At 60.4% G+C, this 115,343-nt stretch carries 103 protein-coding genes and 2 tRNA genes (2 of these 105 running past the window's edge); 38 read left to right on the plus strand and 67 right to left on the minus strand.

Features of this window, described 5'->3' with window-relative positions; translation table 11 throughout:
- The 5 genes from clpP to GOQ25_RS06385 form a co-directional block, all read right to left on the minus strand.
- Window positions 1-255, minus strand: partial view of an ATP-dependent Clp endopeptidase proteolytic subunit ClpP gene (gene clpP / locus GOQ25_RS06365; RefSeq protein ID WP_160349620.1) — the 5' portion only. 399 nt of this gene lie to the left of the window's left edge; only the first 255 of its 654 coding nucleotides appear in the window; its start codon is at window positions 253-255; the stop codon falls past the left edge of the window.
- 2 nt (window positions 256-257) lie between these two features.
- Complete coding sequence (gene tig, locus GOQ25_RS06370; RefSeq protein WP_160349621.1) at window positions 258-1,568, minus strand: trigger factor; 1,311 nt, start codon at window positions 1,566-1,568, stop codon at window positions 258-260.
- A gap of 222 nt (window positions 1,569-1,790) precedes the next feature.
- Entirely contained in the window at window positions 1,791-1,997 is a 207-nt protein-coding gene (locus GOQ25_RS06375) for a cold-shock protein (RefSeq protein WP_160349622.1), read from the minus strand.
- Window positions 1,998-2,263: 266 nt separating this feature from the next.
- Window positions 2,264-2,467: a cold-shock protein gene (locus tag GOQ25_RS06380; protein ID WP_012249703.1), complete on the minus strand. Its 204-nt coding sequence runs from the start codon at window positions 2,465-2,467 to the stop codon at window positions 2,264-2,266.
- A gap of 268 nt (window positions 2,468-2,735) precedes the next feature.
- Window positions 2,736-3,053: a hypothetical protein gene (locus tag GOQ25_RS06385; protein WP_160349623.1), complete on the minus strand. Its 318-nt coding sequence runs from the start codon at window positions 3,051-3,053 to the stop codon at window positions 2,736-2,738.
- A 195-nt stretch (window positions 3,054-3,248) separates the two neighbouring features.
- On the opposite strand from GOQ25_RS06385, the gene GOQ25_RS06390 reads away from it, so the two are divergent.
- The gene (locus tag GOQ25_RS06390) at window positions 3,249-3,518 is read left to right on the plus strand and encodes a DUF2513 domain-containing protein (RefSeq protein WP_160349624.1); all 270 of its coding nucleotides are present in this window, start codon (window positions 3,249-3,251) and stop codon (window positions 3,516-3,518) included.
- A 13-nt stretch (window positions 3,519-3,531) separates the two neighbouring features.
- Here GOQ25_RS06390 and GOQ25_RS06395 read toward each other — a convergent pair whose 3' ends face one another.
- Window positions 3,532-3,822, minus strand: a complete 291-nt coding sequence (locus tag GOQ25_RS06395) for a hypothetical protein (protein WP_370519898.1) — start codon at window positions 3,820-3,822, stop codon at window positions 3,532-3,534.
- Window positions 3,823-3,962: 140 nt separating this feature from the next.
- Between GOQ25_RS06395 and GOQ25_RS06400 the strand changes: the two genes are divergently transcribed.
- Window positions 3,963-4,514, plus strand: coding sequence for a TIGR00645 family protein (locus GOQ25_RS06400; RefSeq protein ID WP_160349625.1), 552 nt, complete (start codon window positions 3,963-3,965; stop codon window positions 4,512-4,514).
- A gap of 73 nt (window positions 4,515-4,587) precedes the next feature.
- On the opposite strand, the gene GOQ25_RS06405 is transcribed toward GOQ25_RS06400, so the two are convergent.
- Window positions 4,588-6,057: a TAXI family TRAP transporter solute-binding subunit gene (locus GOQ25_RS06405; RefSeq protein WP_160349626.1), complete on the minus strand. Its 1,470-nt coding sequence runs from the start codon at window positions 6,055-6,057 to the stop codon at window positions 4,588-4,590.
- A 115-nt stretch (window positions 6,058-6,172) separates the two neighbouring features.
- A complete protein-coding gene (gene gltS / locus GOQ25_RS06410; RefSeq protein WP_160349735.1) occupies window positions 6,173-7,408 on the minus strand; it encodes a sodium/glutamate symporter in 1,236 nt (411 codons plus the stop codon).
- A gap of 358 nt (window positions 7,409-7,766) precedes the next feature.
- On the opposite strand from gltS, the gene GOQ25_RS06415 reads away from it, so the two are divergent.
- The 11 genes from GOQ25_RS06415 (at window position 7,767) to GOQ25_RS06460 (ending at window position 19,567) form a co-directional block, all read left to right on the plus strand.
- Window positions 7,767-9,428, plus strand: coding sequence for an ABC transporter substrate-binding protein (locus GOQ25_RS06415; RefSeq protein WP_160349627.1), 1,662 nt, complete (start codon window positions 7,767-7,769; stop codon window positions 9,426-9,428).
- Window positions 9,425-10,495, plus strand: coding sequence for an ABC transporter ATP-binding protein (locus tag GOQ25_RS06420; RefSeq protein WP_160349628.1), 1,071 nt, complete (start codon window positions 9,425-9,427; stop codon window positions 10,493-10,495). Before GOQ25_RS06415 ends, GOQ25_RS06420 begins: the two co-directional genes overlap by 4 nt.
- Window positions 10,492-11,460 carry an ABC transporter ATP-binding protein gene (locus GOQ25_RS06425; RefSeq protein ID WP_160349629.1) on the plus strand — a complete coding sequence of 323 codons (969 nt, stop codon included), beginning with the start codon at window positions 10,492-10,494 and terminating at the stop codon, window positions 11,458-11,460. The genes GOQ25_RS06420 and GOQ25_RS06425 overlap by 4 nt, the downstream gene beginning before the upstream one ends.
- A gap of 15 nt (window positions 11,461-11,475) precedes the next feature.
- Entirely contained in the window at window positions 11,476-12,411 is a 936-nt protein-coding gene (locus GOQ25_RS06430) for an ABC transporter permease (protein ID WP_160349630.1), read from the plus strand.
- Window positions 12,408-13,298 carry an ABC transporter permease gene (locus GOQ25_RS06435; RefSeq protein WP_160349631.1) on the plus strand — a complete coding sequence of 297 codons (891 nt, stop codon included), beginning with the start codon at window positions 12,408-12,410 and terminating at the stop codon, window positions 13,296-13,298. Before GOQ25_RS06430 ends, GOQ25_RS06435 begins: the two co-directional genes overlap by 4 nt.
- Before the next feature lie 9 nt (window positions 13,299-13,307).
- Window positions 13,308-14,846 (plus strand): phosphoric/sulfuric ester hydrolase PehA, encoded by a 1,539-nt coding sequence (pehA, locus tag GOQ25_RS06440; RefSeq protein WP_160349632.1) that lies wholly within the window; start codon window positions 13,308-13,310, stop codon window positions 14,844-14,846.
- Window positions 14,843-15,610, plus strand: coding sequence for an HAD family hydrolase (locus tag GOQ25_RS06445; protein ID WP_160349633.1), 768 nt, complete (start codon window positions 14,843-14,845; stop codon window positions 15,608-15,610). Before pehA ends, GOQ25_RS06445 begins: the two co-directional genes overlap by 4 nt.
- Before the next feature lie 43 nt (window positions 15,611-15,653).
- Complete coding sequence (locus tag GOQ25_RS06450) at window positions 15,654-16,604, plus strand: LysR family transcriptional regulator (protein ID WP_160349634.1); 951 nt, start codon at window positions 15,654-15,656, stop codon at window positions 16,602-16,604.
- Between the two features lie 157 nt (window positions 16,605-16,761).
- On the plus strand, window positions 16,762-17,124 hold the full coding sequence (locus GOQ25_RS19495) for a hypothetical protein (protein ID WP_236844500.1): 363 nt from the start codon (window positions 16,762-16,764) through the stop codon (window positions 17,122-17,124).
- A complete protein-coding gene (locus tag GOQ25_RS06455) occupies window positions 17,121-18,485 on the plus strand; it encodes an acyclic terpene utilization AtuA family protein (RefSeq protein WP_236844501.1) in 1,365 nt (454 codons plus the stop codon). Before GOQ25_RS19495 ends, GOQ25_RS06455 begins: the two co-directional genes overlap by 4 nt.
- 62 nt (window positions 18,486-18,547) lie before the next feature.
- On the plus strand, window positions 18,548-19,567 hold the full coding sequence (locus GOQ25_RS06460; protein ID WP_160349635.1) for a tripartite tricarboxylate transporter substrate binding protein: 1,020 nt from the start codon (window positions 18,548-18,550) through the stop codon (window positions 19,565-19,567).
- 67 nt (window positions 19,568-19,634) lie between these two features.
- Here GOQ25_RS06460 and GOQ25_RS06465 read toward each other — a convergent pair whose 3' ends face one another.
- The 6 genes from GOQ25_RS06465 to GOQ25_RS06490 form a co-directional block, all read right to left on the minus strand.
- Window positions 19,635-20,720, minus strand: a complete 1,086-nt coding sequence (locus GOQ25_RS06465; RefSeq protein ID WP_160349636.1) for a M14 family metallopeptidase — start codon at window positions 20,718-20,720, stop codon at window positions 19,635-19,637.
- 18 nt (window positions 20,721-20,738) lie between these two features.
- Complete coding sequence (locus tag GOQ25_RS06470) at window positions 20,739-21,521, minus strand: ABC transporter permease (RefSeq protein ID WP_160349637.1); 783 nt, start codon at window positions 21,519-21,521, stop codon at window positions 20,739-20,741.
- Between the two features lie 12 nt (window positions 21,522-21,533).
- Window positions 21,534-22,355, minus strand: a complete 822-nt coding sequence (locus GOQ25_RS06475) for an ABC transporter ATP-binding protein (RefSeq protein WP_202109350.1) — start codon at window positions 22,353-22,355, stop codon at window positions 21,534-21,536.
- Entirely contained in the window at window positions 22,355-23,446 is a 1,092-nt protein-coding gene (locus GOQ25_RS06480) for an ABC transporter substrate-binding protein (protein ID WP_160349639.1), read from the minus strand. Before GOQ25_RS06480 ends, GOQ25_RS06475 begins: the two co-directional genes overlap by 1 nt.
- Before the next feature lie 66 nt (window positions 23,447-23,512).
- Entirely contained in the window at window positions 23,513-24,394 is an 882-nt protein-coding gene (locus tag GOQ25_RS06485) for a VOC family protein (protein ID WP_160349640.1), read from the minus strand.
- A 216-nt stretch (window positions 24,395-24,610) separates the two neighbouring features.
- Window positions 24,611-25,606, minus strand: a complete 996-nt coding sequence (locus GOQ25_RS06490; protein WP_160349641.1) for an AraC family transcriptional regulator — start codon at window positions 25,604-25,606, stop codon at window positions 24,611-24,613.
- A 259-nt stretch (window positions 25,607-25,865) separates the two neighbouring features.
- On the opposite strand from GOQ25_RS06490, the gene GOQ25_RS06495 reads away from it, so the two are divergent.
- Window positions 25,866-32,741: an autotransporter outer membrane beta-barrel domain-containing protein gene (locus GOQ25_RS06495; protein ID WP_160349642.1), complete on the plus strand. Its 6,876-nt coding sequence runs from the start codon at window positions 25,866-25,868 to the stop codon at window positions 32,739-32,741.
- Window positions 32,742-32,899: 158 nt separating this feature from the next.
- On the opposite strand, the gene GOQ25_RS06500 is transcribed toward GOQ25_RS06495, so the two are convergent.
- The 5 genes from GOQ25_RS06500 to GOQ25_RS06520 all read right to left on the minus strand — a co-directional run bounded on the left by GOQ25_RS06500 (window position 32,900) and on the right by GOQ25_RS06520 (window position 37,210).
- Entirely contained in the window at window positions 32,900-33,646 is a 747-nt protein-coding gene (locus GOQ25_RS06500) for an amino acid ABC transporter ATP-binding protein (RefSeq protein ID WP_160349643.1), read from the minus strand.
- A gap of 2 nt (window positions 33,647-33,648) precedes the next feature.
- Complete coding sequence (locus tag GOQ25_RS06505; protein WP_160349644.1) at window positions 33,649-34,341, minus strand: amino acid ABC transporter permease; 693 nt, start codon at window positions 34,339-34,341, stop codon at window positions 33,649-33,651.
- 17 nt (window positions 34,342-34,358) lie between these two features.
- Window positions 34,359-35,138 carry an ABC transporter substrate-binding protein gene (locus GOQ25_RS06510; protein WP_160349645.1) on the minus strand — a complete coding sequence of 260 codons (780 nt, stop codon included), beginning with the start codon at window positions 35,136-35,138 and terminating at the stop codon, window positions 34,359-34,361.
- Between the two features lie 35 nt (window positions 35,139-35,173).
- Entirely contained in the window at window positions 35,174-36,067 is an 894-nt protein-coding gene (locus tag GOQ25_RS06515; RefSeq protein WP_160349736.1) for an arginase family protein, read from the minus strand.
- Between the two features lie 321 nt (window positions 36,068-36,388).
- Window positions 36,389-37,210, minus strand: coding sequence for an IclR family transcriptional regulator (locus GOQ25_RS06520; RefSeq protein WP_160349646.1), 822 nt, complete (start codon window positions 37,208-37,210; stop codon window positions 36,389-36,391).
- 265 nt (window positions 37,211-37,475) lie between these two features.
- Between GOQ25_RS06520 and poxB the strand changes: the two genes are divergently transcribed.
- Window positions 37,476-39,203 (plus strand): ubiquinone-dependent pyruvate dehydrogenase, encoded by a 1,728-nt coding sequence (gene poxB, locus GOQ25_RS06525; RefSeq protein WP_160349647.1) that lies wholly within the window; start codon window positions 37,476-37,478, stop codon window positions 39,201-39,203.
- Between the two features lie 118 nt (window positions 39,204-39,321).
- Here the strand turns inward: poxB and mqo are convergent, their stop codons facing one another.
- From mqo to GOQ25_RS19765, 5 genes are all read right to left on the minus strand, one after another.
- Window positions 39,322-40,818, minus strand: a complete 1,497-nt coding sequence (gene mqo, locus GOQ25_RS06530; RefSeq protein WP_160349648.1) for a malate dehydrogenase (quinone) — start codon at window positions 40,816-40,818, stop codon at window positions 39,322-39,324.
- Between the two features lie 9 nt (window positions 40,819-40,827).
- Complete coding sequence (locus tag GOQ25_RS06535; RefSeq protein WP_160349649.1) at window positions 40,828-41,211, minus strand: AraC family ligand binding domain-containing protein; 384 nt, start codon at window positions 41,209-41,211, stop codon at window positions 40,828-40,830.
- A 42-nt stretch (window positions 41,212-41,253) separates the two neighbouring features.
- Entirely contained in the window at window positions 41,254-42,177 is a 924-nt protein-coding gene (locus GOQ25_RS06540) for an AEC family transporter (RefSeq protein WP_160349650.1), read from the minus strand.
- Between the two features lie 182 nt (window positions 42,178-42,359).
- Complete coding sequence (locus GOQ25_RS06545) at window positions 42,360-42,794, minus strand: FadR/GntR family transcriptional regulator (protein WP_160349651.1); 435 nt, start codon at window positions 42,792-42,794, stop codon at window positions 42,360-42,362.
- 56 nt (window positions 42,795-42,850) lie between these two features.
- Window positions 42,851-43,009 carry a GntR family transcriptional regulator gene (locus GOQ25_RS19765; RefSeq protein WP_160349652.1) on the minus strand — a complete coding sequence of 53 codons (159 nt, stop codon included), beginning with the start codon at window positions 43,007-43,009 and terminating at the stop codon, window positions 42,851-42,853.
- 340 nt (window positions 43,010-43,349) lie between these two features.
- On the opposite strand from GOQ25_RS19765, the gene GOQ25_RS06555 reads away from it, so the two are divergent.
- The gene (locus GOQ25_RS06555; protein ID WP_160349653.1) at window positions 43,350-44,321 is read left to right on the plus strand and encodes a tripartite tricarboxylate transporter substrate binding protein; all 972 of its coding nucleotides are present in this window, start codon (window positions 43,350-43,352) and stop codon (window positions 44,319-44,321) included.
- Between the two features lie 125 nt (window positions 44,322-44,446).
- On the opposite strand, the gene GOQ25_RS06560 is transcribed toward GOQ25_RS06555, so the two are convergent.
- From GOQ25_RS06560 to GOQ25_RS06600, 9 genes are read right to left on the minus strand one after another with little or no spacing between them, the layout of a single operon-like run.
- Window positions 44,447-45,109, minus strand: coding sequence for a 3-oxoacid CoA-transferase subunit B (locus tag GOQ25_RS06560; protein ID WP_160349654.1), 663 nt, complete (start codon window positions 45,107-45,109; stop codon window positions 44,447-44,449).
- Window positions 45,102-45,797, minus strand: coding sequence for a 3-oxoacid CoA-transferase subunit A (locus GOQ25_RS06565; RefSeq protein ID WP_160349655.1), 696 nt, complete (start codon window positions 45,795-45,797; stop codon window positions 45,102-45,104). Before GOQ25_RS06565 ends, GOQ25_RS06560 begins: the two co-directional genes overlap by 8 nt.
- Before the next feature lie 38 nt (window positions 45,798-45,835).
- Complete coding sequence (locus GOQ25_RS06570) at window positions 45,836-47,002, minus strand: thiolase (protein ID WP_160349656.1); 1,167 nt, start codon at window positions 47,000-47,002, stop codon at window positions 45,836-45,838.
- Window positions 46,995-47,399 carry a Zn-ribbon domain-containing OB-fold protein gene (locus GOQ25_RS06575; protein ID WP_160349657.1) on the minus strand — a complete coding sequence of 135 codons (405 nt, stop codon included), beginning with the start codon at window positions 47,397-47,399 and terminating at the stop codon, window positions 46,995-46,997. The genes GOQ25_RS06570 and GOQ25_RS06575 overlap by 8 nt, the downstream gene beginning before the upstream one ends.
- A gap of 20 nt (window positions 47,400-47,419) precedes the next feature.
- Window positions 47,420-49,504: a 3-hydroxyacyl-CoA dehydrogenase NAD-binding domain-containing protein gene (locus GOQ25_RS06580; protein WP_160349658.1), complete on the minus strand. Its 2,085-nt coding sequence runs from the start codon at window positions 49,502-49,504 to the stop codon at window positions 47,420-47,422.
- A gap of 2 nt (window positions 49,505-49,506) precedes the next feature.
- Window positions 49,507-49,722, minus strand: coding sequence for an acetyl-CoA carboxylase biotin carboxyl carrier protein subunit (locus tag GOQ25_RS06585; RefSeq protein ID WP_160349659.1), 216 nt, complete (start codon window positions 49,720-49,722; stop codon window positions 49,507-49,509).
- Between the two features lie 35 nt (window positions 49,723-49,757).
- On the minus strand, window positions 49,758-51,110 hold the full coding sequence (locus tag GOQ25_RS06590) for an acetyl/propionyl/methylcrotonyl-CoA carboxylase subunit alpha (RefSeq protein WP_160349660.1): 1,353 nt from the start codon (window positions 51,108-51,110) through the stop codon (window positions 49,758-49,760).
- Between the two features lie 20 nt (window positions 51,111-51,130).
- The gene (locus tag GOQ25_RS06595) at window positions 51,131-52,678 is read right to left on the minus strand and encodes an acyl-CoA carboxylase subunit beta (RefSeq protein ID WP_160349661.1); all 1,548 of its coding nucleotides are present in this window, start codon (window positions 52,676-52,678) and stop codon (window positions 51,131-51,133) included.
- A 29-nt stretch (window positions 52,679-52,707) separates the two neighbouring features.
- A complete protein-coding gene (locus GOQ25_RS06600) occupies window positions 52,708-53,694 on the minus strand; it encodes a tripartite tricarboxylate transporter substrate binding protein (protein ID WP_160349662.1) in 987 nt (328 codons plus the stop codon).
- A gap of 297 nt (window positions 53,695-53,991) precedes the next feature.
- On the opposite strand from GOQ25_RS06600, the gene GOQ25_RS06605 reads away from it, so the two are divergent.
- Window positions 53,992-54,408 (plus strand): transposase, encoded by a 417-nt coding sequence (locus tag GOQ25_RS06605; protein WP_370519899.1) that lies wholly within the window; start codon window positions 53,992-53,994, stop codon window positions 54,406-54,408.
- Between the two features lie 71 nt (window positions 54,409-54,479).
- Here GOQ25_RS06605 and GOQ25_RS06610 read toward each other — a convergent pair.
- Window positions 54,480-54,566: transfer RNA gene (locus GOQ25_RS06610), tRNA-Leu, on the minus strand.
- Between the two features lie 44 nt (window positions 54,567-54,610).
- On the opposite strand from GOQ25_RS06610, the gene dapC reads away from it, so the two are divergent.
- From dapC to GOQ25_RS06635, 5 genes are read left to right on the plus strand one after another with little or no spacing between them, the layout of a single operon-like run.
- Entirely contained in the window at window positions 54,611-55,807 is a 1,197-nt protein-coding gene (gene dapC, locus GOQ25_RS06615) for a succinyldiaminopimelate transaminase (RefSeq protein ID WP_160349664.1), read from the plus strand.
- Window positions 55,808-55,835: 28 nt separating this feature from the next.
- Window positions 55,836-56,657: a 2,3,4,5-tetrahydropyridine-2,6-dicarboxylate N-succinyltransferase gene (dapD, locus tag GOQ25_RS06620; protein ID WP_160349665.1), complete on the plus strand. Its 822-nt coding sequence runs from the start codon at window positions 55,836-55,838 to the stop codon at window positions 56,655-56,657.
- A complete protein-coding gene (gene dapE, locus GOQ25_RS06625; protein ID WP_160349666.1) occupies window positions 56,657-57,796 on the plus strand; it encodes a succinyl-diaminopimelate desuccinylase in 1,140 nt (379 codons plus the stop codon). The genes dapD and dapE overlap by 1 nt, the downstream gene beginning before the upstream one ends.
- A gap of 6 nt (window positions 57,797-57,802) precedes the next feature.
- Window positions 57,803-58,693 (plus strand): 50S ribosomal protein L3 N(5)-glutamine methyltransferase, encoded by an 891-nt coding sequence (gene prmB, locus GOQ25_RS06630; protein ID WP_160349667.1) that lies wholly within the window; start codon window positions 57,803-57,805, stop codon window positions 58,691-58,693.
- Window positions 58,690-60,645 (plus strand): ATP-binding cassette domain-containing protein, encoded by a 1,956-nt coding sequence (locus GOQ25_RS06635; protein ID WP_370519900.1) that lies wholly within the window; start codon window positions 58,690-58,692, stop codon window positions 60,643-60,645. Before prmB ends, GOQ25_RS06635 begins: the two co-directional genes overlap by 4 nt.
- A 46-nt stretch (window positions 60,646-60,691) precedes the next feature.
- Here GOQ25_RS06635 and GOQ25_RS06640 read toward each other — a convergent pair whose 3' ends face one another.
- Window positions 60,692-64,186, minus strand: coding sequence for an indolepyruvate ferredoxin oxidoreductase family protein (locus GOQ25_RS06640; RefSeq protein ID WP_160349668.1), 3,495 nt, complete (start codon window positions 64,184-64,186; stop codon window positions 60,692-60,694).
- Between the two features lie 132 nt (window positions 64,187-64,318).
- Between GOQ25_RS06640 and GOQ25_RS06645 the strand changes: the two genes are divergently transcribed.
- The gene (locus GOQ25_RS06645; protein WP_160349669.1) at window positions 64,319-65,224 is read left to right on the plus strand and encodes a LysR substrate-binding domain-containing protein; all 906 of its coding nucleotides are present in this window, start codon (window positions 64,319-64,321) and stop codon (window positions 65,222-65,224) included.
- Window positions 65,225-65,289: 65 nt separating this feature from the next.
- On the opposite strand, the gene GOQ25_RS06650 is transcribed toward GOQ25_RS06645, so the two are convergent.
- The 4 genes from GOQ25_RS06650 to purN form a co-directional block, all read right to left on the minus strand.
- Window positions 65,290-67,587, minus strand: a complete 2,298-nt coding sequence (locus tag GOQ25_RS06650; RefSeq protein WP_160349670.1) for a UvrD-helicase domain-containing protein — start codon at window positions 67,585-67,587, stop codon at window positions 65,290-65,292.
- Entirely contained in the window at window positions 67,584-68,774 is a 1,191-nt protein-coding gene (locus GOQ25_RS06655; protein ID WP_160349671.1) for a fatty acid desaturase, read from the minus strand. The genes GOQ25_RS06650 and GOQ25_RS06655 overlap by 4 nt, the downstream gene beginning before the upstream one ends.
- Before the next feature lie 255 nt (window positions 68,775-69,029).
- Window positions 69,030-70,388: an RsmB/NOP family class I SAM-dependent RNA methyltransferase gene (locus GOQ25_RS06660; protein WP_202109352.1), complete on the minus strand. Its 1,359-nt coding sequence runs from the start codon at window positions 70,386-70,388 to the stop codon at window positions 69,030-69,032.
- Between the two features lie 531 nt (window positions 70,389-70,919).
- Complete coding sequence (gene purN / locus GOQ25_RS06665; RefSeq protein ID WP_160349673.1) at window positions 70,920-71,576, minus strand: phosphoribosylglycinamide formyltransferase; 657 nt, start codon at window positions 71,574-71,576, stop codon at window positions 70,920-70,922.
- Window positions 71,577-71,624: 48 nt separating this feature from the next.
- Between purN and GOQ25_RS06670 the strand changes: the two genes are divergently transcribed.
- The 3 genes from GOQ25_RS06670 to lspA are packed head-to-tail and all read left to right on the plus strand — an operon-like array spanning window position 71,625 to window position 75,988.
- Complete coding sequence (locus GOQ25_RS06670; RefSeq protein ID WP_160349674.1) at window positions 71,625-72,590, plus strand: bifunctional riboflavin kinase/FAD synthetase; 966 nt, start codon at window positions 71,625-71,627, stop codon at window positions 72,588-72,590.
- Window positions 72,580-75,435: an isoleucine--tRNA ligase gene (gene ileS, locus GOQ25_RS06675; RefSeq protein WP_160349738.1), complete on the plus strand. Its 2,856-nt coding sequence runs from the start codon at window positions 72,580-72,582 to the stop codon at window positions 75,433-75,435. Before GOQ25_RS06670 ends, ileS begins: the two co-directional genes overlap by 11 nt.
- A gap of 58 nt (window positions 75,436-75,493) precedes the next feature.
- On the plus strand, window positions 75,494-75,988 hold the full coding sequence (lspA, locus tag GOQ25_RS06680; protein ID WP_370519903.1) for a signal peptidase II: 495 nt from the start codon (window positions 75,494-75,496) through the stop codon (window positions 75,986-75,988).
- Here lspA and GOQ25_RS06685 read toward each other — a convergent pair.
- Entirely contained in the window at window positions 75,985-76,683 is a 699-nt protein-coding gene (locus tag GOQ25_RS06685) for a GntR family transcriptional regulator (protein ID WP_160349676.1), read from the minus strand. The genes lspA and GOQ25_RS06685 overlap by 4 nt on opposite strands.
- 154 nt (window positions 76,684-76,837) lie before the next feature.
- Between GOQ25_RS06685 and GOQ25_RS06690 the strand changes: the two genes are divergently transcribed.
- From GOQ25_RS06690 to coaBC, 6 genes are all read left to right on the plus strand, one after another.
- Window positions 76,838-77,800: a tripartite tricarboxylate transporter substrate binding protein gene (locus tag GOQ25_RS06690; protein WP_160349677.1), complete on the plus strand. Its 963-nt coding sequence runs from the start codon at window positions 76,838-76,840 to the stop codon at window positions 77,798-77,800.
- Window positions 77,801-77,808: 8 nt separating this feature from the next.
- Window positions 77,809-78,951 carry a mandelate racemase/muconate lactonizing enzyme family protein gene (locus tag GOQ25_RS06695; protein WP_160349678.1) on the plus strand — a complete coding sequence of 381 codons (1,143 nt, stop codon included), beginning with the start codon at window positions 77,809-77,811 and terminating at the stop codon, window positions 78,949-78,951.
- Window positions 78,952-78,955: 4 nt separating this feature from the next.
- A complete protein-coding gene (locus tag GOQ25_RS06700; RefSeq protein ID WP_160349679.1) occupies window positions 78,956-79,861 on the plus strand; it encodes a fumarylacetoacetate hydrolase family protein in 906 nt (301 codons plus the stop codon).
- Complete coding sequence (locus GOQ25_RS06705) at window positions 79,858-80,838, plus strand: D-isomer specific 2-hydroxyacid dehydrogenase family protein (RefSeq protein WP_160349680.1); 981 nt, start codon at window positions 79,858-79,860, stop codon at window positions 80,836-80,838. The genes GOQ25_RS06700 and GOQ25_RS06705 overlap by 4 nt, the downstream gene beginning before the upstream one ends.
- Window positions 80,839-80,905: 67 nt before the next feature.
- The gene (locus GOQ25_RS06710) at window positions 80,906-81,988 is read left to right on the plus strand and encodes a mandelate racemase/muconate lactonizing enzyme family protein (protein WP_370519901.1); all 1,083 of its coding nucleotides are present in this window, start codon (window positions 80,906-80,908) and stop codon (window positions 81,986-81,988) included.
- Window positions 81,989-82,070: 82 nt separating this feature from the next.
- Complete coding sequence (gene coaBC, locus GOQ25_RS06715; protein ID WP_160349682.1) at window positions 82,071-83,273, plus strand: bifunctional phosphopantothenoylcysteine decarboxylase/phosphopantothenate--cysteine ligase CoaBC; 1,203 nt, start codon at window positions 82,071-82,073, stop codon at window positions 83,271-83,273.
- A 61-nt stretch (window positions 83,274-83,334) separates the two neighbouring features.
- Here the strand turns inward: coaBC and GOQ25_RS06720 are convergent, their stop codons facing one another.
- Window positions 83,335-84,375, minus strand: coding sequence for a metal-dependent hydrolase (locus GOQ25_RS06720; RefSeq protein ID WP_160349683.1), 1,041 nt, complete (start codon window positions 84,373-84,375; stop codon window positions 83,335-83,337).
- A gap of 125 nt (window positions 84,376-84,500) precedes the next feature.
- Here GOQ25_RS06720 and GOQ25_RS06725 point away from each other — a divergent pair, with 125 nt between their 5' ends.
- Window positions 84,501-85,028, plus strand: a complete 528-nt coding sequence (locus tag GOQ25_RS06725; protein ID WP_160349684.1) for a hypothetical protein — start codon at window positions 84,501-84,503, stop codon at window positions 85,026-85,028.
- A gap of 108 nt (window positions 85,029-85,136) precedes the next feature.
- Window positions 85,137-85,769: a dUTPase gene (locus GOQ25_RS06730; RefSeq protein WP_160349739.1), complete on the plus strand. Its 633-nt coding sequence runs from the start codon at window positions 85,137-85,139 to the stop codon at window positions 85,767-85,769.
- Here GOQ25_RS06730 and ehuA read toward each other — a convergent pair whose 3' ends face one another.
- The 11 genes from ehuA to thrS all read right to left on the minus strand — a co-directional run bounded on the left by ehuA (window position 85,770) and on the right by thrS (window position 96,283).
- Entirely contained in the window at window positions 85,770-86,540 is a 771-nt protein-coding gene (gene ehuA / locus GOQ25_RS06735) for an ectoine/hydroxyectoine ABC transporter ATP-binding protein EhuA (protein WP_160349685.1), read from the minus strand. It lies immediately after the preceding gene.
- Window positions 86,537-87,208 carry an ectoine/hydroxyectoine ABC transporter permease subunit EhuD gene (gene ehuD / locus GOQ25_RS06740; RefSeq protein WP_160349686.1) on the minus strand — a complete coding sequence of 224 codons (672 nt, stop codon included), beginning with the start codon at window positions 87,206-87,208 and terminating at the stop codon, window positions 86,537-86,539. Before ehuD ends, ehuA begins: the two co-directional genes overlap by 4 nt.
- Window positions 87,205-87,846 (minus strand): ectoine/hydroxyectoine ABC transporter permease subunit EhuC, encoded by a 642-nt coding sequence (gene ehuC, locus GOQ25_RS06745; RefSeq protein WP_160349687.1) that lies wholly within the window; start codon window positions 87,844-87,846, stop codon window positions 87,205-87,207. Before ehuC ends, ehuD begins: the two co-directional genes overlap by 4 nt.
- Before the next feature lie 15 nt (window positions 87,847-87,861).
- Complete coding sequence (ehuB, locus tag GOQ25_RS06750) at window positions 87,862-88,800, minus strand: ectoine/hydroxyectoine ABC transporter substrate-binding protein EhuB (RefSeq protein WP_160349688.1); 939 nt, start codon at window positions 88,798-88,800, stop codon at window positions 87,862-87,864.
- 187 nt (window positions 88,801-88,987) lie between these two features.
- On the minus strand, window positions 88,988-90,148 hold the full coding sequence (locus GOQ25_RS06755) for an ABC transporter substrate-binding protein (protein WP_160349689.1): 1,161 nt from the start codon (window positions 90,146-90,148) through the stop codon (window positions 88,988-88,990).
- A gap of 66 nt (window positions 90,149-90,214) precedes the next feature.
- Complete coding sequence (ptsP, locus tag GOQ25_RS06760; protein WP_160349740.1) at window positions 90,215-91,918, minus strand: phosphoenolpyruvate--protein phosphotransferase; 1,704 nt, start codon at window positions 91,916-91,918, stop codon at window positions 90,215-90,217.
- Window positions 91,919-91,979: 61 nt separating this feature from the next.
- Window positions 91,980-92,249 carry an HPr family phosphocarrier protein gene (locus tag GOQ25_RS06765; protein WP_160349690.1) on the minus strand — a complete coding sequence of 90 codons (270 nt, stop codon included), beginning with the start codon at window positions 92,247-92,249 and terminating at the stop codon, window positions 91,980-91,982.
- A 5-nt stretch (window positions 92,250-92,254) separates the two neighbouring features.
- On the minus strand, window positions 92,255-92,653 hold the full coding sequence (locus GOQ25_RS06770; protein ID WP_160349691.1) for a PTS sugar transporter subunit IIA: 399 nt from the start codon (window positions 92,651-92,653) through the stop codon (window positions 92,255-92,257).
- A gap of 8 nt (window positions 92,654-92,661) precedes the next feature.
- Window positions 92,662-93,621 carry a glutathione synthase gene (gshB, locus tag GOQ25_RS06775; protein ID WP_160349692.1) on the minus strand — a complete coding sequence of 320 codons (960 nt, stop codon included), beginning with the start codon at window positions 93,619-93,621 and terminating at the stop codon, window positions 92,662-92,664.
- Window positions 93,622-93,764: 143 nt separating this feature from the next.
- On the minus strand, window positions 93,765-94,310 hold the full coding sequence (gene infC / locus GOQ25_RS06780; RefSeq protein WP_160349741.1) for a translation initiation factor IF-3: 546 nt from the start codon (window positions 94,308-94,310) through the stop codon (window positions 93,765-93,767).
- Between the two features lie 20 nt (window positions 94,311-94,330).
- The gene (gene thrS, locus GOQ25_RS06785) at window positions 94,331-96,283 is read right to left on the minus strand and encodes a threonine--tRNA ligase (protein WP_160349693.1); all 1,953 of its coding nucleotides are present in this window, start codon (window positions 96,281-96,283) and stop codon (window positions 94,331-94,333) included.
- Between the two features lie 378 nt (window positions 96,284-96,661).
- On the opposite strand from thrS, the gene GOQ25_RS06790 reads away from it, so the two are divergent.
- The 4 genes from GOQ25_RS06790 (at window position 96,662) to GOQ25_RS06805 (ending at window position 98,450) form a co-directional block, all read left to right on the plus strand.
- The gene (locus GOQ25_RS06790; protein WP_160349694.1) at window positions 96,662-97,393 is read left to right on the plus strand and encodes a response regulator transcription factor; all 732 of its coding nucleotides are present in this window, start codon (window positions 96,662-96,664) and stop codon (window positions 97,391-97,393) included.
- 5 nt (window positions 97,394-97,398) lie between these two features.
- Complete coding sequence (locus tag GOQ25_RS06795; RefSeq protein WP_160349695.1) at window positions 97,399-97,815, plus strand: hypothetical protein; 417 nt, start codon at window positions 97,399-97,401, stop codon at window positions 97,813-97,815.
- Between the two features lie 120 nt (window positions 97,816-97,935).
- Entirely contained in the window at window positions 97,936-98,151 is a 216-nt protein-coding gene (locus tag GOQ25_RS06800) for a hypothetical protein (protein WP_160349696.1), read from the plus strand.
- An 83-nt stretch (window positions 98,152-98,234) separates the two neighbouring features.
- Window positions 98,235-98,450 carry a hypothetical protein gene (locus tag GOQ25_RS06805; protein WP_160349697.1) on the plus strand — a complete coding sequence of 72 codons (216 nt, stop codon included), beginning with the start codon at window positions 98,235-98,237 and terminating at the stop codon, window positions 98,448-98,450.
- Between the two features lie 90 nt (window positions 98,451-98,540).
- Here the strand turns inward: GOQ25_RS06805 and GOQ25_RS06810 are convergent.
- The 15 genes from GOQ25_RS06810 to aroC form a co-directional block, all read right to left on the minus strand.
- Window positions 98,541-98,617 (minus strand) — tRNA-Val (locus tag GOQ25_RS06810).
- 127 nt (window positions 98,618-98,744) lie between these two features.
- Entirely contained in the window at window positions 98,745-100,016 is a 1,272-nt protein-coding gene (locus GOQ25_RS06815) for an O-antigen ligase family protein (RefSeq protein ID WP_370519904.1), read from the minus strand.
- 85 nt (window positions 100,017-100,101) lie between these two features.
- Window positions 100,102-101,067, minus strand: a complete 966-nt coding sequence (locus tag GOQ25_RS06820; RefSeq protein WP_160349698.1) for a glycosyltransferase family 9 protein — start codon at window positions 101,065-101,067, stop codon at window positions 100,102-100,104.
- A gap of 216 nt (window positions 101,068-101,283) precedes the next feature.
- On the minus strand, window positions 101,284-101,934 hold the full coding sequence (locus GOQ25_RS06825; protein WP_160349699.1) for a phosphoribosylanthranilate isomerase: 651 nt from the start codon (window positions 101,932-101,934) through the stop codon (window positions 101,284-101,286).
- 33 nt (window positions 101,935-101,967) lie between these two features.
- Window positions 101,968-103,632 (minus strand): TRAP transporter large permease subunit, encoded by a 1,665-nt coding sequence (locus GOQ25_RS06830; RefSeq protein WP_160349700.1) that lies wholly within the window; start codon window positions 103,630-103,632, stop codon window positions 101,968-101,970.
- A gap of 2 nt (window positions 103,633-103,634) precedes the next feature.
- Window positions 103,635-104,261: a TRAP transporter small permease subunit gene (locus GOQ25_RS06835; protein WP_160349701.1), complete on the minus strand. Its 627-nt coding sequence runs from the start codon at window positions 104,259-104,261 to the stop codon at window positions 103,635-103,637.
- Window positions 104,262-104,472: 211 nt separating this feature from the next.
- Entirely contained in the window at window positions 104,473-105,567 is a 1,095-nt protein-coding gene (locus GOQ25_RS06840; RefSeq protein WP_160349702.1) for a TRAP transporter substrate-binding protein, read from the minus strand.
- A 221-nt stretch (window positions 105,568-105,788) separates the two neighbouring features.
- Window positions 105,789-106,595, minus strand: a complete 807-nt coding sequence (gene truA, locus GOQ25_RS06845) for a tRNA pseudouridine(38-40) synthase TruA (RefSeq protein ID WP_160349703.1) — start codon at window positions 106,593-106,595, stop codon at window positions 105,789-105,791.
- Window positions 106,596-106,600: 5 nt separating this feature from the next.
- Window positions 106,601-108,562: a FimV/HubP family polar landmark protein gene (locus tag GOQ25_RS06850; RefSeq protein ID WP_160349704.1), complete on the minus strand. Its 1,962-nt coding sequence runs from the start codon at window positions 108,560-108,562 to the stop codon at window positions 106,601-106,603.
- 240 nt (window positions 108,563-108,802) lie between these two features.
- On the minus strand, window positions 108,803-109,933 hold the full coding sequence (gene asd / locus GOQ25_RS06855) for an aspartate-semialdehyde dehydrogenase (protein WP_160349705.1): 1,131 nt from the start codon (window positions 109,931-109,933) through the stop codon (window positions 108,803-108,805).
- A 186-nt stretch (window positions 109,934-110,119) separates the two neighbouring features.
- Window positions 110,120-111,196, minus strand: a complete 1,077-nt coding sequence (leuB, locus tag GOQ25_RS06860) for a 3-isopropylmalate dehydrogenase (protein ID WP_160349706.1) — start codon at window positions 111,194-111,196, stop codon at window positions 110,120-110,122.
- A gap of 50 nt (window positions 111,197-111,246) precedes the next feature.
- Window positions 111,247-111,897, minus strand: a complete 651-nt coding sequence (gene leuD / locus GOQ25_RS06865) for a 3-isopropylmalate dehydratase small subunit (RefSeq protein WP_160349707.1) — start codon at window positions 111,895-111,897, stop codon at window positions 111,247-111,249.
- A 13-nt stretch (window positions 111,898-111,910) separates the two neighbouring features.
- Window positions 111,911-113,314, minus strand: coding sequence for a 3-isopropylmalate dehydratase large subunit (gene leuC, locus GOQ25_RS06870; RefSeq protein ID WP_160349708.1), 1,404 nt, complete (start codon window positions 113,312-113,314; stop codon window positions 111,911-111,913).
- A gap of 317 nt (window positions 113,315-113,631) precedes the next feature.
- Entirely contained in the window at window positions 113,632-114,447 is an 816-nt protein-coding gene (locus GOQ25_RS06875) for a M48 family metallopeptidase (RefSeq protein WP_236844507.1), read from the minus strand.
- 84 nt (window positions 114,448-114,531) lie between these two features.
- Window positions 114,532-115,343, minus strand: the 3' portion of a protein-coding gene (gene aroC, locus GOQ25_RS06880; protein ID WP_160349710.1) for a chorismate synthase. It continues 250 nt past the right edge of the window; the window shows 812 of its 1,062 coding nt (coding positions 251-1,062); the start codon falls outside the window, past its right edge — the gene reads right to left on this strand; it ends in the stop codon at window positions 114,532-114,534.

The raw sequence follows: 115,343 nt of genomic DNA on the forward strand, positions 1-115,343 counted from the left end.
GATGTATAGCGAGATGTCCTTATCGGGGTTTTCCGATTCCAGGAACAGCAACTGCGCCACGATCAGATTGGCCGTGTTGTCATTGACCGGGCCAACCAGGAAGATCAGACGCTCGCGCAGCAGGCGCGAATAGATGTCATAGGCACGCTCTCCGCGACCAGACTGCTCGATGACCATGGGGATATAACCCAGGCCGGTCGGCGTGACCGAAGACCCGCCGTACATTGCTGCATAGAAATCGGTAAACCTCTGCATACTTACGCCATCCCCATCAACTGATCAAAGGGCACTTGCTCTTCGGTAACCTTGGCTTGTTCGAGCACGTGTTGCACGACGTTGTCTTCGAGCACGATTGCTTCGATTTCAGCGCGGCGCTGACGGTCGGACAGGTAATAGCTGACAACCTGAGCCGGTTGCTCGTAGTTCTGCGCGAATTCCTCGATGCGAGCGCGGACTTGCTCGGGCTTGGCTTGCAATTGAGCTTGCTTGACCAGCTCGGCAACCAACAGGCCCAGACGCACGCGGCGTTCCGATTCGGTGCTGAAAGCTTCGGCCGGGATGGGCACCGACTCGGCGTTCGGGATGCCACGCTGCTTGAGCTCTTCGCGGGCAGCTTGAACGCGGCTTTCCACGTCGCTGTCGACCAGGGCCTTGGGCACGTCGAACTTGGCGGCTTCGACCAGGGCGTCCATGACGCTGGCCTTGGTGCGGCCTTGCGAACGGGCTTTGACTTCGCGCTCGATGTTGGCGCGGATGTCGGCCTTCAGCTTTTCGACATCGCCTTCGGCTTGGCCGAGGGCTTTGGCGAACTCGCCGTCGACTTCGGGCAACACGCCTTCGGCGACTTCCTTCACGGTGATCGTGAATTCAGCGGTTTTACCAGCGACTTCCTGGCCTTGGTAGTCTTCGGGGAAGCTGAGCGGGAAGACCTTGGTCTCGCCAGCCTTCAGGCCGGTCGCGGCCGTTTCGAACTCAGGCAACATGCGGCCTTGGCCGAGCACGAACGAGAAGCCTTCGGCTTTGCCGCCTTCGAAGGGCACGCCGTCGATAGTGCCGGCGAAGTCGAGCGTGACACGGTCGCCGCTGGCAGCGGCGCGGTCTTCACGGGCTTCGTACGTAGCGCGCTGTTTGCGCAGCACGTCGAGGGTCTGGTCGACTTCGGCGTCGGTGACCGGGGTCTCGTAGCGGGTCACGGCCAGCGCGGACAGGTCCGGCACGGCGACTTCAGGATAGACCTCGAACGTGGCCGTAAAGGCTAACGTGTCTTCGGCGACGCCTTCGGTCTTGGGCTCCAGAGAAGGAGTGCCAGCGACACGCAGCTTCGCGGCTTCGATAGCTTGTTCAAACGCACGGCCGACTTGGCCATTGATCACGTCGTAGCGGATGCCAGGGCCGTGGCTACGTTCCAGCATGGCCAGAGGGGCCTTGCCAGGACGGAACCCGGGCACTTTGGCCGTACGGGCGACGCGCTTCAATTGCGCCTGGACTTCCTTTTCGACGTCGGCCACGGAAACCGACAGATCCAAGCGGCGTTCCAGACCAGAGAGGGTTTCAACCACAGGCTGCATCAAAATTATCCAAGAAATGGGTGAACGAACGGGTAAACCGGGCATTTTACCGGAAAGTTGGACCAGGCTGCGAAAACCGCTGCCAAGGGTCCGCTTAAGCCCGGCGTACGGCGTCTATCTCGGCCCCTGTCCAGTCGCTAAGGGCGCAGTGCTCGAACGAGCAAACGCCCCTGAAAGCGTTGCGCTAACAGGGGCGAGGCTCACACGCGCCTGCCCGAAGAATCAGCCGGCGACGGTGATGTTCTTTGCGCTGGGGCCCTTCGGGCCCTGCCCGACTTCAAAGCTCACGCGCTGATTTTCCTGCAGCGACTTGTATCCATCGCTGCGAATTTCCGAGTAATGGGCAAAGAGGTCTTTGCTGCCATCATCGGGGGTAATGAAACCATAGCCCTTTTCTGCGTTAAACCACTTGACGATACCTGTTGCCATGAGAGTGTCCTTACCTACTGAAGCGATTGCTCGCGGGATGCTAGATCGTCAAGGATGGGCAACAAACTGCGGGTACCTGGGCGCCAATGAGACCGACACCATGTCGCTTGAAAATCTCGCAAATCCAGTTTATGAGGCGCGCGGGCTGACGTCAAACTTTCAAATGGAAACAAGTTTTGTACGACGAGGGAATGTTTCGCCGCGATGGCGCGGGCAACAAAAAAGCCCCTTGCGGGGCTTTCGGATTCAGTTCCTAGATCTGTGGATTACAGAACTTGGATCTTCGTCGCTTGGGGGCCTTTGGGGCCGTTAGCCGTCACGAAGCTGACGCGCTGGTTCTCTTCCAGGGACTTGAAGCCGTTGGCTTGGATTTCCGAGAAGTGCGCGAACAGGTCCTTACCGCCAGCTTCGGGGGTGATGAAGCCGTAACCTTTCTCCGAGTTGAACCACTTAACAACGCCGGTTTCCATACTGTATTTCCTAAATAATGTGGGCAACATGCCCGGGAGTCACGAATCAATCAAGAAGGGGACAGTAGAACAATAACGCCGGCCGGAGAGGCACTGCACTGATCGAAAATCACAACGCTTGAGATCGTGTGCCGTCACTATCGTCAGGTTGTCCCGACAAGTCAACATATTCCTCAAAAACGCGTACCAATAATGCAACAAAGCGCAACTTGATTGTCGGGTTTTTGGGAACTTTTGGCGCGCATCACTGTCATATGCGCCCCAAAAATCAGTCGATGGGAAGGCCTAAGAGGTCGAGTGCAGCGTTATAGGCGTCCTCATCGGCGCAAAAAAACACTGCAACGTCTCCAGGATTCACATTCTCGAGGACTTGATCCACCTGTTCCTGCGCGGTTTCGATATCGTCGACCATAGTGGCGTGAATATCGGCACCGGCTTGGACTTTTTCGGCGGGAACGATCTCTGCGATGGCCTCGAGGTCTGACACGCCAGCGATGACGTAGCTATCGATGCGTTCACCGTCCAGCGTGGTCGCGAGCGCGACGCCGCCAGCGATGTCCGAGATCTTGATGCTGGTTATTTCCACGAGCGTGCCTCCTTCATGCATTGGTACGCGGGGGTCGGGACTATAACAGTCTTGCGATGGCGATAATTGAAAAAAACACTATGAGCAGACCCGGATTTACCCTAACCTGTATGCCTTGCGTCCGCCAAAGCCTGACCGTGCGGTATGTGTGGGTCAGATGGGCGGCCGCTCAATCAACAGATAGCAAGGATGGCTATGCGACGCGATTTTGATTTGGTAGTGACGATGTTAAGCGAGCTGCGCGACGCAGACGCCGCGGCGCTATCGCAAGACGAGCTCGTGAATGCTGTGCGGGACAGTATCCCTGATGAGTTGACCGATGCGACGATCACGCATCATCTGGATATTTTGCTGGACGCGGGCCTTATCGCGCCTGCCGCGGTCAATGGCGAAGCCTCGGCAGGCTGGCGCTTGACCTGGAAAGGCCATGATGCGCTGGAACAGGAAGAAGAAGACGAAGAGTAGAGGCTGAGACAGCCTAGTCGCGGTGCATCGGCCGATGCCCGCGCACGCGGTGGGTCAGCAATGCTGCCGCCGTGCCGATCACCAGGGAAAACAATAATGCCGCCACGGCGAGCAAAGTCGTGATGTCCGCGGCCGGTCCTTGCGTGGCCAGAAAGGCGACAACAATGGTGGTCACGCAGGACTGTAGCGCCACGCCGATCAGGCTGTTACGACGACGCCTGAAACACCCCGCCAGCGCGCCCCCGGCCAGCGCCGCAAGCACCACGATAGCCATTCCCCAAAAGACGGACTCATACGCTTGCACGGTATGCACTCATCCTATGAATAGGTGGCGGGCAGCATAGCATGCAGTCTGAATTGTCACACCGCAGGCCATGAGCCAACGTCGTGGCTGTCCTGATTGGTAGAATTCTCGCCCCTTTTTTCGACAAATTCCGACGCAGCATGATTCGTCACGCCCGTAGTTCCCACGCCTTACCTCCACTTGCAGCTTTGATATTCAGTTCGCGCTGGCTGCAACTCCCGCTCTATCTCGGACTGATCGTCGCACAGGCGGTTTACGTTTTGCTGTTTCTGAAGGAGCTGTGGCACCTGGTGACACACGCGTCTTCGTTTGGCGAACTCGAAATCATGTTGATCGTCCTGGGACTGATCGATGTGGTGATGATTTCGAACCTGCTCGTGATGGTGATCGTGGGCGGCTACGAGACTTTTGTTTCGAGACTGCGCCTCGAAGGACATCCGGATAGCCCTGAGTGGCTGAGTCACGTGAACGCCAGTGTATTGAAGGTCAAACTGGCGATGGCCATCATCGGCATCTCATCGATTCACCTGCTGCGTACGTTTATTGAAGCAGGCAATATCGGCGCGCCCGACTCGCGCTTTACGGAGACTGGCGTCATGTGGCAAACCATTATCCATGTCACCTTTATTCTGTCTGCGATCGGCATTGCCTATGTCGACAAGCTTCTGGCATCGGCGAGCAAAGACCACTGAGCAATGTAGCCTGACTGGCGGACGCCGGGCGTCCTGCCAGCCAAATAGCGCCTGACAGCAGGCGATGGCGGCGCTATTGCGCCGTCTGTACTTCTGACGCCTTGGTTTCAGCGAAGAAGGCCTCCGCGCCAGAGTGCAGCGGGATGGTGATGCCAGTGAGCGCATGGCGCAGCGAGATCATGGCGCCGGCAGAGCTGCCCGCCGCGACGAAGTCGATGCCTGTATAGACGCCGGTCAATACCCGGCGTACCTCGGCGTTCGACATACTGGTGGTCGCAACCAGCAGTGCCGCCACGCCCACGGTGCGCACGGCAGTGTCCTGCCCCGGATAGGTGCCTGCGGGCAGCATGATTGGCACGATGCCGGGCGAGTTGCGCGCCAACATCGCAACGGCCTCGGGCGACAGCGACAGAATGCGGATCGCGTTATCGGCGGCCAAACGCTGCAATTGGCGTTCGGGAGCGCTGATCACGGTGACGAAGGCGTCGATTTCTCCTCGCGCGAGCGCTTGGCCGGCCTCTACCGGGCCCATGTCGGAGGCCTGGATGTCGGACTCTCGCAAGCCGTGGGCCTCTAGCACTGCCAATGCGGTGTTGCGCGTCCCAGAGGCGGGCAGACCGAGATCGACTTTCAAACCCCGCAAGGCCGACACCGACGTCGGGCCATCGGCGCGCACCACGAACTGCACGGCTTCTGGGAACAGGCTGCCTAATGCGCGCAGCGACGGTGCCGCGCCCTGTGCGGCAAAAGGACCTGTCCCTTGAAATGCCATCAGCGCGACGTCGCTTTGCACGATACCGACGGTGGCGAAATGACTGCGCAACAGTTGCGCGTTTTGCACGCTGCCCTCGGTAGTGGTGGCGGCGACCCTGACGCCGACAGGCTTGCCGAGCGTTGCGATTTCTTTGGCCACCACGGCGTACTCGCCGCTGGGTTGCCCCCCGGCCACGACGAGTACGCGTTGCAGATTATCCAGCCGCAAGTCGATTTGGCGCATCGCCTCCTGCAGTTCTTCCGCGATGATGGCGCGCGAGGCGGCGGCCTGCGAAGGCGGCATGACGGAGAAACGCTCCATGATCGGTTCGACGAGTTCGCGCGCGGTTTCGCTGGCCTGATCTTGCACCGGTACGGCGTCGGGGGCCTCGGGAGGCACAAAGAGGACGGGTTTCCAGTCGCCGTCGTCTTCTTTGCTGAATGTCACCGAGCCGTGCACCAGCAAGGAATCGCCCGCGGCGTTGCCCGTGCTCTGAATGCCGCTGATGCCACGCTCAGTGGCACCCAGCAGACTGGCCAGCGCCGCCGGGTTCAGGGCATCCCAGTCCGAAAATCGGTAATCACGCTCCAGCGTGAAACGCGCGTTGTAATAAACGATCATGCGCGCCGCGCCGTCACCACCGGCGGCCAGGGACGCGCTGCCCATGCGTTTGAGACTGGCGATTTCAAGTAGCGGGTCGTGAAAGGCCGAACGCAGGCGTTCGCTCACCACATCCCGCACGTCTGCCTCATCCGGACCGCGAGCGCAGCCGGTAAGAAACGTCAACAAAAGCAGGCAAAGTGCGAGCCACTGGTAGCGGACAGTGCAAGACCAGAGCGAAGTGCCACGCGCGGCGGGTACGGGGCATGAAGAGACGGAGAGCCTGAGCATGGGAGCGACTTATTTAATAGCCGAAGATCGGGAGAGTCAGAAAACCCTGTAAAAACAAGGCGTTTGTGATATCGATCAGGAATGCTCCCACGATCGGAATAATCAAGAACGCCTGTGGCGAGGGCCCGTACTTGGCCGTGATCGCCTGCATGTTGGCGATAGCGGTCGGGGTCGCGCCCAGCGCCAGACCGCAATGGCCTGCGGAAATCACCGCGGCGTCGTAGTTGCGTCCCATTACAGGGAACGTCAAGTAGGTGATGTAAATCGCCGCCAGCACGGTTTGTATAGCTAACACCACCAGAATGGGCAATGCAAGCGACACCAGCTCCCACAGACGCAGCGCGAGCAACGCCATGGCCAGAAACAACGATAGGGACACGCCCCCTAATAGCGCCACGGTGTTGTCATCGACTTTATAGAGCCGGGCAAACGACAGACCGTTGCGCAATACGACGCCCGTAAACAGCGTCCACACAAAGCTCGGCAGCGTCACATATTCGTTTTGCGCGACGTTGCTAAGCCATCGCCCGCAGAGGACACAGGCCACGATTAGCAACAGGCTATGCATGAACGAAATCGGCGTCAGGGTCTTGGCGCCCGAGGCGGTTTCGTCTGGCTGAACTTCGGCCGCCTCAGCAGCAGCCGCCGGTACGCCTGGCGTAACGGCAGTCTCCTTGGATAGTTTGTTGCGTTTAATCAGCCGCTGCGCGACTGGACCGCCCAGGACACCGCCCAGCACCAGTCCGAATGTCGCACAGGCCATCGCCAGCTCCATCGCACCTTGCAGGTTGTCGACTTCGGCGAAACGACCCGCGTAGGCCGCGCCGGTGCCATGCCCGCCCAGCAAGGTGATGGAGCCTGACAGCAGCCCGACCAGCGGGTGCAAGTCCATCGCCCATGCGGCGGTGATGCCCGCGATGTTCTGCACAACAAGCATGCCGATCATCAACGCCCAGAAGACGATCAGGCTTCTGCCCCCCTTCAGTAGCGTACGCAGGTCGGCGCCCAGGCCAATCGTCGCAAAGAAGGCCAGCATCAAAGGGGTTTGTAACGAAAGGTCCATGGCGACTTGGACGTCCGCGCCAAACAGCAAAACCGTAATCAATACGGCAGCGAGCAACCCGCCTACGACAGGCTCGGGAATGCTGTAGCGACGTAGGAAACCGATACGGTTCACGAGCGCCCGACCGATCAAGAGGACCACAATCGCAATGACCAGCGTGCTCATTGCATCGAATTCGAACAGCATCAAAGTGTTATCCCTACGTCAATTCAATCTGGATTGGAGATGCATGCGCTCGCCTGTTAGCCGTGTACCACCGCAGGGCGGCCCGCAGCGAGCGAGGCATTTTATAACCAGTGACATGTGACGACGGAAGATTCCGTAGGGAAATCCGACCAACTCCGAGAGTGTCGGCGCCAAGCACGAGAAAAAGCGTTTTTGTCCGCCAAGATGGCCCTAACTGCAGGCTTTGTTGCGGTATGTGCCAATGGGTCGACTGTCATCAAAATATCACGCTACCGTCACGCGACCGCAACACGCCCTGCCTAGACTGCCGGGACGCTTGGGAAACAAGCACCCGTCGAAATCTAAGTGAGGCCGTTACATGAACATCAGCCGCCGTCAGTGGCTCGCATTCACCGCTGGGGTAATCACCACTGCCGTTTCTACGCCGGGATGGGCGCAGCACCGGGATCAGCCATCCGGAGGAAAACGGATTCTACGCATCGCGGTCTCTGGAATCAGTAATAACGGCACCTTGTCCACCCTGCGGGAACAGAGCAACGTCGGCAAACGGGTGCTCCCCTCGCTACTGGAACCTCTGATCGCGATGGACGTGCTGGGAGACCTGAGTTTGCAGCCGGGCCTCGCACAGTCATGGCGCCGCATTGACGACAAAACCATTGAAATCAGTCTTCGCCGCGGAGTGCGATTTCATAATGGCGATGAGATGACGGCTGAAGATGTGGCTTTCAGCTTTGGACCGGACGTCATGTTCGGCGACACCCCACCGCACCGTGGCGAGGGCGCCAAGACGATTCGCACGGATAACGCCGCAGCGCATCGGGCGTCGGGCACACGCTGTCCCGCCGAAGTTGCCGCGGTGGGCCGCCGGCTGTGGCCCTCGCTGGAAGCCGTCGAGGTGCTCGATCCGTATACGGTGCGATTCGTGAACGCGGTGCCGGACCTGACGTTGGAAGGTCGTTTGGCGCGCATGGGCTGCGACATTATCAGCAAACGGCAATATCAAGAGGCGGGCGACTGGCAGGCGTGGGCCTCGGCACCCGTAGGCACCGGGCCGTTCAAGGTGAAGACGTACAAAAAGGATCAGCATCTGATTCTGGAGAAACACGCCGACTATTGGGGTGGAGCGCCGGAGGTGGACGAAGTGCACTTTTATGAAGTGCCCGAAGTCGCCTCGAGAATCAATGGGATGCTGGCGGGCGAATACGATTTCGCTACCGATATTCCGACCGATCAGATCAAGACGATCGAGTCCGCGTCCAAGCTTGAGGCTGTGGGCGGGCCCATTATTAATCATCAGATCACTTGCTTCGATAAGCATCACCCGGTCCTGGCCGATCCGCGCGTGCGACGGGCCATGGCGCACGCAATCGATCGTCAGCTGATCGTGGAAATGATGTGGGGCGGGCGCACAGTCGTTCCCCAAGGGCTGCAGTTCGAGTTCTACGGCGAAATGTTCGATCGGAACCACCACACGCCGGAATACAACCCCGAATTGGCACAGCGACTGCTAAAAGAAGCCGGCTACCAGGGCGAGGTGATCCCTTACCGTGTGCTGAATAACTACTACACCGGTCAAGTGCAAAAGGCGCAGATCATGGTGGAGATGTGGCGGTCGGTAGGCCTGAATGTACAGATGCAGATGGTCGAGAACTGGTCGCAAATCTATGATGCGTCCAGCCCCCGGGGTATTCGTGACTGGTCGAACTCGGCCGGCTATAACGATCCAGTCAGTTCGCTCGTCAATCAACATGGCCCCAACGGCCAGCAGCAGCAAAAGGGCGAATGGAACAACGAAGAGTTCAATCGCCTTTCAGGGTTGCTCGAGACTTCTACCGACCCGGCGGAACGCCAACGGGTGTATGCGCGCATGCTGCGTATCGCGGAGTATGAGGACCCTGCCTACCTGGTCGTGCATCAGACGGCTGCCTTTTACGCCAAACGCAAAGACATTCACTGGAAATGGTCGCCGACCTTTTATATGGATTTCCGGCGCGGCAATACCGCTGAGGTGTCCGTATGAATACGGCAGTATTGACCCGATTTATCGATACGCGAGACTGGACGCGAACCGACAGGCGTCTCATCGGTTCAGCCACCATCGCGCAACCGGCGGCGGCACGCGAGCGCCAAGCGCTATTGAGTATCCGCGACTTGCACGTCTCGTTCGACACTGGATCGCACCTGGTGCCGGTGCTGCATGGCGTGGATCTGGAGATCCGCCGAGGCGAAACGCTGGGAGTAGTGGGCGAGTCGGGCTGCGGCAAGAGCGTGACATGGATGGCGGTGATGCGCTTGCTGGGCGAGCGTGCACGAATCCGTGGCCGTATTCAGTTGGGGGCTGACGATATCGCCACGTTTAGCGAACGTCAGATGACACAGGTGAGGGGCAAGCGCATCGCAATGATTTTCCAGGACCCCTCCTCTTCATTGAACCCGGTTCATACCGTCGGCCGTCAACTCATGGAGGCGGTCCGTCTGCATCGAGGCCTGCGCGGCGAGGCGGCACGGGTGGAGGCGCTAAGACTGCTGGATCGGGTGCAACTGCCCAGCGCGGCGCAACGGATGCGGGCGTGGCCGCATGAGCTGTCCGGTGGGATGAACCAGCGCGTGATGATCGCCATGGCGTTGGCGGGCGAGCCTGATCTGCTGGTGGCCGACGAGCCGACGACGGCATTGGATGTCACGATCCAGGCACAGATCCTGGACCTGCTGCGGGAGCTGCAACGAGACACAGGCATGGGCTTGGCGCTGATCTCGCACGATCTCGGCGTGATCGCGCAGGTGTGTGACCGCGTGATGGTCATGTACGCCGGCCGGGTTGTCGAAACCGCAACGGCCGATGCGCTGTTTGCTCATCCCCTGCACCCCTATACGCGTGGTTTGCTGGCCGCGCTACCCGAGCTCGATGGACCGGTCCGGCGGCTGCAGGCCATCCCTGGGACGGTGCCCTCCCCCATGGCCATGCCGGCGGGATGTGCATTTGCGCCGCGTTGCGGTCAGCGCGAGAACGATTGCGAAGTCCGTCGGCCCGGGTTAAGAGTCAACGCCCTTGACCACTCGGTCGCTTGTTGGAGGCTGACCAAATGAACGCGCCATTACTTGAGCTACGCAAGCTGGCGCGACATTATCGGGTGCGATCCGGACGAGGATGGTTTTCACCGGCGCAGACCTTGCGGGCGGTCAGCGAGGTATCGCTGCAAGTGCGCAGTGGCCAGACCGTGGGCCTGGTGGGTGAATCGGGCTGCGGCAAATCGACCACCGCGCGGCTCAGTCTGGGGCTGACCTCGCCCACCTCGGGTCAAGTGCTTTTCGAAGGCAGGCCCGTACCGGCTCAGCGTAATGCACATTGGAAAGACCTGCGCCAGCGCATGCAAATGGTGTATCAAGACCCGCTAAGCGCACTCGACCGCCGCCTGGGCGTGATGGCGCAGGTGATTGAGCCATTAAGCATTTTCCGACGCGGCTCGCCGGCCAGCCGCCGCGAGCGCGCCGCGCGCGTGTTGGGCGAGGTGGGACTGAGTGAGTCGCTGTGGCAGCGCTATCCGCATGAGCTATCCGGCGGACAACGCCAGCGCGTGGTGCTGGCGCGGGCCTTGGTGCTGAAGCCAAGCCTGCTGGTTTGCGATGAACCGATATCGGCGCTGGATGTATCGATCCAGGCGCAGGTGATCAATCTGCTCACGCAGACCCAACAGCAGCGGCGACTCGGGATGCTGTTTATTAGCCACGACCTGAAGGTCGTGCGGCAGGTCTGCGATGAAGTCGCGGTGATGTACCTGGGGCGGATTGTCGAACAGGGCACACCAGAGCAGCTATTCACCAATCCTGTGCATCCGTATACCGAGGCCCTGATCTCGGCGATACCGACGATCCAGCGCGGCAAAGTCCATCGGCGGATCTTGCTCAAGGGCGACCCGCCCAATCCGATCAATATCCCTGGCGGCTGCGCGTTTCATCCGCGTTGTCCCATCGCCAAGCAAGCGTGCCGGGAAACCTCGCCCGTTTTGCGCGAGGCAGCCGATGGGCGGCGGCTTGCGTGCCTGTACCGCTGAGAGAAGGACAATCCGATGCTGAATTATCTGGGAGAGCGCAGCCTGCGTCTGGTGATCACGCTGTGGCTGGTGTTGAGCTTTTCGTTCGTCATTTTGAGACTGTCTGGCGACCCTGCGCTAATCATTCTTTCACCCGATGCCCCACCCGAAGCCGTGGAGGCTTTTCGTAAAGCCTGGGGGCTGGACGCACCGCTATGGCAGCAGTACGTTGGGTACTTCCTGAATGCGCTGCAAGGGAATTTCGGTGTGTCGATGAAGGACGAAATCCCCGCGATGCAGTTGGCGCTCGAACGTGTTCCGGCAACGCTGGCGATCACGGTGCCTGCGCTTATTCTGCAATTGCTGATCGGCGTTCCAGCAGGGGTGTACGCGGCGCTGCACCACAATTCGCGGCTGGATCGATGGTTGATGGGTGCATCGATTGCCGGGCACACCTGTCCAAGTTTCGTGTTGGCGCTGCTACTGGTGCTGGTGTTTTCGGTATCGCTCGGGTGGTTGCCTACCGGCGGATATGGCACTTGGCGGCATGCGCTGTTGCCGGTCGCCACCCTCGCCTTCGGTGGCGCCGCAGTGCTGGCGCGTTTTACGCGATCGGCCATGGTGGAGGTGTTGGCGCAACCCTATATTCGGGCGGCCTTGGCCAAGGGACTGAGCTGGCGGCAAGTGGTGTTCCAACACGCGCTACCCAATGCCGCGATCCCCACAGTCACGCTGGTGGGCATGATGGTGGGCGGCTTGGTCGCGGGCGCCGTTGTGGTGGAAAGCGTATTTTCTTGGCCGGGTGAAGGGCGTCTGCTGGTGAGCGCGGTGACGAGTCGCGATTTGTCGGTGGTGCAGGCGGTGTTGTTCATCGTCGCGGCTAGCATGGTCATCGCCAATCTGATGGTGGATGCGGTGTATGTGATTCTGGATCCGCGTCTGCGCACGCGCCACCATGGGGCGAACGAATGAGCCTGCCTCTTATTTCCCACGCGGCGCCGTTTTCGCGCTCGCGCAGCCACATCGCTGCGTTCCTGAAGGCGTGGCCACCCATGGTGCTGCTGAGCCTGGCATGGCTTGCGCTGATGTTGATTATCGCCTGCACAGCGGACTGGCTTATGCCATATGGCTTCAGTCAGATCGATTTGCGCGCGCGCCTGCAGCCTCCGGTTTTCTTTGGCGGGGATTGGAGCCATCCCCTGGGCACTGACGAGCTGGGACGCGATGTGTATTCGCGCGTCCTGTCGGCCATCCAGGTCAGCTTGCTGATCGCTTTCGCATCGACGCTGATATCTACGCTGTTGGGTGTGGTGTTGGGCATGATGGCCGCCCATGTGCGTGGCTGGCTGGAAAGCCTGGTGTTGATGCTTATCGATTTTCAGGCAGCCATGCCATTCATGATCATCGCCCTGTCGGTGTTGGCGTTCTTCGGTAGCTCGCTTGCGCTATTCATCGTCCTGATGGGGTTTTATGGATGGGAACGCGCCGCGCGGATTGCACGCAGCATGACGATCACTGCTAATGAGCAGGGCTACGCCGCGGCGGTTCACGATCTGGGTGCATCGGCATGGCGGGTTTACGGCAAACACGTGCTGCCCAACATCGCCGGCACGATCATCGTCAACATCACGATCACGTTCCCGGGTGTCGTGCTGCTGGAATCGGGATTGTCGTTTCTGGGTCTGGGCATACAGCCGCCAATGGCGAGCCTGGGCAATATGGTGGGATATGGACGCGAGTATCTGCAATCGGCGCCATGGATCCTGCTGTGCCCCAGCCTGATCATCGTGCTCACCACTTTTAGTCTGAGTCTGCTTGGCGATTGGCTACGCGACCGGCTCGACCCTGCTTTGCGTTAAGGAACCGAAATGAAGACACGCAAGAATGTACTGCTCATCGTGGTGGATCAATGGCGCGGGGATACCCTGCCCATGCTGGGCCACCCTATCAAAACGCCAAACATCGCGCGGCTGGCCCAGCGCGGCGTGACGTTCGCCAATCACTACACGCAGGCGGTGCCGTGCGGACCGGGACGGGCCAGTCTGTTGACGGGTCAGTACATGATGAATCATCGCGCCGTGCAGAACACCATCCCTCTGGATGCCCGTCATACGAACGTGGCGTGGGAAGCGCGCAAGGGTGGGTACGAGCCAGCGCTGGTGGGCTACACCACGACCACGCCGGACCCGCGCCATACCGATGCGAACGACCCGCGATTCCGCGTGTTGGGAGGCGAAATGGAGGGTTGGAAGCTGGTGGGATCGTGGGGGCTGAAGATGGAAGCTTACTTCGCGTGGGTCGTGCGACAATGGCCCGACATGCCGGCTACGCCAGAAGACATGTGGCTGCCGCAGCAACCGGATCGCGCCGGCACGGACGCGACAGGCGAACCGTCGCGGGTACCCGCGGAATTTTCCGACACCGCATTTTTTGCCGAGCGCGCATTGGAGTATCTGCATGGCGCGCGACATAAACCATGGTTCCTCCATCTGGGTTTTTATCGCCCGCACCCGCCGTTTATCGCGCCAGAGCCTTGGAATCAGATGTATGACCCGAGCGATTGTCCGGCGCCGCTGCGGGCCGATACGGTAGAAGAGGAAGCCGCCCAACATCCTTTGCTCGGGTTCTATCTGGAAGATGTACGCAAAGAGCGTTTTTTTCGCCATGGCAAAGGCGTAGCCAGCCGCATGTCGGTCGACGAGGTCAAGCAGATGCGCGCGACTTATTATGGCCTGATGAGTGAGGTCGACGCGCACTTGGGACGCATCTTCGATTTCCTGGAAGAAACGGGTCAGTGGGAAGACACGCTCATTATCTTTACCAGCGACCATGCGGAGCAATTGGGCGATCATCACCTGCTGGGCAAGCTGGGATATTTCGACGAGAGCTACCATATTCCCATGATCGTGGCCGACCCACGCAAGGTCGCCGATGGGACGCGAGGCACGATAGTCAGGGAATTCACGGAGACAATCGATACGATGCCCACCATATTGGAATGGATGGGCCTGCCGATACCGCGGACTTGCGACGGGCATTCCTTGTTGCCCTTTGTCGAAACGGGAGCGACCCCGCCCGGCTGGCGTACGGAGGTGCATTACGAGTTCGATTACCGCAATATCTTTTATTCGCAACCCGAGTCGTTCGTGGGGACGGGGATCGATGACAGCTCGCTGTGCGTGATCCGCGACCACGACTACAAGTATGTGCATTTCACCAATGCTCCACCGCTGTTCTTTGACCTGCGGCGCGACCCCGGGCAATTCAACAACGTGGCGAGCGACCCGGCCTATGGCCCCACCCTGCTCCGCTATACTCAAAAGATGCTTTCGTGGCGCATGCGATACATGGACAGAACTTTGACCGGCTACGCGGCCAGCCCTGAAGGATTACGGAAACGCGCATGAACACGCTTGAAAATTTCTCGACCCCGGTGGTGGGTGACGATGCCGGCTGCGATCACGCGCGGGCGGATCTGACGACGGACAAGGTTGAACAGCGCGCGCTGCACGCTTTGTTCCGCCAAGCCGATGTGCGCGGGCTGATATTCGATCTGGATGGCACGCTGATCGACAGCGCGGACGATATCGTGGGCAGTATGCGCGACATGTTGCGCGAGACCGGTTACGGCGAGGTCCCCCAAGATTATTTCCCCGAAAATCTGCATGGGACAAGCGACGGCATCATTCGCGATGTCATGCGGGATATGGGTTGGGCGGCCCCTGACGATCTGACTGAACTGAAGGCGACGTATTACCGCATCTATGCCGAGCGCGGGCATGCCAACACCCGGCTGTATCCCCACGCATGGGAAATCCTGCGGCAATGCAGCGAGCATTTCTCGTTGGGGGTATGTACCAATAAGATTTATCGCAATGCCGTTTCGGTGACTGACACGTTGGGCATTCGCCAGCATTTCGCCGCGATCACCGGCGCGGATTCTTGGGCGGCGGCAAAGCCGTCTCCGGTGCCGCTTTTGGAAACGATACGCACGCTGAATCTGCGCCCGGAGGAATGCCTCTATTTTGGTGATACGTCCGTCGACGCCGAATGCGCAGCGCGGGCAGGCGTACGTTTCGTGCTGCATGAGTCGGGGTACGGAGACCCGGCGCTGCACAAGCAGCCTTGTCATCATGCGTTCAAACAGTGGAAGGAACTGTTGACCGTCTAAAACCGCTGGCAGCCCTGGGCACACTCTTATCCGATTCGCTTCGATGACTGCCTCACCGAACATATCGTTATTACAGCTGCGGGCTTTTTTGGCGGTCAGCCGCTACGGCAGCTTTACGCGCGCTGCCGAGGTGTTGCATCGTACCCAGCCGGCGATTACGCAACAGATACGATCGCTGGAGGAATCGCTGGGGTTGAAGCTGTTCGATCGTACAACCAGGCATCTGCGCTTGACCGAAGCAGCGGCGGATCTGGTGCCTGTGCTCTCGGCCATGCTCAAACAGCTGGACGATGTCGTGGATGCGACGCAGGACTTACGGCACAAGCGTCGCGGCACGGTAAGGCTGGGATGTTTACCGTCGGTTGCGGCACTTTATTTACCGGGGCGAGTGGCAGAATTTCGGCGGCATTACCCCGGCGTATCGTTTGTGGTGAGCGATGGCCTGGGGGATCAGGTCGTAGGCATGGTCAAACGTGGCGAGGTCGATTTTGGGATCACGGACGTGCAGCAGCCTGCGCACGATTTGCGTATACGCCCTCTCCTGCGCGAAACCATCCAGATTTTGTATCTGGATGGGCATCCCATTGCGCAGGCGCCGTGTATCGATGTGGACGAGCTTAGCCGGCACGATCTGATTCTGACTGCCCCGGGAAGCACCGTGCGACGCATCGTGGACACGGCCTTTGCCGCGCAAGGCCGCGTGGCCATCGCGACCTGTCAGGCGTCGTATAACACCACCGCCATTGGCATGGTGCAGGCTGGCCTGGGCGTGGCCTTATTGCCTGCCAGTGGCTTTGATCTGGACCAGGACAGGCGGCTGCGCACGCGCGCCATCGAAGCGCCAGGCTTCGATCGGGAGCTCTGCATGATTCAGCTCAAGGATCGATGCATGCCGCCTGCTACACAGGCGTTCTTGGCAATGTTAGAGGCGGAAACGGGACTTCAGTCCTTGCGGGATGCGGTGCCTGCCTGGAGCGCAACGCTGCCCGGTTAAATGAACCAGACGGGACATTCCCGACCGGTATATATAAGAAAGTCTTATCGACTTTTAAGAATATTTCATTTAACTAATATATCGACGCTCTTTAGGATGGTTGCGTAGTGACACCGGCCGCCTGCCTGGCGGTGATCCCACGGCTACAGGACCAACTATGAAGATTGTCGCGTTACGCGAACTGGCCCATGCCAGATCCGGCGAGAAGGGAAATGATTCGAACGTCTCCGTGATCGCCTACGACCCCGCGCTTTATCCCGTGCTTGAGCAGCAGGTCACAATCGAGGCCGTCGCGCCACTCTACCGGCCGATTACGCGGGGAGCGATTCGCCGTTATACCCTGCCGGCCATCGGGGCCTTGAATTTTGTTTTCGAAAACGCACTGGAGGGCGGACGATCCCGGACGCTGGCGTTCGAGGAATCGGGCAAGGCGCTGTCTTCCTTGATGCTGACGTTGCGCGTGCGTGTTCCCGACGATACGGAGGAACGATCCGTGGCGGTGGCGAAGGGGAAAGAATGAAACGAATCCGTCTAGGCTGTGGCGCGGCTTGGGCGCGCGATCGTTTCGATCATGCCCCGGATCTGGTCGCGCGTGGAGAGATCGACTACCTGTGCTTTGACTCCATGTCCGAGGTCACCATGAGCGCCGCACAGGTGGCGCGCATGGAACGGCCGGATGCGGTGCCCTATGATCCCTACCTCGTCGAGAGGATGCGACCGATTCTGGCCGACTGCAAGCGCCGGGGGATACGCATCGTCACGAATCAAGGATGGCTGGACCCGGTGGCGGCGGCCAAGCGCGTCACCGAGCTGGCACGGGAGCTGGGCCTGCCGGACTTGAAGGTGGCTGCGGTGTCCGGTGGCGTGCTGCATCAGTCGATCGCTGATCTGGGCCTGACATTCATCGAGAACGGTGAACCTATTTCGCTATCGCGCGACAAGATACTGTCGGCCGAGGTCTATCTGGGCGCCGAGGGGATAGTACAGGCGCTTGAACAAGGCGCCGATGTGGTGATCACCACGCGAGTCGCGGACGCCTGTGTGTATCTGGGGCCGCTGGCTCATGAGTTCGGCTGGGATTTTAGCGACCACCATGCGATGGCGCGCGGCATGATCATTGGTCATTTGATGGAGTGCGGGACTCAGGTGACCGGTGGATACTTCGCTGACCCGGGATATAAAGAGGTTCCCGACCTGGCGAACGTGGGCGCACCGATTGCCGAAGTGAGCGAAGACACGGTGTTCATCACCAAGCTGGCGGGTACCGGTGGCTTGGTCAGCGAAGCGACGTGCAAGGAACAACTGATTTACGAGGTGCAGGATCCGTCGACCTACTATTGCCCCGACTGCATCGCGGACCTGACACGCGTGTCCTTTAAACAGGCGGGGCCGGATCGTGTGCAGGTCCTGATCGATAACGCCGGCCGACCGAAAACCGATACGCTGAAAGCACTCATCGGGTTGGCCGAGGGCTATATGACCGAGGAAATGGTGCTGTTTGCCGGCCCGGGCGCGCTGGAACGCGCAGAGCTCACGAAAGAGATCCTGATCCAACGATTCGATAAGGTCGGTCTGCGGGCGCAAGAGATACGTATGGATTATGTGGGCATCAATGCCGTGCATCGCGAGTCCACGCCTGCTTTGAACGGCGACCCGTATGAGGTCGTCTTGCGCATCGCCATCCGTACCGAAACACGCGCGGACGCGGAGAAGCTGCGCCGCGAGGTAGACCCACTGGCCGTTAATGGCACCTACGGCACCGGCAAATGGGCGACGACCTCGCCCGGATCGCGCGTGCGCGCCGTGGTGGGATTGAGTTCAGCGCTCGTGCCCAGAAAGTCGGTGCCTTTTGAAGTATCCCTGCATCGAATCGCCGTGTGAGCCAACAAAACGATACGCACAACGAATTGGGACAATGAGTCCATCCGGAGGAGACAAACCCCATGAACCGTGTGAAAAATCCCGTAGTTCACCACGCCCCACGCAAGGTCCCACAAGCCGCTCTCCTCGTAGCGGCAGCGACGCTGACAGCATCGGCCTTGGTTCCCACGCAAGCGGCCGCCGAATGGCCAGATCGGCCCATGCGATTGATCTTGCCCGCCGCGCCCGGGGGATCCTCTGACCCTACAGCGCGGCTGCTGGCAGAGGAATTATCCAAACGGTTGGGGCAACCCGTCGCAGTGTTTAATCGGCCGGGTGCGGGCGGCAATGTCGGGATGGCAGAAGCCGCTCGCGCGGAGGCGGATGGAAACACCATCGTTTTGAGCTGGACTGGCCCTTTGGCCACTAACATGGCGCTCTACAAGTCGCCAGGGTTCGACTCGCAAAAGGATTTCGCGCCCATCGCGAAGGTGGGCTGCGTGCCTAACATCATCGCGGTGAACAAGGATCTGCCAGTCAAAGACTTGAAAGACTACATCGAACTGGCCAAGAGCCGACCAAAGGGGCTGACCTATGGTTCAACGGGCACGGGTAGTTCCTGGCATATCGCGGGCGCGATGATCCAGGAAGAATCGGGCGCGAAGCTGGTGCACGTCCCATACACATCGCCGGGCGTGGCGGTCACCGATTTGATGTCGGGACAACTCGATTCCATGATGCCGCTGGTCGTGATGATGGTGCCGTATGTCAATGATGGACGGGCGAAAGGTTTGGCCGTGATGTCAAAAACACGTTCGCCGGTGTTGCCTCAGGTGCCCAGTACCGCAGAACTCGGCATGCCAGAAATGTTGAGCGATACGTGCTTCGCCCTGCTGACCAATGCGGGCGTTAAGCCCGAAATTGTTGCCAAGCTGAATCAAGCCACCAATCAGGTGCTGCAAGACCCGAAAGTCAAGGAGCGGCTGGAGGCCAGCGGAATCACGGTCGAAGGTGGGACCCCGGAAGCGCTACGGGACTACATTGCGAATGAGGTCAAACGCCAGGCGGAGATCGTCAAAGCGATTAATGCCAAGGCGGATTAAAAGCGTTGATACAAAGGAGAAGGCGGGGTACGCGCCAGTGTAAACCCTCGCGCCCGCCCTACCCTGTTTACCAGTCTGCCATCCCGGCCACTGCCTCGCGCGTGATCTGCAAGGCATGCCGCACGGTCGCGTCACGCCACATCTGATCAACAGGGCTAAACGCATCCATCAAGTCGGCGCGCAGCATGTCGGCCTGTTCGGTGCCCGGCGTGGCATGAAATTTCAGCCAGAGATCCAAGCGTAGGATGCGGCGCATATGCCAACCGCGTGTGCCGAATTCCACCACGGCGCCACACACTGGAATATCGCCGGCGAATCGCTGAACGCCATGAAAAAGCAAGCCTTGATAGGAAGGCCGCGCTTTACCGTGCGGACGTTGTCCGCGTACGCGCGACTCACCCCACCACTGGCAGGCCCGGGCAAACAGGTCGCCGTCTTCGTCGTTAAAGCACAGAAAGAACGGCTCGCCATATTCGCCGACGCCCGTGTGCCAATCGATAAAGCCGATTTTGCTCGCCGTGCTGAGGTGTTCCTGATAGATCTGCTCTAACAACAGATTCGACCACTCTCGCTGCGTGCCGCCATAGTTGAGCCCATCCGGATGCGTGTACTGTCCACGAGCCAGCGCATCGAACAAGGCATCCGAGCCCTTGGCTGCGGCATACTCGTCCATGGCGGCCTGCGCGCGCGCAACGGCCCCCATCGTCCACTCGCGTTCCAGCAAGCGATCGTGCAGCAGTCCGTAGTCGGGGTTCGCGGGATGCGGTTGTGTGTGGTCGACGAAATTGCGGTTCAGATCGACGTTGTTTTCCGTCGTGCGCGAACCATGGGCAAAGCCCCACGGATTGATCGCATGCACCATGACGACCGCCACATCGGGGGGCAATGCCTGCGAGCCGCCTTCCAGGATCCAGGCCAATTGGGCCGCCGAGCCGCAATAGCCTTCCAATCCATGCGTGCCGCTGATGACCAGCAGACGGCGCGAGGCGTCGGCAGGCCCGAACACAGCCACATCCGCGGCCAAGGTCTCGCCATTGGGCCCGGACATAGGGTGTTGATATTCATACAGCTGAGCGCCGTGTTCGGTCGCAGCGGCACGAAAGCGCTGACGCGCGCTTTCAAAGGTGGTGGCGTAACAGTCGTGAAATTCCATCGCGATCGTCTTGTGTAATCAGTGTGTAGAAGGCGTCTGCGAGCTGTTGCGCTCCCAGAACACGAGACGGCGGTGCAACACGCTCATGAGCTGCGTGCCGGTCACGCCGATGGCGATCAGGCTAAAGAGACAGGCAAACATCGTCGCCACGTCCATGTTTACTGACGCCGACTGAATCAGATAACCCAACCCTTTGCTGGAGGAGACAAACTCCGACACCACCGCGCCGATCAGGCTCAACACCACCGAGATCTGCAGACCGGCAAAGATGTGACCGGCTGCGGACGGCAGCTTCACATTCAGGAAGACGTGCAGCCGGGATGCGGAACAGACTTGCATGAGGTCCAGCATGGCCGCATTCGTTTGACGCAGCCCGGTGATCGTGTTGATGAAGACCGGGAAGAACGTCATCAATGCGATCAGCACCACCTTGGACGCCATGCCGTAGCCAAACCACACCAGGATCAAAGGCGCGATGGCAACCTTGGGCGTGGCCTGTAGCGCGACGATGTAGGGGAAGAAAAAACGCTCGAACGTTTTCGATTCCGCCACGAAAGCGCCGAGTGCCAGTGCCAGGCAAGCGCCACTGGCATAGCCCACGACCGTATTGCGGAGGGTAAAGAAGAAATCCGGCCAGTACTTGCCTTCAATGTACCCGGTGTAGAGCGTCCCCAACACGGCGCGTGGTGCGGGAATCAGATAGTCCGGCACTTTGAATACATCGACCGCGCAGATCCAGATCGCAATCAGCACCAGCGCGGTCACGATGGGATAGCCGATGGCTTTCAATTTGTTCGACATGAGTGAGCTCACTTAATTGAAATGCACGAGTTGCTCGAACAGCCGACGCAGCACGAGGCAGTATTCGGCGAACTCGGGCGAAGCCATGGTTTCCAGCGTGCGGGGACGCGGCAGATCGATCTTGATGTCTTCGACAATAGTGCCGGGGCGAGCCGACATGACCAGTACGCGATCGGACAGGAATACGGCTTCCGAGATACTGTGGGTGATGAAGATCGCCGAGGTCTTGCGCGCCATCCAGATGCGCTGCAATTCCAGGCTCATGTGATCCCGCGTCATGGTGTCGAGTGCCGAAAACGGCTCGTCCATCAAGAGCAGATCCGGATTATGAATCAGCCCACGCGCAATACCGACGCGTTGCTGCATCCCGCCGGATAGTTCGCTGGGATAGTTATGCGCGAAGCGCTCAAGACCCACGAGACGCAGCAGATCCATCGCGGCTTCGCGCGCCTTGGAGATGTCTTGACGCAGCGCGCGCGCAGGCACCAGCACGTTGTCCAACACGGTCTTCCAAGGCAGCAAGTTTGCCTGCTGGAACACCATGCCCACGTCACCGCGCGGACGATCGATCTTCGCACCCTTCAGATAGGCGGTGCCGTGCGTGGGTTTCAACAACCCGCTAAACACCCGGGTGAGTGTCGATTTACCGCAGCCTGAAGGCCCAATCACCGACACGAACTCGCCGCGTCCTACGGACACGTTGATATCCTGCAGCGCCGTGACGCTGCCACGGCTACCGCGGAAGATAACGCTCAGGTTTTCCGTGGAAACCAAGGGTGTGCTGTCATTCCCAACGTCAATAGCGTTAGGCGATACCTGCGCGCGTGCTTGCATCATTTTGCCTTTGCTTGCGCTGCAACGGCGCGGGCGTCAAAGTCGTTGATGCGATCGACGAACTCGTTGGTGTAGAGCGTATCCAGCGGCAGATCGGTGGTCGACAACAGGCCGCCTTGGTGCAGAACCTTGGCATAGTCTTGCAGCGATTGCTGGGTATAGCGTCCCATTTGTGCCGGGCCCTCGGCCGGGATCATGGTGGCCAGGCGCATCTCTACGATACGTACGGCGTCGGCGAGTTTTTGCTCTTCGGTGCCTTGGGAAGGCTTGGTGTTGGGATACATCGCCCAGAAGTTTTTCACGCAGGCTTCTACGTTGGCTTGGCAAGCGACCACGCCTTTGGCGGCGGCGCGCGCGAACTTGACGGCCAGTTCGGGGTTATCACGCAATGTGTCTTCGTGGGCCAGCCAGCCATTGGAAAAGAGTTTGCGGTACTTGTCCTCGACTGGCACGCGGCGCAGTTTGGTGCCGTTGTTTTCCAACTGGCCATGGAAGGTGTCGAACAGGTTCAGGCCCGCGATCGAGCCGTCTTCCAACGCGCGAAACGCGCTGGCGCCCACGCCGACGGGCAGCAGCTCGTAGTCTTTACCGGCTTGCAAGCCGGCGTCGTTCATGATGGCCTTGGTAATGGGAATGTTGGCCCAGGTCATGCCACCCACACCTATTTTCTTGCCGGCGAAATCGGAGGCTTGCTTGATGGGGCTGTCTTCCTTGACCACGATCTCGTAGGGCGACAGATAGATACCGTTATAAAAGAGCTTGACCGGTAGGCGCGTGCGGTCGGGCTGCGCGCCGGAGATCAACGACTCCGGGCTCATCCAACCGAAGGTGATGTTCTTTTGAGTCAGCTGGGGCATCATCACCGACGAGCCCTGGAAGAACATGATTTCAACGTCCAGGCCTTCGTCTTTGAAGTAGCCCATGCCATTGGCCATCAACAACGGTGCGTTCGATAGGTTGATGTTCGTGGGAAAGGCGAACTTCACCGTTTCCGCGCGCGCACCGAACGTAGCGGTCAACGCGGCACCAGACAACAGGCTCAACGCGGCCAAGCGCGCGAATGAACGGCGCGATTTTTGTGCTGCTTTCATATGCAAACTCCAAAGATGAGGGAATGCGCGTCAGCGCGCGCTACCCTGGTGTTGCTACTCAAATGACTAGATGGATTCTTGGAAAACCAGCGTCATGCCGCCCGCGTTCTTGGGCGCGATGCGGATGCCTCCAGGACAGGATTGGAACGGCACTGCATGCGCGTTTAAGTGCGTGACCGCGCGTTCCAGACTGGCCACGGTCACGGTGCATGCCGCTGGAAACGGCAATGCGGGCACGCGCGCATCGGGCGCCACTGCGTGCAAGTACTCGGGGGTCACCAGGCGCAATGCGCCGTGAGTGAGGGTGAACAGGCGATATCCCGGCCCTGCTTGCGCTGCGCAGCCTAGAAAACGTTCGTACCGTGCAGCCGCTTCGTCCAGATTCGATACGGCGACGGTGGTTTCCGCCAATGCAATGGCGGTATTCGGATGCGTGAGGTATCGCGGCTGCCAGACCAGTTCCGGCGTCTCGTGCTGCAGCATGAACACGCGCCCTTCTGGCAGCTGCGAGGCGTCGGGACGCACCTGGATGAATCGCGCGACGTCGCTGCCGTCGGGCAGATCGACGCGCCGTTCCAGGATCGTACGGCCAGGTTCAAAGCCAGCGGCTTTCAATCTGGCCTGCTCGGTATCGGCATCGCGCAAACCGAATGCCAGGATGTGCAGGCCCTCGTAACGTGCGAGCGCCTCGGGTACACCCAGCGTGTCCAGCCCCGGATCGACCACGCCCAACAGTTCGATATAGCCCTGCTGCAACATTGCACAGCGGTTGGCAGTGCCGCGCAGGGATATCGGGGCATCAGGGGTGGGGGGACGGGAATGTTGTGACTGTGGCGTGAGGAGAAACCCTAATGCCTCGTATTGCCGTGCTGTGTGGCTCAGATCATCGGCAAATAGCCCGACATGATCCAGATTCACCCCTGTAGGCAAGGCCGGTAAAAGCTGCATCCGACGTCCTGACTGTATATTTAAGTTGCATAACGATCTGTATACAAATGAGCATACTGTAAAATTTCGCTTGACGAAAGTCGCAATTGTGAGAAACAAGGGAAAGTCCGGGGTTTGTGCGGCCAATCAGGGGCGTTGACACACGAAAATGTCGTTGGTAACCGGCTTTGACTGTGCGCGACCGCCCTGCGCTACGAACCAGATGCAGTACTCGCGTTAGGCGCGGCGCGTGGCTTGAGGGGTTTCGCCAAACGCTTCGCGATAGGCCCGCGAAAAGTCCCCGAGGTGGTTAAACCCGAACCGTAACGCAAGCTCTCCCACTTTCGCGGGCCGTTCCGGCTGCAGCAATTGCTGACGTACCGCTTGCAGACGCTGCATACGCAACCATTGCAGCGGCGACTGTCCGCAAGACTCTCGAAACAAGGCTTGAAGACGCCTGACCGACAAGCCGCAATGCGCCGCGATCATGGATACCGGCATGGGCTCTCCCAGATGCCGCATCATGTAGTCCTGCGCGCGCCAAATCGCCTTGGGCAACGCAGGCGGCGGAGCGGGCCACAACAGTGTTGCCATGTTGTGCGGTTGATGTAGCAACAGCGTTGTCGCCAGCAAGGATTCCGTTTGCGCCAATAAGGTATCCGAAACAGCGCGTCCATTGCTTTGGCCCGCGCACCTGACCACCCATTGCAGCATGGGAAACATGGCCTGCCAGCCCGCCGTATGAGGCGCAACCACGACATCGAAGAGTATTGCAGGCGCTTGTTCATGGCCCGTTAAGCGGCACCATGCCTGGGCAATCGCGCGTCGATCGACCCGCAGTAATACATGTTCGTAGTCGGCGCTGGCGTTAAAACGAAACGGACGACCGGGGCTTAGGAGAAACAGTCTCTGCGGCAATACGTCGATACATGCGCCATCGAAGTAAAAAACGGCTCTCCCTTGCGTCGGCACCACTAAAAGGTAGTAGTCCTCCAGGCACTGCGTCTCGAGGTCGATGCCGATTTCAGCGCCAAAACCTGGCCGCAGCTTCAACAGCGCCAGCTTGCCGCTGGGTACCAGATCCATGCGGCAATGCTGCACGCGTCCCCGATGGATTTGCAGTTGATAGGCGGTCAGCACCTTGCCAATTTCCGATCGCGCCTCGTCCAGGTCGTCCGTGTCGACGACGCTAAAGCGCTCAAACGGGACCTGTTCAAACAGCGTGACGATCATAGGATTCGGCCCAAGCGACGAGAGCGCAGATCTTATCGGATCGGTTGTGGCCCGACGAAAAAATATCGCGAATCCGATAACAGACGCCAGCAATCCGATAGACGGAAATATTAAGTTGCAAGACGATATCGCAGGCTGCAGATGCGTGACAGCGTGCTCCCTCTTCACCTCAAGCGATCCGCAATAGCGTTACTCTGCGCATCCTTTTTTATCGCCACCGCTGCCGTGCGCGCAGCGGTCGCTTACGCGAGTGTTATTGATGCCAAACCCTTCCCAACCGCGCCATCGAGTCGTTCGCCAATCTCTGGATACGCATCACCCAGCTCAGCGCCACGACGTTCTGACACTTGACTATGCGAGCAAGCTGCTGCTGGTGCTTTCTTATTCCGCATTACCCATGGCGCATGCGCAGAGCAACCTCGAGGGTCTAAGTTGTACCAACAGCCAGGGCGTCGAAGTTTGCAGCAATAGCAGCGGTCAGACCATGGCAAACCCGGCGGTCCTAATTGATCAAGGCAATACGCTGCAGGTAACGACGAACTCGAACGTGGTCTACAGCGCCGGCGACGTTATCGCGGGCGCGCAGATCATTAGTCAAGGGGTCGACGGCAATGTCGATCAGTTCAACGGCGGTGCTAGCGGTGCTGTAACACTGATAAATAACGGGAGCGTGGACATCACGCTGACGGGCTGGGAATCGCAAATGGCCATAGGTCTGCGCGCCTCCAGTCGCGGCGGTGTGGGTTACTCGCCAGAACACGACGATGACGGGGGCCATGGCGGCGACAGCGGCACCGTCCAGCTGACAAACAATGCGTCAGTAACACTAGGCGAGGACGGCGGCGTTTTCCAATATGGCGTGATGGGCGTTTACGCCCAGGCCGCGGGCGGCACGGGCGGCACAGCGCATTCGCACGCTATCGATCACTATGGGGGCAATGGTGGTAACGCTGGCGCAGTCACGCTCAATAATCATGGTGCGATCGGCATGGGCACGAGCAGCGACCTATTGGCGGGAACTTCACGCGCCTGGGCAGTCGCTGCGGAAAGCGTCGGCGGCCGGGGAGGCATGTATGCCAAGGGCCAAAGGACCGATGGCAATGCCGGGACGGGCGGCAGTGCGAGCAGCGTCACGCTGAACAACACAGCCAATATTGCGCTCTATTGGCAGGACCCCGATGTGACGGACGACGGCGCAGTGGGCGTCATGGCGCGCAGTGTCGGCGGCGATGGCGGAGAAAGCCAATACAGTGATGATTCTGGCGGCAACGGTGGTGATGCCGGCTCGGTCGCGGTCAACGTGGGCGAGGTACCCGGCACATCCAATCCCGCGCGAACGTCTATTGTCGTGCGCGCCGCCATGGGTACCACGCCATCTAGTGTGAGCGCGGGCGCGGCCATCACAGCGATTTCGCGAGGCGGGGTGGGCGGCACGCTAACCTCCCACGGTGCCAGTGGGGGCCAGGGCGGCAATGCAGACACGGTGAGCATCCAGCTCAACAACACCAGTGTGCAAAGCATCGGAGACTATATCGCTGGCGTGGTGGGGTTCTCACGGGGCGCGAACGGCGGGTCCGGAGACAGCACGGACCGCAGCACGAACGGCGGCAATGGCGGCAAAGCCGGAAACGTATCGATTTCGCTGGACGCTGGTGCGAGCTCGCCGAGCCAGGCCTCTTCGATCACGACTCAAGGCCTTTATGGCTATGGCTTGCTGGCGCAAAGTATTGGTGGATTTGGCGGCACCGGCACGAGCCAGGGGGGTACGGGCGCGAACGCGGGCACCGCGTCGGCGACAACCAACCTTGCCTCGATTCGCACGAGCGGGAACTATGCCGCCGGCGTGATCGTGCAATCGATCGGAGGTGGCGGTGGCACGGGCACCGATTTCACCTGGGGCCTCGCTGGCAGCGGCGGAAATGGTGGCAATGGGGGTAACGGAGCGGCTGTCACGATAACGAGTTCGGGCAATATCAGCACGATCGGCCAACACGCGTACGGGCTGCTCGCGCAATCGATTGGCGGCAGCGGCGGCACGGGTGGCGTCGGCGTCGGCTTGATCGCGGCCTTGGGCGGAGATAGCGGCGCGGGTGGCGCCGGCAGCACGGTGCAAGTGACTAACGCCGGCAACATCACGACAAGCGGCTATGCATCCAACGGGATGGTGGGTCAGTCCATCGGCGGCGGCGGCGGAGCGGCGGGATCGGCCACGGGTTTGTTCGCTGTCGGCGGGAACGTGGCGCCCAGTGGCACTAGCGGCGCGGGGTCGGTGACGATGACCAACGCCGGCAGCATCACAACGGCGGGCGATGCGGCCATTGCGATGCTCGGCCAATCCATCGGTGGCGGTGGCGGCACGGCAGCCTCCGCGGCCGGACTCCTATCGATTGGAGGAACCGGCGGCAACGGGGGGCAAGCGGGCGACGTCACGCTCAACGCGAACGGCAAGCAACAAACCGCTGGCGAATATGCCTATGGCGTCGTTGCGCAATCCATCGGCGGCGGGGGTGGCAATGGCGGCAATGCCTTCGCGCTAAGCACGGCGGCCCCCGCCATCTCCATCGGCGGCAATGGCGGCATCGGCGGTAACGCTGGCAACGTCAATCTGTCCGTGAACAACAACGGTACGGTGATCACATCCGGCGCGGGCGCGACCGCGGTCCTTGCACAGTCCATTGGCGGCGGTGGCGGCAGCGGTGGCTCGGCGAAGAACGCGACATTGTTTTCAGACGCCACGCTCAGCATCGGCGGCGCTGGCGAAGCGGGCGCCTCCGCGGGTCAGGTCAACGTACAGGCCTCCGGCGCCAACCTGCGGACCTATGGGGCAAGCGCTTCTGGCATCGTGGCTCAAGCCATCGGAGGCGGCGGTGGCATTGGTGGCACCGCGGAGTCGGCCGGCTTAAACGTGGGGTTCAATCTGGCGGTCGCCGTCGGCGGCACGGCAGGCGGTGGCGGAGCCGGCGGAAAAGTGTTGATGACGCTGAGCGATACGGTCGTCGCGACTTCGCCCGTCGACCCCAGCACGGAAGTGACGCAAGCACAGGCACAAGCTGTCGCGCAATCAGACGCCTACGGCGTTCTTGCGCAATCCATCGGCGGCGGTGGCGGCTCGGGCGGCAGCGCGACAGGAAACAGCGTCGCCCTGCCCGTCCCGATTAGCGAGGACACGGTTTTTGCTCTTGCATCCTCCATTGCTGTTGGCGGCAAGGGCGGGCTCGGAGGCGATGGCGGTGAAGTCGATGTCGTATTGAACGGCAGTAGTCTCGTGGTCACCAACGGCCAAGGTGCGCACGGCGTGTTGGCACAATCGATTGGCGGCGGAGGCGGCAACGGTGGCGACTCGAATGCCATGAGCCGCACGTTCACTACGCCTGAGGTAAGCATTGCAGTAAACGTCGACGCGTCGGTGGGCGGCAGCGGCAACGCGAGCGGGCATGCCGGGGCAATCGACTTGCAACTCAATGACCGGAGCCAGATCGTCACCTATGGCGACTATTCCAACGCGCTGATGGCTCAGGGCATCGGTGGGGGTGGTGGTAATGCAGGCGTAGGCAGCAGCGGAACAGGCGGCATCGCGCAGGGCAAGTCATACACCGTTAATGTGGGTGTGGGCGGTAAAGGCACCTCGGGCGGCGCCGGCTCCAATCTGACCGCGACGACTGGGTCGGGTACCGCCATCGGCACCGCTGGATCTGGGTCGCGCGGCATTTTGATGCAGTCGATTGGCGGTGGCGGAGGCGCTTCGCAAGGCACCACCGTCTCTTTAGGCTTACCGTTGGAAGACAGCGGCGGCGGTGGCGGTGAGGCCACCACGAGTTTCACCGCGGCGGTCAGCATTTCCGTGGGCGCCACTGGCGGACAAGGCGGCAGCGGTGGCAGCATCGTGCTGACTGATGCGTCAAGCATTACCACCCGTGGCAATGATGCCGATGGCGTGTTGCTGCAATCCATTGGCGGCGGCGGGGGGTTGGGCGGTTCGGCCGGCTCTGATGCTTCCGCCGGACCTTCGTCATATCCAGGGTTCAATCCAAGTGACGACCCTCCTTCGGATGACAACGATCTCGGCACCTATGGGTTGTCGGTGACCGTGGGTGGCCAGGGCGGCGCGGGCGGCAACGGATCGGCCATCACGGTGAACTACTCCGGCATCACGCAAACGCAGGGCGATCTGGCGGACGCCATGATCGTCCAATCCATTGGCGGCGGTGGTGGCGTCGGAGGTACCGCCACGGCAAAGGGCGCCAGAGGCACCGCTAATCTCACTATCGCCGTGGGTGGTAGCGGTGGCGACGGCGGAAATGGCGGCGACATCGATTTAAATTTCGCGGGCAAGGTCAGCGGATCATCCGGCAATGCCAGTGCGGGCCAGTTGATCACCCGGGGCAACGCGGCGTATGGCCTGCTCGTGCAGTCCATCGGCGGCGGTGGCGGTCAGGCTGCTGACGGGTCGGCCGATGTCACTTACAAAACCGGCGCCACCCCCTCGCTGCTGATTGGTGTAGGCGGGCGAGGTGGCGCGGGCGGAACCGGCGGCGCGATCAACATGAATGCCGCCAACAGCCTGATTGGAGCCAGTACCTATGGCGCGGGCTCGCATGCCATCGTGCTGCAGTCCATTGGCGGCGGCGGCGGCGCAGCCAGCGCTGGCGCCAGCACCGACGGATCGATCGTGGGTGAGGACTTCGTGCTTAGCCTCGGCGGTGGCGGCCAGGGAACCGCTAGCGGGGCCGGCGCGATAACGGTCGATTCCATCATCCTCTCGCACACACAAGGGCCGGCGGCCTACGGTCTGGTCGCTCAATCCATCGGCGGCGGCGGCGGTATTGCGTATGTGGGACCGACTTCGCCAATTAGCAGTGCGAATATCGACACCTCTGAACAAGCCAACTCGTTCGACGCTTCCGGTGGCAATGTCCATGTCAGCCTTTCATCGGTCAATCATCTCGACCCGAACGGCCGGGATCCCTACAACGACATTTCGACCGCGGGCTTTGCTGCGCATGGCATAGTGCTGCAGTCGATAGGCGGTGGCGGAGGGATCGCGGGTAGCCCGGATTCGCAACTGCAGATGGGATGGCAAGGCGCAGGCCAGCAAAATGTCAGCCCGAGCGGCGCTGACGCGGGTGACGTTCGGCTGGACATGGGAGATATGACGATCAGCGTGACCGGTGACAATAGCGTCGGCGTGCTGCTTCAGTCGATCGCAGACGGCGGCGGTGTAGGCACGACTTCACAAGGCAGCTTTGCCGGATCGGTGTACGACCATACCAAGGGCGGCGGATCCAAAGCCGGTGCGATTACATTCACCCAGACAAGCGAAGGCACTCTCTCCGTGACGGGCGCGAACCCGATAGCGATTTTTGCGCAAAGTGATGGAAACATTGCGCAGGCCTCGCCCATTTCCATCACGATAGGCGGGATGGTGCAGACAGCCCCTGTGCCCACGCTTCCCAACGCGTATGGGGTGTGGCTTGATGGGGGTTCAGATTCCAACGTCGTAACGGTTGCAGAGGCTGCCTATCTCATCTCCACTATCGCCGTGCAGCAAACACGATTTGGCACGATTACGGTCAATAACGCCGGCACGATCGCGGGTTCTCAGTTTTTAAGCGCCGACAGCAGCGCGACCGTTGGCGTCCTCAACAACACGGGCACGCTGATCAACGCCGCCACCATCAAAGGTACGGTGGTTAACGCAGGCAACGTGATTGTGGGTTCTCCCTATGAAATCGATCAGATGCGTGTGACAAACGACTTCGTCCAACGTGAAAAAGGAACGCTGCATATCGGGGCGGATTTCAACAATCGACGGATAGACCAGCTCGTAGTGGGGCGCGACGCTCATCTAAACGGTCAGCTGAGTATCGCGGCTTCAACGCTCATGCCTAATCGGGAGTTGACCTTTGTGCAAGCAGGCAGTGTGAACGCCGCCGCGCTCAAGGTTCACGGCGCGTCATCGCTCTTTGACTTCAACACGCATGCCACCGCCGGCGCGGCGGCCGTATCCGTCGGTCGAGCGAATTTCGACAAGATGTCGCAGGCCTATGGGCTAGGCGCAAACCTGCGCGAGGTAGGTGATCACCTGCAGAACATCTGGGAACGCGGAAGCACAGAAGCGTTGGGCTCGATCTATGCTCGGTTCGATCGCCTGGCAAATAACGCGCAAGCTTATTCCTCGGCAATGAGTGACTTGTCCCCCGGGTTGTCGGCCGCCCCTGCTGCCCTTGCCACCCGTTCGATGAAAACGTTCGCGGACAGTTTGTTTAGTTGCCCGCAACACGCCGCTAATACCCTGCAGCAACCTGAGGGCGACTGCGTGTGGGGTCGGGTGTCGGAAAAGACCTCGCACCTGGATCCGAATCGGGGTACCGCCGCTACACGTGCGCGTTCAACGTCGTATCAACTTGGTGCTCAACGGCGTATCGCTCCGCAGTGGGTTCTAGGGGTAGCGGGCGCGTATGAGAACAACAACATACGTTCGGACGACAGCCGTATACATACCAAAGGCGACGCGGGTTATGTGGGTCTGCTGCTGAAATACGAGACGGGCCCCTGGACCTTCTCTGGAGCGACCTATGGCAGTTACGCATCGTACGACACCGAGCGGCGCATTAATCTCACGGGCGAGACGGCCAAGAGCGACCCAAAGGTCTGGTCCATCGGACAGCAACTGCGCGCGGCCTACACGGCCTCCATTGAGAAGGCATATATCAAACCTTATGCCAATGTGGATCTGATCTACACACACATGCCTTCCTACACGGAACGCGATGCGGGGCCGTTGAACCTCGACGTCGCCAACGCGGATCAGCTCAATGCCATGTTGACACCGGGCGTCGAAGTGGGCGGACTATTCCAATTGCGCGACGGTTATACGTTGCGGCCCTTCGTGAACGCGGGTGTATCTGTGTCCACCTCGGACAAGTGGGAAACGCGAGCTCGGCTTACTTCAGCCCCTGCCGACAGCCACGCCTTTAAGACCACGCTGGAGACGGGCCGTGTCTTCGGCCATGTGTCTGTGGGCATGCAGCTAGCTGGCCGCGGCGGATTTGATCTTCGCGCGCAGTACGACGGACTAATTTCCAGTCAGACCCGGAGTTCGGGGGGAACCATTAAAGCCATTTGGCGTTTCTAACCGGGTTGGGTCGTAAAAGCCGTGTGCGGCACGCTGGTGTAACGACTGGCTTGCACATGGCGTAGATCAACATTTAGCGAGTCGCCCGCTCAGAGGCTGCCCACCGCTTTGGCCGATGGGCAGCCCGGAGCTGCACTCCGATCGCCGGTCCAGGTGCATCAAGCCGCCGTAAGCAGTTGCCCGAGAAATGCCCGCGCCCGTTCAGTTTGTGGCGCAGCGAAGAACTGTTCAGGTGTGGCGCTTTCGATGACTTTGCCACCGTCCATGAAAACCACGCGATCCCCGACCTCGCGAGCGAAGCCCATCTCATGCGTGACGCAAATCATGGTCATGCCTTCCTTGGCAAGCTCGACCATGGTTTCCAGCACTTCTTTGACCATCTCCGGATCCAGTGCCGAGGTTGGCTCATCGAAGAGCATCACCTTGGGCTGCATGCACAACGCCCGTGCGATCGCGACACGTTGCTTTTGACCTCCAGAGAGCTGCCCGGGGAACTTATCGGCGAGATGAGGAATGCGCACACGCTCCAGATAATGCATCGCGCGCGTATCCGCCTCCTCGGCACTCACGCCTTTGACTCGTCGTGGCCCGATCGTGCAATTCTGCCGAACGGTCATATGCGGGAAAAGGTTGAAGTGTTGAAACACCATCCCGACATCGGCCCGGATGCGTTCGATGTTCGACAACTGATGATTCAACTCAATCCCATTGACAACTATGGTGCCTTGTTGATGCTCTTCCAGTCGATTGATCAGGCGTATCGTGGTGGACTTTCCCGAGCCGGAGGGACCGCAAAGAATCACTTTCTCTCCCGGAAATATCGCCAGAGAAAGGTCGTCGATCACCTTGAACTCGCCATACCACTTCGAGACGCCTTGCAGGTGAATGATAGGTTCTTTCTGCATGATCAGGCCTTGGTGATATCGTGATTCTCGCCCGCACCGTTCCAGTAACCGGGCACGGCTAAGCGACGTTCCGAGCGGCGGAACATCCAGGACAACACGCTGCACATGGCAAAGTAAATGATGCCCACTAGTGTGTACACCGTGAGCGCTTGGAAGGTCGCGCCTGCCAGCATTTCGCCTGCCCTCATCAATTCATACACGCTGATAACGGCAACGAGCGACGTTTCCTTGACCAGAACCAGCGCATAGTTACCCAGTGCAGGAAACACCGTGCGCAAGGCCTGTGGCAATACGATAAAGCGCAGGCGGTCGGTTTTGGATAGGCCCAATGCTCGCGCCGCCTCGTATTGGCCAGAGTCCACGGATTGGATCCCACTACGGAAGAGCTCGGCCAGATACGCCCCGAAATTCAAGGTCAAGCCCAGAACCCCAGCGGTGAATCCGTCGATCACCACGCCCATTTCGGGCAGCCCGTAATAGATGTAGAACAGTTGCAATAACAACGGGGTGCCGCGTATGATCTCTATATAAAAGCGGGCGGCGCGCGATAACAGTCTTGAACTGGATAGCCTGCACAGACAGACTATCAAGCCCACGATAACGGCAAGCACCGCCGAACAGACAAAGAGCGCGAGCGTCCATGTCGTACCCTCGGCCAGCGGCGTGAGATATAGCTTTAACGTAGCGAAATCCATCACTCAGACTTCCCTACTTAGTTGCTGATCAGCTCGGACACACCCCACTTACGGCCGATCTCTGCCATCTCCCCATTGCGCCTCATCTCGATCAGTGCGGCATTCACGGCATCCAGAAGCGCCTTATTGCCTTTCTCCACGGCCATGCCGACCTGCCACTTCGTCTGCGGCTGGTAGCCCGAATAAAGCTTCACGCCAGGGATATTCTTGCTTTGGATCTGGTAGATGATGCTGGGAGGATCCACGATACCCAGATCGATCCGTCGCGCGCGCACATCCGCCAGCAGCGTGGAATAGTCTTGATAAGTCGATACCCGGGTATCGGGCATGTCCTTGATCATCTTGAACTGCACCGAATCCACCAGCACGCCGACTTTATGACCCTGCAGGTCTTCAAATCGATCGTACGCCTTGTCGTTCTTGTCGCTCACGACAATGCCTTCGCCCCATTCATACACGGGAACGCTGAAGTCGATGACCTCGCCGCGCTCGGGTGTCATGAATAGAGGCGCCGACATCACGTCCGCACGCCCGGAAGTCAAGGTGGGAATCAGGCCCGAGAACGGCACATCGCGCAGCTGCATCTGGGCTCCAATATGCTTGGCCACACCTTGCGCCACATCCACCATGATGCCTTCGAGCTGATTGCTGACGGGATTCTTGAAACCATGTGGTGGCGAGGATGCCGTGGTGACCACATTGATGTTCTTGGTCGATTGGATCTCTTCCAAGGACCGCGCCGACGCGTTCGCGCCGACCAAGCTTAAAGCCAACAAACTCGTGAAGATGATTTTCATGTTTTTCCCCTTGTTTTGAAACTACCGACTGCGCGTCAAGCGCGCCTTTTTTGCACCGCTGTGCTGGCAAGTGCAAAAAATTCTTGTATGACCGTGGCCGCCAAAAAGGCCGTCGCCCCGCCTACATCTTGTGGTGGCGAGACGGTGTTGACGTCGAACGCGACGAAATTCAAACCGCTTAATCGGCGTAGCAGCGCCAAGCCTTCCTTGGCTGACAACCCGCCCCACTCGGGCGTGCAGACACCAGGCGCGCACGAGGGATCGAATATATCCATGTCGAAACACAGATAGACCGGTCGATCCCCGACGCGGCGCTTGATCTCGTCAATCACGCCAGCTTGGCCTGCTTCGAGATCGTCAAATGGAATCACCGTGTAGCCCACCTCTCGCCCGTATTCGACAACGCCACCCATGAAGGAATTGCCGCGCGTGCCTACATGAAAGCTGGCGCTGACATCGAGCACCGACTCTTCCGCCGCGCGCGTGAATGTGGTGGCCGTGTTATAGCCAGGGATCGGATAGGTGTCGGTATGCGAATCGAAGTGCAGTACAACCAGTCCGGGATGACGCTTGCCCACCGCACGCAATTGCGGCAAAGTCACGGCGCCGTCTCCACCCATGGTCACCGGAATCGCTCCCGCGTCGAGGATGCGGCCAACCGCCTCTTCGATCACGGGATAGGAACGTTCCGGGTCGCCCGGCCAGCAGGTCACATTACCGACGTCCACGGCATTCAGATATTGAACGGGGTTGTCGACGCCGGCCCGGCGGAATAAGTCGAACGGCCGCAGCAGTTTCGATTGCTCGCGAATGGCATCAGGACCTTGGCGTGAGCCGACACGGAACGGGTGCGTGCCGCAATCAAAAGGAATACCCATGACACAGGCCCCGGGCGTGCCCCGCTCGGGCATAGGCCCCGGCAGGCCCATGAAGCCGGCGGCCGGGTTGAATATGGCCGCATCGGCCAAAAGGTCTGTTTGAGATCCCACTGCTTCCCCTAGTTTGTTGTAGCGCCTGTGAATCCGCCCATATCGTCTGTCGATATGATGATGTCATTTTTAATGATATCGGGACGTACGGAAATTAGGGCTAACCCCGAATCAGCTTTTCGGTTTTGGGGGAAACAACCGCAGGCGCGCGAACATGCGTCGCCCGTGCGATAGCAAATGCAATGCTCGCGCGAGTGCACGGGAACGTATCGGCGTAAAGGCGATTAACTCTTCCGCCTGCGCGCTAGACAGGGCGACTCTTCAATAACCGGTTTCGTAAAACGGCGGCGTGATTCCGATAGTGTTCGATGCGCTGATCGCGTGCGCCGTCTCCACAACCTGCGGGCCGAATACCGCTTGCGCCTCTTCAAAAGACCAGCGGCTCGCCGGTACCGACACGTTCACCGCGCCTACCGGCGTACCCACCGGATCTACGACTGGCGCGCTTATCGTGATGTCGCCCGGATATATCTCACAGTTGGACCGTGCGTACCCATGGTCCCGCGCGAACTGGACCTCGTTCATCAAGGCATCCAAGTCGGTGATCGACATATTGGTATGCGCGCGTCTTTCACTGGACGAAAGCAACTCGTGCACGCGATCGTGGTCCAGACGCGACAACACGGCCCGCCCCGCCGCCGTCGAATAAATGGGCAAACGCGTGCCCACAGGCATATTCACGAACATCTGCATATGCGTCGCGAACCGGGCGACGTAGACCATCTCCCGCCCCTCGGGCTCGGCCAAGCTACACGTCTCCTGCGTGCTGCGGTTCAGGGAATGCAGAAATGGATTGCCCCCCAAGACCAACGCACTGGTCTGGGTATATTGCATACCCAGCTCGAGCGAACGCGGCGCCAACGAGAATTTCTTCGTCTGCGGATGTTTACGCAAATACCCTAGCACCCACAGTGTGTGCGCGAAGCGTTGCACCGCGCTTTTGGTCAATCCCGTCGCTTCCGCTAGCTCTGGCAAGGTCATCGCAGGACGCCTTTCGGTGAACGCGCCCAACAGCGAAATGCCGCGAGCCAAGGCGGCAACATAAAGAGGCGAATCCTCGACGGAGGCGGACATAGTGGTCATATTGAATCGATGATGGCGCAGGGCATATGGCGGTACCACCACGGCAGCATGTTGGCGGGTAGTGGCGCTGCGCATTATCCGCCCGAAAACGGTGAACGAACACCCTGGATTATTAGGGATTCCCCTTCAAAGCGGCTGCAACATTCAGTTAGCTGTTGGATAATAGGTGCAGCCTCCATACGCCAATTCGGACTGTTCGAAGGCGATATGCAGGGCTGCTATTAGGGCTTACCTGAGAGCCAGCTTACCCATAAGGAGTATTTCTGTGGCGACCACATTGGCAGACTATCTGGCGACTTCGCTCGCCAACGCGGGTGTAAAACGCATCTGGGGTGTTACGGGTGATAGTCTGAACGGGCTGAATGACAGCTTGCGTCGACTGGGCCGCATCGAATGGATGCACGTGCGGCACGAAGAGACCGCTGCGTTCGCAGCCGGCGCCGAGGCTGCCATTACCGGCGAGTTGGCTGTGTGCGCAGGCAGCTGCGGCCCCGGCAACCTGCACCTGATTAACGGTTTATTTGATTGCAAACGCAATCATGTACCGGTGCTGGCGATTGCCGCGCATATTCCGTCCACGGAAGTCGGCCTGGGTTATTTCCAGGAAACGCATCCGCAGGAGCTGTTTCGCGAATGCGCCGACTATGTCGAGCTGGTGTCCAGCCCCAAGCAGTTCCCCGGTGTATTGAATCGTGCATTGAACACCGCCGTAGGCAAACGGGGCGTTGCCGTATTGGTCATCCCGGGAGATGTCGCGCTGTCCGAATGCGATCTGGTGGCGGCCGAACATTTCGCCCTGCCGGCCGCACCGCGTGTCGTACCGCAAGATGCTGAAATTCAGCGCCTCGCTGCCCTGCTCAACACGGAAAAGCCCGTGACAATTTTGGCGGGTAGCGGCTGCGCCGGTCAGCATGATGCGGTCGTCGCACTGGCCGAGCAGCTAAAGGCCCCGATCGTGCATGCGCTGCGTGGCAAAGAGCACATCGAATGGGAAAACCCTTACGACGTCGGCATGACGGGGCTGATCGGTTTCTCGTCCGGCTATCACGCCATGGCAAATGCCGAGGTACTGCTCATGCTGGGCACGGATTTCCCGTATCGGAATTTCTATCCCGAGCATGCCCAGGTGATTCAGATCGACCACGACCCGGGCGCGTTGGGTAAGCGTGCCGCGCTCACCATGGGTGTGGTTGGTGATGTCGGCGACACGATCGAAGCGCTCCTGCCCTTGCTGAATGAACGCCAGGATAGTTCGTTCCTGGATGCCGCACGTGACCATTATCTGAAAGCCCGCAAGGGTCTGGACGAGCTGGCCACACCGACAGCCAAAGGCCGTCCGATTCATCCGCAATATCTTGCGCATCGCATCAGCGAACTGGCCGCCGAAGACGCGATCTTTACCGCCGACGTTGGCACCCCGACTGTGTGGGCGGCTCGCTATCTCGCCATGAATGGCAAGCGTCGCCTGTTAGGCTCGTTCAACCATGGTTCCATGGCCAACGCCATGCTGCAAGCCATTGGCGCGCAAGCCGCACAACCTGGCCGCCAGGTCGTCTCGCTGTCGGGCGACGGTGGATTCAGCATGATGATGGGCGACTTCATCAGCCTGTCGCAGTTGAACCTGCCCGTGAAGATCGTCGTCTTCAACAACGGTACGCTGGGCTTTGTCGCGATGGAGATGAAGGCCGCCGGTTTCCTCGACACCAACACCAATCTGGACAACCCCAATTTTGCCGCGATGGCCGAGGCGATGGGGATCAAGGGGATACGTGTCGAGAATTCCGACGACGTGGATGGCGCGTTGAAAGAAGCCTTCGCGTATCAAGGTCCTGTGCTGGTGGATGTGGTCACCGCCAAGCAAGAACTCGTGATGCCGCCGGCGATCCAGGCGCAGCAAGCAAAAGGTTTCAGCCTGTATATGCTCAAGGCAATATTCAACGGTCGTGCCGATGAAGTCATCGAACTTGCCAAGACGAATCTGCTGAGAAAATAAGCGGGCAAAAGAAAGGGGCTGCTTTGAGCTGCCCCCGACACCTTGGACATTGATCCAGGCGACGAGGGCAACGCGAGGCAGCCCCTTTTTTACGACTTCAGACTGGCTGATCTGGACGTTAGACGTATTCCAGGTTCAACACCGCAGCCGTCTTCTTGCGCGTATCGAAGCACGCATCCGCGTCCTGGCGCAGGTCGACGCCATAGGTCGGGATGATGGTCTTGAGCTTGTTCATCCAGCCATCGTTGGCGAGTTGCTTGGCGAAACAACGCTCCAGAACGTGCACTGCGATATACGCCGCGGTCGATGCACCGGGAGAGGCACCCAGCAGCGCAGCGATAGAGTTATCCTGCGAGGCGACCAACTCGGTGCCAAATTCCAGGATACCCAGCTTGTCCTTGCCCGGTTTGATGATCTGAACACGTTGGCCTGCCACCGCCTTGGTCCACTCAACCTGACGTGCTGTGGGATAGAAATCCTTCAGCATTTCAAACTGATGGTCCGCGCTGAGCATGACCTGCGACACCAAGTATTCCGTCAACTGCCAATCATCCTTGGCCACATCCAACATCGGCAGCACGTTGCCCGGACGGATGGAGCGGAACAGATCCGTCAACGAACCATGACGCAGGAAGCGCGTGGAGAAGCCCGCATACGGACCAAACAGCAGCGACTTCTTGCCACCGATGATGCGCGTATCCAGGTGCGGCACCGACATCGGAGGCGATCCGATGGCGGCCTTGCCGTAGACCTTGGCTTGATGACGATCGCTCACCTCGTCTACATCGCAACGCAGCCAGATGCCGCTGACGGGGAAACCGCCAAAGCCGTGACCTTCCGGGATGCCCGACTTTTGGAGCAGCTCCAAAGCGCCACCGCCCGCGCCGATGAACACGAATTTCGCGCAGATCGTGTTGTGCTCGTGCGATTGCGTGTGCTTGGTCCGCACCAGCCAGCGGCCATCGGCCTGCTGTTCCAGATGATCGACATGCTGGTGATATTGAACCTGAACGCCGGCTTCTTTAGTCAGATGCGCAATCAACAGGTGGGTGAGCGCACCATAGTCCACGTCAGCGCCGCTGACGATACGCGTGGCGGCGACAGGCTGCGAAGGATCGCGGCCTTCCATGATGAGCGGTGCCCACTTGGCGATCTGTTCGCGGTCCTCGCTGTATTCCATACCGCGGTAGCAATGGTGGCCCGACATTTCCTTGTAGCGCGCACGCAGATAGGCCACATTGGTATCGCCCCACACAAAGCTCATGTGCGGGCACGGGTGGATAAAGGCTTGCGGATCCGGAATCGCGCCTTTGGTGACCAGGTAGCTCCACAGCTGACGCGACAGGTCGAATTCGGTATTGACCTCGAGCGCTTTGCTGATATCGACGCTGCCGTCGGCACGCTGCGGCGTGTAGTTCATTTCGCAGTTAGCGGCGTGGCCCGTGCCAGCGTTATTCCAGCCATGCGAGCTTTCTTGAGCGCAGTCGCCCAAGGCTTCGACAATGGTGACTGACAGCGAGGGCTCCAGCTCTTTCAGGAACGTGGCCACCGTGGCGCTCATGATGCCTGCGCCAATCAACAGGATATCGGTTGTAGTCGTGACGTTTGAGTTCATAGCGTGGCCTTAGGCAGGAACAAAAGGAATCTGTGCGTCAGGCGCAAAGATCACGTAGGCGCGGCGCCACGGCTGGTCATCGACCAAATGCCAGCGATGGCCCTGGCCCACCGTATCGTCGGCCCACAGCACATCGCCCGGATTGATGCGGACGACGCTGCCGTCGGGCATCTCGAAATCCAAGGTGCCGCTGAGCGTCAGCACAAATTGGTGAGCGGGCGCGGTATGCCAGTCGAAGCTTCCACCTTGGCTGGTTTCACGAAACGAGATGCTGGTGGCGCCAACCAGACTGCTGACGAAGTCGCCGCGCTCACCACCGGGCAAGTCGATACTGCCTTCCGTGAAATACGACTTGCCGTCTTCACCGGTGTACAGCTTTACGCATCGGATCATGTCAGGCTTTCCTTATTGTTGATGGTTTCACACTGCTCACAATCAGAGCATTTCCACGACCGCGATACCAATTGCCATCGTCACGAGCGACAGCACGGTACTGATCATGACGGTCGAAGCCGCCTTTTCTTCGTAGATATTCAGGGCCACTGCCAAAGCCGGGTTAGCGGTTGCCGTAGGCAGAATGCCAATAATGAATGCCGATTTGAGCAGATCGCCTTGCAGACCGAGGCCCATGCCAACGGCCAGGATGATCGCACCCTGAACGATGTTCTTTACGAATACGCTGAACAGGACTTCGACATTGAACTTCGGCTTGATGCCCGACAGATACAGACCCAGGAAGAACAGCGCTACGCCGCCCGCCGTTTCGCCCAATTCGTTTAACGAGTTGGTGACGAGTTCGGGCAGTTTGACCCCGCTCACACTGAGGATCGCGCCTAGGATGGGCAGAAACACCAGAGGCTGACGCAGCGAGTTCCAGAGCTTTGCACCCGCACTCTGACCTTTGTCACCGCCGCCGATCAACATTAGTGCGATGGGCAGGATGATCACGGTGTAGATCAGGTTACCGATGACCATCGCGATCAGGCCCGATGCGCCGATCGTCGCCAACAGAATTGGAGGGCCGCAGTAAGCCATGTCGGGGAAAGACGCGCAAAGCCCCAGCATGCTCGCATTGCCGCGGTCATGCTTGAAAAATATGATGCCGGCGAGATACGCGCCGATGAACGCGAGAATCAGCCCACAGCCAATCGCCAACGCATAATCCAAGTCCAGAATCGTCTTCGGATTTGAATTTGCCGCCGCCACGAATAACGCGATCGGCAGGGCGATTTTGACGACGAAATCCGCAAACGCTTGCGAATACTCGCGTTTAATAAATCCGGAATAGCCGGCCAGCAAACCGACACCACCCCCAACGATAATGGGCCCCAGGGCCTTCGATATTATTTCAACTAGCATGGTTTTCCTTATTGAAAATGGCTAGAGTGGGCAATTCTTGAAGACTATTGCGGGCGAGCGGCACGCCGGTTGCCCGCGCCTCTTGTGACCAAATTATAGGAGAAATGTTTCAAAATCAACTGATTTGAAAAAATCTGAGTTGGCCAATTCTGGCGTGGACCTGCCTGCAGCGAACCCTGCAGTCAGTCACGCAAGTCTTTGCGCAGGGCCGTACGTTCAGCGGCGCGGGTAAAGTGTGTACGCGCCGCTTGCGCCGCCGCCGCGACGTCATGCCGGCGAATCGCCTCGACAATGGCCCGGTGCTCGGCCACCACCTCCGCATGCATCTCCGCCACCCGCACGTTATTTGCTGCGGCAGCTCGCAGCTTCATTCGCATGCGGGCGTCGATCAATTGCAGGAACTCCACGAAGAAACTGTTCCCCGACGCCTGCGCGACTGTCAGATAGAACGCGGCCTCAGCGTCCAACCAAGCTTGAACCGACTCTTGAGTCCGAGGCGCGTTCGAGGCGTCAACCAAACGATCCAGATAGTGATCCAGCTGCTCCAATTGAGCTGGCGTGCGAAAACGCGCAGCCAGTCCGGCGGCATCCGCCTCGACACTAGTGCGCAGCTGCATGATTTGCATCAGCTCGAGCCGTTTGTCGAAACACTCGGGGGAGATGCGAAACGACGTCAACGAGGGCGGCGCCGTGACGTAAGCCCCCAGCCCTTGCGCGTTTCTATAAGGCCATCGCTTTTCAGCCGGGAGATAGCTTCGCGCACCGCCGAGCGACTAACACCGAATTCGGCGGCGATCTGCGCCTCGGCCGGTAGCTTCTGACCGACCGCCACTCCCCGCCCTCGATCTTGTTTTGGATGGCCTCGGCAATCGTGTCGGGCAGCGCCCGCGGACGTCCTAATTCATCAAAAAGGCGGGGCGTTTGAGTCACTGATCTCGTATACAGCAGATGCGATGTTGCCGGATGTTAGCACTTAAGAACCGTTGACATGCTGTAAGGCTGCCTGATAGGTTTACTCTTCGTATCATTATAAGACCGGGCATTTTTCTACATAACCTGGCATTGCATTGCATGCAGCTGTCAAAACCCAAGCCGGCAGGACCTCAGCATATCGCTGATCAAATAAACAAATAAATAAATAAATAAATGAGTAAATATTCGAGGAGACCATAATGAAATTCGCATTTAATGCGCTAGCATCCATCGCGATATTGGGAGGGGTCAGCCCTGCCTGGGGCGCGCGGGATAATTGGCCGGCAGCACCCATTCGAATCGTCGTGCCTTTTGCGGCCGGTGGTGCAACAGACATTTTGGCGCGTGTGGTTGGCGCACAATTGCAGCAACGATTGGGCCAGTCCGTCGTGGTGGAAAATCAGACAGGGGCCGGCGGCACCATCGGGGCAGCGGCCGTTGCCAAGAGCAAACCCGATGGGCATACCCTGCTATTGGGCACCGTCGCCACGCAATCGATCAGCAAAAGCGTCTACCCAAGTCTGTCCTACAAACCCACCGACTTTGCCCCCATCAGTACAGTGGCCACTGTCCCTATGGTGCTGACACTCCATCCGTCGGTGCCTGCCACAGACGCCAAATCCCTGGTGGAATACTCGAAAAAGAATCCGGGCACATTGGATTATGGGTCGTCGGGCAATGGCGCGATCACCCACCTGGCGGTCGAACTATTCAAGAGCATGACCGGCGCCGACATGGCGCATGTCCCCTATCGAGGCAGCGCACCCGCCGTGGCGGATTTGCTTGCGGGACGCATTAAGGTAATGATCGACCACGCACCCACCGTGCTGCCGCATATCGAGTCCGGCAAGCTCAAAGCCATTGGCGTGGCAGACCCAAAACCAATACAGCAGCTGCCGAATGTACCCGCCATCGCGGCCAGCGGTGTGCCGGGTTATGAAGTGACATCCTGGTTCGGGTTATTAGCTCCCGCCGGTACGCCTGACGCCGTCATCGACAAGCTCAATAAAGAATTAAAAGAAGTGCTGGCCTCGCCGCAAGTCCAGAAGACGCTTACCGAGCAAGGCGCTCTCGCCAAACATACCAGCCCCGATGAGTTCGGCAAGATGATCGACGCAGACATGGCCAAATGGGGCAAAGTCGTGAAAGACGCGAACGTCACGCTGCAGTAGTCTCATTACCGGCATCTGAACGAGCGTGCGCCTGCCCACTCGTTCGGATACAGTGTGCCTCTTTGGCAGCACGCGTCGCAGAGACACGCCGCCATCCGTTCGGAGGGAGCGTCCAACGGCAGCGCTTAGCTCAACCTGACAATGGTGTCGCCGGGCGTCAGAGGCGCTCCGGTCAACGCCTGTAACTCGTCAAACCTTAAACCATCCACCATCCCCGTGACGATCAAGCCGTGCTGCGTCACATCAATGACGGCAAGGTCGGTATAGATTCGGTCCACTACGCCGTAGCCAGTGAGCGGATAGGTGCACTGTTGCACGATTTTCGGCGCGTTATCCCGCGTCACGTGCTCCATCGTCACATACACGCGTTTGGCCCCGACGGCGAGATCCATGGCGCCACCCACAGCGGGAATGGCCTCGGGATGACCGGTATCCCAGTTGGCCAGATCACCGCTGGCAGAAACCTGGAATGCGCCGAGGATGGTCAGGTCGATGTGTCCGCCACGCATCATGGCGAAGGAGACAACGTGATCCGTGATGGAGGACCCGGGTATCAGCGTCACCGATTCCTTGCTGGCATTGATGAGGTCCAGATCCAACGGGGCATCTGGGTCGCCCGGTCCCATCCCGACAATGCCGTTTTCCGTATGGAGCAGCACATCGCGGTCATCGGGCAAGTAGCGGGCCACCAGGGTCGGAATACCGATGCCGAGGTTGACGTAGTAACCATCGGGAATATCTCCCGCCACCCGCTGCGCAATTTCCTGGCGTGAAAGTTTCTTAACCATTGTGCTGGCCCCCCTCGATCTGAATCACGCGCTGTACGAATATGCCAGGGGTATGCACATGCTCTGGAGCGAGTTCGCCCAAGGGCACGATGCGGTCAACCTGGGCTACCGTGACCGTTGCGGCCATCGCCATCACCGGTGAAAAATTCCGCCCTGCGTAGCGATAGGTCAGATTGCCCCAACGGTCGCCGTACTGGGCTTTGATGAACGCGAAGTCGCCTTTCAGGGGTTGCTCCAACACATAGCCGACCCCATCGAAGACGCGGGTTTCCTTACCCTGGGCCAACGCTGTGCCATACGAGGTCGGCGTATAGAACGGCCCCATCCCCGCCCCGGCCGCCCGCATCCGCTCGGCCATGGTGCCCTGAGGCACACATTCCAGTTCGATCTTGCCCGCCCGATAGGCCTGCGCAAAAGCGACCGCATTGGGCTGCAGTTTGTTAGAGGATCGCGCGAAGGAACACACCATGCGCCGCACCCTGCCAGCCGCAACAAGCTGGCTCAAGCCGACCGGACCATTACCCGCGTTGTTATTGACGATCGTCAAATCGCGGGCACCCTGGTCCAGCAGTGCACAAATCAACTCCGTCGGTACGCCCGAGGCGCCGAATCCGCCAATGAGGATCGTCGCTCCGTCCTGAACGCCCGCCACAGCGGCTTCCAGCGAATTTACTGTCTTGTCGAGCATGTCTCTCTCTTCATTATTCTTACCCGCAACCTTGGGACTTAAGGCATTTCGTTACCCAGAATGGCCGTTGATTGGCTCGACAGCGTGCCGCCATTGCCATGCACCAACGCGATGTGAGCGGCGGGAACCTGACGATCGCCGCAGGCTCCTCGCAGCTGACGCACCGCCTCGATCAAGATGAAAATGCCGTACATGCCAGGATGCACGCAGGACAACCCTCCACCGTTGGTATTGACGGGCGTATGGCCACCCGGCGCGATGCCGCCGTTTTCCACAAAGGCGCCACCTTCCCCCTTGCCACAAAAACCCAGGTCCTCTAAGAACAGGATCGTATTGATGGTGAACGCGTCGTACAGTTCCATCACGTCGATATCACGATGCGTGACACCCGCCATCCGCATGGCGCGCCGGCCGGATTCTGCCGCCGCCGTTACCGTCAGATCATGCATCGAGGAAATCTGGCGGTTCCAAACCGCTGTGGCGTTACCTAACACGTAGACTGGCTTATGCGGCAGATCACGAGCTCGATCTGACCGCACCAGCACGTAGGCGCCCGCGCCGTCGGTCACCAGGCAGCAGTCCAGCACGGACAAGGGATCCGATACCATCCGCGCGTTGAGTACGTCTTCGATCTCCAACGCGTCGCGTTTGTAGGCCTCGGGGTTGAGCTGCGCCCACTTGCGCGCGGCAACGGCGACTTCCGCGAGCTGACGGCGCGTGGTGCCGTACTGATGCATGTGGCGTTGTGCGGCCAGTGCATACGACGTGATCGGCGAAATGGGCTGATAAGGCTGCTCGTACGGTTGAGGATCGAGTAGCGCACGCGCTTTCACGCCTTCCTTGCGACCGAACTTGGCCGTGCGTTGCGTGCTGCCATAGCACACCAGCACCGCATTGCATTGCCCGGATGCCAGCGCCAGCATCGCCGGCAAGAGATGAGCAACGAAGCTCGATCCGCCCAGCATCGTGCTTTCGATGAACTTTGGCCGCAGCCCAAGGTATTCCACGACAGGCATCGCCCACATTGTCGCCGAAGAGCTGCTTGTGCAAATGCCGTCAATGTCAGCCATCGTCAGGCCCGCGTCTCGGACCGCACGTGACGCCGCCTGGGCCAGAAGCTCCATTTCGGTATAGCCATGCGCTTCACCCAGGCCGGCGGTGCCAACGCCAGCGATGGCCACCTTATCCCGAATCGACTCAAGCATGAGAGTCCTCCGTTTGATCGAACACTAGGACACCCTTGCCGTCTTCGAGCGCCACGCGTGCCAATACACGCAGCCCAACATGCACGGCATCAGGGCTGACTCCTTCGATCCGGCTCATGACACGTACATCTTCATCAAGATCGACAAGCACTACGTTGTAGTCCCCGCCCGCTTCCGGCTTGCGGCGAACGATGCTATACGAGTAGACCGTACCGCGCCCGGAGGGAGCGATCCATTGCAGGTCTTCGCTGCCGCAGTGGACGCAAAGCATACGAGGATAAAACTGGTGGCGCTCGCAAGCAGTACAACGTTGAATTTCGAAAATGCCTTCGCTCAAGCGCGCAAAATACCGCGCCTCAGGACCTTGGGCCTCGCCAAGATTGTCTTGCATGGTCATCCCTCTCTTCCTTTTATTCTTTAGCTGTCACTGAACCGACGACCGCTTTCTGCCAGCTGCACCAGCAACGGGGCAGGCTCCCAGTATTCGCCGTGTTGCTCGTGAAAGCGCCGGATCGTTGCAAGCACCTCTGGCAGACCCACCGTATCGGCATAGAACATCGGCCCACCACGGAACATCGGAAATCCATAACCGGCGACGTAGACCACGTCGATGTCCGATGCTCGCTGCGCGATGCCATCCTGCAGGATGCGTGCGCCCTCGTTGACGAGCGCGTAGATCGTCCGAGCAATGATCTCCTCGTCCGAGATTTCCCGACGTGTAATACCCGCCTCTGCGGAACATTGTGCAATCAATGCATCGATCTGGGGATCGGGTATCGGTTCGCGGCTACCGGCCTCGTAGCGGTAAAAACCCGAGCCGGTTTTCTGCCCAAAACGCCCCATCTCGCAGATGCGGTCGGCAACTTTGGAATAACGCAGATGCGCCAGGCGGGTCGGCGCCTGCCGTTTACGCGCGGCCCAGCTGATGTCCAGACCTGCCATGTCCTGCATTTGCAGCGGACCCATGGCCATGCCAAAGCGACGCAAGGCACCGTCTACCTGTGCGGGCGTGCAGCCCTCCTCTAGCAGGAAGTAAGCCTCGCGCGTGTAGTGGCTGACCATTCGATTGCCCACGAAACCGTCGCATACTCCCACCAGAACCGGGATCTTGTTCAAACGAACGGCAAGCCGAAAAACCGTGGCGATGACACTATCGGAGGTCTTTGCGCCTTTTACGACTTCCAGCAAACGCATGACGTTAGCGGGGCTGAAGAAGTGCATCCCCAACACCTGGGCGGGGCGCGAGGTGACCGCGGCGATCTCATTGATATCGAGGCGCGAGGTGTTGGATGCCAAGATCGCCGTCGGTTTGCAGACCGCGTCCAGCCGGGTGAAGATTTCCTTCTTGACCTGCATATCCTCGAAGGCCGCTTCGATGACGAGGTCGACGTCCGCCAGATCACCATACTCCAGACTACATTGGATGCGGGACAGCCGGTCTTTCACCTCTTGTTCGGTAAATCGACCTCGTTTGCTGCTGGCTGCATAGTTGCCCTGGATGGTGTTCCACCCACGTTGCAAGGCGGCCTCGGTCTGCTCGAGCAGCACGACCCAATAGCCGCCGTTGGCGAGGCTCATGGCGATGCCTCCACCCATCGTGCCAGCCCCTACCACCCCTACGCGGGCGATCTGACTGGGTTCGGCTGCGCTCGGCAGCTTTGTGGCCTGTCGTTCTGCGAAGAACAAATGGCGTTGTGCCTTGGACTGATCGCCCTCGACCAAAAATTTGAAGCGATCGGCCTCGTGGGCCAGGCCAGTCTCCAGGCTCGTATGCACTGTCTGCTCGATGCAGCCGATGCACTCTAGCGGCGCATTGCAGCCGCGATAACGCCGCTGCGCATCACGCCGCGCCGCCTCGAACAGCGCCTCCGAGGCTGCGTTGCGTAAGGGCCCGGGATCAACGGCGCGGGACTCGCGTTCGCCGCGCGACAGTGCGAGCCCCAACCGACATGCCGCATCGATAGGATCCGCCGCGACTTCGTCCACCAAACCATTGGCAAGCGCTTGATGTGCAGTGATCGGCTCACCCCCAACAATCATGTCCAACGCGTCGGCAATTCCTATGAGTCTTGGCAGACGCTGGGTACCGCCCGCGCCTGGCAGGACACCAAGCTTGACCTCGGGCAGCCCCAGTTTCGCGGTCTCCGACGCCACGCGGCCATGACATCCCAATGTCAGTTCCAGACCGCCCCCGAGTGCGGTGCCATTGATGGCGGCGACTACCGGTTTACCCGAGCCCTCGATCCGGGCGATCAGCTCTCGTAGCAGGGGCCGGACCTGCGTTTTGGGCGTGTTGAACTCGCGAATGTCCGCCCCGCCCGAGAAAAAGCGCCCACTACCTGTCAGCACCACCGCTTTCACCTGTGCATCGGCCAAGGCCTTGTCGAGCTGTTCGCCCAACGTTACGCGAACCTGACTGCCTACGCTGTTGACGGGCGGGTTGTCGATGCGCAGTACGGCAATGGCGGCTTGATCCACGTGCCTGATTTCGACGTGCACCATATTCAACCCTCGATCCGGACCAGAGCTTGCCCCTCTTCGACTTCGTCACCTTCCGCGACCAGAATCTCGACGACCTTCCCGCCGCGCTCGGCGTCCACGGGCAGCTCCATTTTCATGGATTCGATCTTGACGACCTCATCGCCCTCGTTGATGACCTGCCCTGGCTTTACCAGCACGCTAATGATGCGGCCTGCGACCGTCGATTCGATTGCCTGCATAGTTGTCTCCTTGAATAGATATCGTCTCGCCCGCGCTACGCCGCGCAGGCCATTGTCTGAATGCGCTCGACCATCGCCGTGGAAAGCTGACCACGGCGGAAATCTGGATTCGCGAGCGCCTGTTGTAGGAACGGGATGTTGTTCTTCACGCCCTCGATGCGAAAACTCGATAACGCCACGGCCAAGCGGTCCAACGCCTGATCGCGCGTGTCACCATGGGCAATCACCTTTGCGAGCATCGGGTCGTAGTAACTGGAGACCTTCACGCCGCTGCAGTAACCCGTCTCCACTCGAATGCCTGGGCCGGATGGAGGATCAAACGCCTTCAAAAGACCTGGCGAGGGTAGAAACCGCACGGGGTCCTCGGCGTAAACGCGAGCTTCCACCGCGTGTCCCGACAAGGAAATCGTTTCAGGCAACACCGCGCTGATACGCTCACCAGCTGCCAGACGAATCTGCGCATGGACCAGATCGATGCCAGTCACGGCTTCCGTCACGGCATGCTCGACCTGCAGTCGGGTGTTGACCTCCAGAAAGACGAAGCCCGATTGAGGCGTGTACAGCATCTCTACCGTACCAATCACGTTGTACTTCAACGCAGAGAGAATTCCCTCCAGACGTGCGGCCATGTCGGCCACAACAGTTCTGTCCAAGCCTGGCGCGGGGGCCTCTTCCAAAACTTTTTGATGGCGCCGCTGCGTGGAACAATCGCGCTCGAAAATGCAGCGAACACCGCCATAACGATCCGCCAGGAACTGAAACTCAATGTGGCGCGGCGCTTCGATCAGTTGTTCAACATACAAGTCAGGCTGGGCGAAGCAACGCTGTGCCAACGCGCGAGCCTGCTGCCAGGATGATTCGATATCTTGGGGGCCACGAATCGGCAGCATACCGATGCCCCCGCCTCCGCCCGCCGGTTTAATCAAAAGCGGGAAGCCCAAATCATTGGCCGCTTGGCGTAGATCGTCGGCATCACTCAACACGGCGCTGCTGCGTGTCATCGGCATGCCATGACGGCGCATCAGGTCGCGCGCCTGAGTCTTGTGGCCCAACTGGCGGATGAGCGACGGGCTCGGCCCGATAAACGTCATGCCCGCCGCCTCGACGGCGTCCGCGAAATCCGCATTTTCTGACAAGAATCCATAGCCCGGATGCAAGGCATCCGCACCGCACTCACGCGCTACATTCAGGATGGCTGCCTGGTTCAGATAGCTGGCCTGCGCCGCTGCCGGCCCGAGCAAGTAAGCCTCATCAGCAGACTTCCAGTACGGCAACGCAGCATCCGCCTCGGAGTACACGGCCACTGACGGAATGCCCAGTTCGCGCAGCGCCCGGATCACCCGATCAGCAACCGCGGCGCGGTTGGCAACAAGGACTTTACGAAACATGTTCGCTCTCCTGTGCGCGTTTAAGGGCGGTATCCGAACGCACGAGGCCCGGGCTTTAACAGAGGTGCGGAGATCGAAATGAACTCTTCCAACAGCGCGCGCGTATGGGCCGGGTCGATCACGTTCTCAATCACAAATGCTTCGGCGCTGCGATAGGGTGAGGTCAATGATCGAACGCGTTGCTCGATTTCAGCCAGCTTGGCATCGCGGTCTTCGGCGGATTCGATTTCGCTTTTGTAGGCGACTTCGAGGCCGCCTTCGACAGGCAGTGAACCCCATTGTGCCGAAGGCCAGGCGTAGCGGAAGTTGTATCGGCCGTCACTCTGATGGCCACCAGCAGCCACACCGAACGCCTTGCGCACGATAAAACTGCACCAAGGCACGGTGGACTGCGCCACTGCCGTCAAGGCGCGCACGCCATAACGCATGGCGCCCTCTTTCTCGGCAGCGAGCCCGATTTGAAAGCCCGGGACATCAACGAAGTTCACCACCGGCAAATGAAAGATCTCGGCCAGATCCAACATACGCACAAACTTCTCTGCCGCCTGCTTATCCCACGCCCCGCCGTAGTAATAAGGATCGCTGGCCACCAAAACTACCGGGTGCCCTTGGATACGCGCAAGGCCCGTAATCAGCGCCCTGCCCCAGCGTGCGCCAATTTCCATGAAGGAATCTGCGTCGACGACCGCGTTGACGACCGGCCGCATCTTGTAGACCGAACGATTGTCCTTTGGCACCACATCACGCAACCAGGAAAAATCATTCGTGGCGGGTGCGCGAGGTTCTGTACGAGGCGGCAGTTCATGCACCGAGCGAGGCAAGTAGGACAGGAAACGCCGCACGCGGAGAAAGGCCTCTTCTTCGGTGGCGACCTCATCATCACACACACCATTACGCGTATGAATGGCACTGCCACCCAATTCATTCTTTTCCAGATTCTGCCCAATACGTGCCACCACGGGCGGGCCCGCGATGAACATTTGGGACGTGTCATTGATCATCACAGAGTAGTGGCTGGTGGTCACCCGAGCAGCGCCCAATCCGGCCACCGAGCCCAGGGCCATTGAGACCACGGGAACCGTCGCCAAATTCTGTGTCATGGCCGGCCACATTCTCAGCTTGGGTAATAACGTGTGGCCCTTTAACTCGATGTTCTTGACGGAGCCGCCACCGCCTGTACCATCCACCAGACGTACCAGAGGCAGTTGCAGATCCCTCGCCATAATTTCCGAAGCGAGCAGCTTGTCGCCCACCGCGCCATCATTAGCCCCCCCACGCACGGTAAAGTCATCCGCGGCGAGCACAACCGGCCGGGCATCAATGCGTGCGCGGCCGGTCAAAAAGTTTGACGGCGTGAAATCAACGAGGCGTCCGTTCGCATCGTACTGAGCCGAGCCGGCCAAGTCTCCAATTTCATGGAAAGACCCCGGGTCCACCAGTTTCTCGATACGCTCGCGTACTGGCAATCTGCCCTTGGACCGGTGGCGGGCCACCTTCTCTTCGCCCCCCATACGCTGGGCTAAATCCCTGCGCAGCGCCAGCTCTTCCAATTCCTTGCTCCAGGACATTCCTCGCTCCACTCTGCTATTCAAACTGGTTATTGCTCAATCGTGATGTTGGCGCGCTTGATGAGTTCGCCATTCTGTTTCAGCTCAGTCTCGATCTTTTCGCGGAATGCCTGAGGCGACTGCGTGAGGATATTGCCTTGCGGCATCAGCCGATCCCGGACGGCGGGTTCTTGAACGACGGCTGCGATCTCTTTATTGAGCTTGTCGACGATGGCCTTCGGCGTCCCCGCCGGTGCAAACGTGCCCACCCAGAACGACACGTCGAAGCCGGGATAGCCGGTTTCGGCAACAGACGGCACATCAGGTAGATCGCGCCAGCGTTCCTTGGTCGAAACGGCCAGGGGCAACAACTTGCCCGACTTCATCAGCGGCATGCCGGCCAGCGTGTCAAAACCAAAGTCGATTTCCTTGCCCAGCAAAGCCGCCTCCATGGGAGCCGCGCCACGATACGGCACATGGGTCATCGCCGTGTTGGACATCGTGCCCAGTTGAGCGCCGGCCAAGTGCATGAGGTTGCCGTTGCCCGCCGAACCATAGGTCACGGTGTTGGGCTTGTCTTTCGCTCTCTTCACGAGATCTTGGACAGATTTGATGTCCTTGGTGCTGGGGTTCTCTGGATTGACGACCAACACAAAGGGTACGGAAACGATCGTGCTGATGGGCTCGAAATCTTTAAGAGGGTCATAGCCCAGGTCTTTGAAGAGCATGGGGTTGACGGTGATCGAACTGGAGTTGCTGACCAGCAGCGTATAGCCGTCCGGTTTGGCCTGCGCCACGGCGCGCGCGGCGATCATCCCGTTGGCACCCGTCTTGTTCTCGACAATGAATGTCGTGCCCATGCGTTTGGACAGACCGTCACCGATGATGCGCGCGACGGTATCGATGGTGCTACCGGCAGTGAAGCCCACGATCAGACGGATGGGTTGGTCCGGGTATTTCGCTGCTGAAGCGGCAAGCGGCGCGGCGGCCAGGGTGAGAGCGGCAGTCAACCCTGCCAGCTTGAAGGCAATACGCATGTGTGTCTCCGTGTGTGTGTCGTTTATCGCGCCGCGGCAGCGGCGTGGCACATCTTAGATACACGTTTCGTCAGACGAAACGTTCGTTCTATTTTATAGAAATAGGCCGGGGTGTCAATAGTGGTCTTGCGGTGTTGCGATGAGCAGGCGTGGGAAAGCGCACTGCGGGCAATGACGCAGTGCGGAGCTTTAAACGGGTTAGCTATAAGAGATGAATGACTGCCGGGCGGAGGAAGCCAAAATGGTTCCCCACCGGCAGTGGGTGAAGCGCCCTATCGGGCGTTACCGAGTAGACGAGTGGCCGCAAGCACGGGGACCGAACTATTCCCCGCCATGCAGAAGGAAACGCTGCACCGCTATCTGGCGCAGATGCCTGTACTGCAGGCGTTGTATTTCGCCAAACAGCAGCTCAACGGATTTCTGGTTTTGAAGAGCTTAAAGGCCACACGCGCACAAAAAATGCTGCCAAAATTCCTGGCTCTGATTCGGCAGTTCGAGCAAAGTCCAGCCAAGGCGCTGGCGGCGACGTTACTATCGTGGCTCGAGCCCATCGTGCGGATGTGGCGGTTCACTAAATCCAACGGGATTACCGAGGGCTTTCACACGAAGATGGAAATGCTCTCGCGCCGGGCGTTTGGGTTCAGAAATTTTGAGAATTACCGCATGAGAGTCTTGGCTCTGTGCGGTTGGAACGGTGTGATTAACCGGGTCTGATGAATGCTCATCCCCCGTTTATGGAGTAGAGCCGATTTTTATTATATGGAGTCAACGGAAAAAAGAAGTCTTGGTGCGAAGGGGGGGACTCGAACCCCCACACCTGTTACGGCGTCAGGACCTAAACCTGGTGCGTCTACCAATTTCGCCACCTTCGCGGTACCAAGCCCGCTATTGTAGCTTGCTTGCTAAAATCTTGCATATGAATTCGCGACTAAATTTACTGCATCCGTATCCCTTTGAAAAATTAAGGGCTTTGCTGGCCGAGGCTGGCTCCGCGCCGCAGGGATTGGCACCGATCAACTTGTCGATCGGCGAGCCCAAACACGCGGCGCCGGCTCGCGTGGGGGAAGCGTTATGCAACGCGCTGAACGGGTTGTCGGTCTATCCCGCCACCAAGGGCGAGGCGTCGTTGCGCCAAGCCATCGCGCAATGGCTCGCCCAGCGCTACAGCATCCCCGCTCCCGACGCGGACCGTGAGGTGCTGCCGGTGTTGGGATCGCGCGAGGCGTTATTCGCCTTTACCCAGACCGTGGTGGACCCGGATATCGGCGGACTGGTGGTGTGTCCGAATCCGTTCTATCAAATCTATGAAGGCGCCGCCTTGCTCGCGGGTGCGACGCCCTACTACGTCAACGCCGACCCCGCGCGCGATTTCGGATGCGACTGGGAAAGCGTACCGGCCGAAGTTTGGAGCCGCACGCGACTGGTATTCGTGTGCTCGCCCGGCAATCCCGCGGGCAACGTCATGACGCTGGACGAATGGCGAGTGTTGTTCGAGCTCTCCGATCGCTATGGGTTCGTCATCGCATCGGATGAATGCTATTCGGAGATTTACTTCGATGAAGGCAATCCGCCTCTGGGCGGCATGCAAGCGGCGCGACGCTTGGGCCGCAACGATTACGCGAATCTGGTGGCGTTCTCCAGCCTGTCAAAACGCTCCAACGTCCCCGGCATGCGTTCCGGTTTCGTAGCGGGCGATGCCAAACTGATCGCCAAGTTTCTGCTCTATCGCACCTATCATGGCAGCGCGATGAGCCCGGTGATCGCCGCGGCAAGCGTCGCTGCCTGGACGGACGAAGCGCACGTGGCCGATAATCGCCGACAATATCGGGCGAAGTTCGAAGCCGTGGTCCCCGTCCTGCAGCGCGTGCTGGACGTGCGCATGCCGCAGGCCTCTTTCTATCTGTGGGTCCCTACCCCGGGCTCCGATACGGCTTTCGCGCGCGACCTATATGCTCGCACTGGTGTTACCGTACTGCCCGGCAGTTTCCTAGGCCGCGAGGCGCACGGTGTGAATCCCGGCGTGGGCCGCGTGCGCATTGCGCTGGTGGCCCCTTTGGCGCTATGCGTCGAGGCGGCCGAGCGCATCGCGCATTTTGTCCAGACCTCAGTTTGATCAACCTTTTTAACGTAGATAAAGCGTCATGACTCTCGACCTGCAAACCACTATTGAACAAGCCTGGGAAGACCGGGCCAACCTGTCGCCCGCCGATGCGAGCGCTGAAGTCCGCGAAGCGGTCGAGCAGACGATTGCTGCCCTGGACACGGGCCGCCTGCGCGTGGCCGACAAGTCCACCGGCGAATGGATCGTGCATCAGTGGATCAAGAAAGCCGTGCTGCTGTCGTTCCGCCTGCAAGATAACGCCGTCATGGGCGAAGGCCCCCTGACGTTCTACGACAAGGTTCCCACCAAGTTCGCCGAATTCGGCAACACTGCTTTCCAAGCCGGTGGTTATCGCGTGGTGCCGCCGGCCGTGGCTCGTCGCGGCGCGTTCATCGCAAAGAACGTGGTGTTGATGCCGTCGTACGTAAACATCGGCGCCTACGTTGACGAAGGCACGATGGTTGATACCTGGGCGACCGTCGGTTCGTGCGCCCAGATCGGCAAGAACGTTCACCTGTCCGGTGGCGTTGGCATCGGTGGCGTGCTCGAGCCTCTGCAAGCCAACCCGACCATCATCGAAGACAACTGCTTCATCGGCGCGCGCTCCGAAATCGTCGAAGGCGTGGTCGTTGAAGAAAACTCCGTGCTGGCCATGGGCGTGTACCTGTCGCAAAGCACCAAGATTTACGATCGCGCCACCGGCAAGATTACCTACGGTCGCGTGCCCTCGGGCTCGGTTGTGGTGCCGGGTTCGCTGCCTTCGGAAGACGGTTCGCACAGCCTGTACTGCGCCGTCATCGTCAAGCGTGTTGACGCACAAACCCGCGCCAAGACGAGCATCAACGATCTGCTGAGAGCTTAATGAGTCAATCTGCCGTACTGGATCTGGTCAAGGACCTGATCGCCCGTCCCTCTGTCACGCCGGTGGACGAGGATTGCCAACAATTGCTGGCTGACCGTCTGTCGCGCATTGGCTTTCAATGCGAAACGATCGCGCAAGGCGGCGTGACGAACCTGTGGGCGCGTCGCGGTACCGAAGGTCCGCTCGTGGTCTTTGCCGGCCACACGGACGTGGTGCCGCCGGGCCCGCGCGAGAAGTGGGAAAGCGACCCGTTCGTGCCCACGGAGCGGGACGGGTATCTGTACGGCCGCGGGGCCGCCGACATGAAGTCCTCTATCGCCGCCTTTGTGGTGGCGTGTGAAGAACTCGTGGCGGCGCACCCGCAACATGCGGGCTCGATTGCCTTGCTGATCACCTCTGACGAAGAAGGCCCCGCCATCGACGGCACGGTGATCGTATGCGAGGCATTGAAGGCCCGTGGGGAAAAGCTGGACTATTGCATCGTGGGCGAACCGACCTCGACCGACAAATTAGGCGACGTGTGCAAGAACGGCCGTCGCGGGTCGCTGTCTGGCAAGCTGACGGTGAAGGGCATTCAAGGCCACGTAGCGTATCCGCATCTGGCGCGCAACCCGGTACACCAACTGGCGCCGGCGCTGGCCGAGATCGTGAACATCGAATGGGATAAAGGCAATGAGTATTTCCCGCCCACGACGTTCCAAGTCTCTAATTTGAATGCCGGCACGGGTGCGACCAACGTCGTGCCGGGCGAAGCGGTGGCGCTGTTCAACTTCCGCTTTTCGACCGCGAGCACGCCAGAATCGTTGAAGGCACGTGTTCATGAAGTGCTGGATCGTCATGGTCTCGAATATGACTTGCAATGGGAACTGGGCGGCGAGCCGTTCCTCACCCCGCGTGGATCGTTGACGGATGCGCTGACGGCTGCCATCGAGAGCGAAACGGGTCTGAAGGCAGAGCTGTCCACCACCGGCGGCACCTCGGACGGTCGGTTTATCGCCAAGATCTGCCCGCAAGTCATCGAGTTCGGTCCTTGCAATGCGACGATCCACAAGGTCAACGAGTGCATCGCGCTCGATAGCCTGGATCCCTTGAAGAATATTTACCGGCGCACGTTGGAAAACCTGCTGCTGGCACAGTGAGGCGCTATGTCTTCATCTGATCGCCATGAGTTGCAGACGCTGCGCGACCTGATTCGTTATGGCGTCTCGCGCTTTAACGCAGCAGGCGTCGCCCTGGGTCACGGTTCCGACAACGCCTATGATGAGGCCGTGTATCTGGTGCTGCATGGCCTGCATTTGCCTCCCGATACGTTGGACCCGTTTCTGGATGCGCGGGTCACGGCAGAGGAACGCGCGCATGTCCTGCAGCTGCTGGATCGCCGGGTGACGGAACGCTTGCCCGCCGCGTACTTGACGCAAGAGGCATGGCTGAGAGGTCATCGTTTTTATGTCGATCAACGCGTGATCGTGCCGCGCTCGCCGATTGCCGAGCTTTTGGATCAGGGGTTGTCGCCCTGGGTGCGTGATCCGTTCGAAGTCACGCGCGCACTGGATATGTGTACGGGATCCGGCTGCCTGGCGATTCTGACTGCGTTGGCCTTTCCCAATGCGCAGGTCGATGCGGTAGATGTTTCGCCTGATGCGCTGGAAGTCGCGCAACGCAACGTTGACGAGTATGGTTTGCAGGATCGTCTGAGCCTGCTTCACAGCAATTTGTTCGACGCGCTGCCAGCGGCCGCGTATGACGTCATCGTGTGCAATCCGCCCTATGTGAACAGCCAGTCGATGGACGAACTGCCCCAGGAGTATCGTCACGAGCCTGAGCTCGCGCTAGCGGGCGGAACCGATGGCATGGACCTGGTGCGACGCATCCTGGAAGCCGCGCCCCGATACTTGGCTCCGCAAGGCGTGCTGGTCCTTGAGATCGGTCACGAACGCGACCATTTCGAGGCGGCGTTCCCTGAACTCGAGCCTGTCTGGCTGGACACCGAGGAAGCCTCGGACCAAATTTTGCTATTGACCCGCGAGCAGTTGTGATACGTGCTTCTGGATTGACCCTGCGCCGTGGCACCAAGGTGCTACTTGATGGCGCTGAATTCGTGGTGAACCCTGGCGAACGCGTGGGGTTTGTCGGCAAGAACGGCGCGGGCAAGTCCACGTTGTTTGCGTTATTGACGGGGGCCCTCGATCAGGACGCGGGTTCGCTGGATGTGCCGGCCGGCTGGCGCATCGCCAGCGTGCAGCAGGAGATCGCAGCCGATGACCGCCCTGCCCGTGAGTTCGTCATCGATGGCGATACGCATCTGCGCGAGTTGCAGGCCGAGCGTGCCACCGTGCATGATGACCAAGGCACACGCATTGCCGAATTAGAAGCGGCTCTGGCCGAGGCTGGCGTATGGAGCGCGAATTCGCGCGCGGAACAACTTCTCGCCGGCCTGGGCTTCGCTCCCGACGAGTGGATGAAGCCCGTTGCGAGTTTCTCGGGTGGCTGGCGCATGCGCCTGGCGCTAGCGCGCGCGCTGATGGCACCCTCCGAGTTGCTGCTGCTGGACGAACCGACCAACCACTTGGATCTGGACGCGATGCTGTGGCTGGAAAAGTGGCTGGCCGCGTATCCGGGCACAGTGTTGCTGATCTCGCACGACACCGAGTTCCTTGACGCGGTCGCGCGAATCATCTTGCACTTTGATCATGGCAAGCTGGTGCGTTATCGCGGTGGCTATCAGGATTTCCTGACGCAGCGCGCGGAGCGCCTGCGACAGGCCAGCATCGCGCATGAGCGGCAAACACGTGAAGCCGCCCGGCTGCAGAGCTTCATCGATCGGTTTAAGGCTAAAGCGTCCAAGGCTAAACAAGCGCAAAGCCGTGTCAAGGCCTTGGCCCGCATGGAAACGCTTGCGCCTTTGCATGCCGAATCGGGCATCGACATACGCATCCCCTCCCCCGACCACACACCCGACCCGCTGTTGGTGCTTGACAACGTGGCCGCGGGATATACCCATGCGGATGGCCATGCTGCCTCCATATTGAAAGATGTGAAGCTGATGGTGCGCGCGGGCGCGCGCGTGGGCGTACTGGGCGCCAATGGCGCGGGCAAGAGTACGCTGATCAAGACGCTGGCCGAAGAGATCCCCGTGCAAGCGGGGGAGCGTCGCGCCTCTAAAGGCCTGGCGATTGGATACTTTCACCAGCATCAGCTCGACATGCTGGACCTGGACAGCACGCCGCTCGCGCACCTGGCGCGACTTGCCCCGGATGCACGAGAGCAAGAGCTGCGCAATTATCTGGGCGGATTTGGATTTTCCGGCGATACGGTCAATAGCAAGGTCGGGCCCATGTCGGGTGGCGAAAAGGCTCGGCTGGCGTTGTCGCTGATCGTGTGGCAAAAGCCAAACCTATTGCTGCTGGACGAACCGAGCAACCACTTGGATGTGGAAACGCGCGAGGCGTTGGCGGCCGCGCTGGCGGAGTTTTCCGGCAGCATGCTGCTCGTGTCGCACGACCGGCATCTGCTGCGCACCACGGTCGACAGTTTCTGGATTGTCGCCGATGGCCGTGTGCAGGAATTCGACGGCGATCTGGAAGACTACCGCGACTGGCTTAACGCCCGCAATGCCGAATCGCGCGCCGAGGCCCGTGAACAAGCGCGTGCGGAATCTTCCTCGTCGGCGCAGGCCGATACGGCGAACGTCGATCGTAAAACGCAGCGTCGCTTGGAAGCCGAACAGCGCCAGCGTCTCGCCACCTTGCGCAAACCGCTACAGTCCAAGCTGACCAAGGTCGAAACCGAAATGGACGAGCTGCGCGCGCGTTTGCTGGTGCTGGATGAGTTGATCGCCGACAGCGACCTCTATAGCGATGCGCGACGAACCGAGCGCCAGCAAGTGATGAGCGAACACGGTGAACTCGGCAAACGCATGGAATCACTGGAAGAGCAATGGCTGGAAATCCAGACTGAGCTTGAAGCAATTGATCAGGGGACAACGTAGACGCGCGGCGGTGGAATCACCGCCGCCTCTCTGTCTGGTTGCCTTGTCAAGCCGCATGTGCCACCGCGACGCGATCCCGATATTTGCGCAGTAACTCGACGCGGCGCGGCGCGGCGGCTTCGACATGAGCCGCTTTCACAGGTCCGTAGCCACGGATGGTATCTGGCAGCTCCGCAAGCTCAATGGCCACATCGCGGTTGTGCTCCTCCAGACTGCGAGCGAGCTCGGCTACGAATTCGACATACTCCTGCACCAGCGCGCGCTCCATGCGTCGTTCGGCTGTATAGCCAAACACATCCAAAGGCGTGCCACGCAATCGCTTCATGGGTGCGAGCGCTCGGAATACCCATTCCACCCAGGGCCCAAAGGGTCGCTTCTTGCCCCCCGCAAACAACGGCGGAGCCAGATGATAGATCACGCGATAGTCTTTACCCGGCTCGCCCTCGAACTGCTCTTGCAACCGGCGTTTGAACGATGGGTCCAGATGCAGACGCGCGACTTCGTATTCGTCCTTGTAGGCCATGAGCTTGGCGAGATTCCTCGCCACGGCATACGTAACGATGGGCTCGCCCGGTAGACGGGATTCCCGCTCGCGCAAGGCGGTGACAGCGTCGATATAGCGCTGCGCGTAGCGATCGTCCTGATACGCCCGCAGATGCTGGGCTAAGCGCTCAATGAGCATATCGAGGCTTTCGGGCAACACGGGCACAGTCGGATTCGCACCCACGGATTCGACGCCATCGTGCGCGGCCTGCCTGCCGAATTCAAATGCCGCGAGGTTCTTTTCGACCGCTACATCATTTAAACGTATGGCCTCGTGCAGGGCTTCGCGTGACAATGGGATCGTCCCTTTCTGCCAAGCATATCCGAGCAGGAACGGATTGGCATAAATGCCGTCACCTAGCAGCGATTCCGCCAGTGGCCCGGCTTCTACAAAATCGCACGATCCGGTGGTGCTCCGACGCAGCGCCGCCTCCGCTTGCGCACCCGGAAACGTCCAGCCCGGGCGAGAGATCAGCGAGGCCGTGGGGGCCGCCGTGCTGTTGACCACAGCGCGCCCTCCAGCCGGCCGCAAGCGCGACAAGACTTCCGGTGACGCGGCGACCAGGGCATCGCACCCTATCACCAGATCCGCTTCCCCAAGCGCCACGCGCGTGGCCTGAATGTCCTCGGGCAGAGCGGCCAACTGCACATGGCTGAGTACTGCGCCGCCCTTTTGCGCGAGCCCAGCCATATCCAGCACCGTCACGCCCTTGCCTTCGATATGCGCAGCCACACCTAACAGCGCACCTATCGTCACCACCCCCGTTCCGCCAACACCCGCCACGATCAGGCGATGCGCCTGCCCCCGGTGCAACACGGGAACCACGGGTTCGGGAATATCGGTACGGGGCTGCCCCAAATGCGCCACGCGCGCCCTGCGCACCGCCGCGCCCTCGGCCGTCACAAAGCTCGGGCAGAACCCCTTGACGCAAGAGAAGTCTTTATTGCATGACGATTGATTGATGCGTCGCTTCGTTCCCATTGGCGTTGCCACGGGCTCTACCGACAGGCAGTTTGATTGCACCGAGCAATCGCCGCAGCCTTCACAGACAGCTTCGTTGATGAATGCGCGAACGGCGGGATCGGGATATTCACCCCGCTTACGCCGCCTACGCTTTTCCGTGGCGCAGGTCTGATCGTAGATCAGCACAGTCACCCCGGCGATGTCGCGCAGTTCGGGTTGTACTGCATCCAGCTGATCGCGGTGGTAGACCGTGACCGCCGACGGCAACGTGAGCGCAGCTTGATACTTGTCGGGTTCATCGGTGACGACCACCACGCGTTTGACGCCTTCCGCGAGAACTTGCGCGGCAATGTTTGGCACGGTCAATGTGCCATCCACGGGCTGCCCGCCCGTCATGGCGACCGCATCGTTGTAAAGGATCTTGTAGGTGATGGGCGCTTGCGCGGCGACAGCGGCACGGATGGCCAATATCCCGGAATGGAAGTATGTGCCATCGCCCAGGTTGGCAAAGATATGCCGCTCGCTCGTAAAGTCCTTTTGCCCCAGCCACGCCACTCCTTCGGCGCCCATGTGGCTGAACGTCTCGGTACGGCGGTTCATCCAGATCGCCATATAGTGGCAACCGATACCGGCCACGGCGCGTGATCCTTCGGGTACGCGGGTGGAGGTGTTATGCGGGCAGCCAGAACAAAACCACGGCTGGCGCTCTTCGACGAGAATAGGCCGCGACGCCTCGCGTTCCTTCGCCTGGATAATGGCCATACGCGCGGCGATGCGCGCGCGCAGCGCCTCGGGCAACGCCGTTTTATCCAGGCGCGTGGCGATCGCGCGCGCAATGACGGCCGGCGACAACTCATGCTGCGCGGGCAAGAGCCAATTGCCACGCGGTTGGGACCATTCACCGCCGCCGTTGTCGCGCTCGTCGAATTTGCCATATACGCGCGGACGCACATCGTCGCGCCAGTTGTAGAGCTCCTCCTTGAGCGCATATTCCAACAGCTGACGCTTTTCCTCGACGACCAGAATTTCTTTTAGACCGGTGGCAAAGGCGCGTGCCGCCAGCGCATCCAACGGCCAGATACAGCCGATCTTGATCAGCCGGATGCCCGCGATGCGACAGGCGTCTTCATCCAAACCCAGGTCGTTGAGCGCCTGACGCACATCCAGGTAGGACTTGCCAGCCGTCATGATGCCAAACGTCGCATTGGGCGCGTCCAGCACGACTTGGTTGAGTTTATTGGCTCGGACGTAATCGATGGCCGCATACCACTTGTCATTGAGCAGACGCGCTTCCTGGGCCAGGGGGCTGTCAGGCCAACGTATGTTCAGGCCGCCCGGAGGTAGCGCCGCATCGGGGAGCACCACATTGACCCGTTGCGGATCCACCTCCACGGACGCACTGGATTCGACAACGTCGGTGACGCATTTCATCGCCACCCACAGTCCGCTATAGCGGCTCATGGCCCACCCGTGCAAGCCATAGTCCAAGTACTCCTGCACGTTGGAGGGATACAGAACGGGAATACCCGCGGCAATCAACACATGCTCAGACTGGTGAGCCACCGACGACGACTTCGCCGCATGATCGTCGCCCGCCAGCAATAAGACACCGCCATGAGGCGAGGTACCGGCGGAATTCGCGTGCTTTAACGCATCGATCGAACGATCGATACCCGGGCCCTTGGCGTACCACATGCCAAAGACGCCATCGCGCGTGGCGCCCGGAAACAGATTGACCTGTTGCGACCCCCACACTGCGGTCGCGGCAAGATCCTCATTCAAGCCCGGCTGAAACACGATACCGTGTGACTGCAGATGCGTTTTGGCTTTCCACAGTGCCAGATCCAGGCCGGCTAATGGTGACCCCCGATAGCCCGAGATGTAGCCGCCCGTGTTCAGACCGGCCGCTTGGTCCCGTTCGCGCTGCAGCATGGGCAGGCGCACCAGGGCCTGAACGCCGCTCAAATAGACGCGACCGCTATGCTGCGTGTACTTGTCATCCAACGTGACATGGTGGGGCAATGGGGCATTCATTGTGTCTCCTCCGGCCTGTCTGTGGTCTTTCACTTCAGTGTAGGAAGAGCTTTCGTTATCGTATATTGATATATTCAGTTAGCTGGTATCTGAAAATTTAATACCGCCCGGTTGCCCTGCGATGAGGCATACATGTCCAAAGACGTCACGCTACGCCATTTGCGCTATTTCATTGCCGCCGCACGCACGGGCCGCCTGTCGATGGCGGCCACCCAGGAGCACGTATCGCAGTCAGCGATCACGAATTCCATCCTCGCGTTGGAATCGCGGTTAGGCGTACGGCTATTCGATCGTCACCCACATGGGGTGACACTGACGCCGGACGGGCATCACTTTTTGCAGCGGGCGCGCGACATTTTGGACGCGCTGGACGAGGCATTGCGAGAACCGGGTTTTCAGCGCTACACCCTGCGTGGGTCGGTGCGGATCGCGGCGTCGTATACGGTTCTGGGCTACTTTCTGCCTGAGTTGCTCGCGCGATTTCGGCGGCGTTACCCAGACATCTCGCTAGACTTGGTGGACATGGACCGTCCGGAGATCGAGGCAGCGATCTTACGCGGCGAGGTCGAACTGGGTGTGGCCCTACTTTCGAATTCTGAGGACACAGGATCACTGCACAGGCACGTGCTGGTGAGATCCCGGCGCCAGCTTTGGACCGCCGCCAACCATCCGGTTCTGATGCTGTCGTCGCCAACGCTGGCCGATGTGGCCAAACTGCCTTACATCCTGCTGGATATGGACGAGGGCGAGCGCTCTACCGCGGCGTATTGGCAAGCGCATGGACTGCAGCCCGACATCGCCTTTCGCACGCGGTCCATGGAGGCGCTGCGCGGACTGGTCGCCCACGGCTTTGGCGTCACAATTTTGTCCGACATGGTTTATCGGCCTTGGTCGCTGGAAGGCAAGAAGATCGAAGCGGTGCCGCTCGCCGGTGCGGTGCCGCCGATGGAGGCCGGGCTGCTCTGGCACCCGACGGCCGTCATGGCGAGGCCTGCCAGCGCGTTTCGGGATTTCATGATTCACGCCGTGGGCGGGTGAATCGGTGCTGGGCAGCGGTAGCCCGCAGAGGTACCGCTCTCAGCATACGGTCCGTTGTTGAACGCTCAGCCCTGAACGATCTCTAGCTTCGCAATCCCCAGCGCCAGCGTCTTGGCCCCCACATCCCTGAACTGAATCTGTGCCTGGGCATCCTGACCAGAACCGCTAAGCCCGATGATGGTGCCATCGCCAAAGCGCGCGTGGCGCACGCTTTGCCCGATCCTGAAATGCTGGTCGCCGACCGTCACGCCAGACGTTACGCCGCGCGGGGTCCGGGGTGCAATCGTCCGTGTCGCGGGCCGTCCGAAAGCGTCGCCGTGGTTCACACGAGCCGCCGATTCCCCAAAGCCCGCGTACGCGTGGCCGGCGCCGACTCGGGGCGTCAGCCATTTCAGATGCTGTTCTGGAATCTCCTCCAAAAAGCGCGAACGCATGGCGTAACGCGTCTGACCGTGCAGCATGCGGCTTTGCGCCAGCGTCAGGTACAGACGTTCCCGCGCCCGCGTGATCGCCACATACATCAGGCGGCGTTCTTCTTCGAGGCCCGAAGCCTCCAGGATGCTGTTCTCGTGCGGGAAAAGCCCCTCTTCCAGCCCCGTGATGAAGACCGCGTCGAACTCCAGCCCCTTGGCGGCATGCACCGTCATGAGCTGAACGGCGTCCTCGCCGGCCTGCGCTTGATTGTCACCCGCCTCTAAGGAAGCGTGCGACAAAAAGGCGGCCAGCGGCGTCATGCCTGACGTCACATCCACTGGCGCATCCACCACGCCCGGCATCAACCCGCTATCGCCCGCGATATCCGGCACGATGCCCGCGGGTAATCCGTCAAAGTTCTCCTCCGACGCGAATACGGCAGCGGCGGTGATCAGCTCGTTCAAGTTTTCCAGCCGTTCTGCGCCATCACGGTCGGCTTTGTAATGCTCGATCAAGCCACTATTGGCGAGCATGTGCTCGACCAATTCGGGCAGCGGCAGTTCACGTGTCTCGTGCGCCATGCGGCCAATCAACTGCGCAAACTGCGCCAGATTCGAGCCGCCCTTGCCACCGACACGCGCGACAGCGCCATAAAGACTGGTCTCGTGGCTGCGAGCGGCGTCGGCCAGTTGCTCCAACGTGCGCGCGCCAATTCCCCGCGTGGGGAAGTTGACCACGCGCATCCACGACGTATCGTCGTGCGGATTGGCCATCAGCCGCAGGTACGCCAAGGCGTGTTTGATTTCCTGGCGCTCGAAGAACCGCAGACCACCATAAACCTTGTAAGGAATACCGGCCGAAAACAGCGCATGCTCGATGACGCGGGACTGCGCGTTGCTGCGATACAGCACCGCAATTTCACGGCGTAGACGGCCCTCGTTGATCAGCGCGCGGACTTCATCGACCAGCCATTGCGCCTCCATACCGTCAGAAGGTTGCTCGATCACACGGATCGGCTCGCCCTCGCCTTGCTCGGTCCAGAGGTTTTTACCCAGCCGACCACTATTGTGGCCAATCAAGGCGTTGGCGGCGTCGAGGATGTGGCCGTAGGAACGATAATTTTGTTCCAGGCGGATGACGGTGCCGCGCGCATAGTCGCGCTCGAAGTCCGACATATTGCCGACGTTCGCGCCCCGGAAAGCATAGATCGACTGATCGTCGTCACCGACGGCGAAGATCGACGCGCCGCCACCCGCCAGCATTTTCAGCCATTGGTATTGCAGCGTGTTGGTGTCCTGGAACTCGTCGACCAGAATGTGTCGGAAGCGCCGCTGATAGTGCTCTCGTACTGGCGCGTTGTGCTTTAGCAGCTCGAAGGCGCGCAGCAACAGCTCGGCGAAATCCACGACGCCTTCGCGTTGGCACTGCGCCTCGTAGAGCTGATAGATCTCGATCTGTTTGCGATGATGGCTGTTGTCGGCATCGATATCGCCGGGCCGCTCGCCCGCTTCTTTTGCGCCGTTGATGAAGCGCTGGATGTCCCGAGCGGGGAACTTCTCGTCGTCAATACCGTTGGCCTTCATCAGGCGCTTGATCGCGGCGAGCTGATCGGAGGTATCGAGAATCTGGAAGGATTGCGGCAGCCCCGCGTCACGGTGGTGTGCGCGCAACATGCGGTTGCACAGGCCGTGAAAGGTGCCGATCCAAAGTCCGCGCGTGTCGATCGGCAAGATCGCCGACATACGCGCGAGCATCTCGCGGGCAGCCTTGTTGGTAAAGGTCACCGCGAGCAGCGCAAATGGCGTGGCCTGGCCGGTTTGAATCAGCCAGGCCATCCGAGTCGTCAACACCCGGGTCTTGCCGCTACCCGCCCCGGCGAGTACCAGGGCGTGTTGCGGTTCGAGTGTTACAGCGGCGCGTTGTTCAGGATTGAGCTTGTCTAACATCATGCCGCATAGCGGCTAAGACGTTGTGCGAATTGCTCGAGCCCGGCGATGCCGCTTTGCTGGGCGCGCTGGCACCAGGCCTGCAGGTCATGTAACAACTGTTCGCTGCTGGCGCTAGAGCTTTCCCAGAGTCGGCCCAGTTCGCGGCGCATTTGCACCAGGGTCGCGAGCGTCTTGCTCTGAGCAATCGCCTGCTCGACCTCGGCACGCTGCTCCGGATGGAGGACTTCCTCGTTACGGAACAACCAGCGGCGCGCACGTTGCAGACGCGTGGCGGAGCCATCGGCCGGCTTGAGCTTGCTCATTTCTTCGCGCAGCGTGGTCTTCATGATCTCGCCGTAGCGGGCCAGCACCTCGTAACGGTGAGTGATCACGCCGTTCAGGGTCGTCAGATCGATCGCCTTGCTGCCCGGCTCGAGCTTGAGCTTCGGAGCGACCTTGCGCACCTTGGCCAGACCGAAGAACTTCAGGATCTGGATATAGCCCCAGCCGATGTCGATCTCGTACCACTTGGCCGAGAACTTGGCCGACGTACCATGGGCGTGGTGGTTGTTGTGCAGCTCTTCGCCACCGATGATGATGCCCCACGGGAACACGTTCGTGCTCGTGTCCGGGCTGTTGTAGTTACGATAGCCCCAGAAGTGGCCGATACCGTTGACTACGCCTGCCGCCCAGAACGGAATCCAGGCCATTTGCACCGCCCAGACCGTCAGACCGATGGCACCGAACAACGCGACGTCGATCGCCAGCATCGTCAGCACGCCCCAGAGGCTGTGCTTGGCGTAAACGTTACGCTCGAGCCAGTCGTCAGGCGTACCGTGACCGAACTTGGCCATGGTTTCCTTGTTGGCGGATTCGACGCGATACAGGTCAGCGCCGCGGAACAGTACTTTCCAGACGCCGAACAACATTGGCGAGTGCGGGTCGCCTTCTTTTTCGCATTTGGCGTGGTGCTTACGGTGAATGGCTACCCATTCCTTCGTGACCATGCCGGTCGTCATCCATAACCAGAACCGGAAAAAGTGCATGACTGCAGGATGCAAGTCGAGACCCCGGTGAGTCTGGCTGCGATGCAGGAAAATCGTAACTGACACGATCGTGATGTGGGTCATCACCAGCGTGAACAGGACAATTTGCCACCAGCTGGCTTGAGTAAGCCCGCCGGCTAGGAAGGAAAAGAGTTGATCCATATAGCTGTTTGCGATCCTCGCAAGTAAGGAATGACAGGAAGTTTAGCCTACCTGACTAGCTTATGACAGCGAGATTTCAAAATAGTTTTTGTGATAAATCAAGGACTAAGCGAACACTGCGCTGGGGTTGCAGGGGCCTGTGGCCCTTGCAAATCGCAACATGGCCCTTGCAGCGTCGCGTAGTAAAACGGTCTAGTAAGACACAATTTGCGACACATCGTTGGCGCAGTTGTGGCTTTTTACGGACTAATCGAATTACTGTTCAGCGCTGCCCTTGGCGGTAGGCACGCTGGCCGCGTCTGCGACGTTGTCCGCATCAACCAGACTCTCTTCAGGCACTTCGCCCGACTCGGCGCTATCGGCTACGGCGCTCGCCTTGCCCACGGCGGGCGCTTTCCGGCGCTCCAACACGGCGGCGAAGAATCCGTCCGTCCCATGGACATCGGGTCGTAGCTGAATATTCGGTCCCGTGACGGCCAGATCCGGACAGCGCCCTTTCAAAATTTCGGCGGCATCGAGCTGTACGAAGTCGGGGTGCGTGGCCAGGAATTGCTCCACTTGCGCCTCGTTCTCCTCTGCCAGCAGGCTGCAGGTCGCATAGACCAGACGGCCACCGGGCGCCACGCACCGGGCGGCGCTATTGAAAATGCGCGTCTGCAGCGCGGTCAGTTCGGACAGCGCCTCGGGGTGCTGGCGCCATTTCAGATCCGGGTTGCGACGCAAGGTGCCGATGCCGCTGCAAGGCGCATCCACGAGCACGCGCTGCGCCTTGCCGGCCAGACGCTTGACCCGGGCGTCGTTTTCGCTGTCGATCGCGACAGGCACGACGTTCGACAAGCCACTGCGGGCAAAGCGAGGCTTCGCGCGCGCCAACCGGGCGGCGGACACATCGAAGGCGTACAGGCGACCCGTCGAACGCATCAGCGCGCCCAGCAGCAGGGTCTTGCCCCCTGCCCCGGCGCAGAAATCAATAATCATCTCGCCACGACGCGGCGCCACTAGCAACGCCAGCAACTGACTGCCTTCGTCCTGGACCTCGAGGCTGCCATTTTCGAAAAGCGGCCAACGATTGACGGCGGGACGACCGGCCACGCGAATTCCCCAGGGCGAATACGGCATGGGCTGCGGCTCGTAACGGGCGGCGGGGCCATCGGCCAACGCCGCCAGCGCGGCGTCGCGCTCCATTTTCAGCGGATTGACACGCAGATCCAGCGCGGCGGGCCGGTTCAAGGCGGCCATCAGCGACTCTGCGTCCTCCAGGCGGCCCAGGCGCTCGTCCAGCCACTCGGGCATGCTGGCCCGCACGGCGCGGGGCAGCGAGGAGGTATCGATGCGGCTGACGCGTTGCAGCCACTCCCGCTCGTCCGGATCGAGCCCGTCTTCCAGGAACTCCGGGCCCACCGTCGCGGCCAGACCGAGAATGGCCAGACGGCGCGATGCGGCGCCGCTGCCGCTTTCGGCCAGTTGGCGATAGCGGCGCAAATGGCGCAACACGTCGTAGACAGCCTCGGCCACCTCACCCCGGTCACGCCCGCCCAGGGTCGGGTGTGCGCGGAACCAGTGCGACAACGTAGCATCGGCCGGGTAAGTCCATTGCAGGACTTCGCCTAGCAAGCGCTGGACTTGATCGATACGGATGACCGCACGCGGCACGCGGGGATGGGACGCCGCTTGGTGCTGCGACGGCCCACTGGGGGAGCGACGGGCGCTGCCGCGTTGGCCGGATTCGGATCGATTCGAGCCGAATGCACGGTCGGGACGCTGCCGGGAGGCGGGGAACTTGCTCATGATTTTTCCATGCTAGATCAGGACGCGTCGCGCCTTGACCAATCAAACTTCGGAGCCGAGGCAAAAGCTGCCTCGGCGAATGTTATTGCGTACGTATTGCTCGATGAATCTCATCTGAACCGCTCGACGCAGGTAGCTTCGTCTTGTCTGACGATGCCTTCTACCGCGACATTCGAGGTAAAGGGGTTCGTTCCAGCTCGATGATACTGTGTACGGTTGGGCCGGATGATACCGAGGTTTCCGTCACAGGATGCGTTTCCGGGAAAGACCGCGGCGGATACCGCCAGATCGACGAGGCAGATAAGCCACAAAGAGCCTGCACAAGAGACGAACCACGCGCCGACCCGAACTGGCTTCCTACTCCCCCAAAAATAGCCGCTGCGGCTCGCCATCGACCTCAACGCGATGATCGGCCGTCAGTCGCACGCGCCCTTCCACCAGCCAACGCACGGCTGCCGGATACGCTTCGTGTTCCACCTTCAAGACACGTGCGGCGAGTGCCTCCGGCGTATCGCCGGCATGCACGGGTACACAGCCCTGCGCGATGATGGGGCCATGATCGAGCACGGGCGTGACGAAATGCACCGTGCAGCCATGCAGTCGCACGCCGGTCGCCAGCGCCTGGGCATGGGTATGCAGGCCGGGAAACATAGGCAGTAGCGAAGGATGAATATTCACCAACTTGCCTGCATAGTGATTCACAAAGCCCGGCGTCAGCACACGCATAAAACCGGCGAGGATCACAAAGTCAGGCGCATACCGGTCGATTTCCGCAGCGAGGGCGGCGTCGAAGGCTTCGCGGCTGGGATAATCCTTGTGAAACAGCGCCCCGGTCGCGATGCCCTGCTCGCTCGCCCACTGCAGGCCGGCCGCGTCGGGACGGCTGGCGATGACAGCGCAGACTTCGGCCGGCCAGCCTTGCTCGTGGCAGGCCCGCACCAAGGCTTGCATATTGCTACCCCGCCCCGAAATCAGGATAACCAGGCGGCGTTTAAGAGGTGAAGAAGAGGGCAAGATGAGATATTCCGAGGCCAATCAGCCTAAAATTGTAAACTCTTGGTCGTGAAAAACTTGCTGCAACTCCATCGTTCGGTCTCGCGCACAGCGCAGAGGCCCCCTTGCGCGCTGACCATCGGTAATTTCGACGGGGTCCATCGCGGCCATCAGGCTATTCTGGCGCGCGTGCGGCAAGCCGCGCAATCGCGTGGCCTCGTACCGTCAGTGCTGACCTTCGAGCCCCACCCGCGCGAATACTTCGCCACGCTCAATCAACGCCCGGAACTCGCCCCCACCCGAATTTTTGGACTGCGCGACAAAATCGAAGCCCTGGCGCACCAAGGCATCTCGCAGATTCTCATTGAGCGCTTCAACGCAAAATTGGCAGATATGTCGGCCAACGCGTTTATCGAGGAACTCTTAGTTGGGATGCTGCAAACCCGCTGGTTGCTGGTCGGGGAAGATTTCCGCTTTGGCCGCAAGCGTAGCGGCGATCTGGAACTACTGCGTGAGGCCGGCATGGTCCATGGCTTCGAAGTGCAAACCTTGGCTGACGTGACGGATCAGCAAGGCCACCGCGTTTCCAGTTCCGAAGTCCGTACGGCGCTGGCCGTGGGCGACCTGGATCGCGCCCGTGATCTGCTGGGACGTCCGTTTCATATGAGCGGGCACGTGATTCATGGGCAAAAACTCGGGCGTACGCTGGGCTTTCCCACCTTGAATCTGCGGGTGACGCCGCGCTGCGCCGCGCGATCCGGGATATATGTGGTGCGCGTGCATGGACTTGGCGCGCAGCCACGCCCCGCGGTCGCGAGCCTGGGCGTTCGTCCCACGGTCGAAAATCGTGGCCGCGTGCTGTTGGAGTCACACTTGCTCGACGGCCCGGTCGACGCTTACGGTAAACTCATAAGAGTTGAATTCCTGCACAAACTGCGGGACGAAGAAAAATTTCCTGATCTCCCTTCCCTGACTGCCGCCATCGCCGACGACGCGCGACATGCGCGTGCCTATTTTGCCGTTCATGGACTATAAAAAATCCCTCAATCTGCCCGACACCTCCTTTCCGATGCGAGGTGATCTTGCTAAACGCGAACCTGCCTGGGTTGCCCAGTGGGAAGAAAAGCAGGTCTATCAGGCCATTCGCGCCGCCAGCCGTGGCCGGCCGCGTTTCGTGCTGCATGACGGCCCGCCCTACGCCAACGGCGATATTCATATCGGGCACGCGGTCAACAAGATCCTGAAGGACATCATCGTCAAGAGCCGCAATATGGCCGGCTATGACGCGCATTACGTGCCGGGCTGGGATTGCCACGGCATGCCGATCGAAATCCAGATCGAGAAGAAATACGGCAAGCACCTGCCCGTGACGGAAGTCCAGTCCAAGGCACGCGCCTATGCGTACGAGCAGATCGACCGTCAGCGCCGCGATTTCAAGCGGCTGGGCGTGTTGGGCGAATGGGATCGTCCGTACCTCACCATGAACCACAGCAACGAGGCCAACGAGATCCGTGCGCTCGGTGGCATCTTGCAAAAGGGCTATGTGTTTCGCGGATTAAAGCCCGTGAACTGGTGTTTTGACTGCGGCTCGGCGCTGGCCGAGGCCGAAGTCGAATACGCGGATCGTACCGATCCCGCCATCGATGTGGCCTTCCCGTTCGCTGACAAGGCGGCGATTGCCAAGGCTTTTGGCCTGGACTCGGTCGACGATGGCGCTGTCGTGATCTGGACGACGACCCCGTGGACCATTCCCGCCAACCAGGCGCTGAACGTTCACCCCGAACTGGAATACGCGCTGGTGCGCGTGACCCCGGCACCCGCCCATGGCCCACTGTTGTTGATCGCCAGCGAGCGTGTCGAGAGCTGCCTGAAGGCCTGGAACCTCGAGGGCGAAGTCATCGCCACGGCGCAAGGCGCCGCGCTCGATGGGCTGCGTTTCCATCATCCGCTGGCGCGCGTCGACGCCGGTTATGACCGCACCTCGCCGATCTATCTGGGCGACTACGTCACCATCGATACGGGTACGGGCGTCGTGCACTCGGCGCCGGCCTACGGTATCGAAGACTTCGTGTCGTGCAAAGCGAACGGCATGACGGACGACCAGATCCTGAACCCGGTCATGGGCGACGGCAAATACGTTCAGAGCCTGCCGTTGTTCGGCGGTCTGTCGATCTGGGAAGCCAACCCGCGCATCGTCGAGACGCTGAAAGAAGCCGGCTCGCTCATGAATGTGCAGAAGCTGCCGCACAACTACATGCACTGCTGGCGCCACAAGACCCCGATCATCTATCGCGCGACCAGCCAATGGTTCGCCGGAATGGACGTCAAACCCGCCGATGGCGGCCCCACGCTGCGCGAATCCGCGCTGGCGGGTGTGGATGCGACGGCGTTTTATCCGTCATGGGGCCGTGCGCGCTTGCACGCCATGATCGCCAATCGTCCTGACTGGACCTTGTCGCGTCAACGTCAGTGGGGCGTGCCCATGGCGTTCTTCGTGCACAAGGAAACCGGCGAGCTGCATCCGCGCACCCTCGAGCTGCTGGAGCAAGTCGCGCAACGCGTCGAGAAAGAAGGCATCGAGGCTTGGCAATCGCTTGACCCACGCGAACTGCTGGGCGACGAGGCCGATCAATACGAGAAAAACCGCGACACGCTGGATGTGTGGTTTGACTCGGGCACGACGCACGCGACCGTGCTGGGCGGCAAGGACCAAGTCCTGGGCGGCTCGCATGGCGCCGAGCTGGCCTGGCCCGCGGATCTCTATCTGGAAGGCTCGGATCAGCATCGCGGGTGGTTTCACTCGTCGTTGCTGACCGGCTGCATGCTGTACGGCCGCCCGCCGTATAAGGGCCTGCTTACGCACGGTTTCGTCGTCGACGGCCAAGGCCGCAAGATGAGCAAGTCGGTGGGGAACGTGATTGCCCCGCAAAAGGTCTCCGACACGCTGGGCGCGGAAATCCTGCGTTTGTGGGTGGCCTCGACGGATTATTCCGGCGAGTTGTCGATCTCCGACGAGATCCTCAAGCGTGTCGTGGAAGGCTATCGCCGCATCCGCAATACGCTGCGATTCCTGCTGGCTAACCTCGCCGAGTTCGACGGCGTGAGCCAGACGGTGCCCTTTGACGAGATGTTCGAGATCGACCGCTATGCGTTGTCCATGACTGCGCAAATGCAGGCCGATATCGTCGCCTTGTACGAACGCTATGACTTCCATCCCGCGGTGGCGCGTCTGCAGACGTTCTGCTCCGAGGATCTGGGCGCGTTCTATCTGGATATCCTGAAAGATCGCCTCTACACCACCGCTGCCAATAGCGTGGCCCGTCGTTCGGCTCAGACGGCATTGCTGCACATCACGCAGACGCTGCTGAAGCTGATGGCGCCGATCCTGTCGTTCACGGCCGAAGAAGCCTGGCAGGTGCTCGTCGACTCGGCATTGAAGCATCAAGCCGATGCGGCACGTCTGACGATCTTCACCGAGGTCTATCACACCCTGCCCGCGATCGACGAGACGTTGACGGGCAAATGGTCGCGTCTGCGCGCGATTCGCGCCGAGGTGCAACGCAAGCTCGAAGAAGTACGTACCGCTGGCGGTATCGGTTCGTCCTTGCAAGCCGAGGTCGATCTGTACGCCGACGGCGAGGACCGGACCATCCTGGAAAGCCTGGGCGATGATCTGCGCTTTGTCCTGATCGTTTCACGCGCCACTGTGAAGCCCGCCACGGGCGAATTGCGCATCGAAATCACGCCGTCTTCGCACAAGAAGTGTGAACGTTGCTGGCACTGGCGTCTGGACGTAGGCAGCGATGCCGATCATCCGGAGATTTGCGGCCGTTGCGTGTCGAACCTGTTTGGTTCGGGCGAAGCGCGGGATAAGGCCTGATATGAAGGAGCGCGATGTGGCAGGACAGCAAACGACGTTCGCTAGCGAGGCGCCAGCGGTGGCGCCCGCTCCCCGCACCGTGACGCCGTTGAGTCGCTGGCTTTTCATTGCGCTCTTACTCATCGTCTTCGATCAGGCGACCAAGCTGTATTTCGATGCGGCTTTCAGCTATGGCGAACGTGTCAACATATTGCCGATCTTCGATTTCACCTTGGTGTACAACCGCGGCGCGGCGTTCAGTTTCCTGGCCTCGGAACCAGGTTGGCAACGCTGGTTCTTCACAGCGCTGGGTCTGGTGGCCTCGGTCGTGATTGTCTGGCTGCTACGCCGCAACACTAACCAGCCGCGATTCTGCTGGGCGTTGACGCTGATCCTCGGCGGCGCGCTAGGCAACGTGATCGACCGCGTGGCATACGGTCACGTGGTGGATTTTCTGCTGTTCTACTGGAACGACTGGTATTACCCAGCCTTTAACATCGCGGATATCGGCATTACGTGTGGGGCCGTATTACTCGTGCTGGACGAGCTGTTACGCGCGCGCAAGGCGCGCTAGACCGTCACCGTGCCTTGCTGCCGGTTGCGCAGCAACTGATAGATATACTCGCCGGCATCCGCGATATCACGACGGATCGCCTCGGCGACGGCCTGCGCATCTTGCCGGCTGAGCGCATCCAATGCGGCGGCGTGGTAGTCCGTTTTCTTTAGATACGGCACGTACTCCGGCAGCACCACGTTCAACACCGGCCCACAACGCAGCCATAGCGTTTCGATGGTGTCTTGCAGCAGCGGCATGTCCGCGAGCGCGTAAATGCCGAAATGAAAGCGGCGGTGCATTTCAAGGTAGTCATCGCGGCGCTCGCGCTGCATATGCCCGGTCATCTGCGCCAGTGCGTCGCGCAACGACGCGATTGCCTGGGGCGTCACGTTGGCGGCGGCTTCGAAGGCCGCGCGTGACTCTAGTTCTGTGCGCATCAGCGTCAGTTGCCGGAAATGGTCCGGGTCAATTTCTGGCACGATCGCGCCGCCGCCCTGCCCGCCCGTGCCGCGCTCGAGCACGCGCTCGGCGATCAGATGATTCACGGCATCCCGCACCGGCGTCAGACTGATTCCCAGAGCACCCGCGACTTCCCTCAACAGAATGCGCTGTCCTGGCGCGAAACGTCCTGCCAGCAACGCGCTACGCAGTTCCGCATACGCGCGGTCCCACAGCGTGACTTTCTCGATTTGCTTCAGGCCGGACGACTCCACTTACTTCCCCTTCGTTACAACAAATAGCGCTGCATGTTCGCATCCTCGCGCCGCATTGGCAAACGCGTAACCACCCTATTGTTATTTGTTATAACGAATGCTAGCATGGCCTCCAACAACGAGCCACACCCGGCCAACCATGGAGGAGACGACCATGACTTTGATGAAAAAAGCGTTAATCGCGGCGGCTTTATTTGCTGCGTCTATCCCCGCGCACGCTGCCGATGACTACCCATCGCGTGAGGTGCGCTTCATTGTTCCCTGGAACGCGGGCGGCTCGAACGACATCGCCGCGCGCGCCTTGCAACAGATCCTGGCCAAAGACGGCTTTAACATCGTGGTGGAAAACGCCCCGGGTGCCACAGGTGCGATCGGACTGACCAAGGTGGCGAATGCGGCCCCGGACGGTTACGTCATAGGCATGGGCACCAGTTCGACGCTGGCTCAGATCGCGCAAAAAATGACGCCCTTGCGCAACGACCAGTTCACCCACATTGCCCGCGTATCGACGGACCCGCTGATCCTGCTGGTGCCAGCATCTGGTCCGGCGACCCTTGAAGAATTCCTCGAGACCATGCGTAAAAATCCCGGCAAAGTCTCGATCGGCACGCCGGGCACGAATAATCTGAATCACATCTTTGCCGAGATGACGGCCAAGGTGGCGGGCGTGCCCTATGTCAACGTGCCCTACCCTGGCGGATCCAAGGTGGTGGCTGACCTGTCTGGCAAACAGATTCAGGCGGCCGTCCTCAAACCGTCTGAAAGCCGCGGACAAATCGAAGCCGGCTATGTAAAACCCATCGCGGTCTTTGATAACCAACGTCTGCAGGTCTTCCCCAACGTGCCGACGTTCAAGGAAAAAGGCTATGACGTGTTCCCATACGGACCATTGGTACAGATGGCCTATGTCGTGGGTCCCGCCAATCTGCCTGGACCTGTGCGCGACAAGCTCATCTCCGTCTTCGAAAAAGCCATCCTCAGTCCCACGTTCAAGACTTTTTCTGAACAGAACGGCTTCGTGGTCGACGGTCTTTCCGGAGATGCGTTGGAAAAAGAAGTCGTGAGCGTGCAAAAAACGCTGGACGACGTGAGCTCGAAAGTCTTCACCTCCAAATAAGGTTAGCTATGACTGCTATCAAGAAAATCACGTGCCATGTCGTCAGCGCCCCCGTAGAACGGCCGTTCACGTCCTCGCGCGGATGGCTCTATAAATCGCGCGGCTCCTGCATTGTCGAAATTGAAACCGCCGACGGTGTCGTCGGTTGGGGCGAATGCTACGGGCCTTCGCAGGTGGCGCGCGCCTACATCGAGTCACAGTATGGTCCGCGACTCATCGGCCGTGACCCATTCGATGTCGAAGTGATCTGGGAAGACCTCTACAACCGCATCAAGGACTATGGTTCCAAGGGCATGGCGATTTCCGCATTGAGCGGGATCGATATCGCGCTGTGGGACATCATAGGCAAGATCTGCGGCAAGCCTGTGCACAAGCTCATCGGCGGGGCTTACCGTACCGAGGTCACGGCCTATGCGACGGGACTATATTTCATCGACATGGACCGTCTGATCGAAGAGGCGGTGGAGGAAGCGCGCGCTTATGTCGAAGAGGGCTTTACCGCCATCAAAATGAAGATTGGCCTCGGTTCGCCGAAGCTGGACATCGAGCGCGTGGCGGCGGTGCGCAAGGCGATCGGCGACGAAGTCAGGCTGATGGTGGACGCCAACCATTGTTTCACGGTGCCCGCGGCCATTCGGCTCGGCCGCGAGCTGGAACAGCTGAACGTGGAATGGTTTGAAGAACCGATCTCGCCTGAAGACGTAGACGGCTATATCGAGGTGACGCGCGCCTTGGACATGGCGGTAGCGGGCGGCGAAAACGAGTTCACACGCTGGGGGTTTCGCGATCTGGTGGCGCGTAAAGCCATGGACATCGTCCAACCCGATGTGTGTGCGGCTGGCGGCATCAGCGAATGCCGCAAGATCGCGACGTTGGCCGCCGCGCACGGCGTGGAGTGCGTGCCGCACGCGTGGGGATCGGCCATCGGGCTAGCGGCCACACTGCATTTTCTCGCCGCGCTGCCCGACCAGCCGCCGAGCTTTCGCCCCATGCCGCCGTTGTTGGAATTCGAACAGTGCGAAAACCCCTTCCGCGATGAGCTGTCGGTGGAGCCCATCGTGCAGCACAAAGGCGTGGTGCAAATACCGACCGGCGCAGGCCTGGGCATCGAGATCCGCCGAGAGATCCTTGACCGCTATCGGGTGGCCTGATCTTATGCGATTCGTTTCGTATTACGATCAACAGGGCACGATACGGCCCGGGCCTTTGTTCGGTGATCCGGACGGGCCAGACGCCTGGGTGGCGGACCTGAGGCATCCCGCCTGCGCGGCGCATTATGCAGACCTGCCGTCATCGATGCAGGCATGGGTAGAGTTGGGCCTGGACCATATTGCTCGCCGCTTCAGCGACGGGCAATCGATAGACGCCGATGCGCGCCTGCCGCTGCACGCTCTGCGCCTGGCCGCTCCCTTGCCGCGCCCCGGCAAAATTGTCGGGGCGGCTTTCAACTACCACGACGCGCTGGCCGAACGCCAAATGCAACCGCCAAGCGAACCGGTGATATTCATAAAGTCCGGGCGTACCGTCGTAGGCCCGAACGATCCGGTGCGAGTGTTTCCCCATGCCGGGGACGTGACCTATGAAGCTGAACTGGCCGTGGTCATCGGCAAGTCAGCATTGAGGGTGGCGCGCGAAGACGCCATGAAATACGTCTCGGCGTACTGCATCTTCAACGATGTCAGCGCGACAAGCTTGGTGAAAGCGGACGGTGGCTTCGTGCGCGGTAAAAACCAATCCACCTCCGGGCCTTTAGGGCCCTGGCTCGTCACGCCAGACGAGCTTGGCGATCCTTACGCTATCGATATCCACCTGCACATCGACGGCCGTTTGCTACAGGCCTCCAGCACAAGCCAGATGCTATTCAACATCGCCGAGCTTATCGAGTACGCCTCGGCCCGCATGCCGTTGGACCCGGGTGACATCATCGCCACCGGAACGCCCGCGGGTGTAGCGGGCGCGCACCAGCCGCCCGCCTGGCTGACGCCGGGCGACACGGTTTCGATTAGCTTGAGCGGCCTGGGAACTCTGATCAACCCCATTGCAGCCGGAGTATCTCCATGACCGTGAAACCACGCGTGCTACTGACTAACCCGATTCATCCGGACATCGCGCCGGCACTGAACGCGCATGCCGAGGTGATCGTGGCGCCGGACGTCGGGTCCGATACGCTGCGCAAGCTGATCGCCGATGTCGATGGCATCATCGTGCGGGCCATGCTGCCGCCCGATATCTTCGATCATGCGCCCAAGTTGCGCGCCGTCGTGCGTCATGGCGTCGGCCTGGACATGATTCCCATGGACGCCGCCAATGCGCGACGCATTCCGGTCGCCAACGTGCCAGGCTCGAACACCTCGGCCGTGGTCGAGTATTGCATGGCTTCCATGTTCGCGCTGCTACGCCCCTTGCATCGTATCGACGCGACCCTGCGCCAATCGGGCTGGGGCCAGGCCCGGCCATTGGCCGATGGGGCTACCGAGCTGTCAGGCAAGGTATGCGGCATCGTCGGTGTGGGGGCCATTGGATCGCGCCTGGCGCTGGCGGCCTCGGGCCTGGGCATGTCGGTGATGGGGCTCACTCGGCGACCCGAAACCTTGCCCGCTGACGTACAGGCTGCGACAAAGCAAGCTCTCTTCGCGCAATCCGATGTGGTCGTGCTGTGCTGCCCCCTCACCGATGAAACGCGAGGACTCGCGAGCGAGGCACTGATCAACAGCATGAAGCCGGGCGCATTGCTCATCAATGTTTCCCGGGGGCCCGTAGTCGACACGCAGGCCTTGCTGAGCGCGCTACGCCGCGGTCATCTTGGCGGCGCGGCGCTTGATGTGCACGACGTTCAGCCGCTTCCCCCCGACAGCACAGTGTTCGATGCGCCAAACCTCCTGCTAACTCCCCACGTTGCGGGCATCACGGACGCCAGCATGCGACGCATGAGCGAAGGCGCCGTGGCTAATCTGCTGGCCCTGCTGCGCGGCGACGTCGCGCCCAACATCGTCAACCCGCAAGTTTTATCTCCTTCTCCCGTGATGAATCACTCCTGAGGTTCCCATGCGAATCGCTGATATCCGTGCAGTCCCAATTTCATTTCCTGTTCCACCCGAGAAATCCGTGCGTTTAGGCATCGGGCGCAGCGTCAAGCGTGACGCCGTGCTGGTGCGGGTGGAGACCGATGAAGGCCTGATTGGCTGGGGCGAGAGCCACCACGGCCGCTGCCCCGGCGCCATCGCCCGATTGATCGACACAACGTTACGCGAGCTCGTCATCGGCATGGACGCCTGCGATGTCGCGGGCGCGTGGCATCGCGTGTACAAGATGCAGCTGGCTAGCCATGGCATGGGCGCAGCCGCCGCCCTTGCACTCAGCGGCCTGGATCAGGCGCTCTGGGACATCCGTTGTCAGCGGACTAATTGGTCGCTGTGCGAATTGCTCGGCGGCGGACCGAAACCGATCAAGGCCTATGCCGGCGGCATTGCACTGGGCTGGCAGGATCCAGAGACCTTGGTGGAAGAAGCGCGCGCACTGGTGAAGCAGGGATTCCGAGCGCTGAAGCTGCGCGTTGGCGACACCGCGCGCCGCGATATTGAGAGGGTCCGCGCCGTGCGCCTGGCGCTGGGCGATGACATCGACCTGCTGGTCGACGCCAACACCGGCTACACCCTGGACGATGTACGGCGCGTCATGCCAGCCTACGAAGAGCTGGATATTGGCTGGCTGGAAGAGCCCTTCCCCGCCTGGGATGCCGAGGCCTATGCCAGCGCGGCGCGCCTGGGGCGGGTGCCACTGGCGGCCGGGGAAAATCACTATACCCGTTACGAATTTGGCCCGCTGTTGAAAGACGGCAACGTGCGATTCATCCAGCCGGACCTATCCAAGACCGGGGGCATTACCGAGGCCATGCGTATCGCCGCGATGGCCTCGGCGGTCAAGCTCACAGTCAACCCGCATACCTCAGCCACGGCCATCAATATGGCGACATCGATCCACTACCTATGCGCGGTCGATAACCCCGGTTATTTCGAAGCCGACGTGACGCAACTCAACCCCTTCCGCGACTACCTCGCGGGCCAGCAACCTTATGAGTTGGATGCTCAAGGATGCGTGAGCCCATTGCCCGGCATCGGCATCGGGCTGCGACCGGACGAGGCATTCCTGGCGGAACACCCCTTGATAGAGGGCCCCTGCTACGTTTGAGCGCCGGTGGCTCACGGCCGGAGGCACCAGGACGGGCGGTTTATGACGCATAATGCGAGATTCGTCATCACCCGACCGTCCCATGCTTGACCTCGCCAATAAACGTATCGTCCTCGGCCTGACCGGCGGCATCGCCTGTTACAAGATCGCCGAACTCGTTCGACGCCTGACCGAACAGGGCGCCACGGTGGACGTGGTCATGACCGAGGCGGCCACGCACTTCATTACACCCGTCACCATGCAGGCCCTTTCCGGTCGGCCTGTGTTCGTGGACGCCTGGGACGCGCGTGTCCACAACAATATGGCGCACATCGAGCTCACGCGCGGTGCGGATGCTGTGTTGATCGCGCCGGCCAGCGCCGATTTCATGGCCAAACTGGTGCATGGGCTCGCCGACGACCTGTTGTCCACGCTGTGCTTGGCCCGTGCCTGCCCCTTGCTCGTCGCCCCGGCGATGAACCGCGAGATGTGGGCCAACCCGGCGACGCAGCGTAATGTCACCCAGCTGCGTGCGGATTGCGTCACCGTCCTGGGGCCGGCCTCGGGCGAGCAAGCCTGCGGCGAGACCGGCGACGGGCGCATGCTGGAAGCGCACGAATTGCTGGCCGACCTGATTGCCTTTTTCCAGCCCAAAGTACTGGCCGGACGACATATCCTGCTCACGGCAGGCCCGACCTCGGAACCAGTTGACCCGGTCCGAGTGCTAAGCAACCGTTCCTCCGGCAAAACCGGCTACGCGCTGGCCCGTGCCGCGCGCGAGGCCGGGGCCCGTGTCACCCTCGTCACCGGCGCGACCGCCCTGCCGATTCCGCGCGGCGTGGCCTCTATCCCTGTGACGACCGCGCGCCAAATGCATGATGCGGTCATGGCGAACGTACACGACGCCGATGTTTTCATTGCTGTCGCCGCCGTGGCCGACTGGCGCGTCAAGAACGTCAGCGAGCAAAAGCTGAAAAAAACCAGCGAAGGCGGTGGCGCGCCTGTGATGGAATTCGAACCGAATCCCGACATTCTGGCCGAAGTCGCGAAGCTGCCAAATGGGCCGTGGTGCGTGGGTTTCGCCGCGGAAACGGAAAAACTCGCTGAACACGCCGAGGCCAAGCGTCAGCGCAAAGGCATTCCGCTACTCATCGGCAATCTGGCGCAGAAGGTCATGGACGCCGACTCCACCGAACTGGTGTTGTTCGACGAAGAGGGCGCTCACCCCTTGCCGGGCGGCCCAAAACTCGACGCCGCCCGTCGGTTGATCCGCGAGATTGCCGCCCGCCTGCCCTCTGGCCGCTAAACGCGCCCAGCCCGTGCGCCGACGGCCGTGAGGCGCGATGCACGGTGTAGGCTGGCACGCCTTACTGCAAGGCCCGAGAAGCCCAATCCGCCAATGGAATGGGCTTGTCGCTATCGATCAGCCGCGCGAGCAACAGCTGCATCTGGGGCCAGCCGCCGCGATCCGTGGGCCAGCTGTACGGCGTCACCGGCCGCCATTGCCCGTCGTTCGCGCGTTCTGCCATCACAAAGCGAAAGGTGTAATAGCCCGCCAACCCCATACGCAGATCGGTCACAACCAGACGATCACCGATCTCGTCGTAGCGTAGCCAGTCATTGGTAAACCAGCGCAGACGCTCGTGCAGCGGCACGCCATCCAGCACCGTCGTCTGCGCGGGACTAAGCGGCAGCCGCAGCATCTCGGGTGGACCCCGATCAAACCAGCCGCTCACGGCCTCGTAATAATTCCCCTGACCATCCTTGGCAATCACGCGCCAAAGCAAGGTGTTAAACGGCATTGGCGTCGCCAAGATAGCTGTCGGCCGAATCCCCTGCTCCTGCAATGCATGCTCGACGCGATGCTCCGCATGCCAACGCCCCCCAAGCGCCACCCCCAAATACACCGTACAAAACGCCAAGGCTATCGTCATCGCCACACGCAGCTTGCGCGTGCATCCGACCACGGCGCCGACCAGCACTGCCAGAGTCAGGGGCACGGTAAACACCGGGTCGATGATAAAGACCGCAGACCAGCTCTCCGGGATGCGCGCCAGCGGCCAAAAGAGTTGCGTGCCATACACCGTGAATGCATCCAGCACGGGATGCGTAATCAGCACCAGCCATATCGTGAGCAACAGCCGCCTGCCGCTATACGGCGCGTCAGGCCATTTTTTTCGTATCAGCCAGGTCATCACCACGGCCAGCAGCGTCAGCACGAACACGGAATGTGAGAAGCCACGATGAAACGTCATCCGCGAGACTGGATCGGCGTACCGGATCAGTACGTCCATATCGGGCAATGTGCCCAGCAGCGCGCCATACAAGAGCGCCTTGCGACCCTGTGTACGCCCCAGGAGAGCGCCTTGTATGCCTGCGCCCAATACCGCTTGTGTGAGTGAATCCATAAAGTCAGGCTAGATGAGGTCCAAGGACGGCGTACATACGCCAGGGCGCCAGAGCCGTCCCGACGCGACAGGCGTTAAGATACCGCACTGAATCCATCGTTGGCTTTTTCCCAGGACGTTCCCCCATGCGCTTTGACGGCGAACCTAAAGATGGCGATTTCGTGCGCTACATCGAGATGCTCAATCGCGAGGCAGGTGGCACGCCCGGCGCTGTGCCCAAACCCGAACGAAACGGTTTTAAGCTGAGCCTGCCGAAACCGGCCTGGGGCAGGGATGATGCGGATAGCACTTCCGCCCCTGCGAATCCCCGCACATCGCAACCGCGAGCAAACAAGACCGTCACGCCGGGCGCCACGCGCGAAGATGACGACACGAGCGCCACGACGCTGGCCGCGCGCAGTAGTCAGCGGCACCTGTCGCTGGGATTGGGTATCGCAGCTGTGGTCGCGCTGTGGAGCGCGCTGCATAAACTGTTCGAGGCGATCAGCACGCACACGCTGGACCTCGACGCATTGGTGCCCGTGATATTTTTGCTCGTCTGCGCGGGAATGTTGTTCAAAGGCGCTCGTGGGGTGCGTCAAAAGGCTGACAGACCCGCGCCTCCGTTACCCCCCCTCACCACCATCCCGAAGGGCCGCAAGCCAACGCGTTAAAGCCCTGGCGCCTAGCGCGCCGGTGCTAACATTTCGCCCCTCTATCGAATTTACGGAGCCCACGTGAGCGACATCTCAGCCGGCCTTACCGCCGACCAGGCAGCCACGATGCTGACCCTGCAAGACAAATTGAACAGCATCATTAACCCGGACTGGATCAACGCGGGCTCGCGTTTCCTGCGCGCAGCCTTCGTGGAATCCGCCGAGGCGCTGGAGCATCACGGCTGGAAATGGTGGAAAAAACAAACCATCGACCTGCCGCAGGTGCAGATGGAGCTGATCGACATCCTGCACTTTTACCTGTCGCACACGCTGGTAGAGGCCCGCGGATCGGCCGAGGACGCCACACATCTGCTCGTCGCGGATCTGGATTCCCCGGACGGCATCGCCCTGGATGGACACACCTATCGTCTGCCCGACCTGGATATCCCGCAGCTGCTGGAGCTGATAGGTGGTCTCGCGGTGTGCGGTCGCGCCAGCTATAAGACGCTCGAGCACACCATGGCGCGCTGCGAGCTGACTTGGCAGGACGCTTTCACGCAATACGTCTCCAAGAACGTACTGAACCTGTTCCGCCAGGAAAACGGCTACAAGACCGGCACCTACGTCAAAATCTGGAATGGCGAGGAAGACAACGTCGTGCTCGCGCGCCTGATGTCTACGCTCGACCCGGCCAGCCCCGATTTCGCGCAGACCCTGCATGCGGGCCTGCAGGCGGCGTACAGCAATATCACGCGCTAATCACGCCGCCTCGATCACGGTCTGCAGGAACTGCTGCGTACGCGCCTCCTTGGGGTTGGAGAACAAATCCTTGGACGGCGCGTCTTCCACCACATTTCCTTGGTCGAAAAACAGTGTGCGATCCGAGCTGCGCTCGGCAAAGCCCATTTGATGGGTGACCAGGATCATCGTCATCGTATGTTGAGAGGCGAGGTCCTGCAGGATCTCCAGAATCCCGCCGACCAACTCCGGGTCCAGCGCCGAGGTCACCTCGTCAAACAGCATGATTTCGGGCCGCATGGCCAAGGCGCGCGCAATGCCGACGCGCTGCTTCTGCCCACCAGACAATTGCGCCGGATAGGCATCGAGCTTATCTCCCAGCCCCACCAACTGCAGATACTCTTGCGCCCGCTGCGCGGCCTCATCGCGCGACAGGCCCGCCACATGGATGGGCGCCTCCATCACATTACCCATCGCCGTCTTGTGCGGGAAAAGGTTGAAGTGTTGGAACACCATGCCGATCTTGCCCCGCACCTGTCGGACGTGCGCGGAATGCGGGCCCATGTCGCGCCCCTTAGCGTCCTTCCACATCGACTCGCCATCGATCAGGATTTCGCCATCCGTCGGCCGATCCAGCGTCATCAGCAAACGCAACAACGTGGATTTCCCCGAGCCTGAGGGCCCGATGATGGACACGGTCTGCCCGGCAGGAATATCGAGATTGATCCCACGCAGTACTTCGATCTCGCCATAGCGCTTGACCAGATTAGTCAGGCGAATACTCGCACTCATCGTGACCCTCCGAATTTTTTCAACCACGCCTCCAGGCGTCGCACGCACCAGGCGGCTGCAAGGCTCAAGACCAGGAACAACACGCCCACGATGGTCAGAGGCTCGGTATAGCGGAACGTAGCCGATCCGATAATCTTGCTCTGCTGCAGCAGCTCCACGACGGTGATGGCTGACAAGAGCGGCGTATCCTTGAACATCGCCACCAGATAGTTTCCCAGCGCGGGTACAACCGGAGGAATCGCTTGCGGCAACACCACGCCCATCGCCGTGCGCCAGGGAGACAGATTCAGGGCGGTGGCCGCCTCCCACTGCCCTCTAGGAACCGCTTCAATCCCGGCGCGATAGACCTCGGCGCAATAGGCCGCATAGTGCACGCCTAGCGCAAGAATGCCCGTTGTCAGCGGCGACAGCTGCACGCCGGTTTGCGGCAAAACATAAAACAGAAAATAGATCTGCACCAACAACGGCGTGCTACGCACAAACTCGATAAACAACGCGGTGGGTGCGCTGATCCAGCGCGACCGCATACGGCGCAACATCGCCAGCACCAGTCCCAGCGTCACGGCGAGCGACATCCCGAGCAGGGTCGCCTGTATCGTGATCACTAATGCCGACCCGAGAGTGGGCAATATCTCCCAGGCAAACTTCCAATCGAATATCGGATTCATCGGACCCGGAACCTCCGCTCTAGCAAGCGGATACCCGCGGTGATAACAAGCGCCACGGCGAAATACAGCACCAACAGCAACAGAAATACCTCAGTCGTGCGTAGCGTCTCGGCTCGCAACATTTGCCCGCGAAACGTCAGGTCCGTGATCGTGATGAGCGACACCAGCGCCGTATTCTTCAATAGTTCAATCAGGAGGTTCCCCGTCGGAGGCAGCATCGCGGGAAAGGCCTGCGGAAGAACGATGCGGCGCATCGTCTGCCCTGCCGTCATATTCAAGGCGACGGCGGCTTCACGCTGCCCAGCCGAAACCGCCAGGATCGCCCCGCGCACCACTTCCGCGCCGTAAGCCCCGGCGTTCGCGGCCAGCACGACAATACCCACGGTCACCGCCGGCAGCTTCAAGCCGAATAGGGGCAGAACGTAATAAAACCAGAACAACTGCACCAGCGCCGAGGTGCCGCGAAACACCTCGACATAGCCCAGCGCCACCCAGCGAATCAAACGGTGCCGCGACAAGCGCGCCAGGCCCGCAATCAGCGCGAGGGGCACCGCCAAGAGCGCCGCTCCCACAGTGATCCGCAGCGTCATCCATAAGCCGTCGATCAACGGCGGCAGGAGCGTGGTCAGACCTTCCATCGACAGCGCCACGCGTTATTGCCCGCTCGCCGCGTTTTCACCACACAGCTTAGCGGCCGTCATATCGCCGGGTAGTTCGGTCTCCGTAAAGCCAAACGGCTCCACGATTTTGGCGTGTTCTTCGCTACCAATGAACTTAGCCAATTCCGCGTTGAACGCATCCACGAATTCTTTATCGTCCTTGCGGAATGCAAACGCGCCATAGCCTCGTACGCTCTCGCCATCGATCACCGGGTCGGTAAATGGCTCCGCCTTTTCCAGATCGCCCGAGGCCGACTTCTTCATCAGGTCGTTGATTGTCATTGCCGTGGCACCATAAGCGTCCGCCCGGCCCGCCTGTACGCCCGAGAGCGCGCTGACCACATCGGGGAACACGACGACGCGGTCCAGCGGCATGTCGAGCTTGCGCGCGTATTCGCTCTGGATCGCGCCCACCACGACGCCCAGCTTGGCGCCATCCTGTTTAATCAGGTCATCATAACTATGCAGGTTTTTGGGGTTGCCCTTGGGCACGAGGAAGGCTTCACCGACGCCATACGTGGGGTTCGAAAACGCCGCCTGCTTGCACCGTTCCGGCGTCACATACATGCCGGCGGCGATGATGTCGAAGCGCTTTGCCTGAAGACCCGGAATGAGCGAGCCAAATTCCGTCAACACACCCTCGACTTCATTGATCCCCATCCGCTTGAGTACGACGCGGGCGATTTCCACCGCCTCACCGGTGATGCGATTCGAACTACTGTCCATATAGGCGTACGGCGCCTCGTTGGCATAGCCTATGCGGATGGTACCCGCGGCCTTGGCGGCTTCAAGCGTGCTCTGCGCGGCGGATGCACCGCCGCCGACATTGGACTTCTGGGCGGACGTGTCTGGCTCGGAATCTGAGCATGCCGCCATCAATCCAAGACTCAGCGCCAGCGCGGCCCATTTTGTCGTCTTTAGAAGGTGTGTCATGCCAAAGCTCCCAATCAGATAGTTATGGATAGAACGGATTCACACGAAATGGTACGTCAATTAATTATTTCAACACAAATCACTTGGCGACAAAAAACGGCAGTGATTACATCACTGCCGTTCTTAAAAAGACCCGTCCGCGTCGTCAGAGAGACGAATTTCGGACGGATGACCAGCCGATTAGCGCTTAATCAGCATAAGAGAAGCGCCCATCGCGGATGACGCCCATCACGCGTGCACGCTCGTCGAACCCTTGATGGTCCGTCTTGCTGATATTTAATACGCCATTGGGCACCACCAGATCGCGCGTGTCTTCCAGCGCGTCGCGCAACGCCGCACGGAATTCTGGCGTACCAGGCTTGGCCCCGGTTTTCAGCGCACGGCCAACTGCCGAATCCAACAGCATCCAGGCGCCATACGCATCGCCTGCGAACTGAGTCAAGGTATTGGCGCCGTATTGCGCCTCGTACTTGTCCGCGAAACCGACCGCCACGGCCTTGACAGGGTTGCTATCGGGCAGCTCGCGTGCCACCACGCCGGGGCCCGTGGGGAACAGCGTGCCATTCACATCCTTGCCGCCCACCTGCAGGAATTCGAGCGTGCCGATACCGTGGGTTTGATAGATCGGGCCCTTGTAGCCACGCTCGAGCAGCGTCTTTTGCGGCAAGGCCGCCGGGGTCCCCGATCCGGCGATCAGGATAGCGTCCGGTTTGGCGGCCATGGCTTTGAGCACCTGCCCCATGACCGACGCATCGGTACGCTGAAAACGCTCCTGCGCCACGACTTTGATATCGTTGCCGGCAGCCTTCGTGAACTCCGCCCACCAGCTATCGCCATACGAATCGGCAAAGCCGATAAAGGCGACGTTCTTGATGCCTTTACGCCGCATATCGTCGACCAGCGCAGACGCCATCAACGAATCGTTCTGCGGCATCTTGAAGGCCCAGCGGCGCTTGGGGTCGTCAACCGGCTCCACAATGACCGACGATGCGGCCAGCGCCACCATAGGCGTTCCGGTTTCGGCCAGCACGTCCAGACCCGCGAGCGCGGAAGCGGTCAGGTTCGGGCCGACGATCGCGTCCACCTTATCCTCGGAGGTCAGCTTGCGGAAATTGCGCACGGCGCGGCTGACGTCCGAGCCATCGTCCAACACCACATAACGCGCGGGCTCACCACCCAGGGTGGCCGGCCACAGACGCACCGCATTATTGGTTTGGATGCCAATGGCCGCTGCGGGACCGGTGGACGAGATATCGACGCCAATCACCACCTCGGCCTGGGCCGACAAAGATAGCAACGACGCGAGAGTGGCGGCCAGCACGGCCAGACGTGACAAACGTTTAGGCATGAGTAAGTCCTGCAGAAAAAGAAGCTGGGTGGGATCTGCGGAGAGCACGCATGCCGCAGACGCCTGCTATTCCAGACGATCCAAATCGACCCGTAGCGCCCGATTCAAGGGCGTGGCGACTTTGACACGCAGATCATAACTGTGAGCGCGCAGAATTTCGCGCTTCACATCGAGAATCTGCTGCGAATGCATCGAAAACTCGGTCAGCCCCAGGCCCAGCAGCAGTCGGGTCAGCCGCGCATCGCCCGCCATCTCGCCGCATACGGCAACGGGCTTGCCCAGACGGGCGCCTACGTTGATGGTATTGGCCACGAGCCGCAATACGGCTGGGTGCAGCGGATCGTACAGGCTCGCCACATCATGATCGCCACGATCAACCGCCAAGGTGTACTGAATCAGATCGTTCGTCCCGATGGACAGAAAATCCAGCGCCTCGGCAAACGGCTCGATCGCGATGGCGGTGGCCGGCACTTCGACCATGGCGCCCACCTCGACTCGCGGTGCATAAGCCTGCCCGCGTGCGTCCAGCTCGCGGCGCGCGGCATCGATCGCCGCCAGGGCGGCCCGCACTTCCTGCATGTGCGCCACCATCGGCAGCAATATGCGTACGTGACCATGCGCGGATGCCCGCAGGATCGCGCGCAGCTGCGTCGCAAACATCTCCGGGTGCGCCAGGCAATACCGAATGGCGCGCAGCCCCAGCGCCGGGTTCGTGGCCACGGTGGCCTCGTCATCCAGCGTCTTGTCCGCGCCGATATCCAGCGTACGTATGGTCACCGGCCGCCCGGCCATGGTGCGCACCACGTTCGCATACGCCTGGTATTGCTCTTCCTCGTCGGGCAAGGAGCGGCGGCCCATGAACAGAAACTCGCTGCGGAATAACCCAATGCCGTCGGCGCCGGCGGCCAACGCCCCTTCGGCCTCGTCGGGCAGCTCGATATTGGCATTCAACACGATGGTGATGCCATCGAGCGTGATGGCCGGCTCATCGCGCAACAGCGCCAGCGCGGCGCGTTCGGCCGCGTAGGCGACTTGCCGGTCCCGAAATTCCTGCAAAATCGACGCGGCCGGGTTCACCATCACGACGCCGGATGCCCCGTCTACCACCAGGGTATCGCCATCGCGCACCAGGTCGCGGACATTGCCCAACGCCACGACGGCGGGCACGCCCATACTGCGCGCCACGATCGCCGTGTGCGAAGTCGGACCACCCAGATCGGTGACAAACGCGGCAAAACGCCCGCCACGCAGCCGCACCATGTCCGCCGGTGAAATATCGTGCGCGACCACGATCAGCGGATCACTGCCGTTCAAATTCGCTGGATCCACCAGCGCGGCCGGCCGCCCGGACAGCACACGCAACACCCGCTCGATAACCTGACGCACATCGGCGCCACGCTCGCGCAGATACTCGTCTTCCATGGCCTCGAACTGCTCGCCCAGGATCTGCCCCTGGGCCGCCAATGCCCATTCCGCGTTGTAGTTGCGTTCCTGGATAAGCGCCTGGGTCTGCTCGGCCAACAACGGGTCGCCCAATAGCAGACAATGCACATTGAGCATCGCACCCAATTCGCGCGGCGCGTCTTCGGGCAGACTGTCGGCTAACTGCTGCAGCTCGGTTCGGGCCACGGTGAGCGCCTGCATCAGGCGGTCGCATTCCGAGGTGATGTCTTCCGGGCCGATACGGTAATGCTCGACCTCTAGCGAAGCCGCGCCCATGACGACAGCACGGCCAATCGCATACCCGCGGGCAACGCCTTTCCCATGCAACGCCACCACGGTGGTGGTGGCCGCAGTCGATGCAGTCTGGGTAGGAGCTGCCGGTCGCGAGTTATTCGTGCTCACCGAATTTGCTGTCGAACAGGTTCTGAATATCGATCAACGCCTGCTCGGCGTCGTCGCCCGTGGCTTCCACGCGGACGGTCACGCCCTTGCCGGCCGCCAACATCATGACGCCCATGATACTTTTCGCATTCACGCGCTGGGCGCCGCGCGCGATGAAGATTTCGCTGCGGAATTTTCCTGCCAGCTGCGTCAGCTTGGCCGCAGCGCGCGCATGCAGGCCGAGTTTGTTGGAAATAATTATGTCGCAGATCGGCATAATGATCAGTCTACCTGTAAACAACCTTGCACGCCGCCCGCCAAAGCCTTGGCTCGCGCCTGCGCGAGGCCCTGATCGCGTGAAGTCAGGGCGCGTAACAACATCGATGTATTCAGTCCAGCAACCACGCAGCATTCCGTGCCGAGCGCCTGGGCGTCGTCGACGGCGCGCTTGGCGATATTTGCGGGCGTCGCACCCACGAGATCCGTCAGCACCAATACGCCCTGTCCGCGATCCGCCTCGCGAATGTCGCGTAACACGGCGGGCGCGATGTCCTCGGGCATGTCGTCCGGCTGCACATCGTGCACCGCCATCAGGTTGCCCGATTCTCCCAGCACATGGATGGCGAATTCGCGCATGGCCTCGCCCAACGGCGCATGCACCACAATGACGATCCCAGTCATGCCGGCCTCTATGCCGCTACCGCGCGCTCGAGCGCCGCGGCAAACATATCGGCCACATCGAAGCCGGTCTGTTCGGTGATTTCCACGAAACAGGTGGGGCTGGTCACATTGACCTCGGTGACATACTCACCGATCACATCCAGGCCCACCAGCAGCAGTCCGCGTGCCGCCAGGGTGGACGCCACGCGTTTGGCGATCTCCGCATCACGGGTAGAGAGCGGCTGAGCGACACCACGGCCACCTGCGGCGAGGTTCCCCCGCGTTTCGCCTGCTAGCGGAATCCGGGCCAATGCGTAGGGCACGGGTTCGCCGCCGATCAGCAAAATGCGCTTGTCGCCCTGGACGATCTCGGGGATATAGCGCTGCGCCATGATGGTCCGCTGCCCGTTGTCGGTCAGCGTTTCCAGGATCGCGCCCAGATTCGGTTCTTGCGCTTGCAGGCGGAAAATGCCGGTGCCGCCCATGCCGTCCAACGGCTTGACGATCACATCCTGATGCTTGGCATGAAACGCGCGTAGACGCGCCATATCGCGCGTCACCAGCGTAGGCGCCGCCACATCGGTGAATTCCGTGATGGCCAGCTTTTCGGGATGATTGCGAATGGCAGCCGGATCGTTGAAGACCTTCGCGCCCTGCGCCTGGGCATATTCCAGCATATGCGTGGAATACACGTACTCCATGTCGAAAGGCGGATCCTTGCGCATGACAACGGCGTCGTAGTCGGCAAGACGCACATCACGCATATCGCCGGCGTCACGCCACCAATCGTGCCCATGCAGATCGGCACCATCGACCAACTCGATGGGCGTGCTGGCAGCATAGACCACGCCACCGTCGATAAAGAGGTCGCCCTGCAGGGCGACGCTCAGTGTGTGGCCGCGCGCGACCAACGCGCGCATCATGGCTACGGAACTGTCCTTGTAGGCCTTCAGCCGCGGCAAGGGGTCAATAACGAATAAGACATGCATAGTGATATCCCGGTCGCGCGTGGATACCGATCCAGGCGCCAAACCGCCATCGTAACGTGGTGACCCGCCTCGCCGGGCGGAAACGTGACCTTTTCGTGACAACGGAGCCAGCCGCAAACCGCAGCCGACTCCGTTCGCAAGCCTTAGCTGGCCGCCTCGCCCTTGCCCGGCGCCTTTTTACGCGGAGCAAGCACCATGACCATCTGACGGCCTTCGAGCTTGGGCATGGCTTCGACCTGCGCCAACTCGGTCAGATCGTCGCGCACGCGTTCGAGCACGCGCATGCCGAGCTCCTGGTGAGCCATTTCCCGGCCGCGAAACCGCAGCGTCACCTTGGCCTTGTCGCCTTCTTCCAGGAAGCGGCGCAGGTTGCGCAGCTTGACCTGGTAGTCGCCTTCGTCGGTCGCCGGGCGGAATTTGACTTCCTTGACCTGGATGACCTTTTGCTTGGCGCGAGCCTCGGCTTGCCGCTTTTGTTCGGCGTACTTGAACTTGCCGTAGTCCATCAGACGGCAGACCGGGGGATCCGCATTGGGCGCGATTTCCACCAGATCCACGTCAGCTTGTTCGGAAAGACGGAACGCTTCGGCCAGCTTTACGATACCCAGCTGTTCTCCGTCCAGACCTATTAGACGCACCTCGGGAACACGGATTTCACCGTTGATGCGATTGGCTTTTTCAGTGGCGATGTTGACAACTCCTAAAAGATTTAAGCAGCACTGCTATCGGTTTTGACGACATTGCGTCGAGCGGCGACGTCCTCGGCCAGGCGAGCCGTAAAGGCCTCAAGCGGAATCACGCCGAGGTCCAGGCCGCCCAAACCGCGCACCGCAACAGTGCCATTCTGCTTTTCCTTGTCGCCCACGACAAGGATGTACGGCACCTTTTGCAGGCTGTGCTCGCGGATTTTACGGGTGATTTTCTCACCACGCAAATCAGACTGGACCCTAAAGCCTTGTTTTTTAAGGTTTTGCGCGATTTCAGCCGCATAATCGGCGGAAGGCTCGGAAATACAACACACAACGGCCTGCACCGGCGCCAACCAAGGCGGCATGGCACCCGCATGGTTTTCGATCAGCATACCGATAAAACGTTCCAGCGAACCGAGAATCGCACGGTGCAACATGACCGGCGCACGGCGCTGATCCTGCGCATCGACGTATTCGGCGCCCAGACGCACCGGCATCGAGAAATCCACTTGAATGGTGCCACACTGCCAGTGACGACCGATCGCGTCCTTCAGTGTGTATTCGATTTTGGGACCATAAAACGCCCCTTCTCCCGGGGAAATCTCAAACTCGCAGCCGGTGCGGCGCAGACTTTCCATCAGCGCATTTTCGGCCTTGTCCCATATTTCGTCCGAGCCAATTCGCTTTTCGGGGCGGGTGGCGACCTTGTACAACACCTCGTTGAATCCGAAGTCGCGATAGACCTTCTGCAACAGCGCCGTGAAGTCAGCGCATTCGTCTTGCAACTGATCCTCGGTACAGAAAATGTGGCCGTCATCCTGCGTAAAACCGCGCACGCGCATCATGCCGTGCAGCGACCCCGAAGGTTCGTTACGGTGGCACTGACCGAATTCGCCATAACGCAGGGGCAGTTCGCGGTACGAGTGCAGACCGGCGTTGAAGATCTGCACGTGGCCCGGGCAGTTCATCGGCTTGAGCCCGTAGACGCGGTTCTCGGATTCCGTCGTGAACATGTTTTCACGATAGTTATCCCAGTGGCCGGTCTTTTTCCATAGCGACAGATCCAGAATCTGCGGCGCTTTGACTTCCTGGTAACCATTGTCGCGGTACACGGCGCGCATGTACTGCTCGACCTGCTGCCAGAGGGTCCAGCCCTTGGGATGCCAGAAAATCAGCCCCGGCGCCTCGTCCTGGAAATGGAAGAGATCGAGTTCGCGACCGATCTTGCGGTGATCGCGGCGCTCGGCTTCCTCGAGCATGTGCAGATAGGCTTCCTGCTCTTCTTTCGTGGCCCAGGCCGTGCCGTAGATGCGTTGAAGCATCTCGTTGTTGCTGTCGCCGCGCCAGTAAGCGCCAGCGACTTTCATCAGCTTGAAGACTTTCAGCTTGCCGGTCGAAGGCACGTGAGGGCCGCGACAAAGGTCGACGAAGTCGCCTTCGCGATAGAGACTCAGCGTTTCATTGGACGGGATCGACGCGATGATCTCCGCCTTGTAGTCCTCGCCAATGCTCTTGAAATAGGCCACGGCGTCGTCACGCGTCCACTCCTCGCGTGTCACCACTTCGTCCTTACGCGCAAGCTCGACCATCTTTTTCTCGATGGCGGCCAGATCTTCGGGCGTAAAGGGACGCTTATACGAAAAATCGTAATAGAAGCCGTTGTCGATGACCGGACCAATGGTCACCTGAGCATCGGGAAACAGCGATTTAACCGCATAAGCCAGCAAGTGCGCCGTCGAGTGGCGGATCAGATCCAGACCGTCGGGGTCCTTTGCCGTGACAATGGCCAGCTTGGCGTCTTCGCCAATGCGGAAACTGGTGTCTACCAGTCGGGGCTCGCCGTCGGACAGCGTGACCCGGCCGCCCAGCGCGGCTTTGGCCAGCCCGGTGCCGATGGACTGCGCAACCTCGGCGACCGTCACCGGGGCCGGGAACTGACGCTGCGAACCATCGGGCAATGTGATCTGTACCATCGAATTATCCTGGGGAAGAAACAACAAACGCGGCTGTCGGCCGCGTTTGTCTAGTTACTTTTGGGGGCTGTCGTACCACTGACGAGAACCCGACGCTGGAAAACACTAACGCGACGAGAGGCGGAGGTTTCCGGTCGTAGTTCGTGCCGAGTCGTTAATCATTTCGCTAGCCACCTGTTGCAGACACCGCCGCCTAAACGATAAGAGGCGGGCCTTGAAAAAACTATTGTATCACCGGCGCTGCACCCTGGCGCGCCGCCAACTGGCCTACGGATGAGTCCTATTTATCCGCGTTTTCCGGGGCCGCGCAACCTAGCCCGCGTCACTTTGGATAAGGTCGTAATGGAACATTTCTCCCTCTACGTCCACTCAAGGGCTATGTCTACGATACCGACCCCAAGCCTATCCGAGCCCGCCGCCCGTCCCAAGTATGTGGAGCGGCGTTACCTGTTGCTGTCAGGCACCAGTCATCGTGTACGCATTGCCATCCTGGATGATCATCCCGTGATCACGTTGGGTGTCGCGGCGTATCTGCGTGCCCAACCGGACTTTGACATCATCCATACCGAGACCAGTGCGGACACGCTACTGCAAAAGCTCACCCATCACCCCTGCGACGTCGCCCTGGTGGATTTTTACCTACCCAAGCAGCCCTGGGACGGCGTGGCGTTTATCCGCCGTCTGCGGAGGCGCCATCCCAATGTGGCGGTCATCACATTTTCGGCGGGCGTGCCAGCCGAAACGGAGTATGCAGCTTTTCGAGCCGGTGCGGCGGGTTATCTGCCTAAATCCGCCCCACTGCCCACGCTGGTCGAGGTGATTCGCGCGGCATGCAGCCCCAACGTGGACGGATTTATCACCCACAAGGATGGCGTCCTGCAGCTCACGCCGCCGCACCATCCGGACACGAGGCTGACAATCTCCGAGATCGAAGTCCTGCGCCTGATTTCGCAAGGACTTTCCGTGACCCAGATCTCGAATCGCCTGTTGCGCAGCAAAAAGACCGTCAGCACGCACAAGCGTCGCGCCATGTCCAAACTGGGTTTGGCCGACGACCTCGCTCTGGCCTTGTATCTGAAAGAGAAGTTCGACCAGCCCGCGGGCCCGTGATCCTGATGCAAATTGATGCCCTGCTTCCGCTTTACCCGGACGATGCGAGCCGGCGTCAGCTGTTAACTCAGGCGCTGGCGCAAACGCGATCCGATATCACGGCTCTGGCACGAGCCCGCTCGATGCAGGATCATGACGCTGCCCTGCAGGCGGTTCACCGCGCGAAAGGTACCGCCAGTTTTTTGGGAGGCGACGAAACTGCCTTGCGCCATTTCGACGAGCTCACCCGGCTCATCAAACTGGCACAACAGGTATCGCAGCGACCCTCGACCCTCAGCTCTGGAGGCACACGCACTGTCTCCACAAGTGCGGTCTCTGTCGATGACTCAGCAGTGCTGGCCGCCTACGCGCGCGTCGAATCGGTCCTGCGAGAGCTGGAATCGAAACTCCAGAGCTTGATGGCACCGTACCGGGGGCACTAGCGTGGGGCACACCCCGTGCGCACCCTCGGAATCGCATTCACTTACAAAATGATTTTTCCCGTATACTGAAACCGTAGGGCGGCTACCGTCCGTGCCAGTGAAATCTGAAGGAGTGTTGTCATGCCTGTCAGTCAAACTGAAAACGATCAATCGGACACCCTACTGTGCGCGACCGCGACGCCAGCCGAAATTGCCGCAGCAATCACCGCGGCTTCGCAGGTGAAGGCGCCCGCCTCCACGGAATCGCAACTGCGCCAATACATGCAGCAAAACAGCGCGGCGCAGTACGGACATGCGGATGCCGTACTCAGTCTGGTGAATAGCCAGGAGGCGTGAGCCTCCACCATCTACTACGCGCGCCTCCCCAGCCACACTGTGTTACGGTGTATACGCGGATACCCCGCATACAAGGAGGCAAGATGAAGACCCTGATCAAGTATCGTATGCTGCACGGCGGCGAGGGTGAAGCACTGATGCCCGGCGCAGTCACCAACCTTTCCGACGCCAAAAATCAGCTAGCGCATAAGAAATCTTTGCCTACCCCCCAGGAAGGCTCCGCCCACGACATCGACGCGATACTCAAAGAAGGCGGGATCGATCCGAACTCGCTCGAACTTGTCCAACTGAGCGAATAGTCCGCAGAAGCTTTGAACACAAAAAAGCCGCTAACTCTGTGAGCTAGCGGCTTTTGTTTCAGCACCTGAGGCACTGAACTGCCTGAATTCTGGTAGGCGGTATTGGAATCGAACCAACGACCTCTACGATGTCAACGTAGCGCTCTAACCATCTGAGCTAACCGCCTTTTGTCTTTCGAAGACGTTTGCCTTGCGAAGAAACGAGATTATGCACGAGTTTTTTGGCTTGTGCAAGTGGCCTGCAAAAAAATTTGCGAGGCCTCTTTCCTGGCAGCTGGCAAGCCGCGCCGCCCGTCATCTGCCCTGCTTCACTTCTGGCTGAAGTGCAAGCGTGGGTCGCGCTGTCAGGGCAAGCAGTATTACCGTAGTCACCGCATAGATTGGCACGCTACGCATATTGCGGAACATCATCTCGGTAAGACTGAACTGCGCATATCCCAGGGTAAACAACAGCCCTATCGTCGCCCAGGTATGAATCCTTTGATCCCGATCGGCAGCGCGACGCAAGAACACCGCAGCGGGCACAAAATAAAGCGCCAGAACGCTAAACAAGCCCAGCAATCCATACCCCGCTGCAGCGCCGATAAAATCATTATGCGGTTCGCCAAACTCCCGCGCGACCACCTCGGTGACGACACCCTGCGACTTTAGTTCAGCCAGCTCCCGCCGGAAATTCGCGACGCCCACCCCCGCGATCGGATGATCTATAAACATCATCCCCGCCGCCGTCCAAAGCTGCATGCGCATGCCCACCGAGGTATCGCGATCCTGTTCCGCATAACGCTGCACATCCGTGACGATCTCGCGGAAACGGCTGCTCTCGGACTTCCACACAAGCTCGGTCGCGATGGTTAGGCACAACACAGCCCCGAGCGCGAACAGTGTCTTTGTCCGCCACGTCCACTCGCGCTTGGCCAGAAGCAGCACCACAATCAGCACGACAATAAGACCCCAACTGCTACGCGTTTGAGACACCCACATCGCAACCACGGAACAGATACAGGCCAACACCTTGATAAAAGTTTCGCACCGGGGCCAGCGTGACAGTTTCACCGGAATGGCCAACAAGCAGGCAAAACCAAAGAACAAGGTCAGATCGGCAAAGGCCACGGCGTTATACCGCCCGCCAAACTCCGATACGGCCCCTCGACCCAGCTCGGGCGAACATAGGATCACCACCAGCATCGCCGATCCCGCGAATGCGCTGATCAAGAAACCCCACTGCACGTGCTCGAGCCAAGGTTTGGGCACGCGTAGCAACACCCAGAGGATCGGAATCGCGAGCGCGAACCGCACTAGTTTTTCGAATTCTGAATTGCTCCAGCTGCCGTTGATCGCGTTGGCCAGCAACATGGCGACAAAAGGAGCCGCAAGTGCGAGCGCAACTGGTCCCAACGATCGCCAATCACCAGGGACCCAGCCTTGTCTGAAGTTGGCAATGATCAACATCACACTAAGCAACGCGCCAAGATAAAGCGCCATAGGCCCGCCAATATCGCTGATGAGCGCCATCGCGGGCACCAGAAGCGCCAATATTGTGATGACTGCGGAAGAACGACGCGGCAGGCTGGCGCTCGGTGCGTGACCTGCCGGATGACTTGCAACAACCATTTTTATCTAAACAACCTGACTAAATCCGATTTAACAAAGCCTAGCGCGAAATCGCAGGCTGACCTTTGTACTGCTTCACCAGCCGCTTGAACGCCCGCATGACCTGAGCCGGCCTTAGCCATGTGCGCCAGAGTCGATCGCGCAAGCGCCCACCGGGAATATACGCCGGGTAGACAATCCGTGATGGCGACCATCCGGGCCGCCAGGCGCGGGTGCGAGTGGGCCTTCCCGTTAATGTCAGCGTCGGTATCCCAACGTTCGAGGCGAGATGGCCTACGCCGGACTCGTTCCCAATAAACCATCCCGATTCGTGCAAGGCCGCGGCGACATCCGATAGCGATTCCGATTGGCAGATACCGAGCCCCAGCGCCTCAAGACAGCGCCATTCAGCGCGCTCATGCAGTACCAGAATGAACATGGGCTCATATCCCATCGCCACTAACTGCTGTGCCAACTGAATAAAGTGTTCGGGAGCCCAGCAGCGTTGCGATCCTGTCGAGGTGGGATGGATGGCGACGCGGCGGACATGATGGCGGTACCGCAGGCCAGCAAGCGGCACCAGCCCATTATCCAAACCCACCTCGGGCAAACCCAATGCATCGTGGCAATAGTCACGAATCTGGTTGAGCTTGATGAAACCTTTGCCGGTAATCACTACGTGTGCATCGTAGTAAAAGTAATGCTGCGCATGGTCGTGCAAAGCATACGGCCAGCCCACATGCATCTGTGCCGCGCAATCGAAATCGGCGAGCACCTTGCCGGCTTCTGCCTCTGCAAGCGAGGGGCGCACATCCAGCTTGGGAAACCAAGCGCGAAGCATATACGCGTAGTCGCCAAAGACCGTCACCCGGCGGGAATTGCGCGCCAAGTTCTGCGCCATATTCATCATGAGCAAGGTGTCGCCCAAGCGCGGCGCCATCAGCACGGCGACCGACTGTGCTTCCCTCAACTGCTGCTCATGCTGATCCAACGCATATGTGGGCATGCCACGGGCCGGTGTGGCCATAGGTCACTCTCTGTCCGGCCACAGCGGCCAAAAGGGTTCGAGTATAGACAACGAAGCCCACGCGGCACGGCGATGTGTGACATTTATGCCACTTCAAGTCGTCTGAATTACAGATCTTCGCCCGGATGCCCTGGGCACAGCATCACGACAGGAATGGGAAAAAGCGTCTGCAAAGCGACCAGCGGGCCATGCAGCGCTGCTGAGGACCGAACGGCTTTACACGCAGTCGGCAGCCCGAACAGCGTGCATCAAGGCACGGATCTTGGACTCCGACTTGATGCCCGGGGCATCCTCCACGCCGCTGCTCACGTCCACGGCCCAGGGTCGAATGGCGCGAATGGCCGCGCCCACATTTTCGGCGTGCAGCCCGCCTGACAACACAATGGGTCGGGCCTGCACGTCGCTGCACACGTCGCGAAGCAAGCCATGGTCAAAGGCTTGTCCGCTCCCCCCGTAGCCCTTGCTGTAGCTATCAAACAGCCACGCGGCGGCATCCGCATATTCTCGGCATGCCGAGGCAAGCGTCTGCGCCGTATCCATTCCCGGCGCGCCGGCCCGGAAAGCCCGCATAAAACGCACACCATAACGGCTGCAGTCCTGCAGGGATTCGTCGCCATGGAACTGCAGTAAGTCCGGCTGGACCTGCTGCAACACGGCTTCGACCTCTTGCGGCTGCGGATTGACAAACAGCGCCACGACGTCGACGAAGGCCGGCACGAGCCGCCGCAGTTCGGCAGCCCGTGCAGGGTCCACGTAACGCTTACTGCCCGGATAGAACACAAAGCCAATCGCGTCCGCCCCCGCCTGGACGGCGGAGGCAATATCCGATTCGCGGGTCAGACCGCAGATTTTGACGCGAGTACGCATGATGCTGTGTTCGTTCCTCAAATGCCCAGCGGGTTACTTAAACACTGCACTGGGATCGCTGTCGTCGCCATACGGATTGCTGCCGTAAGTCGACTCGATCTCGATCTTCACCGTGTCGGGGTCAACGGTCGACTGCCCGGCCTTATAGTGCATGACCATACCCGGGAACACCATCACCGCTGCCACCATGGCCAACTGAATCACGATAAAGGGTACCGAGCCCCAGTAGATCTGGCCTGTGGTGACAGGTTCAATGCGATGACCGGTGACTTTGTCGATGTAGGCCTCCTTCGGCGCCACGGATCTCAAGAAGAACAGCGCGAAACCGAACGGCGGATGCATGAACGAGGTCTGCATATTCACCGCCAGCAGAACACCAAACCAGATCAGGTCGATCCCCAGCTTATCAGCGACCGGCCCCAACAGCGGCACGATAATGAAGGCCAGCTCGAAGAAATCGAGGAAGAACGCCAACACGAAGGTCAGCACACTCACCACGATCAGGAAACCCCACTGCCCGCCAGGCAGGTCGATCAACAGGTGCTCGACCCACAAGTCCCCGTTCACACCGCGGAAGGTCAAGCCAAACACCGTTGAACCCACCAGGATAAACACCACAAAGCACGAAAGCTTGGTCGTGGTATCCATTGCCTGACGCAACAGATCCAGTGTGAGCCGGCCGCGCAGAAGTGCCATGATGATAGCGCCCACGGCACCCATCGCCCCACCTTCGGTGGGCGTGGCCACACCGATGAAGATCGTGCCCAGGACCAGAAAAATGAGGAACAGCGGCGGGATCATCACAAAGGTGACGCGCTCTGCCAGCGCGGACAGCATCTTCAGTTTGAAGACCTTGTTCACGATGGCGATGACAAAAGCGGTCAATCCCCACAGCAGCAGACTCACTACTACTTTCTCGTCCACCGGGGCGGTGTCTTTTTCCAACCAGAGGGTCAGGAAATAGGCCGAAGCCGCGGAGATCAACATCAATACCAGCAGCGATCGGCCACCGCGCGATCCATTGGGTTCGCGGAAGGCACGCGCCTCTTCCGGCAACGCGGGCGCGGTCGAAGGCTTGATAATCGACAGCACCACGATGTAGAGGATGTAAGCGCCGGCCAGCAAAAAGCCCGGCACCATGGCGCCGCGATACATATCGCCGATGGAACGTCCGAGCTGGTCCGCCAAAATGATCAGCACCAGCGAGGGCGGAATGATCTGCGATAACGTGCCCGACGCCGCGATGACGCCCGAGGCCAATCGCCGGTCATAACCGTAGCGCAGCATAATGGGCAGCGAAATCAGACCCATTGAAATCACGGAAGCCGACACGACACCCGTGGTCGCGGCAAGCATCGCCCCCACCAGCACGACGGCGATCGCCAGTCCTCCGCGCAAGGGCCCGAAAACCTGACCGATCGTCTCCAGCAGGTCCTCGGCCATGCCGGATCGTTCGAGAACCAGCCCCATCAAGGTGAAAAATGGTACGGCCAGCAATGTGTCATTGGAGACAATACCGAACACCCGCTGCGGCAAGGCCTGAAACAGCGAAGCGCTGAACAGGCCCAGCTCCATGCCGATCAGCCCGTACAGGATGCCGTTGGCCGCCAGCGCGAAAGCCACTGGGAAGCCCAGCAGCAAAAATACGATCAAGGTGCCGAACATGATCGGCGCCATGTTTGCGATAAAGAACTCCATGATCAGGCGCCCTTGTTGTGTTGTTGTTGCAGCAGCGCGGCTTCGCGCTCTTGGGCTTCACGGGCGATCTCTTCGGCCAGGCGCTCTTCGGCGGTCTTGGCCTCGGATCGTGCTAAAGGATCAGGCCCTTGGCCGCGCAGATAGGCGAAGCATTTGATCAGGCGGGAAATCCCGGCCAGCACAAGCAGCCCGAAGCCGATAGGAATCATCAGCTTGACCGGCCAACGCACCAGCCCGCCCGAATTTGACGACTGTTCGTTGGTGAGATAGGAGTCCATGAACATCGGCCACGATAGATACATAATGACGATCGCCATCGGCATCAGGAAGAACAACAGGCCAAAGATCTCGATGTAAATCTGCGTGCGCTTGGATAACTTGGAGGACAAAATGTCCACCCGCACGTGCTCGTTTTGCAGGAGGGTATAGCCAGCGGTCAGCAGGAACATGGCACCGAACATGTACCACTGCAATTCCAGCCAGGCATTGGAACTGGTGCCAAACACCTTACGGACCACCGCGTTGCCAGCGCTTACCAACACGACCAGCAGGGTGACCCAAGTCACGGCTTTGCCAACCCGCACATTCAGCGCATCGATAGCGCGCGATAAAGCGAGTAATGCTTTCATGATGAAGTATTGAGGTAGAAAGAAGGAGCGCACAGCTGGATATGGCTGAACGCACGGGCACGCAGGCGTCACCGGGGGTAACCGGCCAATCGTCCCAGACGTGCACCGCCCCCTTGTCGCCCCGGCTTTTGGCGGTACGAAAACGAGCGGAAAGCGTTAGATTTTATAACGTCCCGCTGATCTGTCCCCGACCGCCTGTCTGGAGGGCGATTTATTTGCCCCGCACAATCGTCCCCATAAACCCGTCAAAACTGCCTTCGGCCACGCGGAACCACGGGATTTCGTTGTCGCGGAATGCGACCATATCGTCATAAATCTTCTTGAAATTGGGGTCCTTGGCCGAGAATGCATCGTAGACCTTGACGGCTTCCTGGTAGCACGCATCCATGACGGCCTTCGGGAACGCCTTGAGCTGAGCGCCCTGCGACACTAGCCGGCGCAGCGCTGCTGGGTTCTCGGCGTCGTAGGTGGCAATCATGTCCGCGGTGGCGGCAGCGGAGGCCTGCGCCAAGACGGCCTGATAGTGCTTCGGCAGGCTGTTATAGACGCCCTGGTTCACGTAGAGCGAGACTTGCAGTGTGCCTTCCCACCAGCCCGGGAAGTAGTAGTACTTCGCGACTTTATGAAAGCCTAGCTTCTCGTCGTCGTAAGGGCCGATCCATTCGGCGGCATCGATCGTGCCCTTCTCCAGTGACGGATAGATGTCACCACCGGCGATTTGTTGCGGGACAACGCCCAGGCCCGACAGCACAGCGCCGGCAAAGGCGCTGGCGCGGAATTTCAGGCCACGCAGATCGTCGAGCGTCTTGATCTCGTTGCGGAACCAGCCGCCCATCTGCGTGCCGGTATAGCCGCAGGGAAAGTTGACGATGTTGTACTTCTGAAAGAGTTCGCGCGTGAGCGTCAGGCCATTGCCATGACGCATCCAGGCGTTCATCTGGCGCGTGTTCAGACCGAAGGGCACGGCGCCATCAAAACACAGCGCGGGGTCTTTACCGAAGTAGTAATACGAAGCCGTGTGGCCGCATTCGATCGTGTTGTTCTGAACGGCGTCGAGCACCTGCAGCGCGGGCACGATTTCACCTGCGGGGAACACACGGATATTGAATTTTCCGTCCGTCGCTTCCGAGACGTATTTGGCGAGATTCTCGCCGCCACTGTAAATGGCGTCGGCACTGCGAGGAAAGCTGGACGCCAGGCGCCAGTTGAGTGTGGGGGCATCCTGCGCCAGAGCGGGAGCAGCCAGAGCCGCACCACCTGCCGCGGCACCTACCGTAGCCTTTTTGAGGAACGAACGACGTTGCATGAAGGGAGTCTCCTGATTAGACAACGCTGCGAACGCGCGCCGTTCGGGTGAAACGGCGGCGTTGGGTGACAGCTCGCGTAAGAGCCGACATATTTTTCTTCCGCGATCACCTGAGCCGAAATGATCGGTTCAGGCTGCGAGGCTCTACAAAAAAGGGCCTCGCCGCGTGGGCGTTGGCAATCATATAGCGAGCGCACGCGCTTGCCCTCCTGCTGATTACCCTAAGCAGAGGTGAAGGGGGACAGCAAGTCTTTTCCGCCGTTCGTGTCAGCCAGGCCAAACTCCGGCGGGTATTCGATTGCGGACAGATAAAGGCCGTCGGGCGAAAAGGTAGGGGCCGCCAATCTCCGGTCGCGCGCGGCCAATAATGTCGTCAACCAGGTTACCGGCTCGCGCCCCTGACCGATCTGCAGCAACGCGCCCATCAAGTTGCGAACCATGTGGTGCAGAAATGCGTTGGCGCGTAATGTGAAGACGAGAAAGGGCCCGCGTTCTTCGATATCCAGCTGATGCAGCGTCCGAACGGGGCTAGTGGCCTGGCACTGCGAAGAGCGAAAACTCGAGAAGTCATGCTCACCCAGCAAGGTCGACGCCGCTTGCCGCATCGCCTCAACATCGAGCGGCTGGAAACACCAGCCGGCGCGGCCAGCCCAAAGCGGTGGTCGTACTCTGCCGCACCATAGCAGATAAACATAAGTGCGAGAGCGCGCCGAGAATCGAGCATGAAACGCCTCGTCGACGGGTTGCGCCCACTGCACGGCTATGCTGGGAGGCAAAAATGCGTTGACACCACGCACCCAGGACTCGGCGCGTCGCGATAAGGTCGTATCGAGATGCACGACCTGCATCGCTGCATGCACACCGGTATCCGTGCGCCCGGCGCATAAGGTCGGCACGATGCCATCGATGCCCGCGAAACGGCCGAGCGCGGCCTCGAGCGTATCCTGCACGGTTTGCCGGTGTGGCTGCGTCTGCCAACCTTGCCACGGCGAACCGTCGTACGCCACTCCTAATGCGATGCGCGGCATATCGGTCAGGGACGCGGATTGCGTGGTGGCGTTTCGTCGGAGGGCGGCGTGTCGAGGTTCAGGTCAATGCCTTCCAGCTTGCGCGTGAGCATGGCCGTGTCAACGACCTGCTCGCCATAGGCGGCGTCTTCGTTTTCATCCGCGCGGCGCGCACCCGCACGACGCATCATCCAAGCGATGATGAGGACGATCAGGGCAAGCCCTGCGGTAACGATGGCGAGAAGGTTGTCGGCCAGCCAATTCCCTGTCGAAGCATTGCTTTGTGACGCTGCACCACCCGCAGCGGCGGCAAGGTCCTGGGCCTCTGCTTCAGTAGTCGCCCGACTCGGTCCGCCGGGGACAGTGAGGCCATCACCTGAAGAGGCGGATGCCGCGCCAGCAGGCGACGTAGTGCCTGCCGCGCTATACGATCCAGGCGTGCCAACGCCTCCGGGAGTCGAATGCGCCGCATTGGAGCCTGCCTGTGATCCACCGCCTGTCCCGCTTGGTCCTGCTGCTGACCCGGCGTCGCTAGAACCGGTCGCTGGTGTTCCTGCCGCGGACGATCCGGTCATTGGTGATCCGGCTGCTGATGAACCCACGCCTGACGAATCTGTCGCCGGTGATCCCGTTACCGTAGAGCCATTGCCTGGCGAACCTGCTGCAAGCGCTCCTGCGGCAGACGAGCGCGACGCGCTGGAGGCCGCTTCTGCGCCATCTGCGTTGGAACCTCCTGCGTTTGACCTCGCTGCGTCAGAGCCTGCTGCGCTACCACCGACCGTTCCTGACCCAGCACCTGCGCCGGCGTGCCCAGCACCCGCTGCGCCACCCTGCCCCGCCACGTTCGGATCTGCGCCTTGCGACGGCCCGCCCGCTGTCACACCGTGCCCCTGTGCACCGGCGAACGAAGCGCCCGTCGGCCCTTGCCCAGGCACATTCGTCGGCGAAACGCCACTGTTCTCACGCTGCGCCTGCGCCTGTGCCGCCTCGGTCAAAGCCTGCACATTCCCTTCCAAGGTCTCCACCCGCTGCCGTGCATCCTGCAACGCATGCTGACCGGAGGTGCGTATATCGTCCTGCGCCTGCGTCGGATTGGAGGCGCTCAGCTTCAGGCGATCTTGTGCGACCGGCGCGGCCTTGTGCTCGACGGTCGGGGTGGCGCTGACTTGACCGGCATCGGCACTGCCCGCATTGCCCACGGCAGCGGCACTGGCGACCTGAGCGCCTGCCCGCCCCCGATACTGCGCGAATTCTTCGAGGTGCTGTAGATAAATGCGTTGCGCTTGCGCCGGGTCCACGGCGCGTATCGTGGCGGCATCGGGAATCGTCAAGCGCTCCCCGGTGCGCAACAGATTCATGTTGTTCTGAATGAACACCTCGGGATTCGCGCGCCAGATGGCCACCAGCATCTGAATAATGTTGGCGTCGGGAACCTCGTAACGCCGCGCAATGCGGAACAAATTGTCGCCGGCTCGCACGGTAGTGGTCACGGCGGTCGCGCCGCGAGCAGGGTCCACATCGCCCACCCGTGCCGACTGCACGGGCGTCGCGCTAGCCCGTTGAGGAACGAGTATCGTCACTTGGACCTGACGACTACCGGATTGCGAACGCACGTCGAGCAAGACCTCTACCGTCGAGGTCGCAATCGGCTGCGTCGATTCCAGGCGCACCGTTTTGCGGTTCGCTTGCGCACCGGGCAGAACACGCACCCGCAAGCTGTCGACCGGCACGGGCGGCACGACGCCGGCGCGCTGCCAGGCGGCAGCTGGAGGCACACTTATCTGCAAAGAGGCCTGTTCTTCAGGCGTCAGGTCTGCAAGCGGGACCACCACCTGCAGCGGCGCGCCGGGCGCGGACACCACGCGCGCGTGTCCAACCGTTGCGGCCTGCGCCAGCGATCCGCTGAATGAACCTAGCGCCAGTGCGACGGCCCAGTATGCGGCGCGGATGCGGTAGGGATGCGAATAGCGACGAGAAGGCGAATTCATGAGGAAGTCCTGCGGATTCAAATACCGGCCTATGCTGGGCGAAAGTGTAATGGATCGACTCCGATTCACAAATTGATGCCGGCCGCGCAGTCTCGCAAACGGGTGAAGCAGCCGAATGACCGATGGCCTGCATGATGAGCCCGCTGCTAATCTCGACGAATAAGCAGCAACGCCAGCGATAAAAAAACGCCGGCATCGCTGCCGGCGCTTTTCGCTATGACATTGCTGCGGGATGCGCGATCAGGCTTCCGACAACGCGATACGCAGCATACGGCGCAGCGGCTCGGCCGCGCCCCACAGCAGCTGATCGCCCACGGTGAAGGCGCCCAGATACTGCGGGCCCATCGACAGCTTGCGCAAACGACCCACGGGAATGTCGAGCGTGCCGGTCACTGCAACTGGCGTGAGCGCGCGCACGGTGTCTTCCTTGGTATTCGGAATGACCTTGGCCCACTGCGTGCCTTCGGCGATCAAGCCTTCGATTTCGTCCAGCGGCACATCGCGCTTGAGCTTGATGGTCAGCGCCTGGCTGTGGCAGCGCATCGCACCGATACGCACGCACAGACCGTCAATCGGCGTGGCCGGCGTGCCGAAGGCTTCGCCGCGACCGAGAATCTTGTTGGTTTCGGCTTCGGCTTTCCATTCCTCGCGCGATACACCGTTGCCCAGATCCTTGTCGATCCAGGGAATCAGGTTGCCGCCCAGCGGCACGCCGAAATGCTCTTGCGGCAGCGCGGGGTCTTGCTGTGCGGTCAACACACCGCGATCGATTTCCAGAATCGCCGAGGCGGGATCATCCAACAGCGGCTTGACGGCCTGATTCAACAGACCGAACTGCGTGAGCAGCTCGCGCATGTGCTGCGCGCCACCGCCGGAGGCGGCCTGGTACGTCATGGAGGTCATCCATTCGACCAGATCGTTGTTGAAGAGACCTGCCAGACCCATCAGCATGCAGCTGACCGTGCAGTTGCCGCCGACGAAGTTGCGTACGCCGCGCTTGAGCGCCGCATCGATGACCGGGCGATTGACCGGATCGAGCACGATGATGGCGTCGTCCTTCATGCGCAAGGTGCTGGCCGCGTCGATCCAGATGCCGTTCCAGCCCGCTGCGCGCAGTTTCGGGAACACCTCAGTGGTGTAGTCGCCGCCCTGGGCCGTGACGATAATCGGCAGTTTTTTCAGAGCATCGATGTCGTAGGCGTTTTGCAACGGGCCCGCGCCGTCGGCCCACGAGGGCGCCGCGCCGCCAGCGTTGCTGGTGGAAAAGAATACGGGATCGATCAGGGCGAAGTCGTTTTCGTCACGCATGCGTTGCATGAGAACGGAACCGACCATGCCGCGCCAACCGACCAGGCCTACTGCTTGCGTCATTTTCAATGCTCTTGAGGTTGATAAATAAGGGAAAAAACGAACAATACCGACAATTTATCAGATTAAACGGGCTGATGTTGTGCGGTTTTGCATCGCACTGGCGGCACGCCACCGTGAATCAAATGGCGTCATGCCAAACAAAAAGCCCGGCGAGATTCGCCGGGCTCTGAAGACGACCGGCTGCTATCAGGCGAGCGCTTTCAGTACGGCGTCGCCCATTTGCGAGGTCGACACTTTCGTCGTGCCTTCTTCGTAAATGTCGGCGGTGCGCAGGCCCTGACCCAACACCTTGCGCACTGCGCCTTCGATGCGATCGGCCTCGGCGGCGAGGTTCAGCGAATAGCGCAGCAGCATGGCGGCCGACAGAATCGTCGCCAGCGGGTTGGCGATGCCTTGCCCGGCGATGTCGGGAGCCGAGCCGTGGCTGGGTTCGTACAAGCCTTGGCCGGAGGCATTGAGCGACGCCGACGGCAGCATGCCGATCGAGCCGGTCAGCATGGCGGCCTCGTCCGACAGAATGTCGCCGAACAGGTTGCCGGTCACAATGACGTCGAACTGGCGCGGATTGCGCACGAGTTGCATCGCGGCGTTATCGACATACATGTGCGACAGCTCGACATCGGGATAGTCGCGCGCGACTTCGATCACGATGTCCCGCCAGAACTGCGAGGTTTCCAGCACGTTGGCCTTGTCCACGCTGCAGAGTTTCTTGCCACGCTTGCGCGCCGATTCGAAACCAATGCGCGCGATGCGGCGCACTTCGGAATCGGCATAGCGCATTGTGTCGAAACCCTCGCGCTCGCCGGCGAAGGCATCGTCTTCGGCCGTGCGCACGCCGCGCGGGGTGCCGAAGTAGATGTCGCCCGTCAGTTCGCGGATGATGAGGATATCCAGGCCGGAAACGATCTCGGGCTTGAGCGAGGACGCGCTGGCCAACTCGGGGTACAGAATCGCGGGGCGCAGATTGGCGAACAGGCCCATGGCCTTGCGCAAGCCGAGGATGGCTTGCTCGGGACGGAACTGGCGCGGCAGGCTGTCGTATTTCCAATCGCCCACGGCGCCAAACAACACGGCGTGCGAGTTAAGCGCCAGATCGAGCGTGGCCTGCGGCAACGGATGTTCGAACTGATCGTAGGCCGCCCCACCCACAGGGGCTTGCTTGATATCCAGCGACAGGCCCAGCGCGCTCAGCACGCGCACGGCTTGTTCGACGATCTCGGGGCCGATGCCGTCACCGGGCAATACGGCGATGTTATGCGTCATGAAGAAAACCTATTAATGAAAATCTAAACGTTCGAGGCTTCAAGTGATCGTCAGGCGATCGGCCGGCTTTCCAGCCAGGGATGGCGTGCCAGGCGCTCGGCCTCGAAGGCGCGAATCTTGTCGGCTTGGCGCAGCGTCAAGCCGATATCGTCGAAACCATTCACCAGACAATACTTGCGGAACGGCTCGATGTCGAATTCCAGCTCGCGGCCATCGGCGGCGATCACGACCTGACGTTCCAGATCGATACGCAGTTTATAGCCCGGGAATGCCTTGACCTCATCGAACAAGCGCGCGACTTCCAGCTCGGACAGCTTGATCGGCAGCAGACCGTTCTTGAAACTGTTGTTGAAGAAGATATCCGCGTACGAGGGCGCGATGATGGCGCGAAAGCCGAATTGCGTCAGGGCCCAGGGCGCGTGTTCACGGCTGGAACCGCAGCCGAAGTTCTTGCGTGCCAGCAGGATCGATGCGCCTTGATAACGCGGCTGATTCAGCACGAAATCCGGATTCAGCGGACGCTTGCTGTTGTCCATGCCGGGTTCGCCATGATCCAGGTAGCGCAGCTCGTCAAAGAGGTTGGGGCCAAAGCCCGTGCGCTTGATGGATTTCAGGAACTGCTTCGGAATGATCAGGTCGGTGTCGACATTCTCGCGATCGAGCGGGGCCACCAGGCCTTCGTGAGTAGTAAATGCTTGCATGATGTCTGGACTCTTAACGGAAGTTGCGCACGTCGACGAAATGACCCGCCACGGCGGCGGCGGCGGCCATGGCCGGGCTCACCAGATGGGTACGCCCGCCCTGCCCCTGACGGCCTTCGAAGTTGCGGTTCGAGGTCGAGGCGCAACGTTCGCCCGGTTCGAGGCGGTCGGCGTTCATCGCCAGGCACATCGAGCAACCCGGCTCGCGCCATTCAAAACCGGCTTCGATAAAGATCTTGTCCAGGCCTTCGCGTTCGGCTTGCAGCTTGACAAGGCCTGAACCCGGGACGACCATGGCTTGCTTGACGTTGGAAGCCACGCGCTTGCCACGGGCCACGGCAGCAGCTGCACGGAGGTCCTCGATACGCGAGTTGGTGCACGAGCCGATGAACACGCGATCCACACGGATATCGGTCAACGGGGTGTTGGGCTTTAAGCCCATGTACTGCAATGCGCGCTCCATGCCGCTGCGACGCACGTCGTCCTTTTCGCGATCGGGATCCGGGACGCGCGAGTCAACCGGCAATACCATCTCGGGCGAGGTGCCCCAGGTGACTTGCGGCTTGATGTCCTTCGCGTTGACTTCCACCACACGGTCGAATTCCGCGCCGGGATCGCTATGCAGCGTGCGCCAGTAGGTCACGGCCTGATCCCACAGCACGCCCGTGGGCGAGAACGGACGACCACGGAAGTATTCGATCGTCTTGTCGTCGACGGCGACCATGCCCGAACGAGCACCAGCCTCGATCGCCATATTGCACACGGTCATGCGGCCTTCCATGGACAGGTCGCGAATCGTGCTGCCGGCGAATTCGATGGCATAGCCCGTGCCGCCAGCCGTGCCGATGATGCCGATGATATGCAGCACCACGTCCTTGGCCGTACAGCCGAAGGGCAGCTCGCCTTCGACCTTGATCAACATGCTCTTGTTCTTTTTCATCAAGAGCGTTTGCGTGGCCAGCACGTGTTCGACTTCGGACGTGCCGATACCGAATGCCAGTGCGCCCATCGCGCCGTGGGTGCTGGTGTGCGAGTCGCCACAGACGACCGTCATGCCCGGCAAGGTCGCGCCCTGCTCCGGCCCGATGACGTGCACGATGCCCTGGCGCAGGTCATTCATGCGGAATTCGGTAATGCCGTACTTGTCGCAGTTGGCGTCCAGCGTATCGACTTGCAGTTTCGAGATCGGGTCATCGATGCCTTGCTCGCGATTGAGCGTGGGCACGTTGTGGTCGGCCACGGCCAGGTTGGCGCTGATGCGCCAGGGTTTGCGGCCGGCAATGGACAGCCCTTCGAAGGCTTGCGGACTGGTCACCTCGTGAAGCAGGTGCCGGTCAATGTAGAGCAAACAGGTGCCGTCGGATTCCTGGTTCACGACGTGCGCGTTCCAGAGTTTGTCGTAGAGGGTTTGGGCCATGAATAGACTCACACAGTAGCCGGCTGGGCCGGTGGACATCGAAAGCAAAGATGCATTATGCCCATGCCCTCAAGCTAGTACAACGGCAGCATTTATCCTAGTATAAATAGCACCACCTTGCGGGGCTGCAGCATGCCGACGCGGCAGCGCAGGCGGGACGAGGGCCGAGAGTCGGGACCAATAGAAAACGCCTCACGGTTAGAACCATGAGGCGCTATGACGTGCGCTTCCGAGGGGCGCCGGCAGTCAGGGTTTTGCTGAAGTCCGTGTGATGGCTTCACTACACGCAGGGTACCGGGCTACCGCCGGGTACCTGGTTATTTAGCGCCCTTCGACTGCTCATACAACGGCAACACACGCTGGGAAGCCGACTGCAATTCGCTGATCCGTGTTGCCGCCGAGGGGTGCGTCGAGAGGAACTCAGGCGGGGCGCCGTCGCTAGCCGCGCCCATTTTCTGCCAAAGCGTCACCGCAGCCCGGGGGTCATAGCCGGCCCGAGCGGCGAGTTCCACACCCATCAGATCGGCTTCACTCTCGTGTGTACGACTGTTGGGCAAGGTGAACATCACGTCGGTCAGCTTGCTGCCCAGATCCGTCGATACGCCCGTCGCAGCGGCCAACACGGAAAGCCCTACGTTCGTGACCATCTGTTGAGACACGCGCTCGCGAGCATGTTCACGCAGTGCATGAGAGATTTCATGGCCCATCACGGCGGCCAGTTCGTCGTCGGTCGGCTTGATCTGATTCAACAAACCGGTATAGACGGCCATCTTGCCGCCCGGCATGCACCACGCGTTCACATCATCCGAAGTAATCACGTGCACTTCCCAATCCCAATTTGCCGCATCGGGGCGGAATGCGCCGACCTGCTGAACCAGCCGCTGAGAAATAGCCTGCACGCGCTTGACCTGCGCGGCGTCCCGATCCAGGGCATTCTGGGATTTAGCCTGCTGGATCATTTCGGCATACTGCTGCCCCGCCTCTTGCACGAGCGCCTGCTCGGGCACCAGGCTGGACATATATTGCGTACGCTGCACGCCCACGGTACCCGATTGGGTGGTCTGCACGCCAGCGCAGCCCGCCAGGGCGAGCGTGGCTACCAAGCCAGCGCTGGCCAGCATGCGGCGCATCATGTTTTTATGCTTCGCGGTCATTTGAGTTCTCCAAGGCGACTGGTTGAATCCGACAGTTCAGGACCGGGGTGGCGAATGATCCGATCAGGCCCCACACTGCGCGCGATGGCGCAGCGCGTGATCCATCAACACTAGCGCCAACATGGCTTCGACGATAGGCGTGGCGCGGATCCCGACGCAGGGATCGTGCCGGCCCAGCGTTTGCACCATGATGGGCTGCCCATTGCTGTCAATGGAGCGCCGCTCGACGCGGATGCTGGAAGTGGGCTTGATCGCCAGCGACACCGTCAGCGGCTGCCCGGTGGAAATGCCGCCCAGCACGCCACCCGCTTGGTTGCCGATAAACCCATCGGGCGTGATCTCGTCACCATGCTCCGAACCACGCTGCGTGACGCAATCGAAGCCCGCGCCGATGGACACGCCCTTCACCGCGTTCAAGCCCATCATCACGTGGGCGATATCAGCATCCAGGCGGTCGTAAATGGGTTCGCCCCAGCCCACGGGCACGTTTTCGGCGATCACCTCGACGCGCGCACCGATCGAATCGCCGTCGCGGCGCAACTGGTCCATAAAGGCCTCCAGCTCCGGCACAATGGCCGCGTTCGGCGCATAAAAAGGGTTACCCGGCACATCGTCCCAGGAGACAAAGGGAATCTTGATCGGTCCAAGCTGGCTCATATAGCCACGGATCCGGATGCCATGTTGTTCGGCCAGCCATTTCTTCGCGATGGCGCCGGCGGCCACCGTGGGCGCGGTCAGCCGCGCGGACGAACGGCCACCGCCGCGGGGGTCACGCAGGCCGTATTTGCGCGTGTAGGTAAAGTCGGCATGACCCGGGCGGAACGTATCCGCGATGTTCGAATAGTCCTTGCTGCGCGCATCCGTGTTGCGAATCA

Origin of the sequence: Bordetella sp. 15P40C-2, assembly GCF_009763235.1 — a bacterium.
Lineage (GTDB): Bacteria > Pseudomonadota > Gammaproteobacteria > Burkholderiales > Burkholderiaceae_B > Bordetella_A.

Bases quoted from the DNA above. Each gene is read 5' to 3' on its own strand.
- tig (WP_160349621.1), bottom strand. From the start codon at position 1,568: ATGCAGCCTGTGGTTGAAACCCTCTCTGGTCTGGAACGCCGCTTGGAT.
- GOQ25_RS06375 (WP_160349622.1), bottom strand. From the start codon at position 1,997: ATGGCAACAGGTATCGTCAAGTGGTTTAACGCAGAAAAGGGCTATGGT.
- GOQ25_RS06380 (WP_012249703.1), bottom strand. From the start codon at position 2,467: ATGGAAACCGGCGTTGTTAAGTGGTTCAACTCGGAGAAAGGTTACGGC.
- GOQ25_RS06390 (WP_160349624.1), top strand. From the start codon at position 3,249: ATGCGACGCGATTTTGATTTGGTAGTGACGATGTTAAGCGAGCTGCGC.
- GOQ25_RS06400 (WP_160349625.1), top strand. From the start codon at position 3,963: ATGATTCGTCACGCCCGTAGTTCCCACGCCTTACCTCCACTTGCAGCT.
- gltS (WP_160349735.1), bottom strand. From the start codon at position 7,408: ATGCTGTTCGAATTCGATGCAATGAGCACGCTGGTCATTGCGATTGTG.
- GOQ25_RS06415 (WP_160349627.1), top strand. From the start codon at position 7,767: ATGAACATCAGCCGCCGTCAGTGGCTCGCATTCACCGCTGGGGTAATC.
- GOQ25_RS06420 (WP_160349628.1), top strand. From the start codon at position 9,425: ATGAATACGGCAGTATTGACCCGATTTATCGATACGCGAGACTGGACG.
- GOQ25_RS06425 (WP_160349629.1), top strand. From the start codon at position 10,492: ATGAACGCGCCATTACTTGAGCTACGCAAGCTGGCGCGACATTATCGG.
- GOQ25_RS06430 (WP_160349630.1), top strand. From the start codon at position 11,476: ATGCTGAATTATCTGGGAGAGCGCAGCCTGCGTCTGGTGATCACGCTG.
- GOQ25_RS06435 (WP_160349631.1), top strand. From the start codon at position 12,408: ATGAGCCTGCCTCTTATTTCCCACGCGGCGCCGTTTTCGCGCTCGCGC.
- pehA (WP_160349632.1), top strand. From the start codon at position 13,308: ATGAAGACACGCAAGAATGTACTGCTCATCGTGGTGGATCAATGGCGC.
- GOQ25_RS06445 (WP_160349633.1), top strand. From the start codon at position 14,843: ATGAACACGCTTGAAAATTTCTCGACCCCGGTGGTGGGTGACGATGCC.
- GOQ25_RS06450 (WP_160349634.1), top strand. From the start codon at position 15,654: ATGACTGCCTCACCGAACATATCGTTATTACAGCTGCGGGCTTTTTTG.
- GOQ25_RS19495 (WP_236844500.1), top strand. From the start codon at position 16,762: ATGAAGATTGTCGCGTTACGCGAACTGGCCCATGCCAGATCCGGCGAG.
- GOQ25_RS06455 (WP_236844501.1), top strand. From the start codon at position 17,121: ATGAAACGAATCCGTCTAGGCTGTGGCGCGGCTTGGGCGCGCGATCGT.
- GOQ25_RS06460 (WP_160349635.1), top strand. From the start codon at position 18,548: ATGAACCGTGTGAAAAATCCCGTAGTTCACCACGCCCCACGCAAGGTC.
- GOQ25_RS06465 (WP_160349636.1), bottom strand. From the start codon at position 20,720: ATGGAATTTCACGACTGTTACGCCACCACCTTTGAAAGCGCGCGTCAG.
- GOQ25_RS06470 (WP_160349637.1), bottom strand. From the start codon at position 21,521: ATGTCGAACAAATTGAAAGCCATCGGCTATCCCATCGTGACCGCGCTG.
- GOQ25_RS06475 (WP_202109350.1), bottom strand. From the start codon at position 22,355: ATGCAAGCACGCGCGCAGGTATCGCCTAACGCTATTGACGTTGGGAAT.
- GOQ25_RS06480 (WP_160349639.1), bottom strand. From the start codon at position 23,446: ATGAAAGCAGCACAAAAATCGCGCCGTTCATTCGCGCGCTTGGCCGCG.
- GOQ25_RS06485 (WP_160349640.1), bottom strand. From the start codon at position 24,394: ATGCAGCTTTTACCGGCCTTGCCTACAGGGGTGAATCTGGATCATGTC.
- GOQ25_RS06490 (WP_160349641.1), bottom strand. From the start codon at position 25,606: ATGATCGTCACGCTGTTTGAACAGGTCCCGTTTGAGCGCTTTAGCGTC.
- GOQ25_RS06495 (WP_160349642.1), top strand. From the start codon at position 25,866: ATGCCAAACCCTTCCCAACCGCGCCATCGAGTCGTTCGCCAATCTCTG.
- GOQ25_RS06500 (WP_160349643.1), bottom strand. From the start codon at position 33,646: ATGCAGAAAGAACCTATCATTCACCTGCAAGGCGTCTCGAAGTGGTAT.
- GOQ25_RS06505 (WP_160349644.1), bottom strand. From the start codon at position 34,341: ATGGATTTCGCTACGTTAAAGCTATATCTCACGCCGCTGGCCGAGGGT.
- GOQ25_RS06510 (WP_160349645.1), bottom strand. From the start codon at position 35,138: ATGAAAATCATCTTCACGAGTTTGTTGGCTTTAAGCTTGGTCGGCGCG.
- GOQ25_RS06515 (WP_160349736.1), bottom strand. From the start codon at position 36,067: ATGGGCCTGCCGGGGCCTATGCCCGAGCGGGGCACGCCCGGGGCCTGT.
- GOQ25_RS06520 (WP_160349646.1), bottom strand. From the start codon at position 37,210: ATGACCACTATGTCCGCCTCCGTCGAGGATTCGCCTCTTTATGTTGCC.
- mqo (WP_160349648.1), bottom strand. From the start codon at position 40,818: ATGAACTCAAACGTCACGACTACAACCGATATCCTGTTGATTGGCGCA.
- GOQ25_RS06535 (WP_160349649.1), bottom strand. From the start codon at position 41,211: ATGATCCGATGCGTAAAGCTGTACACCGGTGAAGACGGCAAGTCGTAT.
- GOQ25_RS06540 (WP_160349650.1), bottom strand. From the start codon at position 42,177: ATGCTAGTTGAAATAATATCGAAGGCCCTGGGGCCCATTATCGTTGGG.
- GOQ25_RS06545 (WP_160349651.1), bottom strand. From the start codon at position 42,794: ATGCAGCTGCGCACTAGTGTCGAGGCGGATGCCGCCGGACTGGCTGCG.
- GOQ25_RS06555 (WP_160349653.1), top strand. From the start codon at position 43,350: ATGAAATTCGCATTTAATGCGCTAGCATCCATCGCGATATTGGGAGGG.
- GOQ25_RS06560 (WP_160349654.1), bottom strand. From the start codon at position 45,109: ATGGTTAAGAAACTTTCACGCCAGGAAATTGCGCAGCGGGTGGCGGGA.
- GOQ25_RS06565 (WP_160349655.1), bottom strand. From the start codon at position 45,797: ATGCTCGACAAGACAGTAAATTCGCTGGAAGCCGCTGTGGCGGGCGTT.
- GOQ25_RS06570 (WP_160349656.1), bottom strand. From the start codon at position 47,002: ATGCTTGAGTCGATTCGGGATAAGGTGGCCATCGCTGGCGTTGGCACC.
- GOQ25_RS06575 (WP_160349657.1), bottom strand. From the start codon at position 47,399: ATGACCATGCAAGACAATCTTGGCGAGGCCCAAGGTCCTGAGGCGCGG.
- GOQ25_RS06580 (WP_160349658.1), bottom strand. From the start codon at position 49,504: ATGGTGCACGTCGAAATCAGGCACGTGGATCAAGCCGCCATTGCCGTA.
- GOQ25_RS06585 (WP_160349659.1), bottom strand. From the start codon at position 49,722: ATGCAGGCAATCGAATCGACGGTCGCAGGCCGCATCATTAGCGTGCTG.
- GOQ25_RS06590 (WP_160349660.1), bottom strand. From the start codon at position 51,110: ATGTTTCGTAAAGTCCTTGTTGCCAACCGCGCCGCGGTTGCTGATCGG.
- GOQ25_RS06595 (WP_160349661.1), bottom strand. From the start codon at position 52,678: ATGTCCTGGAGCAAGGAATTGGAAGAGCTGGCGCTGCGCAGGGATTTA.
- GOQ25_RS06600 (WP_160349662.1), bottom strand. From the start codon at position 53,694: ATGCGTATTGCCTTCAAGCTGGCAGGGTTGACTGCCGCTCTCACCCTG.
- dapC (WP_160349664.1), top strand. From the start codon at position 54,611: ATGAATTCGCGACTAAATTTACTGCATCCGTATCCCTTTGAAAAATTA.
- dapD (WP_160349665.1), top strand. From the start codon at position 55,836: ATGACTCTCGACCTGCAAACCACTATTGAACAAGCCTGGGAAGACCGG.
- dapE (WP_160349666.1), top strand. From the start codon at position 56,657: ATGAGTCAATCTGCCGTACTGGATCTGGTCAAGGACCTGATCGCCCGT.
- prmB (WP_160349667.1), top strand. From the start codon at position 57,803: ATGTCTTCATCTGATCGCCATGAGTTGCAGACGCTGCGCGACCTGATT.
- GOQ25_RS06640 (WP_160349668.1), bottom strand. From the start codon at position 64,186: ATGAATGCCCCATTGCCCCACCATGTCACGTTGGATGACAAGTACACG.
- GOQ25_RS06645 (WP_160349669.1), top strand. From the start codon at position 64,319: ATGTCCAAAGACGTCACGCTACGCCATTTGCGCTATTTCATTGCCGCC.
- GOQ25_RS06650 (WP_160349670.1), bottom strand. From the start codon at position 67,587: ATGATGTTAGACAAGCTCAATCCTGAACAACGCGCCGCTGTAACACTC.
- GOQ25_RS06655 (WP_160349671.1), bottom strand. From the start codon at position 68,774: ATGGATCAACTCTTTTCCTTCCTAGCCGGCGGGCTTACTCAAGCCAGC.
- ileS (WP_160349738.1), top strand. From the start codon at position 72,580: ATGGACTATAAAAAATCCCTCAATCTGCCCGACACCTCCTTTCCGATG.
- GOQ25_RS06690 (WP_160349677.1), top strand. From the start codon at position 76,838: ATGACTTTGATGAAAAAAGCGTTAATCGCGGCGGCTTTATTTGCTGCG.
- GOQ25_RS06695 (WP_160349678.1), top strand. From the start codon at position 77,809: ATGACTGCTATCAAGAAAATCACGTGCCATGTCGTCAGCGCCCCCGTA.
- GOQ25_RS06700 (WP_160349679.1), top strand. From the start codon at position 78,956: ATGCGATTCGTTTCGTATTACGATCAACAGGGCACGATACGGCCCGGG.
- GOQ25_RS06705 (WP_160349680.1), top strand. From the start codon at position 79,858: ATGACCGTGAAACCACGCGTGCTACTGACTAACCCGATTCATCCGGAC.
- coaBC (WP_160349682.1), top strand. From the start codon at position 82,071: ATGCTTGACCTCGCCAATAAACGTATCGTCCTCGGCCTGACCGGCGGC.
- GOQ25_RS06720 (WP_160349683.1), bottom strand. From the start codon at position 84,375: ATGGATTCACTCACACAAGCGGTATTGGGCGCAGGCATACAAGGCGCT.
- GOQ25_RS06725 (WP_160349684.1), top strand. From the start codon at position 84,501: ATGCGCTTTGACGGCGAACCTAAAGATGGCGATTTCGTGCGCTACATC.
- GOQ25_RS06730 (WP_160349739.1), top strand. From the start codon at position 85,137: ATGCTGACCCTGCAAGACAAATTGAACAGCATCATTAACCCGGACTGG.
- ehuA (WP_160349685.1), bottom strand. From the start codon at position 86,540: ATGAGTGCGAGTATTCGCCTGACTAATCTGGTCAAGCGCTATGGCGAG.
- ehuD (WP_160349686.1), bottom strand. From the start codon at position 87,208: ATGAATCCGATATTCGATTGGAAGTTTGCCTGGGAGATATTGCCCACT.
- ehuC (WP_160349687.1), bottom strand. From the start codon at position 87,846: ATGGAAGGTCTGACCACGCTCCTGCCGCCGTTGATCGACGGCTTATGG.
- ehuB (WP_160349688.1), bottom strand. From the start codon at position 88,800: ATGACACACCTTCTAAAGACGACAAAATGGGCCGCGCTGGCGCTGAGT.
- GOQ25_RS06755 (WP_160349689.1), bottom strand. From the start codon at position 90,148: ATGCCTAAACGTTTGTCACGTCTGGCCGTGCTGGCCGCCACTCTCGCG.
- GOQ25_RS06765 (WP_160349690.1), bottom strand. From the start codon at position 92,249: ATGCCGATCTGCGACATAATTATTTCCAACAAACTCGGCCTGCATGCG.
- GOQ25_RS06770 (WP_160349691.1), bottom strand. From the start codon at position 92,653: ATGACTGGGATCGTCATTGTGGTGCATGCGCCGTTGGGCGAGGCCATG.
- gshB (WP_160349692.1), bottom strand. From the start codon at position 93,621: ATGCATGTCTTATTCGTTATTGACCCCTTGCCGCGGCTGAAGGCCTAC.
- thrS (WP_160349693.1), bottom strand. From the start codon at position 96,283: ATGGTACAGATCACATTGCCCGATGGTTCGCAGCGTCAGTTCCCGGCC.
- GOQ25_RS06790 (WP_160349694.1), top strand. From the start codon at position 96,662: ATGTCTACGATACCGACCCCAAGCCTATCCGAGCCCGCCGCCCGTCCC.
- GOQ25_RS06795 (WP_160349695.1), top strand. From the start codon at position 97,399: ATGCAAATTGATGCCCTGCTTCCGCTTTACCCGGACGATGCGAGCCGG.
- GOQ25_RS06800 (WP_160349696.1), top strand. From the start codon at position 97,936: ATGCCTGTCAGTCAAACTGAAAACGATCAATCGGACACCCTACTGTGC.
- GOQ25_RS06805 (WP_160349697.1), top strand. From the start codon at position 98,235: ATGAAGACCCTGATCAAGTATCGTATGCTGCACGGCGGCGAGGGTGAA.
- GOQ25_RS06820 (WP_160349698.1), bottom strand. From the start codon at position 101,067: ATGGCCACACCGGCCCGTGGCATGCCCACATATGCGTTGGATCAGCAT.
- GOQ25_RS06825 (WP_160349699.1), bottom strand. From the start codon at position 101,934: ATGCGTACTCGCGTCAAAATCTGCGGTCTGACCCGCGAATCGGATATT.
- GOQ25_RS06830 (WP_160349700.1), bottom strand. From the start codon at position 103,632: ATGGAGTTCTTTATCGCAAACATGGCGCCGATCATGTTCGGCACCTTG.
- GOQ25_RS06835 (WP_160349701.1), bottom strand. From the start codon at position 104,261: ATGAAAGCATTACTCGCTTTATCGCGCGCTATCGATGCGCTGAATGTG.
- GOQ25_RS06840 (WP_160349702.1), bottom strand. From the start codon at position 105,567: ATGCAACGTCGTTCGTTCCTCAAAAAGGCTACGGTAGGTGCCGCGGCA.
- truA (WP_160349703.1), bottom strand. From the start codon at position 106,595: ATGCCGCGCATCGCATTAGGAGTGGCGTACGACGGTTCGCCGTGGCAA.
- GOQ25_RS06850 (WP_160349704.1), bottom strand. From the start codon at position 108,562: ATGAATTCGCCTTCTCGTCGCTATTCGCATCCCTACCGCATCCGCGCC.
- asd (WP_160349705.1), bottom strand. From the start codon at position 109,933: ATGACGCAAGCAGTAGGCCTGGTCGGTTGGCGCGGCATGGTCGGTTCC.
- leuB (WP_160349706.1), bottom strand. From the start codon at position 111,196: ATGACGCATAACATCGCCGTATTGCCCGGTGACGGCATCGGCCCCGAG.
- leuD (WP_160349707.1), bottom strand. From the start codon at position 111,897: ATGCAAGCATTTACTACTCACGAAGGCCTGGTGGCCCCGCTCGATCGC.
- leuC (WP_160349708.1), bottom strand. From the start codon at position 113,314: ATGGCCCAAACCCTCTACGACAAACTCTGGAACGCGCACGTCGTGAAC.
- GOQ25_RS06875 (WP_236844507.1), bottom strand. From the start codon at position 114,447: ATGATGCGCCGCATGCTGGCCAGCGCTGGCTTGGTAGCCACGCTCGCC.